Genomic DNA, 115,343 nt, shown 5'->3' with positions numbered 1-115,343 from the left:
TGTGAGTGGTACGCTAAAAACGGTCCGGCGATGCTGGCACCGGAACCGACGATGGTCGATAACGGCGAGGCGCACATTCATTACCGCCCTTCCGGGATGATCCTGGCGATTATGCCGTGGAATTTTCCGGTGTGGCAGATTTTACGCGGTGCCGTGCCGGCGTTGCTGGCGGGTAATACTTTCCTGTTAAAACCGGCGCCGAACGTGATGGGCACCACGTATCTGGTGAAACAGGCCGCGCTGAAAGCTGGTTTTCCCGCCGGTGCGTTCGGTGTGATTAATGTCGGAAATCCGGCAGTGGCAGAACTGATTGCTGACCCGCGCGTCGTTGCCGTGACGGTGACAGGCAGCGTGCGTGCCGGTGCGGCAATTGCAGAGCTGGCAGGTAAGTCCCTGAAAAAATGTGTGCTGGAACTGGGCGGTTCTGATCCGTTCATCGTGCTTAATGACGCCAGTCTGGATGAAGCGGTAAAAGCGGCGGTTGCCGGTCGTTATCAAAATACCGGGCAGGTATGTGCCGCAGCCAAGCGGTTTATCGTTGAGGAAGGGGTGCTGGATGCGTTTACCGCAAAATTTGTTGCCGCGACTCAGGCGCTGGTGACGGGCGATCCGCTGGATGACGCGACCTATATCGGCCCGATGGCGCGTTATGATTTGCGTGATGAACTGGATAAACAGGTTCAGGATACGCTGGCAGAAGGCGCAACCCTGCTGCTCGGCGGCGAGAAAATTGCCGGAAACGGTAATTTCTATGCGCCGACTATTTTAAGCAATGTGACGCCTGAAATGACCGCATTTCGCCAGGAACTGTTCGGCCCGGTTGCCGCGATCACGGTGGCGCGCGATGCAGACCATGCCGTCGAACTGGCTAATGACAGCGAGTTTGGCCTGAGTGCGACAATTTTTACAACGGACCTTGCGCGGGCGGAACAGATGACGAATGAGCTGGAAACCGGTGGTGTGTTTATCAACGGTTACAGTGCATCCGATCCGCGTGTTGCGTTCGGTGGCGTGAAAAAAAGCGGCTATGGTCGTGAGCTTTCACACTTCGGTTTACGCGAGTTCTGTAACGTGCAGACCGTGTGGAGCAACCGGAAATAACACCCGCCGCGCTCCGTAAAGGGTATAAAAGAAATCTCATCCGGGCGCGAAAGTGCCCGTTATCTTTTCCCTTCCTTTTATTCATGTCAAAAATAACGAACCTGTAACGAAATGAAAGCATCTTCTTTTAAAATCGCGTTAATTGTGGCGAAACCCTTCTTAACAAGAAATTAGCAATTAAAGCTAAAGCTCGTCACATGAAAAGGTGTTTATTAACGTTGTGCCCGTTAACTAACGGCAACGTAATACCCGATTCAGACAGTGAACTCTTGAGGAATAACTCCATGAAAGGCTTAGTAAATGATGTTTTATCCATATTCTATCCGAAGTCTGTTAAGCCTGTTTTGATCCGCAGCGGATTATCACATCGTGAAATAGCCTCCCTGCAAGCTGTTGGTGTAACAACGGTTTCCTGGGCTACTTCCATGGAAGAACTCAACAATGCGATTGTTAAAAAAGCGTTAGATGCAGGTGCGGTCGGTTATCACATTACTAATGTGGAATCCCATAAACCGGGTAAAGAGGAACAACACGTCATGGCGGCCACCGCGACGTTTTATCATATCAACCATAAAGTGGCCTATGACTGATGTTTCCTGACAGTTTAAGTAAAATATAAAAAGCCGCATACCGGACAGGTCTGCGGCTTTTTTATTTAATTCGCCTTTCAATATCATTTCTCTGAACGCCCTTCTGACTACTCATCCCCCGATTGCGACTGACACACCCTGACGTCATCCCTTTTGATCTCACCGGAATTAGCCGTTTTTTACTCGCTATTTGAGCAATGGCATTAGGAACATTCTTATAACATCACCAAAACAACCACACAAAAAGACGCCTGCACGTCAGAATATCTCAGGGAATTTACATGACTCGCCATCGCCGCGCGACCGGGCGCTTTGCCCGTTTTGTCTGCGCTTTTCTTTTGTTATCACTCTTCTCTGTATCCCAGGCCATTGCTCAATCGGCAGGGTGTACGGCGCTGAATAACCGCACGTTTTCTACCGCGAACTTTTCAAGTCAGGCTTACCAAGCCAGCCAGTTTGATACCAGTGATACCTTAACGCTGACGTTTTCAGATTCTGGCGCCGGTGTGAACAGCGAGATGACAGACACGGACAGCTTCGGCCTGACGAATTATGCGCAGTCGACATTCTCAACCTACTACGTCACCGGCGGCACGGCAGGTACTCATTCTTATACCGTGACAGGGTCACAACTGGCGAGTGCGGGAGTTCGCTTTCGCATCACCACCAGCCACGGCTACCTGAGCCCTCTCAGCGTTTCCTGTACCTCACCGGTCAGCGCATCCACCGATGCCAGCCTCTCGGCGCTGTCACTTTCAACCGGTTCGCTTTCCCCGACCTTTTCCAGCGGGACAACCTCTTACAGCGCAACCGTCGCCAATAACGTGACCAGCATTACGCTGACACCAGTGACCACCGACAGCACCGCAACCGTAAAAGTGAATGGAACTTCCGTCACTTCCGGTAGTACGTCAGGGGCGATCCCGTTAAGTGAAGGCAGTAACACGATCACCGTCACCGTGACGGCTGCCGACGGCACCACCACGTCCGGCTATTCTGTTCAGGTTCAACGCAACGGATTAGCACCGGTCGCCGGTTCTGCCAGCGCCAGCGTAGCGTTTAACAGCAGTAATAATACGATTGCCCTGCCCCTTTCCGGTGGCGCAGCGACATTGGTGGCACAGGGTGCGGCACCTGCACACGGTTCGGTCGTATTCTCAGGCTCAACTGCCCTTTATACGCCGCTGCAAAACTATTTCGGTGCGGACACTTTCACGTATACCGCCAGCAACAACTGGGGCACATCCGCGCCAGCGACCGTCAGCGTGAATGTCGCCGCGCCGGTAATTACGCTGTCGCCTGTCACCTTACCTTCTGCCACATCCGGCACCGCTTACAGCCAGACACTGACGGCAACCGGCGGGTCAGGCAGCTATCAGTTCACGACCGGGGATGCGTTACCTGCCGGATTAACACTGGGATTGAATGGCGAAATTTCGGGAACGCCGACTGCAACGGGCAGCTTTAACATTACCGTCGTGGCGCACGATACGGCGAATGCTGCCACCGGAAACCAAAGCTATACGATAACCGTTAACGGGCAGGCACCGGTCGCGGGTGCGGTCAGCACCACAGTTACCGGTAACAGCAGCAACAATGCCATTGTGCCGGCACTGTCTGGCGGCGTCGCAACGTCAGTCACCGTTACGACCGCTCCGCTTCACGGCACGGCAACGGCTTCGGGTACCTCACTGAGTTACACCCCTGCGCCCGGATATTCAGGTACCGACAGTTTCACTTACACCGCCAGCAATAACTGGGGAACTTCATCCGCTGCAACGGTGAATGTGACCGTAGCCAGCGTGACGCTCAGCTTCACGCCTGCGAGCGGCGCATTACCCGCAGCCACCGCAGGTACGCCGTGGTCGCAGATCATTACTGCCAGCAACGGCACCGCCCCATACACCTACAGCGCATCCGGCCTGCCCGCCGGACTCTCCGTCAGCGCCAGCACGGGTGAAATTTCCGGTACACCCGCCGCTTCCGGCACTTATACCATTCAGGTAAGTGCCGCGGACAGTCACGGGATCACCGGCACCGTAAACTACGCACTGACCGTTGCCGGACAGGCACCTGTGGTCAGTGCGGTATCCTCGAGCGTGGCGGCCAATACCAGTGAGAATCTGATCGAGCCGGTGCTGTCGGGCGGCGCAGTCACGTCACTGGCGATTGTGCAGCAACCCGCACACGGCACGGCGCGCATCCAGAATCTTAAAATCCGCTACACGCCGGTTGCAGGTTATTCCGGTAGTGACAGTTTCATTTACAGCGCTTCCAACAGTTTTGGCGCAGCACAGGCGACGGTCACGCTGAATATCACTGCCGTATCGCTGGCCTTTACGCCTGCCAGCGGCGCGTTGACCGATGGTCGCGCAGGCACGCCTTATCGTCAGACGTTCAGCGTAACCGGCGGCACGGCACCGTATCAGTACCGCGTGTCAGGGACATTGCCTGCCGGATTAACACTGAGCGGCGACACCCTGAGCGGAACCCCTTCCGCAGCGGGAAACAACAGCTTTACGTTGATCGCCACCGACGCCAGCGGCGTAACGGCTCAGGTCGCGTACACGCTAAACGTTACCAGCGCGCAGCCGGTGGGCGTCAGCCATGCGGCCTCCGTTCTGGCTGGCAAATCCGTGCGGGTAAACCTCACAGAAAATGCCACCGGCGGGCCGTTCACCGGTGCGCGTCTTGTCGATTCTCCGGCGGCAACGCTCGGCAGTGCGGCACTGGAACAAAGCGACAACAATATTTATCTCGACTTCCAGGCTGCGGCTCAGGCTTCCGGCACGGTGGTACTGCGTTATGTGCTGCTGACGCAAGACTCGCAATCTGTGCCAGCGACCGTGACGCTGACCATCGCAGGACGTCCTGACCCGTCCAAAGATCCGGATGTGCTCGGCCTGGTCAGCGCGCAGATTCAGTCGGCGCAAAATTTCGCGCGTGCGCAAATCCGCAATTTCAGCGATCGTCTGGAAACGCTGCACAACCCGGCCAGTGCGCGCAGCGATATGAACGGCATCCGTTTCAATATGCCAGCGTCTAAAAAGGAACGCGGCAACGATGACACGCTGTGGGACACCGCGTGGGAGCACAATCGTCCGCAGCCTGAACTGCCGCAACTGACCGATAAAAACGCCGCGCAGCATCCGCTTAAGGGTGCGAACTCGCGTATCAATTACTGGACCGGCGGATTTGTTGACTTCGGCCACTCAGGGAAAGACGGTGTGAGTTTCAGTCACACGCTGGCCGGCATCAGCACCGGCGCGGACTACCAGTTCACCCCGACTTTCACCGCAGGTATGGGGATTGGTTTTGGCAGAGACGTTAGCGATATCGGTGACAGCGGTTCCCGCAGCAACGGCCGATCCATCAGCTCGGCGCTTTATGGCAGCTATCATCCCAGCCGTTTCTTTATCGATGGTTTGCTCGGATACAGCCGTCTGGACTACGACAGCCGTCGTTATGTGACAGAAATGGATCAATTCGCCCGCGGCGACCGTGGCGGTTATCAGGTATTTGGGGCTCTGACATCGGGTTATGACTATCGTCTGCCCGACCTGCTGATTTCGCCATACGGACGCCTGCAATTGTCTCGCACCCGGCTCGACAGCTACACGGAATCCAGCGCCGATGCCTACGATCTGGCTTTCGCCTCCCAGGTACTGAATGATGTGACCGGCGCGCTCGGCGTTCGCACCCAATACGCACTGCCACTGACGTGGTCGGTGCTGCGCTGGCAAAGTCGTTTCGAATACACGCAGGCTTTCAGCGATCCGGGCCGCGCCCGTCTGGGTTACGCCGATTCCGGCAATGATACGTGGAGTGCGGATGTCTACGGCGACAGTCAGGAAAATCTGGTGTTAGGCATGGGGCTGGATTTCCTGCTGCCGCATAACATTACGCCGGGCATCGCCTATCAGGGCACGCTCGGGCTGGATGAGGCACGCAGCCGCTCGCAGATGATCATGATCCGGGTGAACATCGGGTTCTGATAAGGAAGAGGCGTCCTGAAGATAACGGGACGCTTTTGATCAACGTGCTTGATGTAACCCGCTGCAACGCCTGAAATTTCTCTGGAAAGCGCACCTCATTTTCGCGGTTAGCCCGTTGGTTTACCGTCCGCAGACAGGTTACATTGCGCCAGCAATAATACGGGGCAGCTCATCCCGTTCAGATCGTGGTTTACAAAAATAAAAATATGCGTCAATAATCGCCGTGGATTATCCATTTTGTAAACCGGTGGTTTTTTATGCTTAACACTGAGGCGAGACAACATCTGAAAACGTTACTCCCTTATGGTCTGGTCACCACAAAAACGTGGTTGCAAGAACAGGGATTACCACGACATTTTATCGATAACGCAGTAAAAAGCCGGACGTTGCTGATGCTTGCACCCGGCGTGTATACACGTGATGAATCGCCATTAACCTGGCAAGGGATCGTAACCTCGCTTCAGCGTATGCACCCAACGCCCGTCACTTTAGGCGGTCTGACTGCCCTGAACCTGGAAGGGTTAGCACATTATCAGCTTAAGGGTCAGGTCGTACCAGTCAGCCTTTATTCTTCCAGTCCACTTCCAGCGTGGCTAAATAAAATCACCGGGCGCGCCAGTTTTAAAGGGCACAGCACGCGACGTTTATGGCCTGATTCGGTCATGGCGGACAAAAGATTTCTGCGTGAAAGTCAGTGGCAGGAATCGCTGTCGCCAATGCTCTATTCCGCGCCTGAGAAAGCTATGCTCGAACTTCTCTCAGACGTGCCCAAAGCTATCAGTTTTGAGCATGCTGACCAAATCATGCAGGGGCTTTCGACACTCTCCCCTCGCAAACTTGAACTTCTGCTCCAGGCAAGCGGCAGTATAAAGTCCAAACGTCTTTTCCTGTGGCTGGCACAGCGTCACAACCATGCCTGGTTTAAATATCTCAAGCCTGATCTTTATGAGTTAGGTAGCGGTAAACGCGAAATCGCTAAGTCCGGCAGACTAGATACGACATGGAATATTACGGTACCCAAGGATATGTAATTAAAAATGGACAGGGAAAGTATTTACTACCGACAGGTGCAGTTGCTTTTACAATTGCTTCCTTTCATTGCAAAACACGATTGCTTTGCTCTCAAAGGTGGGACGGCAATCAATCTTTTTATCCGCAATTTTCCACGCTTATCCGTTGATATCGATCTGGTTTATTTGCCCGTGCTGGACCGGGAAGAGTCACTAAAGGGAATTAAAGCTGCGTTAGACGACATTGCGAAATCAGTGCTCGCTTATATTCCGCAAAGCAAAGTCAGTAAATCCTATGAGGACAAAAATGATGCATTGCGGCTGGTTGTCATCCGCGACGGGGCTCTGATCAAGATTGAGCTTTCACCGGTATTGAGGGGAACAGTCTTTGAGCCGGCTCTCCTTCAGGTCTGTGAAGCGGTGGAAGATGAACTTGGTTTTGCTGAAATATCTGTTGTTTCCTTTGCCGATCTTTATGCCGGTAAAATCTGTGCTGCGTTAGACCGCCAGCATCCCAGAGATCTGTTCGACGTAAAACTTCTGCTTGACAATGAAGGCCTTACATCAGCGCTTCGTAAGGCTTTGCTGGTTTATCTGATCAGCCATCCACGCCCTATTGCCGAGTTACTTCAACCGCATTTAAAAGATATTTCGGGTATTTATGAAGGCGAGTTCCGCAACATGGCAGATGTTGATGTTCCGCTCGCCGAATTGCTCGCAGTACGCAGGCAACTGATTGACCTGATTAATGGGAAAATAACTCAGGAAGAGAAAGAATTTTTACTGTCATTCAAAAATAAAGAACCGGACTGGACGTTATTGGGTCTCGACAATATAGACAAGTTACCCGCAGTGCGTTGGAAAAGAAAAAATCTGTCGAAGATGCCCGCAGAGAAACATGCGAACGCGCTTAAGCGACTGTCATTCGTTCTTGATGTTGTCATGTAACCCGCTGCAACGCCTGAAATTTCTCTGGAAAGCGCACCTCATTTTCGCGGTTAGCCTGTTGGTTTAGCTTACTCAATTACGCTATAGTGCGTCCGCTGCGGCAAAATCCGCAGCCGGGTTTCGCAGCCTGAATACCACACCAGAAACACATATGTCATAATTATGTGTTGAGCTTCCCTGCACCTGTCAAACGCAGATATCGTGTTTGTACATTCAATGGTGGCTCAGGCAGGGCAACCTTCGGGTTGGCCGGGTTTCTGGTGTGTGCCGGTACTGCGAACCTTGTCTGAGCTACCACCAATGTGAGTTTCGCAGCTCTGGTGGTGGTTAAATTCACAAACCAGAGACTCCAAAAAATGAAACTATCGCATAGCCCCACATTTCTGCCCTTCTGCTCTGCTGTTCCTGTGCTGTTAAAAGCAGGAGCACCCCGTCATGAATAATCGCGACTGGCATCAGGCCGATATCATTGCCGGATTACGTAAGAAAGGTACAACGATGGCCGCCGTATCCCGCGCTGCCGGTCTGAGTTCCTCGACACTGTCTAACGCACTTTCAAGACCCTGGCCGAAAGGCGAAATGCTTATTGCGCAGGCACTGGATATGCACCCGAGCACCATCTGGCCAAGCCGGTATTTTGATCCAAAGACGCGTGAACTTATTCAGCGGAAGGTGAGATCTGCAGGCGGCGTGTAGAAAGTTATAAAAAACCCCACACCCGCTTCTCAGCGAATGTGGGGTTTTAGCAATCTAAGCGTTAATCCAAATTACATCTGGATCAGATGTTTGATTTTCACGTCTGGATTAGTATCGGCTGCGTAATCAACGCCGTTCAGGCCAAAGCCGAACAGACGCATGAACTCGCTTTTGTAGCCCGCGAAATCTGTCAGCTCAGGGATGTTGTCATTGGTGACTTCATCCCACAGCTTGCCGACTTCTGCCTGCACTTCTGGCGCGATCTCTTTCAGGTCAGCGCGCAGACGGCCTTCGTTGTCGACCAGCGGCTCAGCGCCGTACAGGCTGTCTTTGTACAGACCGTAAACCTGCTCGATACAACCTTCGTGAGTGCCCTTCTCTTTCATCACTTTGAACAGCAGGGAAAGGTACAGCGGCATCACAGGGATAGCAGAACTCGCCTGAGTGACAACGGCTTTCAGTACGGAAACGCGTGCGTCGCCGCCCTGCTCTGCCAGAGTGCTGCGGATATCCAGAACACGTTTGTCCAGATCCTTCTTCGCTTCACCGATAGAACCGTTCCAGTAGATGTCCTGCGTCACTTCTTCACCCAGATAGGTGAACGCCGTGGTCTTCGCGCCTTCAGCCAGTACACCGGCGGCTTTCAGATCGTCGATCCACATCTGCCAGTCTTCACCACCCATGACCGCAACGGTGCCCGCGATTTCTTCAGGGGTTGCCGGTTCCAGCGTGGTTTCGTTGATGGTTTCTTTATCGGTATTGATGCCACGAATGGTGACTTGCTTACCGATTGGTTTCAGGGTGGAGTTGAACACTTCACCGGTTTTCGGATGGGTACGGCGCGGCGCGGCCAGGCTGTAAACCACCAGATCTACCTGACCTAAATCTTGTTTGATCAGCTCAATGGTCTTTTGCTTCACTTCATCAGAGAACGCGTCGCCGTTGATGCTTTTAGCGTACAGACCTTTTGCGTCCGCAAATTCTTCGAAAGCAGCAGAGTTGTACCAGCCTGCGGTAGCAGTTTTCGATTCATCGCCCGGACGTTCGAAGAAGATGCCCAGCGTTGCTGCGTCAGAACCGAAAGCAGCTGAGATGCGGGCAGCGAGGCCGTAACCGGTAGAAGCACCGATCACCAGGACTTTTTTCGGACCGCCTTCGATTTTGCCTTGCGCGGTAACGTAGTCGATTTGTTCTTTAACGTTCGCCTTGCAACCTTCCGGATGGGCAGTAACACAGATAAAGCCACGGATGCGTGGTTTGATAATCATATAGACCTCATTGCAACTGTCTCAGTAAATTGGCCGATAGAATATAGGTTTGCGCCGTTTCAGGCAAAACCTGCTGCTTTTTCCCATCGTAAACAGACTTCTCTGAAGTAAAAACAGCACTTATTTTACCCGAGCGGATAAAAAACGAACCGCGATATTCTCTTTGGGAAAGTGTAATGCACTTCCCGTCTCACTCCTGCGCGGGATTCAGTATTTTCCGAAATTTTTATGTCTGCGTTGTAATCCATGACTAATTTCCCCCGCCGCCTACCAAAATCCTAAACATGGGTTAGATTTAGAGGTTGCGTGATCTGCATCACACAAAAATATGACAACAATAATGAAATACAGGGAGCACTTGTGACTGAGAAACTCAACAGCGGGCAGGAAAGCGAGGCGAAGAAAACGCCGCCGCCGACCGAACCGCTGGTAAAAGTAATTGCGTTTATTGCCACCCTCGGTGGTTTATTGTTTGGCTACGATACAGGTGTGATTGCGGGCGCGCTGCTGTTCATGAAGCACGATCTGCATCTGACGTCGGTGACCACCGGTATGGTCACCAGCTTCCTGATACTGGGTTCTGCCATCGGTGCGATCTTTGCGGGTCGGGTCGCTGACCGGTTCGGGCGCAAAAAAATCATTCTGGTGATGGCGATCATATTCATGGCCGGTTCGCTGGGTTGCGCCATGGCACCCAACGTCGTGCTGATGATTATGTTCCGCTTTATTCTCGGACTGGCCGTCGGCGGCGCGGCGGCGATTGTGCCGATTTATATCGCTGAAATCGTGCCTTCTAACCGCCGCTGGCAGTTCGTCACCTTGCAGGAACTGATGATCGTGTCCGGCCAGCTGATTGCTTACACCAGTAACGCGGCCATTAACGAAGTGTGGGGCGGCGAAACCACCTGGCGCTGGATGCTGGGTGTCGCCTGTGTTCCGGCAGTGATTTTATGGGTCGGTATGTTGTTCCTGCCTGACACGCCGCGCTGGTATGCCATGCATGGCCGCTATCGCGAGGCGCGTGACGTGCTGGAGCGCACCCGTAAAGCAGGCAGGGTAGAGAAAGAGCTGAGCGAGATCCGCAGTTCCATGAGTTCCAAAAGCGAGAAGCATTCCCGCCGCCAGAAGACTATTTCCGTCTGGGTGAAACGCCTGGTATTTCTGGGAATTGGTATCGCCATGCTGCAACAACTCTCCGGCGTGAATACCATCATGTTCTACGCGCCGACCATGTTGCAGGCCACGGGCTTAAGCACTAATGCATCTCTGATGGCGACTATCGCCAACGGGGTGATTTCGGTGATCATGACGTTTGTGGGCATCATGCTGCTCAGCCGTTTCGGGCGCCGTCCGCTGCTGCTGACCGGTCAGATCGGCTGTACCCTGACGCTGCTTGCCATCGGATTAGTCACCTGGCTGATGCCGGAAACTGTCAACGGCCATCCCGATGCGGTTCGCAGCTATCTGGTTCTTGGCGGTATGCTGATTTTCCTCTGCTTCCAGCAGGGCGCGTTGTCGCCTGTTACCTGGCTGCTGCTGTCGGAAATGTTCCCGATGCGCATCCGCGGTATGGCTAACGGCGTATCAGTCTTTGCTATGCAGATGACCAACTTCTCCATCGCCTTTATGTTCCCGATCATGCTGGATACCATCGGACTGACGATGTCCTTCTTCTGCTTTGCCGCCATCGGTGTCGCAGGGGGCATTTTCGCGATCATCTTCGCACCGGAAACGCAGGGCAAAACGTTAGAGCAGATTGAAAAACACTTCAAAAAACACTTACAGGATGATCCTGCTCCGCAGGAATCAAGAAGTTAAGGCTGTGATGTCATAACCTTACCGGTCAGGCTTTGGTCTGGCCGGTAAAATATGCTTAGAACAAAGTGTCATATTTGACCTTTTCATCCCTGTTTACACAACGCTTATGCTAAAACTGCATCTTTATTCGCCAAGAGGTTCAAATATGACACTTTCCGTCATATAATTAGGTAACTTGCTTAATTTCTCACCGACCGAGCCTGATAGAGTCAAATATGACCCCGAGCAGCGTAGAAACTTTCCTCTCTCAGCTTTCCGAAAATGAAAGGCGGTTATTTATTGAACGGCTAAGTGCCGTTCAGCGTCTCCCTTTTGAGCCATCCGGGCTGACACCACTCATCATTCAAAAGATGAAACAACAAAACATTACCTATCAGGAAATGGCTCTGCAAATTGGCGTATCTTTATCAACTTTTAAAAGAATAGTTGCAGACCCTGCGGGTTCGAAAACTATCAATCTCAATGCCTTACTAAAAGAACTCGGGATAAATGTATGGCTCGAGAAATAGAAGTATGGTTGTACGATGAAGCCGCCGGCATATTGAGCGAGCTTGAAAACAAGTATGAATTTTCGTATTTCACCGGCTATGCGGGTCCCGCCCTCTCCATCAGTATGCCGGTCAGAACAGAGCCTTACATAAGTCAGGACTTACATCCTTTCTTCAAAGGATTGGCACCTGAAGGGTGGTTGCGCAAGCGCTATTCAGAAATCCAGAAAATCGACTCAAGGGACTTATTCGGATTACTCATGCATAACGGTGATGATTTGCTGGGTGCCATCGTGATTAAAGAGAGGAAATCATGAACTCAGAACACTGCCTGATCAATTTAAGCCGATTGAAAGGTGTCGAAATTGGGAGCGGATATTCCAGAAAAGGCATCAAACAATTACTTCTACATCCCAAAATGATGCCAGATTTACCTTTTACACGCAGACAGTTTATTCAGGAACAGCCAAAGCATCAGAAAGGCATGAGCATATCGGGCTATCAACCAAAACTATCATTAGCCATTGAGGATAATGAATTTAGGGTGGTAAGCAATGATGGGACGTACATACTGAAACCCTCTCCCGAAGAGTATCCTCATCTCGCCGAAAATGAACACGCGACAATGACTGTAATGGCTCGCCTCAAATTCAGGGTTCCCCCTTTTGGCCTCGTCCGTTTTCGGAAAGAGGATGAAGCGCAACAGTGTGAGCTGGCCTTTGTGATAAGAAGATATGACCGCGGACAGACTGGTGAAGACCGAACGCATCAGGAACAGCTCGATGGTGCGATGGGAATTAATGATAAATATGGCACTATCAACGATAAAAAAGCGATCAGTTACCAAAGAGCCGCCCGTTTTTTGCTGGATAATCTGGGCAATAATCTGACGAATAAACGCGATATTTTTCTGCGCATCGTTTACGCCTATGTACTCGGTAACAACGACTTTCACCTGCGTAATTTTGGCATTTTGCTACCCCGAAATGCTCCAGCTTCACTTGCTCCTGTTTATGACTTTATCAGCGTTGTTCCTTACCCCGCAGCGTTTGGCGAATATCTCGCGTTGCCACTTCTCGAAAGGGAAGAAAACGATCAGGATAGCGCCCCGGGCCTTGACTCACCTTACGGCGAGTATACAGGCGCTGATTTTGTTGCCCTGGGTGAAGGGATCGGGATCCAAAACCCGCTCGCCAGAAAATGGTTAGCTGATGTCATCAGGAGCCACCAGCTCATTATTGATACTTACCATGAAAGTCATATGCCTGAAGAACAGCGTGACAAAGTTCTGGAATATGTTTCCCGCAGAATGCACCTGCTGGAGGTGATGGATTTACCCTGAACGATCAGGAAAACAATTTCCAACTCCCTTATTCACCCAGCTCAATACACAAGTATTTCATTTCCAGATAATCGTCCATCCCGTGACGTGATCCTTCACGCCCCAGGCCAGATTGTTTGATCCCCCCGAACGGCGCGACTTCGTTGGAAATCAGGCCAGTGTTAATACCCACCATGCCGTATTCCAGCGCTTCCGGCACGCGCCACTGACGCGCTGCGTCGCGGGTAAAAATGTATGCGGCAAGGCCAAACTCTGTGTCATTTGCCATCGCCACAGCCTGCGCTTCATCGGTAAAGCTAAATACAGGCGCTACCGGACCAAAGGTTTCTTCACGCGCAAATTTCATCGCTGAGGTAACATTGCCGATAACTGTCGGCTGGAAGAAAGTTCCGCCCAACGCATGCGGCTGCCCCCCGGTCAGTAACGTGGCGCCTTGCGATAACGCATCTTCTATATGTTCCTGCACTTTGCTGACCGCAGCCTGGTCGATAAGCGGCCCCTGCGTGATGCCGGTTTGTGTGCCTTCACCCACGTTGAGTTTTTTCACCTCGTCGACCAGTCTGGCGATAAGTGCCGGATAGATTCCCTGCTGGACATAGATCCGGTTAGCGCAAACGCAGGTTTGCCCGCTGTTACGGAACTTCGAGGCCATGATCCCGGCCACCGCTCGCTCCAGATTGGCGTCATCGAACACAATAAAGGGCGCGTTACCGCCCAGTTCCAGCGAAAGTTTTTTCACCGTCGGCGCACTTTGCGCCATCAGAATGCGCCCCACCTCAGTCGAACCGGTAAAGCTCAGCTTGCGCACCACCGGACTGTCGCACAACACCTTGCCCGTGGCCTGCGCTGAACCGGTGATCACCTGCAAAACGCCCGCCGGAATACCGGCTTCCATCGCCAGTTGTCCGAGCGCTAACGCAGTCAGGGGTGTCTGTTCGGCTGGTTTAACAATCATTGCGCAACCCGCAGCCAGCGCCGGTGCCGCTTTACGGGTGATCATCGCCGCAGGGAAATTCCACGGTGTGATGGCCGCACACACGCCAATCGGTTGTTTCAGAACCAGCATCCGCTGCGACGCCTGCACAGGAGCCAGCACGCTGCCTTCGACGCGTTTGGCTTCTTCGGCAAACCATTCGATAAAGGAAGCAGCGTAGACTATTTCGCCCCGCGCTTCCGCCAGCGGTTTGCCCTGTTCCGCCGTCAGCAATGCCGCTAAGTCGTCAGCGTGTTCCAGCATCAGCTGTGCCCATTTCTGCATCAGCGCAGCGCGTTGTTTTGCCGTCTTGTCTTTCCAGCCGCGCTGCGCCTGTTCTGCATACACGATGGCCTGCGCCGTTTGCGCCGTAGTGATTTGCGGAACGCGACCTATTACCTCTCCGTTTGCCGGATTAATCACATTGTCGAACTCACCGTTTTCACTGTCATACCATTCGCCATTAATGAGGCATTGCTGGCGCAGAAGGCTTAGATGTTTGAGTTGCATAGGTTGCCTCAGTCAGCCAGAACGCGGGATAAAATCGCCAGTGCGTCTTTAAACTGGGCGTCAGGAATGGTCAGCGGATACAGGAAGCGGATCACGTTACCGTGTACGCCGCAGCTCAGCATCAGTAAACCGGCATCCAGCGCTTTGCGCAGATACTGTTTAGTCAGCTCAGCAGATGGTTTTCCGGTCTCGGGATCGTTAAATTCGGCAGCGACCATCGACCCGCGAGCGCGGACATCCACCAGCGCCGGACATGTCGTTTTGGCTTTTTCCAGCACTTCCACCAGTTCCGCTCCTAACCGGCTGGCGCGGTCACACAATTTTTCTTCTTCGATGATGTCGAGCACAGCAAGGGCTGACGCCACGGCCAGCGGATTACCGGCGTAAGTTCCGCCCAGACCTCCCGGCTCAGGTGCATCCATCAGCTCAGCGCGTCCCGTTACGCCGGATATCGGGATCCCGCCGCCGAGGCTTTTCGCCATCGTGACGATGTCTGGTTTAGCATCCGGATAATAATCCGAAGCAAACATTTTGCCGGTGCGGGCAAAACCGCTCTGGACTTCATCAGCAATCATTACAATGCCGTGGCGGTCGCAGATTTCACGCAGCCCTTTTACGAAATCTTCCGGCGCAATATTGAAACCGCCCTCGCCCTGCACCGGCTCATACATAATTGCTGCAACTTGCGAAGGGCTAATATCACTGCGGAAAATACGCTCGATGCTGTCGAGTGCGATTTCAGTGGTGACGCCATGCACGGCATTCGGATATTGCGCATGGAAAACGGAGGCAGGGAAAGGACCGAATCCGACTTTATAAGGTACCACTTTGCCGGTCAGCGCCATGGTCAGCAGCGTGCGTCCGTGGAAAGCGCCGGAGAATGTCAGAATGCCAGGGCGGCCGGTTGCCGCGCGGGCAATTTTAACCGCGTTTTCTACCGCTTCCGCGCCGGTGCTGAAAAAGGTCGTTTTAGCTTTACCATTGACCGGAGCAATCGCATTGATGCGCTCTGCCAGATTCACAAAACTGGCGTACGGGACAATCTGATAGGCCGTATGCGTGAAAAGGTCGAGCTGTGTGCGGATCGCTTCAACAATTTTCGGGTGACGATGCCCGGTGTTCAGCACAGCAATCCCGGCAGTAAAATCGATGTATTCCCGTCCCTGCTCATCCCACAGCGTGGCGTTTTCCGCCTTCGCCGCATAGAAATCGCACATGACGCCAACACCTCTTGGGGTCGCTTCTTTACGGCGTTTTTCCAGTTCACTGTGACTCATCTTTCGCTCCTGCATAAAGGTTGATGTTTTATAGATTGCCCGTTGCAAGATGAACAATTTGTCGAAATAGCAATCCGTTCTTGTGTTTTATCGCGCCAGCGGTTCTATAATCCAGAACCAGTTTGAATTATTTTGAGGTACCACTTTTGCGTTCACTGCTTTCTGACCTCATTTCGCAACGCCTGACCGGCCTTTCCGATACGTCTACAGGCACGTTGAATAAGCGCGTATATCAGGCGTTACAACAGGCAATTTTCGACGGCAGTATCACGCCAGGCAGCCGTTTACCGGCTTCGCGTGACCTGGCGAAAGAACTGGATATTTCGCGCAATACCGTGCTGGCGGCGTATGACCAATTGCAGGCGGAGGGTTATATTCAGACCCGTACCGGAAGTGGGACTTTCGTCACATCTGATTTGCCCGAGGACGGTGTAATTGCCGATAAAACTGCCCGATATTTTTCACCAGTTCGCAGTCATGTTGCGCTTTCCAAACGTGGCACCCGGTTGCTGACGCGTACAGGCGTTGCCTCGCAACAATGGGGCGCGTTCATGCCAGGCGTACCCGACGTGACCAAATTTCCACATGAAATCTGGCGCAAAATTCATAACCGCCTGAGCCGCCGCCTGCACCCGGAATTCCTGACTTATTCCCGCCACGGCGGATGCCCGCAGCTGCAACATGCACTGGCGGATTATCTTCGTGTTGCACGTTCAGTTGATTGCACGGCTGAGCAGATTCTGATCACCACAGGCACGCATCAGGCGCTGGATCTGCTGGCTAAAATGCTCTGCGACCCCGGCGATACCGCATGGATTGAAGAGCCCAGCTACTGGGGAATTCGTAATGTGCTCACAATTAATGGCGTAGAAATTCAGCCGGTTCAGGTAGACGACAACGGAATGGATCCACCAGACAATCCGCCTGACAACCCGTCTAAAAAAACACCGGATTGCCGTGTGCCGAAACTGATATGCGTGACACCGTCACATCATTATCCACTCGGCTCGGTGATGAGTCTGGCAAGGCGCCAAAAAATTCTCGCAATGGCCAGTGAGCAAGGCAGCTGGATTGTGGAGGATGACTACGACAGTGAATTCCGTTACTCGGGCAGTCCGATCCCGGCACTGCAGGGACTGAGCAGCGATGCGCCTGTTATTTACGTCGGAACATTCAGCAAGACGCTGTATCCCGCGATGCGCATCAGTTACATGGTTCTGCCCCGCCCGCTGGCATCACGCCTAAAAATTGCGCATTCAGAACTGTACCGCGGGGGAAATGGACTCACGCAACTGACGCTGGCGGAATTTATTCGCGAAGGACATTACGCCGCGCACATTCGTAAAATGCGGCTGATTTATGGTAAACGCCGAAATGCGCTGACCCGGATAATTGGACAGGAACTTGGACCAGAATATCTGTGTGAAGACAGCAATGCCGGACTTCATCTGATCCTTTCGCTGCCGGATTCTATTGATGATGTGGCGCTGAGTGCAGAGCTTGAGCAATTAAATGTCTTGACCCGCCCTCTCTCAGCTTATTATTTGCGCCCGGCTATGCGTCGCGGATTGTTGCTCGGTTATGGCTGTGTACCTGAGGAAGAAATAGAAACTGCATTCAGGCATATCATCGAGTGTCTGCGACGTCGGTTGCTTTCCGCTGGTACGACCGGGCCAGAGGTAAGTCAGTAAATCTCAATCCCATAATCATGTGATTGCGTGATTGCGTGATTGCGTGATTGCGTGATTGCGTGATTTTACAATTCTAAGAGCATACAATCAAAAAATCATTGAATCCCATCATCTTGTAATCAGCCAAAAATCTTTGAATCCTGATACTTTCTGCATCCTGAAATCATAAGATAAAAATGTCAGGATTTTACAATCACAGAATCTCTGAATCTTAAGATTTCGGCTGCTTCCATCCTATAATCTTGTAATTACATAATCACATCCTGACCACACAGAATCACAGGATAAGAATCCTAGCATCCTATAATCCCTTATTAATCTCAGGATGATATAATCCTCACCTTCGCCTATAGAATCTCATAATCCTGAAATACGGACATGAAATCTTATAATCCTGAAATCCCGATATAATCCTGAGATTCTACAATCCTTTTGTATTGAGTCGGGACTAATAATTAAATCATTGATATACTTATCATGATTATGTAATCTCATAATCTTCAGCTCCACACATAATCCTATAATCCTGCGATCACCTACTCTGTTATAATCTCAGGATGATAAAATCCCAGTATCCTGACCACAATCTGGCTACTGCAAAAACACTCATACGGGATGTAAAAATCACAGGATTCCATCATCTCAGAATGATACTCAAGTATCATGTGATTCTGGGAGGTTAGAATCCGGGTATGCTATCAGTGTTCCGCTTCGAATATTTTAAAGATTAATCCTGTAATCCTGACACTTCTCGAATCCTGAAATCTGACAGATCATATCATGCTATCTCCGGAGCATAAGATGGTGAGATGGTGAGATTTTATATCCTGATGCGGTCATGTCCAGTCATTTGATTCAACATGTGCATTCTGTCATCTGTTGATACCGGGATAATTGAATCTCAAACTTACAAGATTCAGAGATTCAGAGATTCAGAGATTTAATAATCACCGGATAGCAGGGTTGACGCAAACGCACTGCAAACAGGTTCAACCAAATTCTGAAGATTTCGTAATCCTAAAATCATGAAATCGTGACCTCATAAAATCCTGTGATTTATGTGTATTGCCATTCTCGTATTATCGAATGATGACTTCAATAACCTTACAGAATCCTGTAATCATAGGATATTGTAATTCGATAATCCTTAGATATTGAAATCCCAGGCTGCAAACTTTATAGTAGCACTCCAATCCTGTGATTCATGGATTAGAAAATCTCAGAATCCTAAGATTACAAACTATACGAATCCTAAAATCTTATGATTTTGGAATCCTGATATCTTTACTGAACGCTTCATTAAGAGGTTGTCATGGCAGCGAAAATTATTTCCTTCCTTAACGGGAAGGGCGGAGTAGGGAAAACCACGACATCAATAAACATCGCAACCTGTCTGGCAAGACAAGGCCATAAAGTGGTGATGGTTGATACCGATCCACAGGGAAGCATCAGCAACTGGTATGACGAAAGCAAATGCCAGTTTGACCTGGCTGAAGCCGCTTCAGAAAAAGAAGTTTATACCGTACGCAAGCAACTGAAAGAATACGATTACGTAGTGATCGATGGGGCAGCTGCCATTTCTGCAATTTCATCAGCAGCGGTTATGGTCAGTGATTTAGTCCTGATTCCCGTGACACCGTCACCTTTAGATTTTGCCGCCTGTGGCGCTATTCTGGCCGTGGTAGAAGCTCGCGAAAATCTGCAACCCGTTATTGCCCGCTTTCTGATCACTAAAAAAGTGGCATCCGCTAAAATGCTTGAAGTACTGAAAGAATCCATTGCCGACACGGGTGTTCCTGCACTGCGTACCGGCACGACCCAACGCCAGGTTTACATACGAACCATGATGGACGGCGGCACCGTTTTCGATACAACGGACGGTAATGCAAAGGGTGAAATTGAAATTATGACCAAAGAAATCACGGAGTTGCTGAAATGAAAATGAAACTTGGCCAGCACAGACAACTGACTACAGCACTGGACGCTGTGGCTAAACCGCCTGCATCGGTGAAAAAGTTACAAACGAATATCGATGAGGAGCTGCATCGCCGGTTCAAAACCAGCTGCTTCCTGCAGGATCGCGAAATGAAAGACGTTCTGACAGAACTGATCGAAGCGTGGCTCATCCACAACGAACGCGCCTGATAATATAATCGCTGGCTGGATCGGGTCTTACAGGCCCGTTTCTAACTTGATCCAGTCTGTAAACCTTGCTCAGCCTGCCTTAAACGCTAACCAATCCCTTCCTGAAGTATTCTCTCCGTTGTTATCAGATCCCAAGATCAAATAATCTTTTGTTTATTTTATAAGTTTAGATCTTTCTCTTTAGGGAGCATTTTTATTTTTAATTATCATGTAGTTAACACACATATTGTGGAGTCATTTCCTGCCCGAGGTGGAGATCCTTCATGTTAGATGTGGATCCTTTTCATGGTCAATGTAGAGTCTTTTTCTGTGGATAATTTCTATAGGGATCATGCTATTACCAATGTGGAATAATTTTCTGTGGATACTTTCCTCCTGTGTCATGTCACTACGCCCGGACGACCCAAAACTCGCTAACATACTGCCATAACTGTTTTTTCTTATACGTGGAGACTTTTCCTGATCGAGGAGGAAAGTGGGTTATGTGGAAGAATTTCCTGTGACAGCGTCACGTGGTGTCACAAAGAGCCAAATGGGATCCCCGAAAGTCCGCCGGCAGGGCACAGCGCAGCCTGTTCAGGAGGCATAATGCGTTTATGTGGAGATTTTTCCTGATCCCTGAAAGCCTATATGTGGAAACATTATCTGATCCCGAAAAGAGAAATTTTGATCAAGATTGAACTCGGGTTTATGAAAATCAATGAGTTAGTTTTATTGTGACGGTGTCACTTGATGATATGTGGAGATTTTTCCTGATCCAGGACGTCGTTTAAGCTTTCAAACACCAGGTTGAAAAAAGAAGTGCCCACAATAAGTGGAAAGATTTCCTGATCCCGTAGTCCAGTATATGTGGAAAGATTTTCTGTGATCTGATCGCTGCGGCTACGTGGAGAGATTTCCTGATCAAATGCCTGTCACGTCGCTAATGTGGAGACATTTTCTGATCCCACTCACAGGCATATGTGGAAAGTTTTCCTGATGATCCCTTTGGGGAGCAGAATACAGCCTTAAAACGAAGTGAGAAGGGGATCACATTGCAGGGATTGATGGTTAAACGTGCAATCACCCCTCTAATGTGGAGGAATTATCTGATCATCGGCCAGTGGAAGGGGAGGTATTGTGCTGCATAAGCGTTAAGGATCACTGAGCAGATATGTGGAGTGATTTCCTGTAAAAAGACTGTCGATCCAGCATGTTAAAAAAAGGATCCCTGCTGGGCCTGAAATGCTTATGTGGAGATTTTTCCTGATCGGAATTTTTCGATCCATACTTAACTCAATGATTTTTAGACATTAAATAAGCCTTGTTTTTACTTTACGACAGCATTTTTTATGTGGAATAATTTACCTACTTTCCACTTATGGATCCTGCTACATGGAACTGAATAAACTCACAGTAGTTCAGGGGAACGATCTTCTTGAAGGCGCCTATAGCGTTACTCTGGATGAAATGCGCCTGCTTAACCTGGCGCTGGCTCAAATTGATAGCAGGAAACCGCAACCGGATACGCTTTATCGACTTTTCCCTCAGGATTATCAGCGGATCTACGGGGTTAACCCGACAAGCAGCCACCGCCAGTTGCGCGAAGCAGCTGAAAGCCTGATGAAAAAGCCGGTGACCATCTACAAGCCTGATGTGAAAACCGGCAAAGTGCGTACCGTGCAGCTTTCCTGGTTTTCACGTCTGGAATACGTCAGCAGTGACGATCATAGTGCAGTCGTGCTGAGATTCGGGCAAGACGTGGCTCCGTATCTTTATGAACTTAAAGAATCTTTTACCAAACTCAATTTCGCCAATATCGCGAAGCTGGATACCCCGTTCTCCGTACGCCTGTATGGCTGGCTAATCAAAGCCAAGAACCTCTACGGGCGACGCAGTGGCAAAGCCATTGAAGTGACACTTGATCTCAACTGGATGCGCGAGAAGGCCGGTTTAGCGGGCAAATATGAGGACTATCGTGACTTCCGCCAGAAGCTGCTTGAGCCGACGATCAATCGGATCAATGCCAATACCGATATTTCAGTGGTCTGGGAGCCGGTAAAGCAGGGCAGAACGGTCGTATCCATCAAGTTTGCCTACGTGGATGAATCTGCACCAGAAGCCAGCAAGCCGCTGCGTCCGCGCTTACCACGACGTCCGCGTGCCGTGGCCGGTTCCGCACTGGAAGGCGAGTGGGCACGTCGCTGCATCGCCATCTTTGAAGAGTATCGCGAGAAATTAAGTGCTTACGATGTTGAGGAAAAGGCTACCTTGCCGGATCTTCGCAAGCTTTCAGGTTGGTACAAAATGATTGGCGAGAAGAACAAGCAGAAAGAGATCCTCGCCGAAGTCAGTTCCCGCAGCAAAAAAGTGGCTGCCTGACCTCACAGCATTCATCTTCACATTCAACGGCGTATCCTTAAAAAGATACGCCGTTTTTCTTTGCCTGTTATCCGCCAGAAATAGATAAGTTTCCTACAGTGCTCCTGATGTAGTTGGCTCTCTGAGGTTAGTAAGCACTCACTGGGTGTGATCAGGTAATCTTTCCACATTAGCCGTTTTGGCGGCTTTTTCAGCGTACTGTAGCAAAAGCTATAAGCCATATTTTTTCGTTGTTAGACAAGGCTAAACCGCATCCTTACTCTTTGTCATGTTTTGTAAACCGTTTGCACACATTACAGATGAGGGATCTCTTTTGGCTACGTTATTACGTTCCGCTTTCGCGCCAGCCGTACAACGCGCACGTCGCACTGCCTCTTTCAAAATCGCATTACTGGCCAGTGCCGTAATGTTGTCTTCTTTTGCTTTCGCTGATGATGTCTTAAAAGAAGGCATTACACCGGCCACCGATGCCAGTCAGGTTCCTGCTGCAGCTAAACTGCGCACCGATACAGTGATCGCGGGGATCTCCGAACCTCAGGGTATTTTTAACCCTTACTTCTTCGTTAACGGCTGGGATGAAAACGTCACTAATGTGATTTTCGCCCGTCTGATTGACTGGGACAGCCAGGGCAAACTGGTCCCTGGTCTGGCAGAAAGCTGGACGGTCAGCCCTGACGGCAAGACTTACACCATCAAATTGCGCCATGACCTGAAATTCAGCGATGGTTCTCCGCTGACGGCAGAAGACGTCGCGTTCACGCTGACCGTGTTGTACGACCCAAAATATGACGGCGACACCGATATCACGCTGGCGCACATTGCCGGCGGTGATGACTATAAGCAGGGCAAGGCCGACAGCATCAGTGGCCTGAAAGTGATTGACCCGCTGACGTTGCAGGTCACTACCACGCAACCGGGCGCCACCACGCTGCAAAAAATCGGCGGACCGGTACTTTCGAAAGCCTATTACGGCAAAGGCTACACGCGCGGTAATCTCGATTATCTGCGCACGCTGCATGGCAAACCGCTCGGTAACGGCCCGTATGTGTACGACAAATACATTCCGGGGCAGGAGATCCGTTTCCACGCCAACACCAATTACTATCGTGGCGTACCGTCGACTCCGCGCTTTATCTATCGCGTGACCAATCCGTCGACTAATTTCCAGTTATTCCAGACGGGTGACACCGACTATGACGCGTTCACTTCCCGCCCGGATGATATCGAACAGCTGAAGATGCTCGGCTTTGCCAATATCAACCTGTACGGTTCCAGCGATTACAGCAAGATTGAGTTCAACGTCAGACGCCCTGCATTGCAGGATGTGAAAGTCCGTCAGGCGCTGATTTATGGTCTGGATCGCCAGAAACTGATCGACGTGGTGTATCAGGGCTATGGATCGGTGGCGATTGAGCCGATCGCGCCGATTTCCTGGGCGTATAACACTGATGGCGTGAATCCGTACAAATTCGATCCGGCGCAGGCCAACAAATTGCTGGATGAAGCAGGATGGAAAGCCGGCAGTGACGGGATCCGTGTGAAAGACGGTAAACGTCTTGAACTGACGCTGCTGGTCAGCAAAAAAGTCCTGAACGATGCGCTGATCCCGATCGCTAAAGAGAACTATCAGAAAATCGGTGTGCTGCTGAAACCACAGGTGGTGGATTTCAACGCGCTGATGTCTCAGCGCAAGGCCGGGAATTACGATCTGGCGTCGTTCAGTACAAGCACGCTTAACGATCCGCACGATGGCGTCTGGGATTACTACAGCACAGAGTCCACGGAATCGGGCTATAACAATCCTGAAGTCGATAAGCTGATCAACGAAGGCAACGCCACGCTGGATATCGAGAAGCGTAAGCCGATTTATCATGAACTGTATAAAGTGCTGGCGAACGATCCGCCGGTGATCCTGCTGGGTAACCGTAAAATTCTCTCGGCCAGCAGCGCCCGCGTGACCGGTTTTAAACCGGATATCTATAACGGACTGACCGGCAGTCTGCCGGACGTCAAAATCGTAAAATAATCAGAAATAATGCGGCTGCCGGATCCTTCCGGCAGCTTCAATGAGAAAGTCATGAGAAATTTCATTCTGCGTCGTTTGCTTCAAACCATTCCGATGTTGTTCCTCGCTTCACTGCTCATCTTCATGCTGTTTGCCAAAACGCCGGGCGATTTCATTGACGGAAATATCACCCTGACTGCGCAGCGCGCCGCCGAACTTAAAGCGCTTTATGGACTGGATCAACCGCTGCTCAGCCGTTATCTGCACTGGCTGGGTAATCTGCTGCACGGCGATCTCGGCTTCTCGCTGCAATATCAGATCCCCGTCAGTCAGCTGCTGAACCAGTACATCTGGAACTCCTTCCTGCTCGCCACCATTGCGATGGTGCTGTACTGGGGGATCGCGCTGGCGGTGGGCATTGTCTCGGCGATGAAACCTTACTCCCTGTTCGACCATGTGGTGAGCATTGTGATTTTTGCCGCGATGTCCTTCCCGACCTTCTTCCTTTGCCTGCTGCTGATTAAATGGTTTGCCGTGGATCTTCACTGGCTGCCTGTGGGCGGTATGACCAATACAGGCAGCGATGCCACGGGCTGGGCGTGGGTAGCACAAGTGGCTGCGCATCTGGTGTTGCCGGTAGTGGCGCTGGTGATGTTGCAGGCGGGCAGCCTGACGCGTTATTTCCGCGCCAGTATGCTTGACGTGGTGCGTATGGATTTCATCCGTACCGCGCGCGCCAAAGGTCTGCGCGAGCGCACGGTCATCCTGAAACATGCGCTGCGAAATGCGCTGCTGCCGATTATTACGCTGCTGGGTTTCGAGCTGCCGGGGTTGTTTTCCGGAGCGCTGATCACCGAAAAAGTTTTTAACTGGCCCGGAGCAGGGCACATTCACATTGATTCACTGGCGGCGCGTGATTACCCGGTTCTGATGGGGTTTACGTTGTTTCTGGCGGTATTAACCATTCTTGGCAACCTGATTGCTGATGTCCTGTATGCGTGGGCGGATCCGCGCATTCGTGTGAGGTCGTGATGTTTGGCTCTTTATTTTCTACCAACCGGCGGTTACGTGAAGCACAGATCCCCGCACTGGCACAGGTGACACCGTCACCCTGGTTACAGGCCTGGCGTGCTTTACGTCAGAACCGTCTGGCGATGCTCTGCCTGATTTTACTGGTGGTAATGGCGGTCTGGTGCATAGTGGGCCCTTACTATTCGCCATGGCGGGATGATGCGACCGATGCGCTGATGATCAATAAAGCGCCCAATGCTGAGCACTGGCTGGGTACCGATTTTCTCGGGCGTGATGTATATACGCGGCTGCTGCTGGCCGGGCGCATCTCGCTGATTATCGGCATGCTGACTATGTTGCTCTCCGTGACGCTCGGCTATCTGATGGGCGCTGTATCCGGCTATGTCGGCGGTATCACCGACAAAATCATCATGCGCTTTGCCGATCTGGTGATGACCATTCCAAGTTTGCCGCTGTTGATCGTGATGGGCGCGATGCTGTCTGAACTGGATTTCTCGCCGGAATCCCGCGTGTACATGGTGATCGTTATGCTCAGTTTGCTGGAATGGCCGAAACTGGCGCGTCTGGTTCGCGGGCAGATCCTTTCACTGCGCGAACGCGATTTTATGCTGGCGACTCAGGTTCTCGGATTGTCGTCGCGCCGTCGCCTGTTCGGTCACTTACTGCCCAATACCGTGCCGATCCTGGTGGTGATGGCAACGATGGCCGTGGCGAACGCCATCCTCAGCGAATCTGCGCTCAGCTATCTGGGATTAGGCGTGGTGCCGCCAACGCCGTCATGGGGAAATATGATGGATGCCGCGAACAGCCTGATCGACTTTCAGCGCCGTCCATGGTTGTGGATGCCGCCGGGCGTGGCGATTTTTATTACGGTGATTGCGATTAATGTGCTGGGCGATGGCCTGCGTGATGCGCTCGATCCCAAAATGAAACGGAGCAAAAAATGACTGATCCCTTGATCCGTTTTAACCAGCTTTCGTTGTCCTTTGCCAGCGACGAAGGACGTGTGCGTGCGGTGCAGGACATCACGTTCGACATTCAGGCCGGGCAGACTGTCGGTGTTGTTGGTGAATCAGGCTGTGGAAAAAGCGTCACGGCGATGTCGCTGATGGGGTTATTACCGCCACAGGCCGCCCGTATTGACGGGGGCGAAATCCTGTTTCAGGGGCGTGATTTGCTGAAACTGCGTTCATCACAAATGGCGGATCTGCGCGGTAATCAGCTGGCGATGATCTTTCAGGAACCCATGACAGCGCTCAATCCGGTGCTGACCATTGGTGAACAACTGGTTGAACCGCTGATCCGTCATCGCGGCGAATCACCGAAATCGGCGTGGACACTGGCAACGCAGATGATCACTGAAGTCGGACTGGCGCGCGCGGAAAGCCTGATGACCAGTTATCCGCACCAGCTTTCCGGCGGCATGTTGCAGCGCATCATGATTGCGATGGCACTCAGTTGTAAGCCGCAGCTGCTGATTGCGGATGAACCCACCACTGCGCTCGATGTCACCGTGCAGGCGCAAATCCTGCGTTTACTGCGCGATCAGGCACAGCAAAATCATATGGCGCTGATGCTGATCACCCACGATTTAGGCGTGATCGCCCAGATGGCGGATCACGTGGTGGTGATGTATGCCGGTAAAATTGTTGAGCAGGGCGCGACCGCCGATGTGCTGCGTAATCCGCTGCATCCTTATACGCAGGGGCTGATCGCTTCGCGTCCCACCGCGGGAGAACGTCGCCGCCGCTTGTATTCCATTCCGGGACAAGTGCCAAGTCTGGCCGCATTACCGCCTTACTGTGCATTCACCGATCGTTGTGCGCGCGCCACCGAACGTTGCCGCGAAGGGATCCCGCCGCTGGAAGGAAAACACCGTCAGGCCGCCTGTTTCTATAGCGGGTTAACGACGGCGCATGAGAATAAAGACACGGAGCTGCAACCATGAACGCGGAATATCTGATTGAAGTCGACGGGCTGAAAAAGTATTTCCCGATCCGCGACGGCGTATTCGGACAGGTAACCGGTCAGCTGCGGGCGGTTGATGGCGTTAGTTTTAACATCCGCAAGGGCACGATTTTCGGGCTGGTCGGGGAATCTGGCAGCGGCAAAACCACGGTAGGGCGCACGCTGCTTGGGCTGTATGACAAAACCGCGGGCAGCGTGAAATTTCGTGGCGAAGAACTTCATGCCCTGAAGCCAAAACAACTGAAAGCGTTGCGTCCGAAAATCCAGCTGGTGTTTCAGGATCCGTACAGTTCGCTGAATCCCCGCATCCGCGTCGGCGAAGCCATTGGCGAGGCGATGCTTGAGCACCGGTTATGTTCACGCGCAGAACTGCGGGAAAAAGTGCTGGAAGTGATGAAAATCTGCGGGCTGTCCCCGTTGCATTACAACCGCTTCCCGCATGAATTTTCCGGCGGTCAGCGCCAGCGTATTGGCATTGCCCGTGCGCTGATCCTGCAACCGGATTTTATCATTGCCGACGAACCTATTTCGGCGCTCGATGTGTCCATTCAGGCGCAGATCATCAATTTGTTCTCGGATTTACGCGACGATCATGGCGTGACGTTTTTGTTTATCTCGCATGATCTTGGCGTGGTGGAACATATTTGTGATGACGTGGCGGTGATGTATCTCGGCCAGCTGGTGGAAACCGCCAGTCGGGATGTGCTGTTTGAGCGGCCTTTGCATCCGTACACGCAGGCGTTGCTGGCGGCGGTGCCGACGCTCGATCCCGACAGCGAACCGGTCGCGATGGTCAGCGGGGAAATCCCGGATCCGTCAAAACCGCCCGCCGGTTGTCGTTTCCACACCCGCTGCCCTCACGCCATGGCTCGTTGCCGGGCGGAAACTCCGTTGCTGCGTGAAGTGGAAAACGGTCACCGCGTGGCCTGTCATCTGGTGTAAAACAGATTGATATAAACCTGCCCGCCGGACTTCAGTCTTCGAGGATCCGGCGGGCTTCCATCTGCATTTTTTGCCCGACGCTTTTGGTCACGTCGATCACTTTTTGCGTCGCCGGCGAAAGAAATGCGCCTTCCAGCCAGGTGATGCCCACCCGACGTTCCATCACTAACTGATCGTTATCGATACGGATCAGCCGCGAAAGAAATTCTTCTTCGACCAGAATGTTTTCGGACAAAAAACTTAGCAAACCGCTTTTCGCGATCAGTCCCGGCACCGATGCCAGCGAGCTGATTTCCACTTTGACGTCTGGTGGCGAGCAATGATTTTCATAGAACATCTTATCCAGCCACTGGCGCATCGAGACGGTTTTCGCCGGTAAAATCCAGCCATAACGGCTGAGTTCGCGCAGACTGGCGGGTTTACCGGCCAGCGGATGATCGCGTGAGGCCGCGACGATCACCCGGTCTGCGGTGACCGGCAACTGCACCACCGGACTGTCGTAATTGACCAGCGGACCGATAATCACATCGATGGCATGACGTTCCAGCAACGTAAAAAGTACGTCGTTCATGCCGATCTGGATTTCCAGTTTCATATTCGGCACCTGCGATTGCAGCATTTTGCAGATTTCAGGGAGCAGGAATTGCGTTGCGGAACCGGAAACGCCGACGCGCACAATCCCGCCCGCGCCGCTGCTCAGTTCATTCATGATTTCGCCCAGCTCAAGGTAGGAACTTTGCAGCGCTAAACCACGCTGATAGAGCACCCGTCCTGCTTCGGTCAGTTCCAGCCCGCGACCTGCCCGTTTGAACAGTTTGATGTTCAGTTCTTTCTCTAAACGGGTGATGGATTTCGAAAGCGCAGGCTGAGTTATATTTAAATTTTGTGACGCAAGTCTCAAATTCATCATCTCTGCGGCTGTCACAAAATACTCTAAGTCTCTGTTATTTAACATTGATTCCTGAAATTCATCGATTTGATAATAAAATATAGTAGAAGGCATGAGAGGCAGGGTCAATAATCACGCCAACGTTGCGACGGGCAAGCCGTTTTCGCAACACGAACGCCAGCGAATTTACCTGTTTTTAAGTAAAATAAGAATCTAAGTGCATCTATGAAAATTGTTAATTTCACCATCAGTAAAGACCACACCAAAAGCTTCGGCATCTATAAAGAAGAGGGGATTGTCGATGTCGGCAGTCACTCAGGATGCCGCGATATTAACGAATTCATGGCACGCCATTCACTTTCCGGGCTGCAACGCTACGCTGATCTGCCTGCGGATCTTCAACTGAATGACATCAGTTTCCTGCCGGTTATCGACCGTCCGGGAAAAATCTTCGGCGTGGGCATGAACTACGCGGAAAAGCGCAAAGAATTTAATGAAACCAGCGACGCGCCAACCCTGTTTGTCCGTTTTGCGGATTCCCAGGTCGGACACAATGGCACCATTATCAAACCGGCTTCTTCAGAGCAGTTTGATTATGAAGGTGAACTGGCGATTATTATCGGCCGCACCGGCCGAAATATTTCAGCAGATGATGCGCTCGATTTTGTCGCCGGTTACAGCTGTTATATGGATGGCTCAGTACGAGACTGGCAGCATAAATGGTATACCGCCGGAAAAAACTGGCCGTCGACGGGGGCGTTTGGCCCGTGGATGGTGACGCCGGATGAAGTGGGCGACCCGCAAAACCTGAGTATCAAAACCTGGCTGAATGACCGGCTGGTGCAGGACGATACGACCGCCAGCATGATCCACACTATTCCGCAGATGATTGCCTATATCAGCACATTTACTCAGCTTTCTCCGGGCGATGTGATCATGACCGGTTCACCGGGCGGCGTCGGTAAAACCCGCGTACCGCCGTTGTTCCTGCATGAGAATGACAAGATTGAAGTGGAAATCGAAAATATCGGACGTCTGACCAATCTTATTCAGAACGCACCGCTGTCTGAGATTTCGCATTCAAAGACAGCGGCCTGATAAACCTCAGCGCGTCTGATTAACCAAAGGCACCGATTGTTCGGTGCCTTTGTTTTTGACGACCATCAGATACGTCAGCGTAAATGACAGCCCAAGCGAGAGCACCACGCCCATCAGAATGTAGATAAAATACGGACCGATGTAGGCGGGCAGGCTGAAAATACTCGACAGAATATAGCCGTACAACCGCACCCCGAAGAACGCGATAAATGCAGACGCCACAGAACTGCTGATGGTGGTGGCGATAAACGCTTTTTTGTAGCGCGTCAGCACGCCAAACAGCGCAGGTTCGGTGATCCCCAGCAGGCCGGAAATTGCCGCAGACAGCACCACGGATTTTTGCTCGCGGGTTTTGACGTGGAAGTAAATCGCAAACGTCGATCCGGCAATTGCCATGTTGGCCATAAACATCATCGGCATCAGCATGTCCCAGCCCTGATCGGTAAAGTTCTGCAACGCAATCGGCGTCATCGCATGATGCATACCGGTGAGGATCGCCACCGGGCGGATCGCACCGACAATAAATCCGGCAAATACTGCAGACACGTCAAACATTCCCTGAATGCCAAACGCCAGCAACTTACCGAGATAAATCCCCGCCGGACCGATCAGCGTCAGCGATACCAGTGCCGCAATGAACAGTGTCAGTGTGGGTGTAAACACGGTTTTCAGCACGTCCGGCATGATTCTGTCCACCCAGCGGTGGATGTAACTCAGCGCCAGCACCGAGAAAATCACCGGGATCACACTCGCCGAATAGTTGAAAACGGATACCGGCAGCACATCCATAAAATACAATGCGGTAGGTGCGCCAGCAGTATGGCTGGCGAGCGCTTTCGCGGCGTCCATCAGCGTCGGATACATCAGACAGGCGGCAACGGCGGCGGCAAGGTATTCATTGGTTTTGAAGATCTTCGCCGCAGAAACCGCTAGGAAAAACGGCAGGAAGTAAAACACGCCGCTGGCGATCAAATCGATGATCATCACCGTTTCGCTTTTGGCTGAAATCACCTTCAGGGCGATCAGTCCTGCCAGCAACCCTTTTATCATCCCCGCGCCCGCGATGGCCGGAACGATCGGGCCGAACACGCCGGAGACGGTATCCATGAACAACGAGATCAGACTTTTACGTCCTTTTGTGGAAACATTTCCTGTTGCTGTTTCTGAATTTCCGGTTACCGGATCCAGCTGTGACACGATGGCTTCGTACCAGATATTCACCTTCGGCCCGATAATGATCTGCACCTGATCACTCTGGCTTTGTGCGCCCAGTACGCCGGGCAGATTTTTAATTTCTTCCCATGCCACTTTATTTTCGTCACGTAAATCAAAACGCAGACGGGTCATACAATGCCAGACTTTATTAATATTTCCCGCACCGCCGACCAGTTTAATGACTGACTGCATTATTTCTGTATTCACCCTGAACCCCGCGACGAAAAAAAGAATTATTCTTTATTTGATTGAAGGGGAGTGTAATGAGGGTGGTTTTTAAAAACAAACCAATAAAACAGGATCTTCATCACAAAACTTCACTGTATGGCGCTTATTTTTCACATCAACGCCAAATTGGTCTGTTTTTTATCGAAAATACGCCGTGCTTTCAAACCAAAATAAAAGCCTGAATTTTAGGTTTACAAGCAGGATAAAAATACGTTGAAATAACGCCAATACGAATATTCCCGCCGCCTTTTTTATGAAAAGGAATAACGGTTTTTATTAAGGATTTATCATGCAGCCTGTGTTGATTACCAATATCGAATGCCAGATAACACGTCCCGATCGTCATAATTTAGTGGTGGTCAGAATTGAAACAGATCGTGGAGTCTTCGGTCTGGGCTGCGCGACATTCCAGCAGCGCCCGCTGGCGGTGAAACTGATGGTGGATGAATATCTCAAACCGCTGCTGATGGGACGCGATGCGAATCATATAGAAGATTTATGGCAGATGATGATGGTGAACGCTTACTGGCGTAACGGGCCGGTGATCAACAATGCTATCGCGGGTATTGATATGGCGTTGTGGGATATCAAAGGCAAACTGGCGAATATGCCGCTGTATCATTTGTTTGGCGGCAAATCGAAAGATGCAGTGACGGCGTACAGCCACGCCGCGGGTGAAACGCTGGAAGCATTGTACGGCGAAGTCGATCGTCTGCTAGCCGAAGGTTACCGCCACATCCGCTGTCAGCTGGGTTTTTACGGCGGCAATGCGCGTGATTTTCACAGCACCCGTGAACCGACGGCGGGTGCGTATTACGATCAGGATCAGTACATCGATAACACGCTGGCGATGTTCAAAGCGCTGCGTGAAAAATACGGCAATCAGTTCCACATTCTGCACGATGTTCATGAACGGCTGTTCCCGCAGCAGGCGGTGCAGTTCGCCAAAGCCGTTGAACAATACCGGCCTTACTTTATTGAAGACATTCTGCCACCCGATCAGAACGAATGGCTGGCGCAAATCCGCAGTCAGACCGCCGTTCCGCTGGCAACCGGCGAATTATTTAATAATCCTGCTGAATGGAAAGATCTGATTATCAACCGCCGGATCGACTTTATCCGCTGCCATGTTTCACAAATAGGCGGCATCACACCGGCATTAAAACTGGCGCATTTCTGCCAGAGTTTTGGCGTGCGTCTGGCCTGGCATTGTCCGCCGGACATGACCCCGATTGGTGCTGCGGTAAATACGCATCTGAATATTCATCTGCATAATGCGGCAATCCAGGAATTTGTTGCATATCCGGCTAACACGCAGCAGGTCTTTCCGGGCGCACGGGCACCGGAGAACGGTTATTTCTATCCGGGAGAAGAAGTTGGGATTGGCGTGGGCTTTAACCAACAGGCTGCGGCAGAATTTCCTGTGGTCTATCGTCCGCATGAATGGACACAAAGCCGTCTGCCGGATGGCGTGATCCACACGCCTTAACGCGCTTACGTCTGGCGAAAAGCCAGATTGTCCTGATTAAACGGGATGACGTAGGTGCAGGAATAATCGATATCGACGATATCGCTGAACGCATAAACCTTGCCGCCCTGCAAAATACCTCTGTTGGTGATATGCATGGCGGCAATGCCTTTTTTACAGCCAAGTATTTGCGCCTGCTCTTTATTAATCGTGACGGCCTGGTAACGGGTCAGGGAATGCGAAATCGTGTAGCCCTTACTCAACACATATTGCTGAATGGAATGCTCAATGGTTTTCTGATTCAAATCTGCAAACACTTCCGCGGGCATACGGGAATATTCAATCTGCACATTGCGCAGATTAATGCGCCGCAAGCGGGTGAACGCCCAGATAAAGTCGTCGGTGCTTAGATCGAATACCTGTTGTTCCTCTTTATCTGGCCGGCGCTTGTGCAATTCGAGCATTTTGAAACTGATTTCAGCGAATTTTTTCTCGGTCACAGAGTTGTAAATTAGCGGATTGCTGCTGACACCCGCATTGATGTAAATGCCCGAACCCTGCACGATATGCACCGCTCCGATACTGACCAGCTTTTCCAGTGCCTTACGCACGGTAAAGCGCGAAACCCCGTATTCTTCCGCCAGCTGGCGCTCCGGAGGTAACTTCTCCGGCACCGAACCGCTGTTTTGATAAATCTTGCTCAGTAAATCCTGAGCGATAAATTCGCTTTTTTTCATGAGGTTTCATCCGTGCGTGGAACAGGTATTTGAGCATGACAGGGCGGCAGTGGGCAAATTACAGCGTATAAACTGTCTTTATATTTTACAGCTTTCAGGCTGTATTATCCCCTGAAAGGGATATTTCAATTTTATCTGCTTTAAGGGATAAACTTCGATTTATCCCTTACAAGGGATACACTGAGATTATCCGGACGGCACCCGTCTGGAAACACTGTTTAAGTTATTGGCGGCGCTGGATTTAGAGCTACAGATCACGCCAAGGGATAATAATCCGCAGGAAAAGTGTACCTGGGATCAGGAGTGGTAATTTTCCGGCAAAAATCAGTGATGCAATTTTTAAAGGTCTGCGACATCAGGCTGCACGTTTGCCTTAATCTCTTCAATAAAAAAAGCCCGCCGGTCTGCACCGGCGGGCTTTGTCATTGACTGCTGAATCTTACTTTTCGTCAGGCAGTGCGTAGGCAATCACGTAGTCGCCGCGTTCTGCGGACTGACGTGCGCCACCGGCGCTGATGATGATGTATTGCTTACCGGTTTTCGGTGAAACGTAGGTCATCGGGCCAGACTGGCTGCCGACCGGCAGACGGGATTTCCAGATCTCTTTACCGTTTGCGGTATCGAACGCGCGCAGATAGAAATCCTGCGTACCGGCGAAGAACAGCAGGCCGGATTGCGTTGACAGGCTCGCACCCAGCGTTGGCATACCGACTTCCATTGGCATGCGCATTTTGATGCCCAGCGGACCGGTGTCTTTCACCGTACCGACAGGAACCTGCCAGACGATTTTACCGGTTTTCAGGTTAACCGCAGACATAGTACCGAACGGTGGTTTCTGGCAAGGAATGCCCAGCGGTGACAGGAAACGCTCGCGGACTGCGCCGTAAGGCGTACCGTCCATCGGCACCATCCCCATCTCGATGCCGCTCGCGCCGGTCGGAACCTGTGCACGCGGAACCATGTAGTTCGCCAGACCCAGACGCATATCATTCACGAACATGATGGCGTTGTTCGGATCAACCGAGACGCTGCCCCAGTTCATGCCGCCCAGAGAACCCGGGAATTGCAGGGAACGATCCAGACCCGGAGGCGTGTAAACGCCTTCGTGACGCATACCTTTAAACTCGATGCGGCACAGCAACTGATCCATCGGCGTGGCGCCCCACATATCAGATTCTTTCAGCGTCTGGTTGCCGATGTTTGGCATACCGACAGAGAAAGGCTGCGTTTTGGAGTAGCGTTCGCCAGGGACGTTACCCTGCGGCACTTCACGGTTTTCCACTTTCGCGACCGGCTGGCCGGTTTCGCGGTTCAGCATGAAGATCATGCCTTGTTTGGAGGTCTGCACCAGAACCGGCGTGCTGCCACCTTTACCGTCCGGCAGGTCATACAGCAGCGGCTGAGACGGCAGGTCGAAGTCCCACAGGTCGTGATGCGTGGTCTGGAACGTCCAGCGGACTTTACCGGTTGCCACGTCGACTGCAACGACTGAAGAACTGTATTTGTCATCCAGCTCAGTACGCGTGCCGCCGAAGAAGTCTGGCGTCGCGTTACCGGTTGGCATGTAAATCAGACCCATTTTTGGATCGTATGACATGGCTGACCAGACGTTAGGTGTACCACGGGTGTAAGTCTGACCTTCCGGTGGCAATTTGGTGATGTTCGGATTACCCGGATCCCATGCCCATACCAGTGCGCCGGTATGCACGTCGAATGCACGCACCACGCCCGGAGGTTCGCCGGTAGAGAAGTTATCCGCTACGCGACCACCGACAACCACTACGTTACCCGCGACCAGCGGGGTAGAGGTTTGCTGATAGTAGCCAGGTTTGACTTCGCCCATACCGACTTTCAGGTCAACCACGCCGTTGTCACCGAAATCAGCACAAGGCTTGCCGGTGTCGGCGTTGATGGCGATCAGACGCGCATCGATGGTTGGCAGGAAAAGACGACGTTCGCAGGTAGCGCTGACGGTGCCGCCGGTAGCCGCAGGCGTTTGCGGTGCGTTAGTGGCAGGCGCGGCAGCTTCTGAAGCGGCGTTTGGCGTGGCCGGTTCAGCCGCAGGAGTTGCAGCGGGCTGTGCCGCCGGAGCCTGTGGCGCTGCGCTGCTGTTCTGGCTGCTGTTCTCGTAATAGCCCAGACCACGGCAACGCTGCCAGTTAGGTGCAGTCGAGTTGGAGTCGTAAGACCACAGCTTTTTACCGTCATCCACATTCAGGGCGATCACTTTGCTGTAAGCGGTACAGACAAACAGCTTGTCGCCGATTTGCAGCGGAGTGTTCTGGTCTTCAGCGCCGGAGCCGTTGCTCTGCGGGATATCACCGGTATGGGCAATCCACGCAACCTGAAGTTTATCCACGTTGGTTTTGTTGATCTGATCCAATGCAGCAAAACGGTCGCCAGCGGTAGTGTTACCCCAGTTTTCCCAGTTCTTCTGCTCTGCACCTTTATCTACCGGTTTCACCGGCACCTGATCATTGTCAGCGCTGATGATTGGCGTCGGCACGAAGGTATTACCGAATGCGGCAATCAAGGCAACAGCCAGCACAGCCGCCAGCGAGAAGCTAGGCCCTTTACGTGCCACCAGACCCGCGCGTGCTTTCAGCAGGGGATAAGCCAGTGCGACCAGAAATGCCAGCACGCCGAAAGTGAACAGGCGGGAGAACAGAGGCCAGAACGTGAAGCCCGCGTCCCAGACAGCCCAGATAATAGAAAGCACAAAGGCCACGGCATACAGCCATGCACCTGAAGGCTTACCTTTAAAAATCAAAATGGCGGAAACGATGAGCGCCAGACCCATCAGCAGGAAGTAAACACTTCCTCCCAATGTGGCCAGATACGCGCCACCGATACCAAGTGTCAGACCGATGACGACCATCAGCGCACTCAGCAGCCAGAGGAGCCAGGTCCACTTGCTATTTGTTGTTGGCATGATTTATCTCACTGCATAGTTGTAGATAACTGTTGATGAAAAGAGGTAACACTTAATGACCACCCGTAATTAAATGAACCAAATAGAACAATTTCGCGCAAATAGTAATACTTCTCATCGAGGTTGTGAATGTGTAACGAAGAGTTTGAATTTAGGTAAATTATTATAGATTAGATTATTATTTATGCAGAGGAATTTTATGCGTTGATTTTAAAGAATAAAATAAAGTGTGTTATTCCTTATTTTAATTAATACATAAGTGGATATACGTTTTTCATCTAAACGATAGCACCAACTGTCCGCTCATTTTTCGTCATTGATACTGAAATGTAACATTGTGGACTCATTGGTACGAATTCGGTGAACCTGACGGGAAGTTTTACAAATAGCCTTCGATTAAGGTCTTCATTTCTTTGGTGATATGTTCCACCAGACGACTTTTCGGGATCTGCGGCGGGAAAACGGCCAGATAGGCAATGCTGATATCCGGTGAAAAGGGTTTGAGAACCAGATCACTTTTATGGCTGCGGGCGGTGATGAAATCGACCACGCCTACGCCCAGGTTGTTACCTGCCATCACACAACAGTTATTGAGCGAGGTTTCGATCGGATTGTTCAGATACAAGTCGAGGCGGCTCATCACCTGATCAAGCTGTTCGCGCAACGGCGTTTTGCGTCCGGGAATAATAGGGCGGTAGCGCGTCAGATCCATCGCAGTCACCACGTCTTGTTTCGCCAGCGGATGGCGCGGCGACATCACAGCAACCGCTTTTGCCCGTGCCAGCATTTCCGCTTCCAGACCTTTCACATCCGGCTTGCCGAAAATGAACCCAACGTCGTACTGATTGCTGGTGACGACATCGGTGATATGCGTCGTGCTTTCGATGTCCAGAAACAGCGAGATATCGCCAATACTCTCAATCAGCGGCGGGAGAATATGCTCGACGCACAGCGCCGATAACGCTGCCACTGAACCAATGCGCAATACGCTGCCTTTGGAATGACGGATTTCGTCGGCGATATGTGAAATATGTTCAAGTCCGAGGTATAAACGCTCGACTTCGCGGTACAACTTGATCGCATCGTCACGCGGGATCAGCCCGCGACCGTCGCGGTCAAACAGCTTCAGATCCACGGCATATTCAAAGTCGCGGATCAACCGGCTCACCGCAGGCTGGGTAATGTTCATCATATTCGCGGCTGCGGTAATGCTACCTGTCAGGATCACTTTGTGAAAAGCTTCGACCTGACGGGGATTAATTTTCATAATATATCCTCAGGATCCATAACATTTGTTTATGGATGTAACACAAAATACAATTTTCAATTCAGAAGTCCACCCCCTAGACTCCAATTTACGATCTGACACACATTGCCTGAAAATCTAAAATAATTAAGGGTTAAATGCATGAGAAAGTCCGTTCTGGCAGGAGTGCTTTCCTCAGCACTGGCCACGCTTTTCGTTTTTAATACCATCTCTGCACAGGCTGCTGATCTAAAAATCGGCCTTGCCGCGTCAACCACTTCAATGGATCCGCAATTTTATGTCGGTGGTGCCAACAGCGCCATGGCGCGTAATATTTTTGACGGTCTGGTGAATCAGGACGAAAAACAACACATCACGCCTGCGCTCGCGGTGTCATGGAAAGTGATTAACGACACCACATGGGAATTTGCCCTGCGGCCCGGCGTGAAATTCCACGACGGCAGCGATTTCACCGCCAAAGATGTGATTGCCAGCGTGAAACGCGTGGCGCTGGCGTCGAAAAACAGCCCGAGTGCTTATACGCCGTACGTGAATGACATCGCCGATGTCACCGAAGTGAATCCTTTAACGGTGAGAATTGTCACCAAAGCGCCAACACCTCTATTACTCAATAACTTAAGTCGTGTCGCTATTTTACCGGCGCGTCTTGAAACGGTCGGATCGCAAACCCTTAATGAAGGGAAAGACGTCATCGGTACCGGCCCGTTCAAATTTGTCAGCTGGACGCCGGACGATAACGTGGTGCTGGCGCGTAACGACCAGTACTGGGGCGGCAAAGCCCAGTGGGATAACGTCACGCTGCGCGTGTTCAAAAACCCGAGCGCCCGTGTCGCCGCGATGCGTTCCGGTGATGTGGATATGATTGAAAGCGTGCCGACCGCGGACGGACGGGATCTGGGCAAACAAACCAGCCTGCATCTGGAGTCCGTTGCCGGTAACCGCATTTTGTATTTACACCCGGATCAGGATCGTGATGTGTCGCCCTTCGCCAAAGGGCCGGATGGCAGTAATCCGCTGAAAAAACGCGAAGTGCGTGAGGCGATGTCGCTGGCGATAAACCGTCAGGCGATTGTAGATCGCATTATGGACGGGCAGGGCGTTCCAGCGTCGCAGCTGGTGCCTAAAGGCTATTTCGGTTATACGCCGTCGATTGCCGCGCCGGTCTATGATCCGGCAAAAGTCAAACAACTGCTGGCGCAGGCCGGTTATCCTGACGGCTTCACGCTGACGTTCCATGCATCGAACGACCGTTATCCGAACGATTCCAAAATCGCCCAGGCGCTTGGCCAGATGTTCAGCCGTGTCGGCATTAAAACCGACGTCGTGACCATGCCGGGCAGCGTGTATTTCTCACGGGCGTCCAAACGCGATTTTAGCCTGATCATGGGCGGCGCGGCGATTGAAACCGGTGAAGCCTCCGGCGTGCTGGGGCCGTTGCTCGAAACCTTCGGGCCAAATGGCGGACAGGGCAACCGCGGACGCTACTCAAACCCAGAATTTGATAAAACACTGGCAAAAGCGCGGGAAACCCTCGACGACGGCCAGCGTGAAAAGTTGTTGCAGCAGGCCACAGAGATTGCGATGAAAGACGAAGGCACTATTCCGTTGCTGTTCCTTTCATACACCTGGGCGATGAAAACACCTTACACCTACGTTGGCCGTTCCGATGGCTATACGTTGCCGTACTTTGTGCATGAGAAACAATAAGCGCATTGTGCAGACCGAACCCAGGCGGGGAATACAGCACCAACACCAGGGCTGTACTAAAGTAGTAGTTTAAGAAAAGAGAGAGAAGCTATGACTTCTTTTAGCGGTGTGTATCCCTATCTGGTTTCGCCTGTCACTGATGGCGGCCAGATAGACAAACCAGTGTTAACAGCGCTGGTCGAACATCTGATTAACAGCGGCGTGCACGGTCTGACGCCGCTCGGCAGTACAGGTGAATTCGCTTATCTCAATGCAGAGCAACGCACGGAGATAGTGAAAACCGTCGTCGAAGCCGCTCGAGGCCGCGTTCCGGTAATCGCCGGAGTTGCAGCCACCACCATCCAGGACGCTGTCGCGCAAACCGCTCGCTACGCCGCTCTGGGTGTCGACGGTATTCTGGCGATACTTGAAGCGTATTTCCCGGTGCCCGAACAGGGCGTCGAGGATTATTTCCGTGCCATCGCGACTGCCGCAGGAAAACTGCCGGTCGTGCTGTACACCAATCCGCAGTTTCAGCGTTCTGATCTCAGCCTGCCGGTGATCGAGCGACTGAGCCACTTAGAAAACATCAACTATATTAAAGACGCCTCGACCAATACCGGCCGGTTGCTGTCGATTATCGAACGCACGCAGGGACGGATGCAGGTATTTGCCGCATCGGCGCATATTCCGGCGTGTGTGATGCTGATTGGCGGCGTGGGCTGGATGGCCGGTCCGGCATGTATTGTGCCAAAGCAAAGTCTGGCACTCTATGAGGCTGCGAAACAAGGCGACTGGAAGAAAGCGATGGAGTTGCAGCGTCCGCTTTGGCGCATCAACGAAATCTTTGCCAAATATTCGATTGCCGGTTGTATCAAAGCTGCGCTGCAATTGCAGGGCTTTGCGGTTGGCGATCCGCTGCCGCCGCAGGTGCCGTTAAACGAGGCGGCACGTCAGGAAATCGCTGAGGTTTTACGTTCCGTGGGGGCGCTGTGAAAACCATTCCGGTTATCATTGATTGCGATCCGGGCATTGATGATGCCATTGCGCTGCTCAGCGCGTTCGTTGCTCCGCAGCTGACTATTCTCGGTATCTGCACGGTGTGCGGCAATCAGCCGCTGGCGAATACCACCCGCAACGCGCTGCAAATCACTGAGCTGGGATACCGGCTGGATATTCCGGTGTTTGCCGGATGTCATCAGCCGATGCTGCGTGCGCCGATCCACGGCCAGTTTCACGGCGAAAACGGCCTTGGCAATACTGCCTTTCCCGCGCCGCAAAAATCCGCTGAATCCCTTCATGCCGTTAACTTTCTGATTAATAGCTGCGAGCAGGCGATTGCCAGCCAGCAACCGCTGACACTGTGCGTACTCGGGCCGCTGACCAATATGGCGACGGCGCTGCGCATGAAACCTGACATCGCCGCCGGTATCGGTCGCGTCGTGATAATGGGCGGCGCATACCGCGAAGCCGGTAACCGCACCATGACGTCAGAATTCAATATGCTGGCCGATCCGCATGCTGCGCATATTGTGTTTTCATCAGGTCTTAATATTACCGCGTTGCCGCTCGACGCAACGCATCAGGTGATCCTGACGCCGGAACATGTGGCGAAATTCATTAAAGTCTCAGGACGGATTTCAGCGCAACTGGGTGAGTTAATGGCGTTCTGGGACCGCAACGACGTGCGCCGTTACGGTTCACGCGGCGGGCCATTGCACGATCCGCTGGTGATTGCTTACGTGCTGGCACCGGAACTGTTCGGCACCGAAAAAGCGCGGGTATTTGTCGAGCACGACAGCGAACTGTGTATGGGTCAAACCGTCGCCGACTGGTATGGAAAGTCGGGAATGACGCCCAACGTTGAGATCGTCACACGTGTAGAAACGAACAAAGTTTTTGCGCTGTTTTACGAGCTGCTTTCACGTTATGCCGGGAAATAATCTATGAGCCAGCGCATCATTATTGACACCGATCCCGGCGTAGATGACGCCATCGCCATCTGGCTTGCACTGGCGTCCCCTGAGCTTAATGTGCTTGGTGTGACCGTGGTCGCGGGCAATGTGGCGCTGAAAAACAGCGTGCGCAACGCCTGCAAGATTGTTGCATTGTCCGGCAATACGCACATACCGGTTTTTGCCGGCGCACCCGGTCCGCTGGTGCGCGAACAGGTTTATGGCAAATATGCGCACATCGGCGCATTTAAAGATGAACTGGTGCCTGACACGGAACTGCAACCGCAGGCTGAACACGCCGTTGATTTTCTGGTGCGGACCTTACGACAGGCCGCGCAAGATAACAGCCCGATCACGGTGTGCGTCATCGGTCCGATGACCAATATCGCGCTGGCGCTGGGGATGCATCCGGACGTCGCGCGCGGCATTAAGCACATCGTCACAATGAGTTGCGCGTTTACTGCGCTCGGGCATCGTGTGCCGTGGGCGGAATTCAACGTGTATGCCGATCCTCATGCCGCCGAAAAAGTGTTTAGCAGCGGCGTACCGCTCGTCATCATGCCTCTGGACATGACCTTCCAGGCGCTGATCAGCAAAGATGATATCGATGCGTTAAAACAGGACGGCGGGTTACCGGGCGAGTCGGTAGCGGCTTTACTCAATGCATTTGACCGCAGTGACCTCAACCGGTTTGGCCGGGAAGGCGGGCCGGTACATGACGCCACCGTCGTCGCATGGCTTTTGCAACCCGGTCTGTTTGAAGGCCAGCCTGCCCGCGTGGGGGTAGAAATCTCGGGTAAAACAGCTGGTTATACTTATGCGGATTTCTGGAACAAACTGTCGACGCCGCCTAACGCCACGGTCATGCAAAAAGTGGATGAATACGGTTTTTTCAGCCTGATGCGCCGCGTTTTTTCACGATACAGCAGCCGTGATGGCGACGCACAGGCATGAGCCGTTATCTGCTGGGGCGCTTCGGACAAACATTACTGACGCTGCTGGTGATGTCGTTGCTGGTTTTCGGCGGTGTGTATCTGGTCGGTAATCCGGTGGATTTACTGCTCAGCACCACCGCGACGCCCGCCGAACGCCTGAATGTGATCCAGTCATTTGGCCTCGATAAACCGGTGTGGGAGCAATATGGCCTGTTCGTGGTCAACGCCTTGCACGGCGATATGGGCAACTCCTTTATCTACAATCAGCCCGCGCTGCACCTGATTTTTCAGCGTATGCCCGCCACGCTCGAGCTGGCGCTGGTAGCCTTTATTCTGGCGCTGGTGATTGGCATTCCGCTCGGCGTGTATGCCGGTTTGCGCCCTGATGGCTGGTTATCGAAGTCGATCATGACCGTTTCAATCTTAGGCTTCAGCCTGCCGACGTTCTGGATTGGCCTGATGATGATCATGCTGTTCAGCGTCAAACTGGGCGTTCTTCCGGCCTCCGGACGCGGCGCGACGGTGGACGTTTTCGGCGTTCCGCTCAGCCTGTTTACCGCCGATGGGCTCGCGCATCTGATCCTGCCCGCCTTCAATCTGGCGTTGTTCAAAATCTCGCTGATCATCCGCCTGACGCGAGCCGGTGTGCTTGAATGCCTGCAACAGGATTTCATCCGTTTTGCCCGCGCCAAGGGCTTATCTGAAAGCCGCATCGTGCTGGTTCACGTCCTGAAAAATACCCTGATCCCGCTGATTACCGTCATCGGCCTTGAACTGGGTTCGCTGATTGCTTTCGCCGTGGTTACCGAAACCATTTACGCCTGGCCGGGCATGGGCAAGCTGATCATTGATTCTATCGCCGTGCTGGATCGTCCGGTGATCCTGGCCTACCTGATGATAACTGTGGTGATGTTCAGCCTGATTAACCTGCTGGTGGATGTGCTGTATGTGCTGGTGGATCCGCGCGTCCGGCTGGGGGGCGAGAACTGATGGCGTCTGATTCCGTTCACTCGCGCAGCACCGTTCAGGGCAAACCGCATTCGGCGTTTTACAACACTGCGCGTGCGCTGCTGCGCAATAAATTCTCATTGTGCGGTCTGATCATTTTAGGCATCGCCATTGTGCTCTCCGTGCTGGCACCGTGGATTTCGCCGCAAAATCCGTATGATTTAGCGCAGCTCGATATCATGGATGGCCGCCTGAAACCGGGCTCCGCCAGCCTGAGCGGGATGATTTACTGGCTGGGCACCGACGATCAGGGGCGCGATTTACTCAGTGCCATTTTGTACGGCACGCGCACCAGCCTGCTGGTCGGCGTTTCCAGCGCGGTGATTGCGCTGACCCTGGGCGCGGCACTGGGACTGATCAGCGCCTACGCCGGTGGCAAAACGGACGCGCTGATCATGCGCATTGTCGATATCCAGCTGAGCTTTCCGCCGATACTGATTGCGCTGATTTTACTGGCGGTGCTCGGGCAGGGTGTCGATAAAATCATTCTGGCGCTGGTGGTCACGCAATGGGCGTATTACGCACGCACCATTCGTGGCTCGGCATTGCTCGAACGTCGCCGCAGCTACGTGGACGCTGCGCGCAGCATGGCGCTTTCCAGTCCGCGCATTCTGTTCCGCCATATTCTGCCCAACTGCCTGCCGCCGCTGATTGTGGTGGCGACCATGCGCATTGCTTACGCCATCATGCTTGAAGCCACGTTGTCGTTTCTTGGCATCGGTCTGCCGGTCACCGAACCGTCGCTCGGCCTGCTGATCGCCAACGGCTTTGATTATCTGATGTCCGGTGATTACTGGATAAGCTTCTTCCCCGGCGTCACGCTGCTGGTGCTGATCGTCGCCATCAACTTAGTCGGTGACGCCCTGCGCGACATCCTCAACCCGCGGAATAAGGATTGATGATGCACAACCCGGTTTTACAGGTCGATAAGCTGAATACCGCGTTTTCCGTGGACGGCGAATGGCTGAATGTGGTGCGGGATCTGTCCTTCTCGATTGGCCCGAAAGAAACGCTGGCGCTGGTGGGTGAATCCGGGTCCGGTAAAAGTGTCACGGCGATGTCCGTCATGCGTTTGCTGGATGAAAAACAGACCCGTTATTCCGGCCGCATCCGGTTTGACGGCCAGGATTTACTGAGCCTGAACCGTGCGCAGATGCAAAGCATTCGCGGTAACCGTATCGGCATGATTTTTCAGGAGCCGATGACCAGCCTGAATCCGGTGCTGAAAATCGGCGTGCAAATTACCGAAGTGTTGAAACGGCATCGCGGCATGGACGATAAAACCGCCCGCGCCGAGGCCGTGCGCCTGCTGGAAAAAGTGCGTATTCCGGCCGCTACCTCGCGGCTGAATGAATATCCGCTGAGCTTTTCCGGCGGTATGCGTCAGCGCGTGGTGATCGCCATCGCGCTGGCCTGTAACCCGCGTTTGCTGATTGCAGATGAACCCACGACCGCGCTGGATGTCACTATTCAGGCGCAAATTCTGGCGCTGATTAAATCGTTGCAGGAAGAAGAGGGCATGTCGGTTCTGTTCATCACGCACGATATGGGCGTGGTGGCGGAAGTGGCAGATCGCACGCTGGTGATGCACCGTGGCGAGGCCGTGGAACAGGCGACCACGCGGGAAATCTTTCATCTGCCCAAACATCCTTACACGCGCGCATTACTTTCTGCGGTGCCGCGACTGGGCGCGATGAAGGGAATAACGTTGCCGAAACGCTTCCCTCTCACTGACATGCAAACCGGCGAACCGCAGCCGGTGGCGGAGTCTGTCGATACGCTGCGCACCGGTCAGCCGGTACTGGAGGTCAAAAATCTGGTGACGCGTTTTGATGTGAAATCCGGCCTGCTGCGCCGGGTTTCTACCCGGGTACATGCGGTGGAAGACCTGTCATTCTGCCTGCAACAGGGCGAAACGCTTTCACTGGTCGGCGAATCCGGCTGCGGGAAATCCACCACCGGACGCACGATTTTACGCCTCACCGAAGCCACCTCCGGTGACGTGCTGATTGCCGGACAAGACATCCGCCGGGCGGACAGCGCACGGCTGGCGGAAATCCGCACCCAGGCGCAGATGATTTTTCAGGATCCGTACGAAAGCCTGAACCCGAGAATGCGTATCGGCCAGGCGATTGCCGAACCGATGATAAGCCTCGGGCTGCATGATGCACAAAGCGCGAAGCATCGCGTGTCGCAACTGCTGGAACAGGTGGGATTGCAAAGCACTATGGCGACGCGATTCCCGCATCAGTTTTCCGGCGGACAGCGGCAGCGCATCTGCATTGCCCGTGCGCTAGCGCTGGAACCGAAAATGATCATCGCCGATGAGGCCGTGTCAGCGCTGGATGTGTCGGTCAAAGCGCAGGTGATCAATCTGATGCTCGATCTTCAGCAGGAACTTGGCCTTTCGTATCTGTTTATCTCACACGATATGGCCGTCGTTGAGCGCATCAGCCACCGTGTGGCGGTCATGTATCTGGGCGAAATTGTGGAAATCGGTTCGCGTGCCGACGTCTTCGATAATCCGCAGCACGCGTATACCCGTAAACTGCTGGCCGCCGTGCCGGTGCCTGATCCGGATGTTCACCGTAAACGCACTGTGGTGCCGGAAGAACTCGCCAGCCCGCTGCGTCCGGCCACCTATGAGCCGCCGGCGCGTCATTACCGCGAAGTCAGTGACGGGCATTTCGTGCAGCTATGATTGCGATTTGTCCAGCTGTCGCCAGCGCCTGAACCACGAATGCCGGACCGGATGCACCAGCGCGTGCAAGGCCCGTGCGTAATCAAGCATCAGACCCGGCGTCCATGCCATGGTGGTGGCACGTTTTCTTAGCTGGGCGGCAATCCACAACTCAGGCATAAAAAATAACTTCAGGAAATGCAGCCAGCCTCCGCGGCTGGAAATAACGCCCTCAAGCGCGGCTTCAAGGCCGTAAGCCACGCTGCTGGAGCAGTTGCGCCAGGTCAGGTTGTAAATCACCAGCTGGCGATAACTATCCCAGAACTGCTGCAACGCCTGCGCGTTAAAATCACTGAACACAATTTTGCGGTCTGAATCACACCAGCCCGCGGCCTCGCTGACATAACTCTTCTGGAAAAGCCCCGGTACGTTGTTTTCCTGAATGGCTTTCAGAGTATTGAAAAACTCGGCGGGGGAACGCTCAATATCGACCGCCGGATAAAGGCTGATGTAAAGATCCGGCGGCATTTCCAGCGCGGCATGGCCGGTAGAAATCACCCCATGCACGTCTACGGCGGCGATATAACGGTTGAATACCGGGCGCGGAACCGGGGAGTTCGCCGCAGAGCCTTCCGGTGTCCAGATATGCACAATCAGCGCACCTTCAGAACGGCTATTCACCGAAACCGGCGGGATGACGGGGATCAGGCCGGGCGGCGCCATCAGGGCGGAAAGCGTGACGCCATCCCGCATTTTAAAGGCGCGGTAGGCCAGAGGAATGCACTGGATCCCCCCGAGGATCATGATCATACCGACAAACTGTGAAATCGTGCCGTGGTGATGGGTGGGATAGGGAAGAAACAAAAACAGGGCAAAAATCAGCTGCGCAACGCCGCTGAAAAACACCTGACGCCAGCGGTCATACCGCACCACCCAGGCCGACGCCATGACAAAAAGACCGGTGATGAAAAAGGCGAAACCAAACAAAATCGCCAGCAGCAGATTACTGCTGTCACGACCTGAAAGGATCAGCACGGCGATAAAGCAAAATATGCCGCCCTTAAAATAGAACACTGACTTCTTCGCCCCGGCGGCACCTCCGGCCAGAAAGAGCGTCACCAGACTTTCTGCCAGCAGGATCAGACCGAAGACATGAAAAGGAAAGTAGCGCATTCCTTCCAGACCATCCATAAAAACAGTCACGCCCAGTCCGCCCCATAACACGCCAATGATGGCCAGAACCGGCGCGGATTTACGCACAAAATTGGCACCCATCAACAACAGCGCAAGTTGCAGCATCGTTTACGCCTCCCTGACCGTGCGGGTGAATGCCCGGTTGGGCAATTCTTCTGACCAGGAGCCAATAATCACCACACCTTCCGGTTGCGGCAGGCCGGTCAGTTTCGTTTCCTGAAGCTGTATTTTTATTGCCGGTGAGAGCCGGAGCAGGAAAGAGAACGTGTCTGTTACGCTGCCGCCGTGGCTGATCGTTTCCCAGCGGGCGCGCATTCGTTTTTGATCGTCAGGTGAAAGCAGGGCCAGAAGCTGATCCACATGATGGATCTTCAGAAGATGTTGCGTAAGCGATGTTGATGAAGTCTGGTCCCAGGTGAGACGGCCGCTGTGCGGGATCAGATAATATGAGGACACCATGCCCGGCACATGCCGCTTAAGCACGTACACAAAATTCAGCAGCAGGGCCGTACCTGAGAGATAGCACTGCGCCAGCAACAGCGGTTCTCCCGTTCGTAAGCCCGGAATAAACAGCGGACCAAGACGGTGCCAGGAGCAATAGATGACAATCACACAAAAGGTGAGAAAGGAGAGCGCACCGGGCCGGTTACCACTGACAACCGGGATGGCAATCATAATCATGACCGGGATGCAGGCCAGGATAAAATGTAGCGCTTCGCTGCGGGCATCACCAAAAGGCTGACTGAAAACCCAGGCAGCGCTGAGACATAACGCTATCCATAATCCGCCGCCAGTCAGGCATTTACGCAGAACAAAGGGTTCCGCCTTCCAGAATAAGCCCATGATAATGGTGGTCAGTAAAATGGTGCCGACCACATTCGCTGACCACCAGATCCACAGCGTCTGAACAAAATTGATATTGTGACGAAACAGCACCCATCCCGCACCAGCAGCGGCGGCGAAGGCGCTGATTACCACAGTGGCGCACAGCCAGATCACCACGTTATACAGCATGTCATCCGGGCGCCTGAAGCGCCGCACAAACCAGGCGACGGCGAAATCATTCCCGAGTGAAATCACCGAATGCACCAGCGAAGTCTCAAGCGAGTGCCGCATCGTGACATCCAGAATCGTACGCACGATTAACAGCCCAACAAACAGAGGCGGCCAGAACCGGCGCGGTGTTAGCAGAAACGCGGCAACGGCCAGGCCGGCAGGAAACCAGACAAACGAAACCCGGCTCGCGGGATCATCCAGAAACAGAGAGATGTACCCGAGGGAAAAATAGAGCAGGCACCAAACCAGCAGTTGCAGACAGAATTTAGCAGGAGACACAGTGACCTCGGGGCAGATTCCACGCGTTGAGTTGTAGCTAAAGCGTAGAACAAATGGATCCTGCTGAGAGGATTTTAGAATACTGGGATCCTGTTACACGAATTAGTTACAACATACTTATATGTGGAGGAATTTTCTGATCGGCGTTATCTGTATGTGCCTTTTTCGTTTGAGACTCCGCACGCCTCTGCAGCCCGCATCGCAGGCGGGGACTGGCTTATCTGCATGGCGGATAAGAAATACCCTAACAGTCATTATGAAAATGCCTTGACCCTGTGATAGTGATCACGTTTATTACGTTCTAATTACAAAACAACATACCCGAAATAATTCGAATTGCAGGAAGGCGGCAAGCGAGTGAATCCCGATGAGCTTACTAAAGTAAGTGATTCGGGTGAGCAAGTGCAGCCAACGCATCTGCAATTCGAAGAATGAAGGGGATAAGGATAATAAATGACTGAGTGCTCATCGCTGGACACCCGGCCAGAAACCTCTGCTTTCCGCCGCTGGCTGGCGGTATTCTCACTGGCCTGCGGCACATTCGCGCTGGTTAATACCGAATTTCTGCCGATCGGATTACTTTCGCCGATCGCGCAATCTCTGGGTGTCACTGAAGGTCATGCCGGGCTGGCGGTGATGCTGCCTGGTTTAGTGGCGGCAATTTCTGCGCCGCTTATCATGCTGTTTGCCCGCAAAATGGACCGTCGCAACTTGCTGTTGCTGCTTTCCGCGACGGTCATTGTGGCTAACGGTATTGCCGTGATGGCGAACTCATTCAACATTTTGCTGATCGGACGCATTATTCTGGGCGTCGGCGTGGGGGGCTTCTGGTCGTTTGCTATTCCCTCCGGGCGGCGGCTGGTGTCCGAAGAGCAGGGCGCACGCGCTATTTCGCTGATCACCGCAGGCGTGGCAGTCGGCACGGTTGCGGGCGTTCCGGCGGGCGCGTTTATCGGCGATCTGTTTGGCTGGCGCATGGCATTTACCCTCAATGCCGTGCTGGCGCTGGTCTTCTTCGTATTGCAATGGCTGGCGCTGCCGTCGTTGCCCGCGCAGCAATCTATCGGCCTGCGCGCGATGCTGGGCGTCACTAAAGTCGCGGGGATCCGTTACGCGCTTATCATCGGCATCTTCATGGCGGGCGGTCATTTTGCGGCCTATACCTACCTCGAACCCTGGCTGCGGTTCAATCTGCATCTTTCCGCCAGTGATATCTCGTTGTTGCTGATGGGCTACGGTGTTGCCGGGCTGGTGGGTACGCTGACGACTGAAATCAGTGTTCGCGAGTTCGGTGTAAAGAGAGCGTTTATGCTCAATATGCTGCTGCTGAGTGTTTCTGTGCTGGTGTTGTCGCTGTTCCAGGTGCCGTTAGCGCTGGCCTGTGCGCTGGTCATCTTGTGGGGATTAGCGTTTGGCGCGCTGCCGGTGTGCCTGAATATCTGGACGTATCAGGCGTCGCCTGCGCTTTTCGAAACCGGTTCGGCGCTGCTGGTATGTGTCTTCCAGACCTCGCTGGCGCTTGGCGCGTTGTCTGGCGGGATCCTCGCAGACAATTCGGGCGTGAGCAGCGCCTTCCTGCTTGGCGGTGTGCTGACATTGCTGGCGGGAATCACGATCTTCCTCTCCCGTCCGCAGCCTGTGACGTTGCACGGTGCTTCAGAATGATCGGATAACGATCAGGAAATCTTTCCACATTTGAAATTTCTGCCCTTTCAAAGCCCGTATATTGCGGGCTTTGTTTATTTCTGGCGGGTTTGCATTAGGTTATTTCTTTTTCGTATTTGCCGCGCGGGAAGCGATTTGAAACACTGTCGGCTTAACAGTCTGTTTCAACTTGAAAATTTATTCACGGAAAGAGTAAACCTTATGCGCACAATATTAAAATTATCTGTTCTGGCCTTATCTCTGGCGGGCGTTCTGGCGCTGACTGCCTGTGATCAACAATCTAATGAGAATCACATCAAGGTCGGGATCAGTGCCGGTATCGATCAGCAGATGTGGGAAACCATCAAAAAAACGGCCAAAGACAAATACAATCTGGATGTCGAAGTGGTGACATTCACCGATTTCGTATTGCCTAATTCCGCGCTAAGCAGCGGCGATATCGACGTTAACTCCTTCCAGCATCGCCCTTATCTGGATAAACAAATCAAAGAGCGTGGCTATAAGCTGGTGGAAGTGGGTAAAACGTTCGTTTATCCGATTGCCGGTTACTCGCGCAAAATTAAATCCATCGACCAGTTGAGTGATAACGCGCAGGTGGCTGTGCCTAACGATCCGACGAACCTTGGCCGCTCATTGTTACTGCTGCAAAAAGTCGGGTTGATCAAACTGAAAGAGGGCACAGGTTTACTGCCGACGTCGCTGGATATTATCGAGAATCCAAAACATCTGAAGATTGTTGAGATCGAAGCGCCTCAGCTGACCCGCGCTATTGACGATGACAAAATCGAGCTGGCGATCATCAATACCACCTATTCAGGCCAGGTCGGACTTACGCCGGGTAAAAACGGGCTCTTTGTGGAAGATAAAGATTCACCTTACGTGAATATCATTGTGGCGCGTGAAGATAACAAAGACAGTCAGGCGGTGAAAGAACTGGTGGAAGCCTATCAGACTGACGCCACTGTCAAAGCGGCAGATGCTATTTATCACGGCGATGCGGTGAAAGGCTGGTAATGGCTATCTGGTAAGGCGGGAATCATTGAATCCTGAGATTGTGGAATCTCAGGATTCAATGTTGGAATCTTTTAGATATCGTTGAGCATCTGAGAACGCTGATTCATGTTATTGAACACGGCGCTTTTAACACGGGCACAGATAAGGGTTTGCTTGTCTTTTAATTCGAGAGCAAACATTTCTTTAGAGTCTTTGTTGATCAGCGAAGCATTAGTTTTATAAACGGCATACGCCTCATTGAGCTGATTAAATTGCTGCTTGTAGACATTGAAAGCATTTTTATCCAGCGTCTGAAGTGCTTTGAACTCAGTGTAGCAACGGGAGTTAAGTGCAGACTGATCCTGCTCGGCGTTTTTAACTGTTTGTTGTTGCGCACATCCGCTTAAAAATGCGGCAGCGACAACGACAGACATCCACGCAAAATGCTTATTCATTATGGCCGGTTCCTTCATCCGATAATTCTCAGTAATTTCCGACTACTATATTCAGAATCTTACATAATTGGAAATTATGATTATGGCTAATCAATACATTCATACGCATGATTCCGGCCATCCCCGAGGAAGGACTATTCCAGCCTGAGTTTCAGCCATTCACAGGCAGTCAAAAAGGCCGCCAGTGGCAGCCAAAGGCAGGAAGCAAAACGGGATCAGCAAACGCCGAAATCGCCTTCTTCGTGATACAGGCTCACGGTATCCGCTTTCACTTCAATTTCCGTTGCGCCGAAGTCGTCCTGACGCGTACACCACAGGGTGTCGCCTTCAACACGCTGTACGACCAGTTTCGGGCCGCCGGTTTTGGACTGAACGATATCTTGGGGTTCAAACATATTTTTTCCTCTGTTTTCAATGACGTTGTAATGATGGAAAAACGTGCCCGCAGGCCGCATAGCCGCGCCATCCTCGCGAAACACGGATCTGAAGCTATACTTAAAGTGAATGTAATACAAACAGGAGGAAAACATGACCATTCATAAGAAAGGGCAAGCGCATTGGGAAGGTGACATTAAACACGGTAAAGGTCACATCTCTTCTGAGAGCGGCGCGCTGAAGGACCAGCCTTATGGTTTCAACACCCGTTTTGAAGGAAAACCCGGTACCAACCCGGAAGAATTAATAGCAGCAGCGCATTCTGCCTGCTTCTCAATGGCACTTTCGCTGATGCTAGGCGAAGCAGGGCACACGCCAGAAAGCATTGATACTGTCGCAGATGTTTCACTGGATAAAGTGGATGGCGGCTTTGCGATCACTAAAATCGCGCTCGACAGCAAAGTGAAATTGCCGGGTATCGATAAAGACACATTCGACGAAATCATCAAAAAAGCTAAAGCCGGTTGCCCGGTTTCTAAAGTACTGAACGCGGAAATCACGCTGACGTATCAGCTAGAAAATTGATGAAAGACTGAAGTTTTGAATCTGAAAGCCACGCGAAGTTTGCGTGGTTTTTTTTGCTTCTGGTAACACTCAGGAATCATATGACGGGATGAAATTAGTGCCAGAGCAGATGCCGGGGCACATCCTGGGACTGATTGAGGATACGGATAACTATAATCACCAGCTCTGACACGAGAAAGAAAACTACGTGCTTTTCAACGGGAAGTGAATATAGAGAGTCTCCTAACTCCGGCCTTTTGATTCCTACTTCATATGTGGCAATTAACTCAAAAATATCAGAAATTCGTCCGATATATTCGTCGGCCTTAAGAAGGCCAAACTGTTCCTGGCTATAGAATCAGAGGTTTTCCAGGTCCTCAGTCGCTCTGGGCGTTAAATTAATCTCTTTCCGTTTGATCATTTTTTCCTTTCACTCGTTGCAGGAACGAATCCTTATCCCATCCTTGTGGCGTTCCGCTATTGATACCTTCAGCCAGCAGGGCACGTAGCGTGTGCAAGTGAGATTCGGCCTGCTTTTCACGCAGAAGTCGCAATGCGTCGCGCAGTACTTCACTTTGAGTTCTGTAATCTCCAGATTGCACAAGAGAATCAATGAACTCGCGCAGTTCATCACCCAAATCAACCGTCATTGTTCTGGCCATTATCACCTCATGTAAGATTTAATCTTACAACGAGTATAGTTTATCCATTATTGCTTACCAGCGGATATTTTCACTTTCTGCGCTGGCTTCACAATATAGTGTTTTTCGTTAAACCTTCGAGCCTTCCTTTCCCATTCTCCGGTACGCCTCGCAAAACGCCTGTCCCCGGTTTGACAAAAATCCCCTCTCTGCCATTACTTGATCATTCCCAAAAACCGAATGCTGCCGCACAGGATTCGGTTTTTTAATGCGATGAGAGAGCCGTTATGCTGACACTGCGCCAGATCCGCCATTTTATTGCCGTTGCAGAAACCGGATCGATATCCGCTGCCGCACAGGCCTCTTTTGTTTCACAGTCCTCGCTGACACAGGCGATTCAGCAACTTGAGACGGAAACCGAGGCGCGGCTGTTTGACCGCCATGCCAAAGGGATGACGCTGACCCATCAGGGGCATCAGTTTTTACGCCAGTCATATCTTATTCTGGCCACCGTTGATAACGCCAAACGCAGCCTGCAAATGGGTACCGAAAATGTCACCGGTCAGCTGACGCTGGGCGTGACCAGCCTGGTGGCCGGATACTTTCTGGTGGATTTACTCAAACAATTCAACGCCTATTACCCGAATGTCGATGTCAAAGTGGTCGAGGATGAACGCCAGTATATCGAGCACCTGCTGGTCAGCGGCGAGATCGACATCGGTGTGCTGATCCTCTCAAATCTGGAAGATCGTGACGCGCTGCAAACCGAGGTTCTGACCCATTCTTCTTACCGTCTGTGGCTGCCGCCGTTGCATCCGCTGCTGGAGCGGGAAAGTATTTCTCTGGCGGATATTGCCAATGAACCGCTGATCCAGCTCAACGTGGATGAGATGGAAAAACACGCGCAGCGGCTGTGGGCGCGGGCCGGACTCAAGCCCAATATTGCGATGAAAACCGCGTCGACCGAGGCGGTGCGCAGTCTGGTGGCTGCCGGGTTGGGCGTATCAGTACAGCCGGACATGGCTTACCGGGCCTGGTCACTGGAAGGGAATATGATCGAGGCCAGCAAGCTTGAGGATTCCATCGAACCGCTGGACATCGGACTGGCATGGCGTCGCGGCAGTGCGCGGCCTGAACTGGTGACGCCGTTTCTGACGATCGCCCGCGAAAACAGCGCCAAAAGAAAACCGTCATAACCGGAGCATTCGTTTTTTCCGAACGCAGCCTTCAGTAATTGCTATTTGTTGCCCTCAGAGAAATTACCTAATGTGAATTAGCAGTTTTGTTACTAGCTAATAACATTTTTGTTAATTCCCTATGACTGACTTCTCTGAGGGGCAGTACGATGTCGGATGCAGAATTTGTTGCCAGTTTCTCTGATAAACACGCGATCAACGGCGACCTTCTGCATGGCGAGGGCGCAACGCAGAGTATTTTTAATCCTGCGACTGGCGACATCATTGCAGAAGTGGCGGAAACGTCACTGGCGCAGGTCGATATGGCCGTTAACGCCGCCAGTCAGGCATTTGCCCGCTGGTCACGTACCACGCCTGCCGAACGCGCCACTCTCCTTTTACGCATTGCCGATGCTATCGAAAAGCAGGCGCCGCAGCTGGCGCGTCTTGAAGCCTTAAACTGCGGCAAACCGCTGCATCAGGCGCTGAATGACGATCTGCCAGCCGCCGTGGATGTCTTCCGTTTTTTCGCCGGTGCTGTCCGGTGTCAGCAGGGGCAATTGGCCGGAGAATACCTGCCCGGTCATACCTCCATGGTGCGCCGTGACCCGCTTGGCGTTGTCGCTTCTATCGCCCCGTGGAATTATCCGCTGATGATGTCAGCGTGGAAAATCGCACCGGCGCTGGCCGCCGGAAACACCGTCGTTTTCAAGCCTTCCGAACATACTCCCCTGACCATTCTTGCCTTACTGCCTGCTTTGCAGGACATCCTGCCGCCGGGCGTGCTCAACGTGATCACCGGCAGCGGAGAAAGCGTCGGCAACGCACTGGTCAGCCATTCTCACGTTCGTTTGATCTCCCTGACCGGCGATATCGTCACCGGTCAGAGGATTTTGCAGGCGGCGGTCAAAACCGTAAAACGCACCCATCTTGAGCTGGGCGGTAAAGCGCCGGTAATTGTGTGTAATGACGCGGATATTGACGATGTGGTCCACGCCGTCAGCACCTGGGGCTACTACAACGCCGGACAGGATTGCACCTCCGCCTGCCGCGTTTATGCGCAGGCCGGGATCTACGAACGTCTGGTGGAAAAACTGGGCGACGCCATTGCTCAGTTGCCGTTCGCCAAAAAGAATGACAGCGAAAACTTTATGGGACCGCTCATCAGTGCCAGACAGCGTGACCGCGTATCCAGCTTTGTCGAGCGGGCGCTGAGTCAGCCGCATATCGAGCGGATTACCGGCGCGGCATCCCATTCCGGTTCCGGTTTTTATTACCAGCCGACGCTGCTGGCGGGCTGTCTGCAAAGTGATGAAATCGTCCAGCGCGAAGTGTTCGGGCCGGTGGTCAGCGTGACGCGTTTTGACTCGCTTGAGCAGGTCGTCAGCTGGGCCAACGAATCTGAATACGGACTGGCTTCCTCAGTCTGGACACAAAATATCGACCTCGCCATGCAGATTTCCTCGCATCTGCAATATGGCACCACGTGGATTAACACCCACTTTTCCCTGGTCAGTGAAATGCCGCACGGCGGACTGAAACGCTCCGGCTACGGCAACGATCTTTCCAGTTATTCCTTACAGGACTACAGCGTAGTCAGACACATCATGGCGAAGTTCAAACCTCAATTCTAAAAACAACATTTACGACGACAGGACAGGAGTAAGCGATGAATAAGAACAAAGGTGTTTACGCTTTATCTGCTATTTGTTTGGGCCTGCTGAGTTTCTTAAATAGCGCGCTGGCCGCCGACGCACCCACCAGTATTGGCAAAGGCGAAGGCCAGTTAAATATTGTTGCGTGGCCGGGGTATATCGAGCGCGGCGAAAGTGACAAAAACTATGACTGGGTGACGCAGTTCGAAAAACAAACCAGCTGCAAAGTGAATGTGAAAACCGCGGCGACGTCCGATGAAATGGTCAGCCTGATGGCGAAGGGCGGCTATGACCTGGTGACGGCGTCCGGCGACGCATCGCTGCGTCTGATTTACGGTAAACGCGTGCAGCCGATCAACCCTGCGCTGATCCCTAACTGGAAAAACGTCGATCCGCGCCTGACCAAAGGCGCATGGTTTAACGTTGGCGGCAAAGTTTACGGCACGCCATACCAGTGGGGGCCGAACCTGCTGATGTACAACACCAAAACATTCCCGACACCGCCGGACAGCTGGGCGGTGATTTTTGTCCCGCAAAATCTGCCAGATGGCAAACCGAATCAGGGACGCGTTCAGGCCTATGACGGTCCGATCGCCATTGCCGATGCCGCCCTGTACCTGAAAAGTACCCAGCCAGATCTCAAAATTGAAGACCCGTATCAGCTCAATGAAACCCAGTATCAGGCCGTGCTGAAACTGCTGCGCGCCCAGCATCCGCTGATCCACCGTTACTGGCACGACGCCTCCGTGCAGATGAGCGATTTCAAAAACGAAGGTGTGGTCGCCAGTTCCTCATGGCCGTATCAGGCCAACTCACTGAAAGGCGAGAAGCAGCCGATTGCCACCGTGTTTCCGAAAGAAGGCGTTACCGGCTGGGCGGATACCACCATGCTGGCGGCGGATTCCGAACATCCGAACTGCGCCTATCAGTGGATGAACTGGTCGCTTGAACCGAAAGTGCAGGGCGACGTCGCCGCCTGGTTTGGTTCTGTGCCTGCGGTTCCGGCGGGTTGTAAAGCCAGCCCGTTGTTAGGCGCAGAAGGCTGTCAGACCAACGGCTTCGATAAATTCGCGTCGATTTCATTCTGGAAAACGCCACAGTCCGAAGGCGGCAAGTTCGTTCCATACAGTAAATGGACACAGGACTATATCGCCATTATGGGCGGCCGTTAATACGCGGCATCCTTTGCGCCGCAGATGCGTTGGCTGCACTCTCTCACCCGAATCACTGACCTGTGTCAGCTCATCGGGATTCGTGAGTTTGCCGCCTTCCTGCGACTCAAATGATTTTTGCGTATTCCAGTGGAATTGGTTTTTTCAAAAATGAAACCCCGGGAGCTAACTATGCCCGCCGTACAATTTATTAATGTTTCCCGAATATTCGGGGAAACCAAAGCCGTCGATAATGTGTCGATCGATATTCAGGACGGCGAATTCTTTTCCATGCTTGGGCCTTCGGGTTCGGGTAAAACCACCTGCCTGCGCCTGATTGCCGGGTTTGAAACGCTGTCATCCGGTTCCATCCGCATTCATGGCAAAGAGGCCACAAAACTCGCGCCTTATGAGCGGGATGTGAATACCGTCTTTCAGGATTACGCGCTGTTTCCGCACATGACCGTGCTGGAGAACGTTGCGTATGGCCTGATGGTGAAAGGCGTGGGCAAAAAAGAACGCAATATCCGCGCGATGGAAGCGCTGGAACGGGTGGCGCTCGGTTTTACTGCGGCGCGCAAACCGGCGTTTTTGTCGGGCGGTCAGCGTCAGCGCGTGGCTCTGGCGCGTGCGCTGGTCAATCAGCCCAGCGTTCTGCTGCTCGATGAACCGCTCGGCGCGCTCGATCTCAAACTGCGAGAGCAGATGCAGGGCGAGCTGAAAAAACTGCAACGCGAACTGGGCATTACCTTCATTTTCGTCACGCATGATCAGAGTGAAGCGCTGTCGATGTCAGACCGCGTGGCGGTGTTTAACAACGGGCGCATCGAGCAGGTGGATTCACCGCGCGAGCTGTATCTCAGTCCGCGTACGGCGTTTGTTGCGCAGTTTGTCGGTACCGCCAATGTGCTCAACTCCGATCTCTCCCTCAGGCTCACCGGCCTTGCCGGCAGCCGTTCGATTCGTCCGGAACATATCCGCCTGACGCCGCAACCGCAAGCCGACAGCAATATCGTGCAGGTCAGCGCCATCCTGAAAGATATCCATTTTCAGGGGGCGGCGACGCGCTACGAACTGGCGCTGGATGGCGGTGAGCGGCTGTTTGTCAGTGAACCGAATAATCTGGCGGCCAGCCTGCAAACCCACTTCCAGACCGGGCAACCGGTGGTGGCGTGCTGGAACCGGGACGCCATGGTGGCGCTGCTTGAGGGTTAAACGATGGATATCAGTATGACTCCTTACGAGAAGCGGGCGCGGCGTGGCCGGGCGCTGATCACTTTCCTGCATCATCGCCCCGGATTTTATCTGGCGCTGCTGCTGGTTCCGCCGCTGTTGTGGTTCGGTGCCATCTATTTAGGTTCGTTGTTTGCGCTGCTGTGGCAGGGTTTGTATACCTTCGACGATTTCACCATGACGGTGTCTTCGACGCTGACCACGGCGAATCTGCGCGCGCTGTTTGATCCGGTTAACGCCGACATCATTATCCGCACGGTGAGCATGGCGCTGCTGGTGTCGTTTTTCAGCGCGGTGCTGGCGTTTCCGATTGCTTATTACATGGCGCGCTACATTACGGGCAAGAAAAAAGCTTTCTTCTATGTCGCGATCATGTTGCCAATGTGGGCGAGTTACATCGTCAAAGCCTATGCGTGGACGCTGCTGCTTTCCAAAGGTGGCGTACTGCAATGGTTCCTAGAACATCTCGGGCTGGAACCGCTGCTGACCGCGATGCTGAGTCTGCCGGGTATCGGCGGCAATACGCTGTCAACGTCGGGGATCGGGCGCTTCTGGGTGTTCGTGTACATCTGGCTGCCGTTTATGATTTTGCCGATCCAGGCAGCGCTTGAACGTCTCCCGCCGTCCCTGATCCAGGCATCCGAAGATCTGGGCGCGAAACCCTGGCAGACGTTGCGCTATGTCATCTTCCCGCTGGCGGTGCCGGGTATTGCCGCGGGTTCGATTTTCACCTTCTCCCTGACGCTCGGCGATTACATCATCCCGCAACTGGTGGGGCCGCCGGGGTATTACATCGGCAATATGGTGTATTCCCAGCAGGGGTCGATTGGCAATATGCCGATGGCGGCGGCGTTCACGCTGGTGCCGATTGTGCTGATTGCTGTTTATCTGTCGATGGTTAAACGACTGGGAGCTTTCGATGCACTCTAAACGCGCACCCTGGTTACTCAAACTGTCCGCATGGGGCGGGCTGGTTTTCCTGCATTTCCCGCTGCTGATCATCGCGGTTTACGCCTTTAACACCGAAGACGCAGCCTTCAGTTTTCCGCCAAAAGGTTTCACGCTGCACTGGTTCGCGGTGGCGGCGGGGAGACATGACATTCTCGACGCCGTCTGGCTCTCGGTGCAAATCGCCTGTTACGCCACGGTGATTGCGATGGTGCTGGGCACGCTGGCAGCAGCGGCGCTGTACCGGCGCAATTTCTACGGCAAAAACAGTATCACCTTGCTGTTCATGCTGCCGATTGCCTTGCCGGGGATCATCACCGGGCTGGCACTGCTCAACGCGTTTCACGCCGCACAAATCGAACCGGGCATGCTGACCATCGTTATCGGTCATGCCACGTTCTGCATGGTGATTATTTATAACAACGTCATCGCCCGTTTCCGTCGCATCACCCACAGCCTGATTGAGGCATCGATGGATTTAGGCGCCGACGGCTGGCAGACCTTCCGCTACATCATTTTACCCAACCTGAGCACCGCGCTGCTGGCGGGCGGAATGCTGGCGTTTGCGCTGTCTTTCGATGAAATCATCGTCACTACCTTCACCGCCGGACACGAGCGCACGCTGCCTATCTGGCTGCTCAATCAGCTGGGACGTCCGCGCGAAGTGCCGGTCACCAATGTGGTGGCGCTGTGCCTGATGGTACTGACCATGATCCCGATTTTGGGCGCATGGTATCTGACAAGAAACGGGTCTGATGTGGCCGGTGACGGCAAATAATAAGGAAAAAATAATGCAAACAAACATGCTGATTAATGGTGAGCTGGTTGCCGGAGAAGGGACATCGTTGCCGGTTTACAACCCGCATAACGGGCAGGAAATAGTGCGACTGGCGCAGGCCAGCGAGCAGCAGACCAAACAGGCTGTCGATCTGGCGCACAAAGCTTTTACCGAATGGGGGCAAACCACGCCGAAAACCCGTGCTGAGTTGTTACTGGCGCTGGCCGATCGCATTGAAGAAAATGCTGAAGCCCTCGCGAAACTCGAATCGCTGAACTGCGGCAAACCTTTTCATCTGGCGCTGGGCGATGAGATCCCTGCGGTAGCTGATGTGTTTCGTTACTTTGCCGGTGCCAGCCGTTGCCTGAACGGACTGGCCAGCGGCGAGTATCTGACCGGTCATACTTCCATGATCCGCCGTGATCCGCTGGGAGTTATTGCCTCTATCGCGCCGTGGAATTATCCGCTGATGATGGCTGCCTGGAAAATTGCTCCGGCGCTGGCGGCGGGCAACTGTGTGGTGATCAAACCTTCTGAAATCACGCCGCTGACGGCGCTGAAGCTGGGAGAACTGGCGCAGGATTTGTTCCCGGCGGGTGTGCTGAATGTGTTGTTTGGCGACGGTCAGAGGGTGGGTAACGCGCTGACGCATCACGATAAAGTGCGGATGATTTCCCTGACCGGCTCGGTCGCAACCGGCGAGCAAATTGTTGCGCAGGCCACCAGCGGCATCAAACGCACGCATATGGAACTCGGTGGCAAAGCGCCGGTGATCGTGTTTGATGACGCGGATATCGATCAGGTGGTGGAAGGCGTGCGCACGTTCGGTTTCTACAACGCCGGACAAGACTGCACCGCGGCCTGTCGACTCTATGTGCAAAAAGGGGTTTATTCGCGGCTGGTCAACGCGCTGGGCGAAGCGGTTTCTACGATCAAACTTGGGACAGATGAAAGCGCAGAAATGGGGCCGCTGGTATCGGCTGCGCATTTAGAACGGGTGGAAGGTTTCGTGCAACGCGCAAAACAGCAGGCGCATATTCAGGTTGTCACCGGCGGCGAACGCGTGCGCGGCGAAGGCTATTATTTCCAGCCTACCGTGCTGGCGGGAGCGCGTCAGGAAGATGAAATCGTGCAGCGAGAAGTGTTCGGGCCGGTGGTCAGCATCACCGAATTCGACACCGAAGAGCAGGTTCTCGACTGGGCAAATGAATCGAATTACGGGCTGGCTTCGTCGGTCTGGACGCAAAACATCGGTCGCGCCCATCGCCTCAGCGCCCGTCTGCAATACGGTTGTACCTGGGTGAATACGCATTTCATGCTGGTCAGCGAAATGCCGCACGGCGGACAAAAGCAATCCGGCTACGGCAAAGATATGTCGATGTACGGACTGGAAGATTACACGGCAATCCGGCATGTGATGATAAAACACTAGCATCCGGCTTCGGCAGATTTACAGGGCTGGCGGCGTTCCCGCCAGCTTATTTTCACATCAAATCTTTTTCGCCAGCAGCGTCGCAAAGCGCAGCTTATAGCGGTTACCGTTTTCGTCGCGTTTATGCAACTCGCCGACGTCTTCGTTGTACTTCACGATTTCCCAGCCACGGTAATACTCGCGCAGTTCTTCAGGCTGGAAGGTGAACGGGAAGGGCAACGGGCACGGGAAATCCGGGCTGTCCATCGCGGCGACAATCAGGTTGTAGCCTCCGGTTTTCGTCGCAGCGTGCATGTCCTGAATAATATGCGGGATGCTGTCGCGTTGCAGAAACATCATCACTACCGTTGAAAAGATAAAATCATATTCACCGCTGAAACGATGCGTGTTCAGATCCTGCTCGCTTATATGAATATTTTGCAGGGATTCTGCGGCAATAATGTCATGCACTTTTGCGACGCTCATCGCATTGTTGTCCCAGCCGGTGACATCAAAGCCTTTCAGGTTGAGATACAGCGAGTTACGTCCGCTGCCACACCCTAGATCCAGCGCTTTGCCCGGCTGCACGTAATTTGCTGCGTTGAGAATTTCAGAATGGGTACGGGTAAGACCGTACTTTTCAGTGTAATAGTCTTCTGGTGCGAGGTGTTGTGTCATTCGCGGATTTCCTGAATAGTGAATCGTATACCCGCGATTATCCTCTAAAATAGCGTGCGCGCACCATGACTCTTAATGGGGTCAGCGGGTTATGCGGTGATCCGTCTGCCGGTAAAGGTAACTGCCGGTGCCATGTACCGGATCACCTTCAAAACCGACTTTTTGCATGCCGATTTTCTCCAGCACACGCTGCGAAGCCAGATGATTTTCGCGCACGGTGGCTGAGATCCGCTCAACATGCAGTTTCTCGAAACCTGCGTTCAACGATGCGCTGGCAAACTCCGTTGCCAGCCCTTTTCCCCACGCGATGGTCGCAAAGCGATAGCCGAGAAATACCCGGTGATTTTCGTAGCCTTCGCGAACTCCCAGCCCACCGAAGCCGATAATCTCATCCGGCTTATGACTCAACGTTATCGCCCAATGGCCGAAACCGTGTTCCGGCCATTCCTGTAACCAGCCGCTAAGTTTTTCCTTCGCTGCCGCCATGTCTTTGAGCGGACCGCGCGGATTAAACAGATTAGTTTGCGGATCGCCGTAAATAGCAAAAAATGAACCGATGTCATCAGCCTCGACAGGCCGGAGCAACAACCGCGATGTTTCGAGGATCATAGTCAGCGTTTTCCTTCTGTTAGCTGAAGTAAATCTTAGACTGAGCAGGAAACTCCGCCATCTGTTTTTGCAAAAAATCAATAAACCGCCGCACCTTTTCAGGGACATGGCGGGTGTTGGGATAGAGCGCGAAAATGCCCTGTGTCGGGAATCGGTGATCGGGCAGCAAATGGCATAAACGCTGTGCATCGATTTCCGGTTGCACCAGCCAGTCGGGCAGCAGGGCGACGCCTGTGCCAGCCAGCGCAAAAGCTAACAACGCCGACGCGCTGTCGGCGGTCACGGCCGGAGGCGAAGAAACACGAAACGGAATTTGCTCCCCACGGGTACGGGTTACCGGCCAGCTCATTGGCAGCGGCAAACGGCTGTGCGCAATCCATGAAGCCTGGGCCAGCTGCTCCGGTGTTTGAATACTTCCTGATTGTTGCAAATATGCCGCAGAGGCTACCGGCAGGATTTCAAAACTCCCCAGCGTGGCGGCGTGGTGACTGGAATCGGCTAACTGACCGAGGCGGATCGCCAGATCGAAGCGTCCGGAAATCAGGTCATCGTGATTCGAGGACGCAACGTGCTGAATGCGTAATTGCGGATGCAGTGCAGAGAACGCCGCCAGCGCCGGAACCACCACGCGTGCACCGTATTCCGGCGTACTGGTGATCCGCAGTTGTCCGCTCAGACCGCCGTGTTCCCGGCGCACGTCATCCAGTACCGATTCGGCTTCCTGCAATAAATCCTGACAGCGCTGATAAAAGCGTTCGCCCGATTCAGTCAGTGCCAGTCGTCGTGTGCTGCGGGTCAGCAATGCGACGCCGGTTTCACTCTCAAGCTGCTTTATGTTGAAACTGACCACCGCTTTGGTCAGCCCGAGCGAAGCCGCCGCGCCAGTAAAACTGCCTGCGTTAACCACCGCGACGAAAATCTCCAGCCGCTGTAAATTCAGCATTTCCTGCGTCCTGATTGTCAAAATATCTTTGACAGTGTAACTGCGCCGCGCCCGTTTATCCCGGACAATATCTTCGTTAGATTGCACGCCTTAACTGATTGTGGATGAGTGCAGATGAGTCACAGAGCGCGGGTTGCCGCGGTGTATTTGCTCGGTTTTTTCGTTGATCTGATCAACATGTTTATCGCTAACGTGGCGTATCCCGGCATCGCACGTCAGTTTGATGCACCGGTCAGCGCGCTGGCGTGGGTCAGTACCGGATATATTCTCGGGCTGACGCTGGTTATCCCGCTCAGTCGCTGGCTGGCCGCACGTTTCGGGGCGCGCCGGATTTTCATCCTTTCACTGACGATTTTTATGCTTGCCTCTGTTGGCGCAGCAAGCGCCGGAAATCTGACCACGCTGATTGCCTGGCGTATTGTGCAGGGGCTGGGCGGCGGATTATTGATCCCGCTCGGGCAGACGCTGACGTACGCGCTGTACCGCAGCCACGAACGTGCCAGACTTTCGGCGGTGATCATGCTGGTCGGGCTGATGGCACCGGCGCTTTCTCCGGCCATCGGCGGCATTATCGTGGACAGTTTCAGCTGGCGCTGGGTGTTTATTGCCAGTCTGCCTCTGGCGCTGCTGGCCTGGGTTCTGGCACTGCGCTGGCTGCCACAAACGGCGCGGGAACCGGCGGAGCGGTTTGATGTGAAGGGATTTGCGCTGCTTAACGGCGGGCTGACGCTGGTGTTATGGGGGCTGACGTCGCTGGGTGAAAGCAGTGAATGGCTGAGCGGCAGCGCATTTTTGCTGGCGGGCGCAGGGCTGATGGCGATGTTTGTTAGCGTCTCCCGAAAACAGCCTGAGCCTTTACTGGATCTGACGTTGATGAAAGATCCGCTGCTGCGCACCGGCATGCTGGTTTATCAGTGGGTTCCCGGCGTGTTTACCGGCGTCAGCCTGATCGCGATGCTGTATCTGCAAAATGAACATCATTTCTCGGCAACGCAGTCGGGAGGGCTGATGTTGCCCTGGTCGCTGGCGTCGCTTGCTGCCATCAGTTTTACCGGCAAAATGTTTAACCGGCTCGGGCCGCGGGCGCTGTTTATTCCCGGCTGTCTGATACACGGCGCAGGTATTGGCTTGCTGGCGCTGCTCAGTGTGTTTCCCGCAGCACCGTGGCTGGCGATCGCCGCGTTCACGCTGATGGGTGCGGGCAGCAGTTTGTGCAGCAGCACGGCGCAAAGTGGCGCGTTTTTACATATTCAGACGGAGAAACTGGCCGATGCCAGCGCGGTGTGGAACATCAACCGCCAGCTGAGCTTTTGCCTCGGCGTGACGCTGGTCAGCGTGATGCTCAATATTTTGCAGATTTACCTCCCGCAATCTGCGTTCAGGCTGGCGTTCATTTTTGCCGCCGCCAGCGTTATTGTTCCGGTCATGCTGTGTCTGCGGTTGCCGGGCCGGGAAATTGTGCAGGAACTGCATCAGCAGGAACTTCAAAAGGAAAGAAGATGAATCGTTTTGTGAAAGAAGTGTTTGATGCGCATGTGTTAATTCAGCGCTGGTTTACAGACTCCGCCGCGCCTGAGCAGGTTTGTGATGAACTGCTGGCGCGGTTTAGTCCGGCCTATTCGATGGTAACTATCACCGGCCACCGGCTGGATCATCCGGCGTTATGTGCTTTTTTCAGGGCGCAGCGGGGCGCGAAAAGCGGGCTGAAGATTGAGGTCGAAAAGCCGGTGCTGATTGCTGAAAGTGAAAAAGGCGCGGTCGTTGCGTATCAGGAACGCCAGCAGTTGCCCGGCCAGCCGGAAACGCTGCGTTATTCGACGGTGTTGTTTGTGGTGGATGCAGAAGGGAAAATTCTGTGGCGTCATTTGCATGAAACGCCAGCCGCCTGATCGCGTATAAAAAAACGGCCTTCCGCGAGGAAAGCCGTTGTAGCCTGCAAAAGTGATTACTTCGTCAGGGTTTTTCTGACTTCGCTGACATCTTTTGCGGTCACTGCCGGAGCATTGTTGCTCCAGCCCTGACGGATAAAGGTCGACAGTTGTGCCGCTTCTTCGTCCGTCAGACGTTTAGCAAAGCCCGGCATCACCAGCGTAGACGGTGCGCGCGCGGTGGACGGTTGCTGTGCGCCCGCCAAAATGGTGTGAATTAATCCGGTCGGATCTTTGGCATTCACAATCGTTGCCTGATCCAGCTGCGGGAACACGCCCGGTGCGCCTTTACCTGTCACGAAGTGACATGCACCGCAGTTATCCAGATACAAACGCTCGCCTTCGCTGAGATTTTTCGCCGCTGTCAGTTTGGCTTCGGTCGCGCTGGCTTTCTGCGTGTCCTCTGCCGGAACCGGCGGATTGCCGCCCAGGAATTTGATGTAGGCCGCGATGGCTTTCAGGTCGTCATCGGTCATGTGGGCAGTACTGTTTTCCACCACAGACGTCATTTCGCCGCCAACCGCCGCTTTGTCATTACGCCCTTTGCCCAGATAATCGACGATCTCCTGTTCATTCCAGTGCGCGACGCCGCGCAGGGAAGGGACGTCCCAGTTATTCAGGCTGCCGCCCGCCAGGAAATCAGAGTCGCTGCTGTCCAGCGCTTTCTCGTTCATACCGAAACCGCGCGGAGTATGGCAACTGCCGCAGTGACCGAGACTTTCCACCAGATACGCGCCGCGGTTTACCTGCTCAGAAGCCCCCCCGATTGGCTTGAAAGGCTTATCCGAGGCAAACGCCCAGTTCCAGAAACGCATCCCCCAGCGCTGACTGAACGGGAAACTCAGATCCGTTTCCGGTGGCTGTTCCGCGCTCGGTTTTACGCCCTGCATAAAGTAAACGTAAAGCGCGTGCATATCTTCATCGTTGATTTTGGCGTAATCCGGATAAGGCATCGCCGGATACAAACGGGTGCCGTCAGGCAGAACGCCTTTACGCACCGCATCAGAGAACTGTGCTTCGGTATAACCGCCAATGCCGTGGTCTTTATCTGGCGTAATGTTGGTGGAATAAATGGTGCCCAGATTAGAGTTGATCGCCAGTCCACCGGAAAACGCCGGTTTGCCCGCGACTGTATGACACGCGCCGCAGTCGCCCAGACGCGCCACATATTCGCCCTGTTTGATCAGCGCTGCGTTATCGGATTTTGTATTGGTATCCGCCTGCGCATTCGCCATAAAACCTGCTCCCAGCAGCAGAGCATTAGCGATAAATAAACTTTTGAGTTTCATCCTGTTCATCTCCGCTTATGCCTGAACCAGTGGACCAGGGTTTTTCAGGTACTGATCTTTAATCGCCTGCGCCGCCATCAGGGTGATCGCGCCGATGGTGTCCGTCGGGTTGGCCTGGAAGTTTTGCGGGAACGCATTACCGCCCGGCACAAACACGTTATGCACATCCCAGCTTTGCAGGAACTTGTTCAGCGCCGAGGTTTTCGGGTTATCGCCCATCACCGCGCCGCCCACGTTATGCGTGGAAACGTACTTGGTCAGGTCAAAATGCGCGTCCATCGGCAGGAAGCTTTCGCTGTAGCTGTCCGGGTTCAGCTCTTTGGTGATATTGCCGACGATGCCTTTCAGGTATTGCTGCAATTTGAGTTCGTTCTGTTTCCAGTCGAAGGTCATGCGCAGCAGCGGATAGCCGTATTCGTCTTTGTAGTTCGGATCGAGATCCAGATAAATGTCGCGGTAAGACTGGCAGGTTGTCGTGATGCTGATTTTCATCGAATGGCCGTACCATTCTTCCATCCCTTCTTTCCAGCCGGTGCCCCACGCAGGCGTGCCTTTTGGCAGCGAGGTGCTGATTGGCGTGCCGGTGGCCTGAGAACTGTGGATTTTCGCGCCGCCGATGAAACCTAAAGAAGGGCCGTCGAAGTTGCCCGGAGAGATGTCGTTGAACATCTGGCCGGTAGCGCCTGCGGTGGCGAACGGGTTGAAGTTTTTTTCTTTGAAGAACAGCGTCGAGCCGCCGTTACTCAGGAACGCGTAGTTACGGCCAATCACGCCTTCTTCAGTGATCGGGTTGTATGGTTTGCCGATCCCGGACAGCAGCATCAGGCGCACGTTACAGAACTGGAAGCTGCTCAGCACCACGATTTTTGCCGGCTGGAAGCATTCGTTGCCGTCTGCATCCATGTAGATCACGCCTTTGGCGGTTTTCTTATCATCGTGCAATTCGACTTTCAGCACGTTGGCGTGGACTTCATAAGAGAAGTTATCCATGCGTTTCAGTGCGTCCATCACGGCGGTTTGCGGTGAAGCTTTCGAGTAGTTCAGGCACGGATATTTACTGCAATAACCGCAGTAGTTACACGGCGCAATCTGGTTGCCGTAAGGGTTGGTCCACGCGCGGGATACGCAGGCCGACGGGTTCGGGAACGGGTGATAGCCCATTTTTTTGGTGACTTCAGCAAACATGCTGCTGTTGAGTGTATCTTCCAGCGCTGGCAGCGGGTAAGGCTCGGAGCGCGGGCCTTCGAACGGGTCACCGCCTTCCATAATCTGACCGCGCAGGTTACCGGTTTTACCGGACTGGCCACAGATATGCTCAAATTTAGTGTAATACGGCTCGATTTCGTCCCACGTGAACGGGAAGTCCATGATCCGCATATCTTCCTGCAGGATGCCCGGCTTGTAGGCTTCGTCGGCGTAGGTTTTGAGTTTTAAATCGGTCGGCGTCGGGCGGATCAGAACCGCCGTCCAGTGCAGACCAGAACCACCGACGCCGGTACCCGGCGCAAACGCGCCCCATTTACGGGTCGGCAGGGCGGTTTCACTCATGTTGTAACGCACGGTGACCGCGGCTTCAGCCGGCGTCGCCATGACTTTGTTACGCACCGCGTAGGCGTATTCGTCCGCCGGTTTCGGGTATGCAAATTCTTCGTAGCCGCGATCGCCGCCGCGTTCGAGGGCGCGAACGGTCAGGCCTGCCATTGCCAGCTCGATACTCATCAGCGAGCCAGCCCAGCCTAGGCCGACAACAACGACGTCGACTTCTGGTTTAGTTACTTTTGCCATCTTAAATCCTGTCAGTCATCAGAAAAGGGGAATTAGGGCGCCGCAATCAGGCACGCGCGCCTTGCAGGCTCACTGGCCCCAGCGGATACGGGACGTTGTGCTGCTTAACCCACTCGGTGAAACTGGCGCGAGCGCCGGGGAATCCGATGGCGATCCACGCCTTCATCCCTTTGTTTCCGCCGTAGATCGGATCTGCCAGATAACCGTGTTTGGTGTCTGAAAGCAGTTCGCTGAAGAATTGCGAAGCGACGAGATTCTCTTCGCCTGCGTCCGCAAACTTAATGCCGTTTTTCTGAAGCTGCGTCAGTACGTTGTCTTTGTCCTGATCGTTAAGCTCATGGAAGGCTTTCTGATGATTTTGCTGACACCAGCTGTTCGCGATACGAATGCCGGTTTTGTAGATTTGCTGCGGACGGAACGGGATCTGATATCCCATCGTCGCCGGTGCATGTACGTTGAACGGGCCCTGCATGTAAATTTCTTCACCGAAATCACCGTGCATTTGCTGATCGATAAAAATCGGCACGTTGGTTTCGAGTGCGCCCGGCGCTTTACCTTTGCCGCCAGCAGGGATCAGACGGTCAGCGGCGGCCATAATAAATTGCCACTCATCGGCGCTGAAAAATATCGGTTTATAATCGAGCAAATCCGGGGCAGCCATTTCCGCAGCTTGTGCCGCTGACAGCCCTTTCATCATGATGGTCCCGACAGGCAAAGCCATCAGCGACCCAAGTAAAAACTTGCGACGGGTTGTTTTTTTTTGAAGGAGCATAGAATTACGACTCTCACATACCTGATGTTAAGTTTGGGTTAATTATTATTATTTTTGGGTACAAGCCGATAATATCACCGCTACATTTAAAATAAATGAATAAATTCCACATGAACTATGAGGTGGGAAATATCTTAATGATCTCAACAGGATTAATTTGAATTAAAAGTCATAATAATCAATAGGATATACTGTTATCTGATTATTGCAGATGAGAAGAGGAATAGCATTGTTTATCAAAGTCTTCTTTATAATTCCATTGGCTGAATTTAGTTCAATCTAATTCCGCATTGAAAGCTTCTGTTATTTGTTGTTATGAATGTTAGCTAACATTTTTAACAAATAGGAATGGGTTTCAATTAGGGTGATATCTATTTGTGGGACAAAAGTGAAGTTGAAATAAGCTACAAGTTAACCATTCCCCGGCAAAGAGAGGGTGAAGATGATTAACGACAACCTCCAATGAGGCTACCCGTTCACTTTAATCCAAAAAGGGATCCGGGAATGTGCTATCTCCGACTTTGTGCAAGGGGATAGCCGCTAACCCCGTGTTTAACTCCCGTAGAGACTCAGGGGGGCAAAATGATATCTTAGATCGCTGCGTTTTAATGTTATGGAAAACCCGCACAATGTTAATGAAACTCCCTTCACGTCGCGTCGCCATTTTTGCTGCGGTGATGCTTACTGTTCTTATCATCGTCTCCTTGTTCTTCCTGCGCAGCGCGCCGGTCCCGGAGTATGTCACGGCTCCGGTGCGTAAAGGGGATATTGAAAATACCGTACTGGCTACCGGCCGAATCGATGCGATTGAGCGCGTTAACGTCGGTGCTCAGGTCTCAGGCCAGGTAAAATCGCTGAAAGTTAAGCCTGGCGATCAGGTCATTAAAGGGCAACCGATAGCTGACATTGACGATGTGCCGCAGCGTAATGATTTGCGCACCGCAGAAGCCGCACTCAACGTGGTCAAAGCCGATCTGCAAGCCAAGCAGGCGCTCTTAAAACAGGCTGAACTCCGTTACAAACGGCAGCGGCAGATGCTTAACCAAGAAGCCAGCTCACGTGAAGATTTTGAGTCCGCAGAAGCCACGCTGGCTACCACGCGTGCGGAGCTACTGTCGCTTAACGCGCGTCTGGTGCAGGCGCAGATCGAGGTGGATAAGAAAAAGGTCGACCTGAGCTATACACGTGTCGTCGCGCCGATGGACGGCATCGTTATCGCAGTAGTGACCCAGCAAGGGCAGACGGTTAACTCCAGCCAAAGTGCACCGACAATTATCAAACTTGCACGACTGGATGTGATGACCATTAAGGCGCAGATCTCTGAGGCCGATATCACCCGTATTTTCATCGGCCAAAAAGCGCGCTTCACCATTTTCTCGGAACCTGACAAAGAGTATGACGCGATACTGCGCACCGTTGAACTGGCGCCGGAATCGGTAATGAAAGACGACACCCTTGCCAGCAGCAGTTCGGCATCAGGCTCAGGTACCTCGAATGCGTCCGTCTACTACAACGCGCTGCTGGACGTGCCCAATCCGGAAAACCGGCTGCGAATTGCCATGACTGCTCAGGTCACGCTGCTTGCCGGTGAAGGTAAAAATACGCTTCTGGTGCCCATTCAGGCGGTGCATAAAGCAGATGGCAATAAGCAGCAGGTGCAGGTTTTGACAAGTAACGGCAAGCTTGAAACCCGACAGGTAAAAACCGGAATAACCAACAGCGTGGATATTGAGATCCTTGATGGCGTGAAAGTCGGGGAAAAGGTGGTGCTGTCGCAGCCGGGTGAAAAAGCACCTGGGGATGGGTTCGTGCTGTGAGCAATATTATTGAGCTTAACGGTATTAGCCGTACCTACCGTAATGGTGGCCAGACGCTTACCGTCCTCAAAGAGGTGAGTCTGACGATCGCGGCAGGTGAACTGGTGGCGATTATCGGCGCATCAGGGTCGGGTAAATCGACCCTGATGAACATCATGGGTTGCCTTGATGTCCCCGACAGCGGGAATTATTACATCGGCGGGCAAAATGCTGCCCAGCTTTCACCGGATGAGCTTGCAAGAATACGCCGGGAACATATCGGCTTTATCTTCCAGCGCTATCATTTGATGCCAGACCTCAGCGCACTGGGCAATGTTGAGATCCCTGCCATTTACGCCAACAGCGGGCGTGACCAGCGTCGGCTGCGAGCCGCAGCACTGCTGGGCAGGCTCGGGCTGGAAGGGCGGGAGCATCATAAACCCGGTGAACTTTCCGGCGGTCAGCAACAGCGTGTCAGTATTGCCCGCTCGCTGATTAATGGCGGAGAGATAATTCTGGCGGACGAACCGACCGGTGCGCTGGATTCACAGTCAGGGCAGGAAGTGCTGGCCATCCTCAGCGAACTTCACCAGCGGGGTCATACCGTGGTGATAGTGACCCACGACATGAAGGTGGCGCAACATGCTCAGCGGATTATCGAACTGCGCGACGGCGAAATTATCTCAGACAGCGGCAGCCGCCTGACCGCGACAGAAAAACTGCCGCCTGCCAACAGGAACCGGCAAAGTCGTTGGCAAAGTTTTCTCGATCGTACACGTGAATCGCTGGGAATGGCGCTGAAAGCGATGAACGCACACCGTTTACGCACAACCTTAACCATGACCGGAATTATTTTCGGCATCGCTGCCGTGGTCACGGTGGTGGCGCTCGGTGAAGGGGCGAAGCAGCGGACGCTGGAGAATATTAAAGATCTGGGCACCAACGTAGTGAGCATTTATCCCGGGAGCGATTTCTTCGACGACAGCGCCGAAAGCATTCGTACGCTGGTGCCAGCAGATGCTGCAGCACTGGCGAAGCAGGGGTTTATTGACAGCGTAAGCCCGGAAGTCAGTGCCTCAGACACCATTCGTTTTCGCGGAAAATCCGCAACCGCCTCAATCAATGGCGTTGGGCGAGATCACTTCCGCGTTAATGGCATCGAGATTTTGCAGGGGGCAACGTTCAGGGACGATCGTAACGCCCTGCAGGAAGTGATCATCGATGAAAATGCCCGCATAGCGTTATTTGATGAGGCGGGGTTAAAGGCGCTGGGACAAATTGTATTCCTCGGTTCCGTACCAGCACGCGTTGTGGGCATCGCTAAGAGTAATAACCGTAGTTATGCACCCAACCGTATTACCGTGTGGATGCCCTACAGTACGGTAATGTACCGAATGGCAGGTAAACCGGTACTGACCAGCATCAGCGTCCGGCTGAAGGACAATGTGGCTAACGAGGCCGCTGTCAGTGCTATATCTCAGCTGTTGACCCAGCGTCACCGCGTAAAAGACTTCCAGCTTTATAATTTTGAACAGATAAGAAAATCCATCGAAAGTACTTCGATGACTTTCAGCATTTTGATTCTTATGGTTGCCTGCATCTCACTGATGATCGGCAGTATTGGGGTGATGAACATCATGCTGGTGTCCGTTACCGAACGTACCCATGAAATTGGCGTGCGGATGGCGGTGGGAGCGCGTCGAAGCGATATCATGCAGCAATTTATGATTGAGGCCGTCCTGGTGTGCCTGATAGGGGGGGCATTAGGCATCGCGCTGTCGTATGCCGCAGGCGCTCTTTTCACCGCACTGGCAGGCGGAATGTTTACCGCCATCTATTCCTGGCAGGCTGCTGCCGCCGCATTTGTCTGTTCAACAATCATTGGCATGATCTTCGGTTATCTCCCCGCCCGCAAGGCGGCAAGGATGGATCCGGTCGCTTCACTGGCCAGCGAGTAACCTATGAAAATATTATCACCTTTGGCTTTATGCCTCGCCGCCACGCTCAGCGCAGGCTGCGCAAACTTACTCAAAAGCGACTATCACGCGCCTGCCGTAGAGTATCCGGCCAGCTGGTATCACGACGATGCCGACGGGGAGTCCGCACCGTTTGACTGGAACGCGTTTAATGACCCCCTGCTGGATAGCTGGTTACGCCAGGTGATGGCAAGCAATAATGACGTGGCTTTAGCCGTGTTAAGGATGTACCGGGCAAGGCTTGACGCCGAGAGAGTGGGCATTGCAAGCGATCCGGGGTTAAAAGGGACCCTGGGCGTGGACAGCAGAAAACCACTTACCGGCGCATCAGGCTGGGAAAAGGGCAGTTCCGCCACCCTGAATACCAGTTATGAACTGGATCTGTGGGGCAAAATGGCCCGGCAGCGAGATGCCGCGGTTTGGGCAAGTCAGGCCACAGAAGAGGATCTGCGTGCAGCACGCCTGACCTTGCTCTCAGAGGCCAGTGACAACTACTGGCGCATTGGTTTTATTAACCAACAGATAAGCGTCCTTCAGCAGAGCATCGGTTATGCAAAAGAAACGCTACGCCTGGCGATGGCTCGCTACCACGCGGGTGGTGCTTCATCACTTGATGTGGTTGATGCCCGGCAAAGCTTGCTGACCCAGGAAAACAGACTCACCGGGCTGCAGCGTGAACGTTTGCAGGCGTTGAATCAGCAGGCGGTATTGCTGGGTACCGCGCCAGGCAGCCCCGTGGCTGAACCGATGACGTTGCCAAAAGGGAGAATGCCCGCGGTTAATGCGAACATTCCGGCCAGCGTGCTGAGACACCGACCCGATATCAGTGCTAAAGAGTGGCGGGTGCGTGAAGCTCTGGCCACCGTTGATATCAGGCGCACCGAATTCTATCCCGCTTTCAGTCTGACCGGTTCTCTGGGTACCAGCAGCAGCTCGCTGATGGCGTTCCTGCAAAATCCTGTCGGTTCCGTTGGCGCCAACCTGACACTGCCGTTTCTCGAGTGGAGGCAACAGGGCGTGGATGTAAAAATTGCCCGCAACGACTACGAACAGCGATTACTGGAGTTTAAGCAGTCGCTTTATAAAGCGATGAGCAGTATTGAAGACGAGCTGTCCCTGCGTAACCAGTTACTGGCGCAGGAAAAAAGGCTGCATGAAGGACTTGAACTGGCAAGGGAGTCTGAGCGACTGAACGAAGTACGATATCGCCAGGGCGCTGTGCCGGTCTCATTTTGGCTTGATGCTCAGGAGAAGCGCCGCCAGGCGGAGCTATCACTGGATGAAAACCGCTTTAATCAGTTCCAAAATCTGGCGAAAATCTATCTGGAATTCGGGGGTTCGGCGACGTTCCCATAAATACGGATAACTCATTTCTTAATAGGATGGAACGGTCCCCCGTGGGTATATCCATTTAAACGGCAGAGCCCGGATGGGTGATTGATGCGATTCCCCTTTGTCTCGCGGGTCGCTGACGCATAGCGCCCGGCGGATATCCATTGATGCGCTTAAAAGCTCTGCTAAACGCTGCCTGTGAGGCATAACCGAGGCGAAGAGCAACGGTGTCAATTGAGATCTTATCGTGAATAATCCAGTGACTTGCGATGCGCATTCGCACCTCCCTTGCATAGCGCTGGGGAGGTATGCCGATGATTGATTTGAAGCGTTCAGCAAAAACAGAACGTGACACATGCGACTGTGCAGCGAGCTCTGCAACAGACCACTCCCGACTCGTATCGCGATGAATGGCCAGAATAGCACGGGCGAGTCGGGGATCACGTAACGCAGCGATCAGGCCAGCGGCGTTCTCGCTGCCGTTTTCGATCCATCCACGCACAATCATGGCGGCCGCCACTTCTGCGAGGCGTGCCAGAATGCCCGCAAATCCTGCGCGTCCGGAACAGATTTCAAATTTCATCGCGCCCAATATAGGAACCAGTCCCGGATAGACCTGTTCATTTGCCTCAACCACTATGGCTTGCGGCATCAGTTTACCAAGCCCCTGCATTCCACCAAGATCGAACTCCATACAGCCATAAAACAGAACCGTGCTGGGTGTCGGATGCGAACTCGGACAAGTATTGATTCCGCTGACGGCCTCGCCCAAAGGCGCAGAGCCTAACGTGTCGATATGTTGAAATGAACAGCTGACATCCGATAAAAGCTGATGCTCCTCACCCTGCGGCATGAATACCAAGCTTCCGGCTTTCAATTCGTGCAACGTACCGTCGTGTGTGCGAAGCAGAGCAGTGCCCATAGCGATGTAATGAAAATAGGCATGTCCCGGTCTGTTGCTAAAACCGACGCCAAATTCAGAGCCAGTCTGTAAACGGCGATACTGCACGCCACGCAGGCGCATTTCCAGCAGCAGTTCACTGATGAGCTCGGATGACAGGGCAAAATGTTTATTCACAGGCATAACCGGCGTTTTGGGTAAAAAATCAGGATGTGGCATCATAGATCGTCCAGCTGCTCAACTCTAGACTTGGTGTTGTGATTTTTTCCCAGGAAGAGTGTGTTATGAGAAATGAAGCTACTGTAGCTGTATCCGCGAGTTTGAATAGCTCGGAACCCAAAGAATCCGCATGGATGGCCGTTATTTCACTGACGATGGGCGTGTTTGGCTTGCTGACTGCGGAGTATCTTCCTGCCAGCCTGTTGACACCCATGGCCGCCGATCTCGGTGTGACCGAAGCTCTGGCTGGTCAGTCTGTAACGGTAACGGCGGTGGTGGCCCTGTTTGCGGGTCTGATGGTTCCCCGCCTGACGCGTAATTATGATCGCCGAAATGTTTTGCTGGGTTTTACCGTGCTGATGATTGCCTCCAACCTGCTTGTCGCACTTTCATCCAGTCTGGCTGTTCTGTTAGTCATGCGCATTTTGCTGGGCATCGCGCTGGGAGGTTTCTGGAGTATGGCTGCTGCCGTGGCGTTGCGACTGGTCCCGGCTAAAAGCGTTCCGCGTGCTCTCTCCATTATTTTTAGCGGTATTGCTGTCGGTACTGTGGTTTCGATCCCGCTGGGGAGCTATTTAGGTGGGCTTTATGGCTGGCGTAGTGCTTTTATCGCTGCAACCGCACTCGGCGTGCTGACACTGATCTTTCAACTGTTTACCCTTCCTGGAATGGCGCCGCGTAGAATGACGATAACGGCATCTGTCATGGATTTACTCCGCCGCCCAGGCATTGCGATGGGAATGACGGGGTGTGTGATCGCCCATACGGGTCAGTATGCGCTGTTTACCTATATTCGCCCGGCGCTTGAAAATATTGCCCAACTCGATGTGGATCGTTTGTCATTGATACTGCTTGGATTTGGCATCGCTAATTTTATCGGTACGCTGCTGGCCGGGTGGCTGATGGAGAGAAGCCTGCGTCTTACCCTGATAATCATGCCAGCACTTGTCGGTTTCGCGGCATTAAGCATGATTTTGCTGCCACTGGAGGAAGAGGGATTGATGTTTTTCGTCGCGTTGTGGGGGATGGCATTTGGTGGCGTACCGGTTGCGTGGTCAAACTGGGTAGCGCGTTCGGTTCCCGATCAGGCTGAAACCGCTGGCGGCATGGTCGTCGCAGCCGTTCAGTCCTCAATTGCTGCGGGTGCTGCGTTGGGAGGATTACTCTTTGGTATCAGCGGTGTAACAGGTGTTTTCATCACCGCCGGTTGCATCATGTTTTTTGCCACGCTCGTTATTGGACTAAAGGTGAGGGTCGCGCTGACCTGACCACCAGACCAGGTAGCGAGTGAAGGGAAACGTATCAATTAAGCCTGGTTATTGGGTGGTGGTCCCCACCCCTAAGCTAAGAGTGGGGGACTGTTAATGTCTGCCCCCAAGATCGCGGTCACCTGATGTGCCGCGAATCATCCGGGTGAGTTCTTCGCAGCGGATGATCTTTCCAGATGACAACGTGAAGCGGGCAAAAACTTCAAATTCACAGTGTTCACCCTGAATTTTTGCTGCGTTGACATGATGGTGTGTAAACACCGTCTGATCCTCCGTGACGGCGGACAGAACAGAGACTTTTATTTGTGTGGTCTGTGATTTAAGCAGCGCCATATGCTGAATAAATTCGCGGTAATCGAGCCGGTGACCATCGACCACCTGCTGATAGCCCGGATCAAAGTAAAGGGCAATTTCATGCTCGCTGTGTTCAGGGCTGCAGACCACGTTTTGCAGTGCATCAATGACTGTCTGAGTTGTCTTTTTCATCGGTTCCTCCATTTTGAGAGCAGAAAGAGTACGGGAAGAGCGGATGAGGGTATTATCCGTATCTGGACAAGATATACGGTTAACCGGCCAGAAGATGAAAATTGAAAGATTCGACTACGACAGTCTGCATTCGACGCCCTGGCATAAACACGCATCCGGTCAGCTGTACTGGTTGAGTCATGGCATTCTTGTCATTGAAACGACGTCAGTACAGTGGACTGTCACACCGGGATCACTGGGATGGTTTCCCGCTGATGTCAGCCACAGGGCCTGGGTTCCGGCAGGCGTGAAAGGTCAAAGCCTTTACCTTGAACCTGCTTCCTGCTCACCGTTTCCCGCTCATCCGGGTGTCTATGGGGCAGATGCCTTCGTGATGGCGATTTTGGAACGCCTGTGCCGGGAAGGTGATCTTTCATCCTCTGCGGAATATCAAAGCCATCTTCTCAAATTATTAGGCTTTGAAATTGCCGGAGCTCCTGACTTGCCGCTTCAGTTGACGTTGCCCGTCGATCGCCGGGCGCGTAATGTCGCGAATCAATTACTGAAAAACCCGGCATGCGAGCTGGACCAGACTCAGCTTGCCCAACAATGGGGGCTCAGCGTTCGCAGCCTGAGTCGTTTGTTTACTCAACAAACCGGCCTCAGTTTTAGCCAGTGGAGACAGCAGGCAAAAGTGGTCACTTCATTGCAATGGGTGCTTGCCGGCTTGCCGGTCAGCGAGGTGGCGTTAAGAAGTGGTTACAGCAACGTCAGTGCTTATATCGACGTCTTCCGGCAACGTTTTGGAAAGACGCCGGGGCAGTTGCAAAATGCCCTCATTCGCACGGAGACTCGACAAACCCATCAGGCTGATTCCCGAATAACAAGCCGGTAACCCATATCCACAATAGGTTCTTCAACCGTGATGCCTTCGATTTTATCCGCCAGCATGTCCGCCGCGCGGATGCCCAGATCCCATTTTTCGACGCTGACGGTCGTGATGGCAGGGCGGTTGTGTGCGGCAAAATTCAGGTCTGCGAATCCGATCACCGAGAAATCATCGGGTACGCGTAAACCCTGCGCTTCGGCTTCCATAATGGCGCCCTGGGCAAGGGTGTCGGAGCTGCAAATGATGGCGTCGAACCGGTGACCACTGTCGAGCAACTGGCGCAGAGCATGGCGTCCGACTTCCATATTCGCCGGCCGTGACACAATCACTTCTTTAATGTCGTGCTCAGGGATCGCCCGCAATACGCTGATCGCCCCGTTTTTACGTACCATTGCGCGGCGATCCGAGGCGCAGATAAAGCCAAAACGCGTAAATCCTTTGGTGGCGAAGTATTCACCGATGGCATTGCCGACTTTTTCGTGCGAGAAGCCAATCAGCATATCAATCGGCGTCGGCGTCAGATCCCAAATCTCTACTACCGGGATATTGGCGTTCAGAATGATTCTTTTAAGCTCTGATGTGTGATGAATACCGGTCAGTACGATGCCATCCGGGCGGCGGGAAAGCAGCGTGGAAACAATATCGGTTTCGTCTTCCGGCTCGTAGCCGACAATACACAACAACATGTGGTAACCGCGTGCCGCCAGCTGATCGCTGATCGCCTGAACGGTATCGACAAACATATTGTTGTTAATTTGCGGCACGACGACGGCAATGAGTTTGGTGCGGCTGGTCGCCAGTCCACCGGCCAGCATATTTGGAATGTATCCGGTGCTGTTGACGGCCTCCATCACGCGCGCGATGGTCGCAGGGCGAACGACTTTGGGATTGTTTAAGGCGCGGCTGACTGTCATCGGAGAAAGTCCGGCAGCCTGGGCGACATCTTCGAGCGTAGCCGTACGGGAACGGCCTTTTTGCGATTTTATTTTATTATTCAAAACGTTGGTCACTGATGTCCGGAGATCGATACAAGAATGTTTGCGCAAACATTCTTAGTTTCTCATAACAGAACCGGCTTAGGTAGGCTTAAATGTTAATTTGTTGTTGCTTCATGGGCGCCGCAATCTTATTTATCCCCGCGAATTATTTGCCCAAAACGTGAAGGGAGTCATAGGCGTTGGTCAAGGAGAGACAATTTTGGTTAGTTGAGAATTATCCCCTGCCTAAGCGATGCCGTATACTCCATTCAGGCAGAGACAATAGGTCATTTTCATCGATTGGCTTTGAAAGCATTCTTACTGGTTTACCAGGAACCGTTGTCGGAGCTGTAATTTATTCGGGATATGAGGGTTTCATCATGGAAAAGAAAGTCATTTATTTGTTTTGTTCCGCAGGAATGTCTACCTCGTTGCTGGTTTCTAAAATGAAAATCCAGGCCGAGAAATATGAAGTACCGGTCATTATCGAAGCATTCCCAGAAACACTGGCTGCCGAAAAAGGTGCCGCCGCAGATGTGGTGTTACTCGGACCACAAATTGCCTACATGCTCGACGAAATCAAAAAAGTATTACCGGGCAAACCGGTTGAAGTGATCGATTCTGCTCTGTACGGCAAAATTGATGGGTTAGGTGTACTGAAAGCAGCGGTTGCTGCGATCAAAAAAGCAGCAGCGCAGTGATTTACCGTTTTTCCTTATTTTTAAATTGAACGTCTTTATATTGAAATTTTTAAGTCAAAGAGAACTCCAGTCAAAGAGCGAATTTCATACCCTGGCCGCCGGATGGCGGCATTAAAGGAAAATCCCAATGAGCAAAGCCATTGATTCACTTGAAAAGATACTTCTTCCTTTTGCCGTCAAAATAGGTAAACAGCCGCATATTAATGCCATCAAAAATGGTTTTATCAAATTAATGCCGCTGACCCTGGCTGGCGCCATGTTCGTTTTAATTAATAACGTATTTCTGAACTTCGGTGCCGGTTCCTTCTTTTATTCTCTGGGCGTACGTTTAGACCCATCAACCATTGAAACGCTGGCCGGTTTAAAAACGATTGGTATTAATGTCTATAACGGCACGTTAGGTATTATGTCGCTAATGGCACCGTTCTTTATCGGGATGGCATTAGCAGAAGAACGAAAAGTCGATTCGCTTTCCGCAGGCTTATTAGCTGTCGCCGCATTTATGACGGTTACCCCTTATAGCGTGGGTGAAGCTTATGCGGTCGGGGCAAACTGGTTAGGTGGCGCGAATATTATTTCCGGTATGATAATCGGTCTGGTTGTCGCCGAAATGTTTACGTTTGTTATTCGCCGAAACTGGGTCATTACGTTACCCGCGAGCGTTCCGACGTCGGTTTCCCGTTCATTCTCCGCGTTAATTCCGGGCTTTATTATTCTGTTCTTCTTCGGGGTCATTTCCTGGTTGCTGGGATTATACGGTCATAACTTCCACCAGATTATTATGGATTCTATTTCCAAACCTCTGGCGGCGATGGGCAGCGTAGTCGGCTGGGCGTATGTGATTTTCAACTCCCTGCTGTGGTTCTTCGGTGTGCACGGTTCACTGGCGCTGACTGCACTGGACAACGGCATCATGACGCCTTGGGCACTGGAAAACATTGCGTTGTATACCGAGTACGGTTCTGTCAGCGCAGCGATTGACGCGGGTAAAACCTTCCACTTCTGGGCCAAACCGATGCTGGATTCCTACATCCTGCTGGGCGGTTCCGGAGCGACGCTGGGTCTGATTATCGCCATCTTTATCGCATCACGCCGTGCAGATCACCGCCAGGTCGCGAAGCTTGCGCTGCCGTCAGGCATCTTCCAGATTAACGAACCTATCCTGTTCGGCCTGCCGATTATCATGAACCCGGTGATGTTTATCCCGTTCGTGCTGGTTCAGCCGATTCTGGCGGCGATTACGCTGGCGGCTTACAGCATGGGGATTATTCCACCGGTGACGAACCTTGCGCCATGGACCATGCCGACGGGTCTGGGTGCCTTCTTTAACAGTAACGGCAGCATCGCCGCCCTGTTAGTGGCTCTGTTCAACCTCGGTATCGCCACGCTGGTTTATATGCCTTTCGTTATCCTGTCGAACAAAGCGCAGGCGATAATCGAGGAAGAAGAAAGCGAAGAAGACATTGCCGCAGCACTGAAATTTTAATCTGAACGGACAGCGGCGGGGCAAGCTTCCTGCCGCTGTCCGGCAAATCACGGAGAGATAAAAATGATGGATTTAGACAGCATTGTTGATACCGAAAGCGAACTGCAGGATTTAGAAGAAGTGGTGATGGGGCTGATCATTAACTCCGGACAGGCTCGCAGCCTGGCGTATTCAGCACTGAAAAAAGCTAAAGAAGGCGATTTTGAGCAGGCGCGTGCAGTGATGGCGCAATCGAGAATGGCGCTCAATGAAGCCCATCTGATACAGACCAAACTGATTGAAGAAGATCAGGGCGAAGGCAAAACCAAAGTCAGCCTGGTGCTGGTTCACGCGCAGGATCACCTGATGACATCCATGCTCGCCCGCGAACTGATTGCAGAACTCATTGAGCTTCATGAGAAAATAAAATAACGTAGGGAACCATAATGCAGCCACCGGTACTCAGTATGGAAATTAAGACAGCGCGCGAAAATCAACTCTTCGACGGTCAGAATTTCCACATGTTTATCTACAACAAGGTAGAAAGCATCTCCGGGCTGCACGAGCATGACTACTATGAGTTCACCATCGTCCTGACTGGCCGGTATTTTCAGCACGTTAACGGCAAACGGGTACTTTTAGAACGTGGCGATTTCGTTTTCATCCCGTTAGGTTCTAACCATCAAAGTTTTTATGAATTTGGTGCTACCCGGATTTTAAATGTTGGGATCAGTAAAGCCTTTTTCGAGCAACATTATTTATCGTTATTACCTGCCCGATTTGTTGCATCGCAGGTCTATCAGATAAAAACGGAATTTCTGGCTTATATTGAGTCGGTCATTGCTTCACTGAATTTCCGCAACGGTGAATTCAATGAATTTCTGGAGATGGTGACGTTTTATATTGTTAACCGCTTACGTCATCACCGTGAATCAGAAGTGATGCCTGATATTCCAGTTTGGCTGAAAACGGCGATTGAGAAAATGCATGATAAAGCGCGCTTCGGTGATAAAGCATTATCCAATATGGTGGAGCTTTCCGGGAAGTCTCAGGAATACCTGACGCGCGCGACGCAGCGACATTATGGCAAAACGCCGATGCAGATTATAAATGAAATCCGTATTGATTTTGCCAAAAAACAGCTGGAGATCACCAACTACTCGGTCACGGATATTGCTTTTGATTCCGGTTACAGTAGCCCGAGTATGTTTATTAAAAACTTTAAGAAGCTGACTTCTTTTACACCGAACCATTACCGGAAGAAGTTGTGCAGCATTAATTAATGTCGGTTCATTCAACAATATTTCTGTATTAATTTGCAGTGCATGATTATTGCACGGGAGTTCCTATGAGTAAAAAACTTAAAGTCGTCACTATTGGTGGCGGGAGCAGCTATACCCCGGAATTACTTGAAGGATTTATTAAACGCTACGCCGAATTACCGATCACTGAATTATGGCTGGTGGATGTCGAAGGCGGAAAAGAGAAGCAGGATATTATCTTCAATCTCTGCCAGCGTATGGTCGAGCGTGCCGGTGTGCCTATTGTCATGCATAAAACGCTGAACCGCCGCGAAGCACTGGTAGACGCCGATTTCGTCACCACGCAACTGCGCGTCGGCCAGTTAAAAGCGCGTGAACTTGATGAACGTATTCCGCTGAGTCACGGCTATCTGGGGCAGGAAACCAACGGCGCAGGTGGCTTGTTTAAAGGGCTGCGCACCATTCCGGTGATTTTTGACATCATTAAAGATGTCGAAGAAATCTGCCCGGACGCCTGGGTGATCAACTTCACCAACCCGGCCGGTATGGTCACTGAGGCGGTATTCCGTCACACCAAATTCAAAAAATTCATCGGCGTGTGCAACATCCCTGTCGGTATGAAAATGTTCATTCAGGATGTACTGAAACTGACGCCGCAGGATGACTTGTCCATTGACCTCTTTGGCCTGAACCACATGGTATTCATCAAAGATGTCATTGTGAACGGCGAATCACGCTTTGCCGAACTGCTCGACGGTGTGGCTTCCGGCACACTGACCGCCGGTTCGGTGAAAAACATTTTCGACCTGCCGTTCAGCGAAGGCCTGATCCGCTCTCTGAATCTGCTGCCGTGTTCTTACCTGTTGTACTACTTCAAGCAGAAAGAGATGCTGGCGATTGAAATGGGTGAGTTCTATAAAGGCGGCGCGCGTGCCACTGTGGTGCAAAAAGTCGAGAAGCAGCTGTTTGATTTGTACAAAAATCCTGATCTGAACGTGAAGCCAAAAGAGCTGGAACTTCGCGGCGGCGCTTATTATTCCGATGCGGCGTGTGAAGTGATCAGCGCGATTTATAACGACAAGCAAACCGAACAGTACGTCAATTTCCCGCACAACGGGCATATTGATAATATTCCGGCGGACTGGGCGGTGGAAATGACCTGCACCATCGGGCGTGACGGCGCAAAACCTCATCCGCGCATCACGCACTTCGACGAAAAAGTGCTGGGGCTTATCTATACCATCAAAGGTTTTGAGATTGCTGCAAGCAATGCCGCCATCAGCGGCGAGCTGAACGATGTGCTGCTGGCGATGAACCTCAGCCCGCTGATCCATTCCGATAAAGATGCCGAAATACTGGCACGCGAAATGTTGCTGGCACATGAAAAACTGCTGCCGAATTTTGCAAAAACCATTGCCGCGTTAAAATAACCCATCGCCTTCCCGCAAGGGAAGGCTCTCCGGAAGGGGTGTTTATGGATAAATTACTGATTGTGAACGCGGACGACTTCGGGCTTTGCAAAGCGCAAAATTACGGGATCATTGAGGCGTTTAATCACGGCGTGGTGCGGTCTACCACGGCGATGATGAATGCGCCGGGCATCGAACACGCCGCTGTTCTCAGCAAGGCCAGCCCGCAACTGAGCGTCGGGATGCATTTTGTTCTGACGTTAGGCCGTCCGCTTTCGCCCATGCTAAACCTGACCCGTGAAGGCGAACTGGGCAAATGGATCTGGGAAATGGCCGAGGCCGGAACCCTGCCGCTGGATGAAATCGCCCGTGAGCTGGAGTGCCAGTTTGGCCGTTTTATCGAGCTGTTTGGCAAAATGCCGACACATATCGACAGTCATCACCACGTACATATGTTCGCGGAAATTTTCCCGATAGTGGAAGCTTTTGCGAAAGAAAAGGGCATTCCGGTGCGTATTGACCGCGACGAAGTCCGCAAGGAGGAAATTGCTCTGTGTGGCGCGAAAAGTACCGACGGTTTCGACAGCACGTTCTACGGCGATGCCATTTCAGAGGCGCTGTTTCTGCAAACACTGGACAATGCGATACAGCGTGGCGACCGCTCTGTTGAGATCATGACGCACCCATCGTTTATTGATAACACCATTCTGGCGAGTAAATATTGTTATCCGCGCCTGGCAGAACTGGATGTGCTGACGTCAGAAACGCTGAAATCCGCCATTACGCAACGCGGATTCCGGCTGGGGTCGTTTAAAGATTTATGACCGGAATGCCCCTGCCGCTGGCATATATGTCAGAGGTCAGGGGCACGCCTGAGAGGCGGCTACGGGTACAGCGGGACAATATTTTTTGACAGATCACCCATCTCGTTGCCGATGTTCAGACGAGAAAGCAACAATTGGGCCTGCTCTCTTAATTCACTTATCGTCTGCAGATGTGGTTTTCTGGCTGCATAAATGACGACATTCCCACTCGGCACCCGGCAATAAAGTACCTCACCAAATACCTCGCGCAGTGCGCAAGATAATGCGCTTCCGGCTCGTGGCACCTCGTAATAATTCAGCACCAGCCAGCCCTGATCACTCAATTTTTCCAGGCACAATCTCAGAAAAGCTTCTGTACCCTGACGTGGCTCCATCGAAAAGGCTGAGTACAGATCTGAGAAAATCAGATCGTACTGATGCGTATGCTCTCTGCGCAAATAATGTTCTGCGTCTTCAATGTAATAAGAGATTTTGTCCGACCCGGGCAACGTAAACCATTCCTGCGCGACGGATAACACACCCGCTCTCAGCTCAACCACATCCATAACCCGCTGATCATCCTGAGTATGAAGCGCGCGCAGTAATGCGCCTCCGCCAAGTCCGAGCAGAAGCGCAGTCCGCCCGGAAGTGAACGCGGTCGCCATCAACATGGCTTTGGAATAATGATGAACAGGTAAGTTAACGTCTTTTTTGAGCATTTTGCTCTGCTCATTAATCCCTTCAAAACGCAGTATCCGGTGCTCTTCAGTGTCCGCGACGATGATGTCCCCGTACTCATCTGTAACATGGCAAACAATATCGCCCTCAGGCTGAATATTGAATTTGTTTGAAAAAACATCCTTATTTGTCATCTGCAGACTCATTTCTTATAAAAATTGGCGAGAAGGGGATTATGCCCGTTAATCCGACGGGCTGGCTTTAACAATTTCGACCTGGTTGTTTTTCAGTATCTTGTGCAGACCCGCCGCAGGCAGTTCATCCGTAAATAATGCCGTCACCTGAGAGACATTGCCGATTTCAACGGCGGCGGAAGCATGATATTTGGTATGGTCCGCAGCCAGAAGGATATTTCGTGAGTGCGCCATCATGGTTTTCGCCACGCTGGCCTCATTGACATCAAACTCCATTAAAGCCCCATCGTTTTCTATCGCGCCGACGCTGGTGACCAGATAGTCTGCGCGGAATCCCGCCACAAAGGCCGTCGCCGAAGGTCCGATAATTCCGCCGTTGTGAGGACGCAGCGTTCCGCCCGGTACCATTACCTCAAATCGCGGATTCTTATACAGAATATGGGCGACACGCAGGCAGTTTGTGATAATGCGCAGATGGTTATGATTGAGCAGGGCATGTGCCACCTGTTCAACCGTGGTACCAATGGTAATAAACACCGTCGAACCGTCGGGAATGTAATCGGCGATCGCCTGCGCAATCGCTTTTTTTTCTTCTGTCCACGACATTTCCCGCTGCTCAAAGGCGGTATTGACTACGCTGGAGGCCCGACCCGCGCCGCCGTGATGACGCGATACCAGTCCCTGTTCACTGAGCTTGCGTATATCCCGGCGTACGGTTTGCGTCGAGACATCAAGTAAGGCCGCCAGTTCTTCAATGTTCATATACCCGTTTTCACCAATCAGCCCGAGCAGCTGATCGTGGCGCGGATTCCCTGTCAGTTCCGTAAGACTCATGGGCATACCTCCAAAATGAGCGTCTGAGTCGTATTCTATACAGAAAGTGACAAAAAAGACCGTATCTGATCACAGTCGGGAATTCCGGCACGGCCACCTGGCTTTGTGCATTTCAGGGCGGCCACACCACTGGCAAAACGCACGGCTTCCGCACAATCCGCACCCTGCGCCAGACTGACGGCCAGCGCGCCGTGAAAAACATCCCCCGCGCCGGTCGTGTCCACCACGCTGACGGCAAAACCGGGCTGATGATGCAGACTGCCATTTTCCAGCCACAGACAACCTTGACCGCCTTGCGTGACATACACATGACCCTTTGTGAGCGTTTGTGCGTTAACTAACGCAGCACCGGCGTCGGCGTTTCCGGTCAGCCGCTGCAAACCGGGGGCAGAGAATGCGCTGTGATCGCTTAACGCCACCAGGTCGGCGATATCCTGCGGCGTTACATCGGCATCCAGCACGGTGATCACACCCGCCTGGCGCGCCAGTGTGAACGCCTGTTTCGCACCGTCGTGCCAGCGAACGTCCGCCAGCACCACATCCCACTGCGAAAAGTCGATGGCCTGTAACCACGTGGCGGAAACGGGTAAATCCGGGCTGGGATAATTGATAATGATCCGCTCACCGTGTTGATCCACCAGAATGGCAGATTGCGACGAACGTGCCTGCTCAATGCGACGGACGTAGCGGGTATTTACCCCCACGCATTCCAGCTCCGCGAGCAGCCGGTTGCCGGTATCGTCATCGCCCACGCGGCCAATAAAGTCCACCTCTGCGCCCAGTTTTGCCGCAGCCACTGCGGCAGTGGCTGCCGGGCCGCCACCCACTTCATGATATTTTTCAGCGACATATTTCCCTCCTTCTGCAGGTAATTCATTCACGTAATAGATCCGGTCCATCACGGTGATCCCGACACAGGCAATGCGAATCATGGCTGTTCCTTAAGCGTGTTTTGATGAGGTTATTTTAATTAAGCGAATTGTTAAAAAAGTGATGGCTGTCAATTTTTTGACCTGAAATTACAAATACGATCAAAAAACGACAAACAAAGACAGCACTGATTATCAAAAAGTGACATGGCTGATCAGCACAAAGGAGAGACGCATGGCAAATGTGGCATTTATTGGTCTGGGGCAAATGGGCGCTCCGATGGCGACCAACCTGATTAAACAGGGACACCGGTTAGCGGTGTTCGATCTTAATCTGCAGGCTGTGGCAGCACTGGTGCAGCAGGGAGCAACGGGCGCTAAAAGCGCGGCAGAGGCAGCGGAGGGAGCAGAATTTGTCATCACCATGCTGCCTAACGGCGATCTGGTGCGCGATGTGTTATTTGGCCGCGACGGTATCTGCGAAACCCTGAGCCCGTCGGCGCTGGTTATCGACATGTCGACCATTCACCCGTTGCAAACTGACAAGCTGATCGCGCAGATGCACGAAAAAGGTTTCAGCCTGATGGACGTGCCGGTCGGCAGAACCTCGGATCACGCCGTAGCGGGGACTTTACTGCTGCTGGCGGGTGGTACGCAGGAACAGGTTGAGCGGGCGACGCCGGTGCTGATGGCGATGGGGTCTGAACTGATTAATGCGGGCGGGTCGGGCAAAGGCATCCGCGTCAAGCTGATCAACAACTACATGAGTATCGCCCTGAATGCGCTCTCCGCCGAAGCCGCCGTGCTGTGCGAAGCACTGGATCTCTCTTTCGATGTGGCGTTGCAGGTCATGAGCGGAACGCCTGCCGGAAAAGGCCACTTCACCACCTCATGGCCGAACAAAGTGCTGAAGGGCGATCTGTCGCCGGCCTTCATGATTGATCTGGCCCATAAAGATCTCGGTATCGCGCTGGATGTCGCCAATCAGCTACATGTGCCGATGCCGCTCGGTGCGGCTTCCCGCGAAGTCTACAACCAGGCGCGTGCCGCCGGGCGCGGACGTCAGGACTGGACCGCCATTCTTGAGCAGGTGCGCACCAGCGCCGGTCTGACTCAGAAAACACATCCGTAACGCATTAACCAAGGAAAGTTAAATGACTCACTACAGCCTTAACGATATCACCCGTCCTTCCGGCGGATTCGCCATGCTGGCGGTCGATCAGCGGGAAGCGATGCGCTTAATGTTCGTGGCCGCGGGTGCGAAAGCGCCGGTCGCCGATCAGGTTCTTACTGATTTTAAAGTCAACGCCGCACGGATTTTATCGCCGTACGCCTCAGCGATTCTGGTCGATCAGCAGTTCTGTTACCGCCAGATTGTTGAGCAGCAGGCCATTGCAAAAAACTGCGCGATGATTGTCGCGGCAGACGAATTTATTCCGGGCAATGGCATTCCGGTCGACAGCGTGGTGATCGACAAAAATGTGGATCCGCAGCAGGTCAGGGAAAACGGTGGCAAGGCGCTGAAACTGCTGGTGTTGTGGCGCAGCGATGAAGACCCGCAGCAGCGTCTTGAGAGGGTGAAAGAATTCAATCAGCGCTGCCATGCGCACGGATTGCTGAGCATTATCGAGCCGGTGGTCAGGCCGCCGCGTCGTGGCGATAAATTTGACCGCGAACAGGCGATTATCGATGCCGCGAAAGAACTCGGTGACAGTGGCGCTGACCTTTATAAAGTCGAAATGCCCCTCAGCGGGCGCGGCACGCAGGCTGAACTGCTGCGCGCCTCGCAACACCTCAATGAACATATTCATATGCCGTGGGTGATCCTCTCCTCCGGCGTCGATGAAAAACTCTTCCCGCGTGCGGTCAGTGTCGCCATGACGGCGGGCGCATCCGGTTTTCTCGCAGGCCGTGCGGTCTGGTCATCCGTGGTCGGTTTACCTGATACCGAACTCATGCTCAGGGATATTTCCGCGCCTAAATTGCAGCGTCTGGGCGACATTGTGGACGAGATGATGGCGCGTCGCCGCTAACGAAAGGAGTTGAAAATGAAATGGTTTAACACGATAAGCCACCATCGCTGGCTTGAGCAGGAAACCGACCGGATTTTCGATTTTGGCAAAAATGCCGCCGTGCCCACCGGCTTCGGCTGGCTGGGCAATAACGGGCAAGTGCGGCCGGATATGGGCACGCATTTGTGGATCACCGCCCGCATGCTGCACGTCTATTCCGTTGCCGCAGGTATGGGGCGTCCCGGCGCGTATTCGCTGGTCGATCACGGTATCCGTTCGCTTAATGGCGCGCTGGCGGATAAACAGCACGGTGGCTGGTACGCCTGCGTGAATGATGAAGGCGTAGTGGATGCTTCAAAACAGGGCTATCAGCATTTTTTTGTTCTGCTTGGCGCGGCCAGCGCCGTCACCACCGGCCATCCTGAGGCCAGAAAATTACTCGATCAGGCCATCGGCGTGATCGAAAAGTACTTCTGGAGTGAAGACGAGCAGATGTGTCTCGAGTCGTGGGATGAGGCCTTCACCGAAACCGAAGCCTATCGCGGCGGTAACGCCAATATGCACGCGGTTGAAGCTTTCCTGATTGTTTACGACGTCACGCATGAGCGCAAATGGCTGGATCGCGCACTGAGAATTGCCTCGGTGATTATTCATGACGTCGCCCGTCGCGGCGAGTATCGCGTAAATGAGCATTTTGATACGCAGTGGAAGCCGATCCGCGATTACAACAAAGACAATCCTGCGCACCGTTTCCGCGCTTACGGCGGCACGCCGGGGCACTGGATCGAATGGGGGCGCCTGATGCTACACCTTCACGCCGCGCTCGAGGCTCGTTTTGAAACGCCACCGGACTGGTTGCTGGAAGATGCCAAAGGGCTGTTCCACGCCACGATCCGCGATGCCTGGGCACCGGACGGCGCAGACGGTTTTGTTTATTCCGTTGACTGGGACGGGCAGCCTATCGTGCGCGAACGCGTGCGCTGGCCCATTGTGGAGGCGATGGGTACCGCGTATGCGTTGCATTGCCTGACCGGCGAAGCGCAATACGAAACCTGGTATCAGACCTGGTGGGAATACTGCGTGAAATACCTGATGGACTTCGAAAATGGCTCGTGGTGGCAGGAGCTGGATACCGACAACAAAGTGACCACGAAAGTCTGGGACGGTAAACAGGATATTTATCATCTTCTGCATTGCCTGGTGATCCCGCGTCTGCCGCTGGCGCCGGGGCTGGCACCTGCCGTTGCCGCCGGTCTGTTGGACATCAATGCAAAATAAAAATCACGGAGACCATCATGAGTACCCTGCAAAATAAAAATACTCAGATTGAATTTATCGCCGGTAATAATGAATTTTCGCTGATTTATCAGCAGCGCCTGATTTTACGTCATACCGCGCAAGCGCCCTGTTTATGGATTGGCGCTGGCGAGGCGGATATCGACATGTTCCGTGGCAATTTCAGTATTAAAGATCGCCTGAATGAAAAGGTTGCCCTGACCGATGTAAAAATCACCGCACAACCTGCGGGGTGGGATCTGCATTTCAGCCGGGGCGATGCGCTCAGCGCGAGGCTTGCGATCACCACGGATGACAGCGGGCGTTTACAGCTTAACCTGCAAAACGACGACCGCGCGCATAACCGCATCTGGCTGCGACTGGCGGCAGAACCGCAAGATCATATTTATGGCTGCGGTGAACAGTTTTCTTACTTTGATTTGCGCGGAAAACCCTTCCCGTTGTGGACCAGCGAGCAGGGCGTCGGGCGTAACAAACAAACCTATGTCACCTGGCAGGCCGACTGCAAAGAGAACGCAGGCGGCGACTATTACTGGACGTTCTTCCCGCAGCCAACCTTTGTCAGCACGCAGAAGTTTTACTGCCACGTTGAAAACAGCGGCTATAGGAATTTCGATTTCAGTGCGCCGGACTATCACGAACTGGCCTTCTGGGAAGATAACGCCACGCTGCGTTTTGAATGCGCCGACAGCTATATCAGCCTGCTGGAAAAACTCACCGCCTTGTTAGGTCGCCAGCCGGAATTGCCGGACTGGGTATACAACGGCGTGACGCTGGGCGTTCAGGGCGGCACGGAAATCTGCCAGCAAAAACTCGACGTGATGCGCCAGGGCGGTGTGAAGGTCAATGGCATCTGGGCGCAGGACTGGTCAGGTATTCGTATGACCTCGTTCGGCAAGCGCGTGATGTGGAACTGGAAGTGGAACCGCGAGCTGTATCCGCAACTCGACGAACGTATCGCGCAGTGGAAAGAAGAGGGCGTGCAGTTTCTTTCTTACATCAATCCGTATGTCGCCAGCGATCGTGACTTATGCGCAGAGGCATCCAAACACGGCTATCTGACCAAAGACGCCAGCGGTGCGGATTACCACGTTGAGTTCGGCGAATTCTATGCAGGCGTGGTCGATCTGACCCATCCCGCGGCCTATGAGTGGTTTAAAAACGTCATCAAGAAGAACCTGATTGAACTGGGCTGCGGCGGCTGGATGGCGGATTTTGGCGAATATCTGCCAACCGATACTTTTCTGCATAACGGCGTCAGCGCGGAAATTATGCATAACGCCTGGCCCGCGCTGTGGGCGAAGTGCAACTACGAAGCCTTGCAGGAAACCGGCAAGCTCGGCGAGGTGCTGTTCTTTATGCGCGCCGGTTACACCGGCAGCCAGAAATATTCGACCATGATGTGGGCGGGCGATCAGAACGTTGACTGGAGCCTGGACGACGGGCTGGCCTCGGTGATCCCGGCGGCATTATCGCTGGCAATGAGCGGCCACGGTCTGCATCACAGCGACATCGGCGGTTACACCACGCTGTTCGACATGAAACGCAGCAAAGAACTGCTGCTGCGCTGGTGCGATTTCAGCGCCTTCACGCCGATGATGCGCACCCACGAAGGCAACCGTCCGGGCGATAACTGGCAGTTTGACGGCGATGCGGAAACCATCGCGCATTTCGCCCGTATGACCGGCGTATTCACCCATCTCAAGCCTTACATCAGACAGGCCGTGAAGCATAACAGCCAGAGCGGGTTGCCGGTGATGCGGCCGCTGTTCCTGCATTATGAAGACGATACCCGTACCTACACGCTGAAATACCAGTACCTGTTTGGCCGCGATCTGCTGGTGGCACCGGTGCATGAAGAAGGGCGCAGCGAGTGGTCGCTGTATCTGCCGCAGGATACCTGGACCAACGCCTGGACCGGTGAAACCCATCAAGGCGGCGATATCACAGTGGCAGCGCCGCTGGGTAAACCGCCGGTCTTTTATCGTGCAGACAGCGAGTGGGCAGCGCTGTTCGGCGAATTACGTTACCTCTGATAAAGCTCACCCGCCGGGGTTCAGGACATCGCTCCGGCAGGTGAAGGAGAATAATAATGAGTCAGACAACACCGGAAAACCCTGCGACCCTGCGGCTGCCTTTCAGGGAAAAATTGGCCTATGGCATGGGGGATTTAGGCTCCAATATCCTGCTCGATATCGGCACGCTGTATCTGCTGAAATTCTACACTGACGTACTCGGTCTGCCGGGAACTTACGGCGGCATTATCTTTTTGATCGCCAAATTCTTTACCGCGTTTACCGATATGGGCACCGGCATCATGCTGGATTCGCGCCGCAAAATCGGGCCGAAAGGGAAGTTTCGCCCCTTCGTGTTATACGCTGCATTTCCGGTGACGTTGCTGGCTGTCGCCAATTTCGTCGGCACGCCGCTGGAGATTACCGGTAAGACCGTGGTGGCGACGCTGCTCTTCATGCTGTACGGATTATTTTTCAGCATGATGAATTGCTCGTATGGCGCGATGGTGCCCGCCATTACTAAAAATCCCGACGAACGCGCCTCACTCGCGGCGTGGCGACAGGGCGGTGCCACGCTGGGGCTGTTGTTGTGTACCGTTGGGTTTGTGCCGGTGATGAATCTGCTCGAAGGCAGTTCGCAGCGCAGTTATATTTTTGCCGCGACGCTGTTCTCACTGGTGGGCTTGTTGTTTATGTGGCTGTGTTATGCCGGTGTGAAAGAGCGTTATGTCGAAGCGCAGCCGCAGGATCCTGCGCAAAAGCCGGGATTGTTGCAGTCGTTTCGTGCGATCGCCGGTAACCGTCCGCTGTTCATCCTGTGCATCGCGAACCTCTGCACGCTCGGCGCGTTCAACGTCAAACTGGCGATCCAGGTGTATTACACCCAGTACGTACTTAACGATCCCATTTTGCTTTCGTACATGGGCTTTTTCAGCATGGGCTGCATTTTCATCGGCGTGTTCCTGATGCCCGCCGCCGTGCGCCGCTTCGGCAAGAAAAAAGTCTATATCGGCGGTCTGGCGCTGTGGATTGTCGGCGACATTCTCAACTACTTCTACGGCAGCGGATCGGTCAGCTTTGTCGCGTTCTCTTGTCTGGCGTTCTTCGGTTCGGCCTTCGTCAACAGCCTGAACTGGGCGCTGGTGTCCGATACGGTGGAATACGGTGAATGGCGCACCGGCGTGCGTTCCGAAGGTACCGTCTACACCGGTTTCACCTTCTTTCGTAAAGTCTCGCAGGCGCTGGCGGGGTTTTTCCCTGGTCTGATGCTGACGCAAATCGGCTATGTGCCTAACGTGGTGCAGTCGGCGGCTACGCAGGAAGGGTTGCGTCAGCTGATCTTCATTTATCCCTGCGCGCTGGCAGCGATCACTATCGTGGCGATGGGCTGTTTTTATAACCTCAACGAGAAAATGTACGTGCGCATCGTGGCGGAAATCGAGCAGCGCAGGCAGACGGCATAAGGCATTCACTGTGTCAGCGCCCTGCGGGGCGCTGTGAGGATCGACTATGAAGGATTTACATCACCCTGATCCGCTGACCCTGCGTGAGAAGTGCGCCTATGGAATGGGCGATTTTGGCTCGAACCTGATGCTGTGCATCGGGACACTTTATCTGCTGAAGTTTTATACCGATGAACTGGGCATGCCGGCGTTTTATGGCGGCATCATCTTTCTGGTGGCGAAGTTTTTCACCGCCTTTACCGACATGCTGACCGGCGTATTGCTCGATTCCCGCCGCCATATCGGCGCGCGGGGCAAATTCAGGCCGTTTATTCTGTATGCCTCGGTGCCGGTGGGACTGGTGGCGACCGCACAGTTTATGGCGAATGATTTTGGCCTGCCGGTGAAAACGGCGCTCGCCACTGTACTGTTTATGCTGTTCGGCCTGTTCTACAGCCTGATGAACTGTTCGTACGGCGCGATGGTGCCCGCCATCACCAAAAATCCGCATGAAAGGGCACAACTTGCGGCCTGGCGTCAGGGCGGTGCCACGCTCGGGTTACTGCTGTGTACCGTCGGATTTATGCCGGTGCAGGCGTTATTGGGTCACTCTCCCGCGGTGGGATATTTCTCCGCTGCGCTGATTTTCGCCACCTGCGGCATTCTGTGCATGGGCTGGTGTTATCGCGGCGTCCGGGAACGTTACGTTGAACTCACGCCAGCGGGGCATAAATCCGGCATTCTGCGATCGTTTCGCGCCATATTTCGCAATCCGCCGTTGCTGGTACTGTGTCTCGCCAACCTGTGTACGCTGGCGGCGTTTAATATCAAACTGGCGATCCAGGTGTATTACACGCAGTACGTCCTCAATGATATTCATCTGCTGTCGTGGATGGGATTTTTCAGCATGGGCTGTATTCTGCTCGGCGTCTTTATGGTGCCCGGTTGCGTGAAACGTTTTGGCAAAAAGCAGGTATATCTGGGCGGATTACTGTTGTGGGCGACCGGCGATATTTTCAATTTTCTCTGGGGAAACAGCTCGTTAAGTTTTGTGCTGTTTTCCTGCATGGCGTTCTTTGGCACCGCCTTTGTCAACAGCCTGAACTGGGCGCTGGTGCCGGATACTGTGGATTACGGCGAATGGAAAACCGGCATCCGCGCGGAAGGCTCGGTGTATACCGGTTACACCTTTTCGCGCAAAATCTCTGCGGCGCTGGCGGGTTTTCTGCCAGGAATTATGCTGACGCAAATTGGTTATATTCCTAACGTGGTGCAAAGTAGTGCGACATTACTCGGCTTACGGCAGCTTATTTTTATCTGGCCCTGCGTACTGGCTGTGATGGCGGCTGTGATTATGGGCGTGTTTTATAAACTTAATGAAGAACGCTTCGCCAAAATTATTGAGGAAATTCATACGCGTAAAAAAATGAATTCGACCGAAATCGAAACAGGAAAACCCAGCGTCTCTGTCGTGACACAACAATAACAATTAAGTAACAATAAGGGGCGTCAAATCTGGTTCAGCGATAATGGACTAATGATCGCATAGATTAAGGCTGTGTTTTGTATTGGTTTAGGTTACAACGTTTAACGTCAGGTCATTTGCGGTAAACGGGAGTCAGGTAAGATGAAAGTGGAGTTGAATAAAAGCACAACCGAGAGGATTTTCCATGCGGTGCTTTTCGAATTGCTTGGGAATGTCGTTATCGCCATTTTTATTTCTACTGTACTGAAAGTGTCCTTATTACAGTCTGGTAAACTTTCTGTTATCTCCGCGATTACCGCAACAATCTGGAACTATATCTTCAATAAGATTTTTGACGCAATTCAAAGGCGTTTTGCATTCGAACGGAATTTTACAGTAAGAATTCTGCATGCCGTGATTTTTGAAATTGTACTGGTACTTTCTCTGACGCCAGTCGCCATGTTTTTACTCGATTTGTCATTAGCTAAGGCTTTCATGGTCGAAATAGGGCTAATATTTGTCTTCCTTCCTTATACGTTAGTCTTTAACTGGACTTATGATTATATCCGCTGGCGTTTTGTAGCCAATAAAGCTTCGGCGCAATGATATTCTGATTTTATTGAAGGCAAAATCATGAAGAACAACAGGGCTTCAAGACTAGGTGGAAGTTGTACACAGGAGTGAATTGCCCCCGATTAGATTTTGTGAAGAGAAGTCCGAAACCAAAAATTGCTTAAAGTGCAGCAAGGATTGTCGCTTCCATTTTCTCCGGGGTCGTGATCGGTGCAAAACGCTTAAGGGGTTTGCCGTCGCGTCCGATCAGAAACTTAGTGAAGTTCCATTTGATCCTCCCGCCCAGAGCGCCGGGCAATTCATCCTTAAGGTAACGGAACACCGGGTGCGCTGCTTCGCCGTTAACCTCCACTTTCCCGAACATCGGAAAGCTCACACCGTAGTTGATGTGGCAAGTTTGCGCGATTTCATCGGCGCCGCCGGGTTCCTGTTTACCGAACTGGTTGCAGGGGAAACCCAGTACGATCAAACCTCGGGTCGCGTATTTCTTGTAGAGAGTTTCAAGGCCTGCGTACTGTGGTGTGAAACCACAATGGCTGGCGGTATTAACCACCAGAACCAGCTTGCCAGCGTAGTCAGCCATAGAGACAGGCTGACCATCGAGACTGGTGGCCGAAAGTTGATAAAAAGTGGTCATATCGGGATCCTCACAGCAGAATCAATTCAACGTCGGCAATGCGACGTATCGGTGGAGCAGGTAATATACCATGCTGTCAGCCCTGTGCGTTTTGACACGAAAACAAACCTAGAGCCGTCATCGGACTTGCTATAAGCGAGGAGCGGACACCGGCATCATCTTATTCAGGCCATCCGTACGCATCAGGCCTGAGGCGACAGTGAACAGCTAAATTACAGCCAAACCCTAAAGTCGTCAGACGTTAAGCAACGCGATAAAAAATCAAGCTTCACACCCGCTTCAGTACGGGTAGCGGAGCAGATAAAGTTTGCCAAAGTGACCTACATGAAAAATGAAGGTCCGGATAATGACCAGGTGATCAATATGCCGCCTGGACAACTTCCTTCAGACTTTTTTGAGGGTAAGTAATCTTCATAGCGAGGCTTGTCTGGCGCGTATTGACTGTTAAACCGGGGCGCGGTGCGCCCCAATGATAGTGAATGCGCCCCTGATTTTGAGAAACATCCCCGACGTATTTCTGTTTTATTTCCCTGTCACCTCATCACCACTTCTCAGCGATAAAGAAAATAAAAAACACTTTAACGATTTTTACTTGTGACCAAAATATAATAGGGTCACAAGCTATCTGTGTAATTAACCAACTTCCAGGCTGAAAATGACCGATAAAAAAATGTCCACCACAACGCGAGGACCGTCTGATCACACTATCCGTGATCAGATTTTGGATGCCGCAATGGAGTACTTCAGCCATTATGGCTTTGAAAAAACGACTGTTTCCGATCTCGCCCGATCCATCGGATTCTCAAAGGCATATATCTACAAATTTTTCGGTTCCAAACAGGAAATCGGAGAAGTGATCTGCACTAATTGCCTTACGGAGATTGCCCGCCGTCTGGAGGCCGCGCTGGCGGATTCATCCTCCGCCACAGAGAAAATTCGCACCCTTTTTCAGGTGATTGCGCTGGGCGGCACTGAGCTGTTTTTCCGCGAAAGGCGTTTGTATGACATCGCCGCCGTCTCATCCCGTGACCGCTGGGCTGCGGCGGTTGATTATGAGGCCGGATTGCGCAAAATCGTGGTCGATATTTTGCAGGAAGGACGGAGTGCCGGTGAGTTTGAGCAGACAACACCGCTCGATGAAACGGCTGCCGCTGTTTATCTGGTGCTAAGACCCCTCGCCGATCCGATTCAGTTACAGATCTACCTTGATACCGCAGAAGCTGATGCCGCACTGCTGACAGCAGTGGTGCTCAGGAGCCTGAAACCTTAAGTTGTGACCATTGACATAATTGGTCACTAGTCAGAGAATGGCGGCTCATACTTTTTTTAAGTAAGGCAACCCATGCTCCGGCACACTCTCTTTTTGTCCGCCACCTGTCTGCTTCCGCTCCTGCTGACCGCTTGCGGTGATCCTTCAAGTGCAGCGGACGATCCGCGTACCCGGTCACCGCTTATCAGGACGGCGGAGGTCAAACCTGCTCAGGAACAATCACGCGTTTTTAACGGCATTGTGGCCGCGCGTTTTCAGGGAGATCTCGGTTTTCGCGTATCAGGTAAAGTGCTGGAGCGGATGGTGGATAAAGGGCAAAGCATCACGCGAGGCCAGCCGCTGCTTCGGCTGGATCCCGCAGACCTGGCGTTACAGGCACGTGCGGCTCAGGATGCAGTGACTGCCGCCCAGGCTCGCGCCCGTCAGACCGGCGAGGATGAAAAACGCTATCGTAGTCTGGTGGGTGGCGGTGCGATTTCCGCTTCGGCTTACAGTCAGGTACGTGCTGCAGCAGACTCGGCACGCGCCGAGCTGAGTGCCGCTCAGGCGCAGGCGCGCGTAGCCCTTAACGCGTCTCAGTACGTCGTGCTTAGCGCAGATGCTGATGGCGTGGTTGTGGATACACTCGCAGATCCCGGACAGGTCGTCAGCGCGGGGCAAACGGTAGTGCGTCTTGCGCGTGCCGGACAGCGCGAGGCGATGGTGAGTCTCCCTGAGACGCTGCGTCCGCAAGTCGGATCGGTCGCGTCTGCCGTCATGTACGGTAGTCAAAGTGTCAGTGAAGCCAGATTGCGGGAACTGTCGGATTCTGCGGATAACGCGACACGTACCTTTGAGGCGCGCTATGTGCTGAGCGGCGCGGCAGCCCGTGCCCCCTTAGGCTCGACCGTGACCCTGCATATCCCGGAATCTTCGGCGACCTCACCCTCGTGGTCGGTGCCGCTCAGTGCCATATGGGATGCCGGACGGGGTTCTGGCGTATGGGTGGTGGAAGGCAAACCCGCCAAAGTGAAATGGCATGCGGTAACGATACTCGGCATCAGCGACGACAGCGCGCGGGTTTCAGGGGCATTTACCGCCGGAGAGCAGGTGGCAGCCCTGGGGGCGCATCTGCTTCATGAAGGCGAAACCGTGCGAACGGCGATGGCTGGCCCTGAGGGGATCGCACCATGAGTCGCCATCGCTTTAATTTGTCGGCGCTGGCCGTGCGCGAACGGGCAATCACGTTGTTCCTGATAATCCTGATAGCCGTGGCCGGGGTAATGGCTTTTCTCGGACTGGGCAGGGCTGAGGATCCCCCGTTTACTGTCAAACAGCTGACGGTGATCACCGCGTGGCCCGGTGCTACCTCACAGGAGATGCAGGACCTGGTGGCGGAACCTCTCGAGAAGCGCCTGCAGGAACTGAAATGGTACGACCGTACAGAGACTTATACCCGTCCGGGAATGGCTTACACCATGGTTTCCCTGAAGGACAGTACTCCGCCGTCAGAAGTGCAGGAGCAGTTTTATCAGGCGCGTAAAAAGCTCAGTGATGAGGCGCGTAATCTGCCCGCGGGGGCGATCGGGCCGATGGTTAACGATGAATTTTCCGATGTGGTGTTCGCGCTGTATGCCCTTAAGGCAAAAGGGGAGCCGCAGCGCTTTCTGACGCGTGACGCCGAGAAGCTTCGTCAACAACTTCTCCATGTGCCCGGCGTGAAAAAAGTCACCATTACTGGTGAGCAGGCCGAGCGTATTTATGTCTCTTTCTCCCATGACCGGCTGGCCACACTCGGTATTTCACCGGAACAAATTTTTACTGCGCTTAATGCACAGAACGTTCTGTCGCCCGCAGGTTCGATACAGACGCGCGGACCTGAAATCTTTATCCGTCTTGACGGTGCGCTGGATACGCTGGAGAAAATTCGTAATACCCCCGTTGTTGCCGGTAATCATACTTTACGGCTGGCGGATATCGCCAAGGTAGAGCGCGGTTATATCGATCCCCCGGATTTTCTTATTCGTAATGATGGGGAGCCCGCGCTGATGCTGAGCGTGGTGATGCGTGAGGGCTGGAACGGCCTCGAACTGGGTAAAGCACTAAAACAAGAAGTCAGTACGATTAATGAAGGGATGCCGCTGGGCATGACGCTGACTAACGTTTCCGATCAGGCCGTCAATATCAGTGCTGCTGTCGATGAGTTCATGATCAAGTTCTTTGTGGCGCTGCTGGTGGTGATGGTCGTGTGTTTCGTCAGCATGGGCTGGCGGGTTGGCATTGTAGTCGCCGCCGCCGTGCCGCTAACCCTCGCCGTGGTTTTCGTCGTGATGGCCGCCACCGGTAAAAATTTCGATCGCATTACGCTTGGCTCGCTCATTCTCGCGCTGGGACTGCTGGTTGATGACGCCATCATTGCGCTGGAGATGATGGTGGTCAAAATGGAGGAGGGCTACGACCGCATCAAGGCCTCGGCCTATGCCTGGAGCCATACGGCTGCCCCCATGCTCGCGGGTACGCTGGTCACCGCTGTCGGATTTATGCCCAACGGATTTGCGCAGTCGACCGCAGGCGAATACACCAGCAACATGTTCTGGATTGTGGGGATTGCGCTGATCACCTCCTGGGTCGTTGCAGTGGTCTTTACCCCGTATCTCGGTGTGAAAATGCTGCCTGATATTAAGCCAATAGAAGGCGGTCATGCGGCGATTTACAACACCCGTCATTATAATCGCTTCAGACAATGGCTGACTCTGGTCATCAGGCGTAAGTGGTGGGTCGCTGGCGCGGTGATTGGCTGCTTTATCATCGCCATACTGGGTATGGGGCTGGTGAAGAAACAATTTTTCCCCACCTCCGATCGACCGGAAGTTTTGGTTGAAGTCCAGATGCCTTACGGCACCTCAATTGAACAGACCAGTATGACGTCTGCCCGGATTGAACGCTGGCTGCGTGAGCAAAAAGAGACGCAGACGGTAACCGCGTATATCGGCCAGGGCGCGCCGCGCTTCTATCTGGCTATGGCGCCCGAGATGCCGGATCCATCTTTCGCGAAAATCGTGGTCCTCACCAGAAGTGAGCATGAACGCGATGCGCTTAAACAACGCCTGCGTGACACCGTGGCTGACGGGCTCGCGCCTGAGGCACAGGTGCGTGTTACCCAGCTGGTGTTTGGCCCGTATTCCCCATACCCGGTTGCTTATCGGGTAACGGGACCTGATCCTGACGTCCTTCGCCAGCTTGCCACCAAAGTGAAAGCGCTGATGCAGGCCAGCCCGATGATGCGTACGGTTAATACCGACTGGGGTTCACGGGTACCGGTGATACATTTCGCGTTAAATCAGGACCGGCTGCAGGCTATGGGACTGACACCCGCCGACGCAGCCCGGCAGTTGCAATTTCTGCTCAGTGGTGCACCGGTCACTGCGGTCCGGGAAGATATTCGTTCTGTGGAAGTCACGGGCAGGGCGGCGGGAGAGGTGCGTCTCGATCCGGCTCAGCTTGGCGCACTGACGCTTGCTGGCGCCGGGGGGCAGCGCATTCCCCTTTCGCAACTGGGTGAAACCGAAGTTCGTATGGAGGATCCGCTGCTGCGTCGTCGCGACAGAATGCCGACGATTACGGTGCGTGGTGATATCGCCGACGGCTTGCAGCCCCCGGATGTGTCGGCGTCGATCACACGCGAGCTTCAGCCGGTCATCGCCTCCCTGCCGCCGGGATATCACATTGAGCAGGCGGGTGCCATCGAGGAGTCGGGCAAGGCCACCCAGGCAATGCTGCCGCTATTCCCGATAATGATTGCCCTTACGCTGCTCATTATCATCGTGCAGGTGCGGTCGATGTCGGCAATGATTATGGTGTTTATGACGGCGCCGCTGGGGCTGGTCGGGGTGGTGCCTACGCTGCTTCTCTTCCAGCAACCTTTTGGCATCAACGCACTGGTAGGACTCATCGCACTGTCCGGCATTCTGATGCGTAACACGCTGATCCTGATAGGCCAAATTCACCACAATGAGCAGGAAGGCCTTAGCCCTTTCCATGCCATCGTGGAAGCTACCGTTCAACGCGCACGACCCGTCTTACTGACGGCAATGGCAGCGATTCTGGCCTTTATCCCTCTGACACACTCGGTGTTCTGGGGAACGCTGGCATATACGCTGATTGGCGGGACTTTCGGCGGCACCATTATTACTCTCGTCTTTCTGCCTGCAATGTATGCGATCTGGTTCAGGATCCGACCTGACGGTGAGAAGGTTTCTGAATGAATGTCGGGCAGGCAAAAAAGGTTTTACATCACCTGCCCGCATAATGGCCGGTTCTGCCGGTCTTTTAGCCGACTTAATCGGGCAAAAAAAAAGCACCCAATGGGCGCTTTTATCAAAAAAATTTTATATTCTTAAAATTTAATTTATTATGGTTTTTAGTACGAGTGTTTCCCTGGTGTTGGCCGTCCATTGGCCTCCTCACACATTGTTCGGAGCAGTGTGTGAGGTTTCTTTTTCGTTAAAGAAGGTATCATTCATTATAATGGGGCGTAAGTTGTACTTAAGTCCTGAAAAAACCTGTACTTAAGTATAGATGTCGGCATTAAGGGATAAGCAGCCCTCAGGGAGTCAGTATGTTTAGTGCTTTTGAACAAAATCACACGATCACTGAAACATTGAAAGATTATATCGACCGTAAGCTGTGTCCACTAGGCAGTCCCGACTATGCCTATACCGTTGTGAGGAAAAAAAATCCTGCAGAAGTCCTTATCATCTCCAGTTATCCTGATGAGTGGGTCAATCTTTATCGGGCCAACAATTTTCAGCTTACCGACCCGGTAATACTCACCGCATTCAAAAGAACCTCTCCCTTTGCGTGGGACGAAAACATCACGCTAATGTCTGAACTGAAATTTACAAAAATCTTTTCCCTTTCCAGGCAGTACAACATTCTGAATGGCTATACCTTTGTGCTGCATGATCAGATGGGAAATCTGGCATTGCTGTCTTTTATCATTGCCGACAATAGCCAGCAAGAGTTGGAAGAGCGACTGACTTCTGAACGTGGCAACTTGCAGATGCTTCTCATCGATATAAATGAACAGATGTATCGGCTTGTTGGCGGTATATCAGCCCGCGGACGTCAAATTACGGCGAGAAAGGAAAATAACATTTTCACTCTCCGTGAAAATGAGGTGCTTTACTGGGCCAGTATGGGGAAAACCTATGCAGAGATTGCAACTATTATCGGCGTTTCAGTCAGTACGATAAAGTTTCATATGGGAAATGTCGTTGCTAAGCTGGGTGTCAGTAACGCCCGCCAGGCAATCAGGCTGGGCGTTGAACTGGAACTGATTATACCGGCAGCGTCAGCGGCCAGGTAATCAAAGATTCTGTTTGGCTGTTGAGTCCTGTGGCCATGTTCATCTGATCGTCCTTCCCGGCAGGAAGATAGATCAGATAGATGCGTTCCCGCTCACTAAGAAATGCCTCTTTAAGTGTCTGTATTTGCCAGCCCGAGCGTTTCAATATCGTCAACATAGCGCGACTTACGATGGTATAAATCCCAGCATGTCCGTTATCCTGAGCCCAGTTTATCATGGCAAGAAAAAGTGCCTGACTAACAGGGTATCGTTCGCCGAGAAGTTCCCGGGCTCGCAATTTGTCGACAAAGAAACGGCTCGACTCAACTCCCTCAGAAGGAAGTGGAACCGAATCAAAACACGCACGAAACGTATGGGTTATCATGTTTGGCTGGTCGAGAGCGGTAAAGCGCACGCTGCAAACGAGTTTCCCCTTACACAGTCCGAGAATATAGCGTGTTGAGTCATTGTCGAACTCATCGAACTCCATATCTTGGTTGCAAACAACTTCCCATCCCAGGCGGTCACTGAAGGTTGTTTTTCTTAGCCGGTAAAGTTCATCTACTCTGGTCATTCTGAGCTCTTCATAGCTCACGTCAAACAGTTCAAGCATCCCATTATCCTGTTAATAAAGCGTTGTATCCCGTAAACCGTGCATCATTATCCTACAAAACCCGACAATCGCTGACCCGAAAATGCACTGAATAACAGGATGTTAGTAAAATAATAAATATCTCGTCAAATCCCGCTCAATGGGAAATTACAGTTCCGATCCCACATCCGCAACAATACCTGCGCGTTTATTGATTTGACTCAAATCTGAGCAAGGCTTTCATCAGCAGGTATATCTCGCCCGGACCTCTGATTTATCCTGGCACCGATATTGGGAAGGGATCTACCTGGCCGTGATCTCAAAAAGTGCGTGGAACTAAAACGGGTTTGTTTGCAGTTGCAGTATAAAATTCAAACCGGCTGCAACTGAGGTCCTGTTTACATGAAGATTGTTTTACCAACAGGCACCTTATTGCACCAGCGCGTTTTATAATCCCATTTTGGATCATATAATCCAATTGAAAATAGCCTCTTTTTGTTTTTATCATTACATAACTTGTCAGCTTCATTTATATTCAACCACATGAGTATACTTCCGACACTCAGATGTGAGTAATCAGGATCTACACCTCCATTAGGCACATCAAAATATATCCATTTATCAGACTCAGCCTTAAGTATAAAATCATATGCGCAGGGTAATGAACCATCGATAAAAAGAACATAACCAAAAATCATATCTTTAAAATATGTGAAAAAATCTATCAAAATTTCTTTGCTGTAGCATTTCACATTGTCCTGGAATCTTTTTTTGAAAAGAAGTACATATATATTGGCAAGTTGTTCTGGTTGGAGTTCGTTTACATTTTTAACAGCACCTCCCTCTTTAATGAATTTATTGAATTCATTCCTTCTGTTTTTATGGCTCTTTTTTGAAAAATCATCTTTGGCCAGACATATAAATTTCTTCTTTGGTCTGAACTTAGTGAAAATTGTATTGTAAAAATGGTTGGAATGGGCAGAGGATATCTTATTTGAACGCCCGGGGAGGAATATTTTCTTATTTATATTCACAGGTAATATGATTTCATCACTCGTTATTGGATATGTTCTCCACAGATCAACGCCAATCTTATTACTGATTTCAAAAAAACAACCTTGGATGATATCTTTCTTTTTATAATGATAAAAATCTATTTCGCATATTTTCTTATCTAACAGATACTGCAAGATTTTAGGGTGTGTATTTACACTTCCTCCAAACTTGTAATAACTCTGTTGGTATATGTCGAATGAAGAACATTCCCAGCCAAATATTTTCTTAAATATTTTATTCATAATTTCAATCTTTTAAAATAATTCAAATTTTCAATATAACGCAATCAATACAAATATTTTTATGAAGTACCCGTTGGCGACTGCTCTTGCAGTTCTCTTAATAGCATGAGGGATACAGATTTTGAAATAACTTAAACCCTGAGAAAGAGAAAAAACAATGAGTAAACCTAAAGGTATTAAATGCTTTTTTTTCATAATTAGTTCTCATTCTATTCAAATGTTAAACCTAAAAAATCAATTCATTTATAATACATTTACATTTCAAACAAGTGAATGAACAAGTGGGAAAATTAACTTTTCCAATTTGGAAAAATTGGAATTATGTAGTTAGCTACATAATAAAATAACATAATAGAAAATTCTGCTATATAGTTATCAGAGCATCATGTTTATCCCTTATTTAAAATTTCATGCTATAGTAAATTTTGTTTTTATTTCTTTGCAGGTGAAACTTGAAATATAATAACACTCGCGAGCTTCGTGATTGGGTGATTTTTATAAAGACAATTGAGAAGGCGAACCTTTCTCTTGCTGCTCGTGAGCTCGGTGTTAGTGTCAGCACCGTGAGCAAGGCTATATCCAGGTTAGAGGATTATGTCCAAACGATGCTGATTAAGAGGGATGCTCGTAATTTTGAAATCACTTCTGCGGGTCATATTGCGTATAGTAAAGCGAAGAATATTACTGAATCCTTTCAGTCCCTGCTGTCAGAATTACAGAATCCTGAACTCTTAATTCAGGGGGACATACAATTCTCCGTACCCTCTGTGGTATGTCAGTTGCTTGCTAATCATTGGACAAGTGAATATATAATCAAAAACCCTATGGCCAGGGTGGAGATAAAATCACAGGAGCTTTTTGAATTCAATCATGATGTGAAAAACTTCGATCATGTAGCACTTCAATACGGAAATATTCAAAGACCAGAACTGGTGCATAGAGAACTAAGCTCTGTGGAGCTTATTAGCTGCGCCTCTCCTGAATACATTAAAAAATTTAATATTTTTGACAGGCCCGACAATTTCGAAGGGCATACCCTGTTGATGGTGGATAATTGTAATCTAAAAGATAATATGATTTTTTCAAATGGGGATGAAACAGTTTCCTTAGACAAAAATCACAAGCCTGCTATTAAATCTAACGATTTTCTGGCTCTTTTCAACTTACTCCTTGAAGGAAAAGGGCTGCTTCTGGGCACACCTAAATGGCTAGCATTAACACATATCCGCGACGGAAAACTTGTGCAGATCATTCCTGACTGGAAACTGGATAAAATACCCGTCTATCTTGTCTGGATGCACAGACCCTATTATTCCCCTCTGTTTTTAGATTTTATTAATTATGTGGAAAAAAAATGGAACAATTTTAACCAGGTTTATTTAAAATGACCTGCACTCAGGATTTGATACAACGCTCAGTGAGTCATGCAGGGTCTTGACCCGCCCCCGTAGGTGAACCAGCCATAATCAGGAATACCCGGCTTCATTCTGGCTGCATTGTCAGAATCATTATCTGTCTTCAGCAACTGCGGTAAAGGGAGCCTGAGCGCTATACTGTTCAGCATCCCAGCCACCTCTGACGAGCGCCGATTCTGCCCCCCGCCTTTCCCCAGGCATTTGCGGGTGTAAACGTCGATCTTCGTCTACAGGCACAGTCGTCGCCCGTCAACCAAAGCATCAGAAAAAAAATTCATGTCCAGACGTGGCGTGGATATAAGCCCTGAGCTTCGGTTGCCGCCGCGACGTGTTTAATAGCGGATGATTTCCCGGTTGTTTAAACTTTAGATTGAGTCGGGTTATATACTCTTCCAGATATTTTGTACAAGAGGAAAGAAGATGCTCAACACTTACATTATTCTCGCCATTTCTATCTGCGCTGAAACGCTGGCCACAACCATGATGAAAGCTTCAGATGGCTTCACCCGAATAATCCCAAGCATGGTTGTGGTGGTGGGATATGCTATTTCGTTTTATGGTCTTTCCCAGGTGGTCAAGACCATGAATATTGGTATCGCTTACGCGATTTGGGCGGGGATGGGGATCTTCTTGGTTTCTATAATGTCATTTCTGTTTTATAAGCAGAAACTCGATCTTCCTGCCATCATGGGCATGGTTTTTATTGCTGTGGGAATTTTGATTATCCAGCTGTTCTCTAAATCTGTTTCCCACTGACTGACTTCCAAGATATCCCGTCGTGCGCTATTCATCGGCCTCTCTGTTGTCATGCCGTTTGAAGCGAACGCGTTGATACCAGGGCTTTGGTACAGGATGGATGATGCTGCGCAGCGCCCTGGAGTAATCCATCACCAGACCTGGCGTCCAGGCCATTGAGATAGCGCGTTTGCGTAACTGAGCGGCAACCCAAAGCTCAGGCATAGTGAGCGTTCTGATTATGGATAACCAGCTTTCAGTACGTCCGGAGAGCACACCATCCAGGGCGTTTTCCAGCGCGTAGGCAACACTGCTTGAACAGTTGCGGTAGGTCAGGTTATAGGTTTTTGTTAATTTGTAGTCACTCCAAAAACGGTGTAAGGCTTTTCCGTTGTATCTGGTGAAACAAATTTTACGATCTGAATGGCACCATTCTGCCGCCTCGGTGGCATAGTCAGGCTGAAACTTACCTAAAACATCATTATCGCGTGTTGCTTTAAGTGTATTCAGGAACTCCGATGGCGACCGGTCGATATCTTCCGCTGGGTACAGGCTGATGTAAATACTGTCAGGGACCTCCAGCGCAGCATGGCCGGTTGATATCACACCTTCCGAGTCAACTGCGGCAATGTAACGGTTGATCACCGGGCGTGGAATAGTCGATGCGCTGGCTGTTCCTTCGGGCGTCCATATATGAACGGTGAGGGGTTCGCGAAAATCAGTAATAACTTGCGTAGCAACTTCTGACTTTTGCGTGCCACTTTTTTTCAACTCAGCACCTATACCTTCAGGCGCTAAAAGTTCGAATACAGAAGTCCCTTCCTGCAGTCGCATAACCCGAAGAGCAAGGCGTACGGTATGAATACCGCTGAAAACCATCAGTGTTCCCAGGAAGAAAGAGACCGTAGCCTTGTAATGTGTTGGGTAGGGACTGAATATGAAAATGGCAAAAAAGATTTGTGCCAGGCCGTTCAAAAAAGAACTCTTCCAGTTAGGGAAACGCACAATCCACGCCGAGAAAACCACAAACAGACCAATCACGAAATAGGCAAATCCGAATACGATCGCCAGGAGCAAATTGCTATAAGACTGGTTTGATAAGATTAGAAGCGAGACGAAACAAAATATGCCTCCCTTAAAGTAGAGGAGTGCTTTTTGCGCACCGATGCCTCCCGACGCTATGCTCAGCGTCACTAAACTTTCCGTGAGCAACAGCAAGCCAAAAAATCGCAGAGGGAAGTACGTCACTCCGTCCAGACCGTCGAGGAAGATGGCCAGTCCGAACAGGCTCCACAGGATCCCAAACAGAATCAGATATTTGCCCCAGTAACGCATAAAATCCACGCCGAACAATAATAATGCAATCTGTATCACAAGTCGGTCTCTCTTAATTAAATCATGACGTCTGAGTTTAGATAGCCAAATCGTAATGGCTGGACTGCCAGTTCCCGACAATAATTAACGAGTCAGCATTTGCCATGGTGATACCGCCGCTGTCTACCAGCGTTAGCCACTCATCATTATTCGACTTAATACGAAAAATGACAGTATCGTGCTGGCTTGACATCGAATTGAACCAGTGTTGATTGAGTTTTTCTCTGTCTGAAGGATGTACATGACTTAGCACTTTCTCAACAGTATCGAACTCTGTCAGAGAAGCAGAATCCAGCAGTGAAGAGAGATCATTTTCCCAGGTAAACTTGCCAGTTTCAGGCTCCAGTCTGTAAAGTACGCCGTTACCTGAAAGCCTGCCGGTATCTGGATTGAAACGGGTTGTCGAACGTCTTAATACGCGTACAAATACGATGAGCAAGGCTGTCGCAGAAAGATAACTTAGCGCCAGTAGCAGTGACTCGACGAGGCTAAGGTTGTGCAGAAAGAACGGGCCCTGATGCATGTCGGTAAAATGGATGACAATCAGCCCTAATACCAGCAGGCCGATGGATCCTCCACGGTTGCCCCATACCAGGGCGAGCATCAAACTCAGGGCAATAGGCAAGCAGGAAAGGGCGAAATATAGCGCGGGAGCTTCGGTTTTAAGCCATGTGTCACTATAGCTGAAAATAAATACTGTCAAAGCACAGATCGAGAGCAACAAGGCCAGGCCTCCCAGCCGCTTCGTCCAGGGGAGGAACGCCTGATGCCCACGCTTGTTCACGAAACCCATCACCACAGTTGTGGCAAAGAAAATCCCAGTGACGTCAGCAACGAAACCATTCCAGATAGTTGTCATTATCGGCTGTCCGCTGAGAAACGCGTAACCTCCCGCCACGATTAGCGCATCCAACATGCTGATGACAAAAGTGGAGCATATCCACAAAATAATGACGTGCAGATCATCATTTGGCCGCGCGAAGCGCCGGACGATCCAGGCAATGAGAACGTTGGCGGGCATTTCGAGAAGTGAATAACCCACTGAGATAAGAAAAGTGGTGAGATTCTGCCACGCCCGGTCCTGTAGTACGCTCGCCAGAACAAAGATGAGGATAAGCGCGGGGTAATGGCGCCAGCGAGCAGATAAAAAGGCCGCTACCGCAACGCCAGGAGGAAACCACACTATAGCAATCGCAGAATTTGTGTCGTCAAATTTGAGAGACATCAATCCTGATAAATAATAAACCAGCCCCCATAAGAGCAGGATCGCAGTTTGCTGCAGCCAGGAGGGGATATTCGTTTTCATTTCTGGTCAACTTTGGGTCAGGTAAAGGACGCAGCATCTCTGCTGTGGGGCGTTAATTAACATAAATTTTAACAACCCTTTGCTGAAATTACAAAATCAGCTCTTCAGAGCGTATTGCAGGGGCTACATTTTCTTGAGCGAAAAGAGTACATCCCGGCTGAAAGATAAAATTGGATTTACAAGGATTTCTTCATAAATATCCGGCTTGTTCCTTCAGGCGCGCAGTCAATACGGCCAAACTCTTCCCAACCGTGTTTTTTGTAAAAATCAGGAGCCTGAAAGCTTATCGTATACAAAAATGCTGCAGTGCAGCCCCTTCTTCGCCCTTCATCCTCGAAGCGATTTAGGATATCTGTGCCAAGCCCCATTCTCCGCAGCTCTGGTGGTAGATAGAAAAGATCTATAAAAAGGAGGCCCAGTGAGGAACGTCCTTGCATTCCTCCAAGAACTTTACCCGTTTTCGTTGATTTTATTAATACCGATAATGGCTTACGATCACTGATCCCCGTCATTAAATCGTTGAAATCATTAAGCCCTTCTTCAATGGATAATAATTGTTCCGCATCAGCATTTTCACAAATCTCAAAACTTATCTCTTCAACAGTGCTATTCATTTCAAATGGCCTATTCGTTGTATAAATAACTGTTTAAATATACAGTCGTAAATCCAAAATCCCAGCTTTTTTTCTGTTTTGCTCTGCCACTTGCACTAAAGCATGCCTCGGCCGTCCATCTGTTGAGATGAGATATCTTACCGCCTGCTTTGAGCAAAAGCCGGTATAGGCGCTTTTTCGCGGCAACAAGGGCTGTACTTCATTCAGGTTAAATGTATTGAATCCGGTATTTGCTCAGTGTTATAAGCAATGAGCAGTATTTATGATTTCTGCTGTTTCCAGTGCCTGATTTTCAATAAATAAGTTAAGGTCAGAAAATGATTAAGTCAGTTCAGCCAACAACCACAGTCACCACCACTACCGTAACCTGCGGTGGTGTGGGCGTATCTGTGACTGACTCCTGACAAAACAGATCCTCACTCCCCGCCAATCCGGACGGGGAAGAAAATCTCTCCGTTCATAATATTCTGAATGGAGAAACATTATGATTTCATTTGAAAATGCACTTATCGTTATCGATATGCAGCAAGGACTTTTCCGTGGCCCGACATCTCCGCATTCCGCCGGAGCGGTTCTGTCGAATATTTGTCTGCTGATTGCAAAAGCAAGACAGGCTCAGGTGCCCATCTTTTTCGCCCGCCACACCGGACCCGATGACTCCCCTTTATCTGAACAAAGTCCGTTAACACAACTGATACCTGAAATGGACGTGAACGTTGAGCGGGATATCGTTTTTATTAAAAAGCACCCCAGCTGTTTCCGCGATACCGGCCTGCAGCTTCAGCTCATCCAGCGAGGCGTAAAACGGGTGGTTATCGCCGGGATGAAAACAGAATTTTGTGTCGACACAACCTGCAGGGTTGCCTCGGAACTGGGATTCAGGACCGTGCTGATTTCAGATGCGCATACAACAATGGATAACGAATTTTTATCAGCAAATGAAATTATTGCTCATCACAATGTCACGCTGGCCGGGCCGTTTGTGACTCTGGCAACTGCCGATAACTTGAGATTTGCTCCTGACGAATGAGTTTGAGCGGAGAGCCGTCCGCAGGGCGGCTGAAAAATCCATTTTCGTTTCTGCCACGAACCTGTCGGGTGAGTATCTGGTTGATATATTTGGTATCATCACATTTTAAATCATGCCTGAGACCTTATCTGATGGGTATAAACATAAGACCAGCACTTGTTTCTGATGTCGGGAGTATTTTCGATGTGAGAACGTCGGTGATAGAAAATCATCTCAGTCGTGAGGAAATGCGGCTGATGGGGATCACTGAAAGCGTTGTGGCAGATATGATCCTGAAAAACCCTTGTGCCTGGGTAGCAGTTGATAATGAAAAAATTATCGGTTTTTCAATGATTTTACAGGATGAAGGTTGCCTCTTTGCGGCATTTGTTCGCCCGGAATATGAAAATAAAGGGGCAGGGCGTAAGCTTGTCATGGCTGCTGAGCAAGAGTTATTTAAACACCATGATGTAGTCTGGCTGGAAACCGATAAGAACAGCCGTGCTGCGAAATTTTACAGACATCTCGGTTGGGGTAATGACGCGGTTATTAATGATGTTGATATCAGATTAGAGAAAAAGAGAAGAGCATTCTGTAATTCAATTTTACGCAAAGAGAGTTAATGCGTTATGCCCCTTTTTAGAATCCTGTCAGGCGGGGCAGTGAGAAGAGGATGTCGTAGTATCACTTGAATTTGTGAAAATAATGTATAAATAACGTCCGTGTAATGCTCAAAGTCTTTGACACTTACTCTTTTATTTTAACAAAAACACTCATCACCATCAAGATAATTGACAATACGTTGCTATAATTATAAAAAGCAGAGAGCCTTAATCAACAAGGAACGATTTTAGTATGAATTTTTATGGGATAAATTATCTGCAAACGCAGTCAAATATAAATGATTACCTTAAGTATGTGATTATTTTCAGTACATTGTTTGTTTTGATTGTCGTTTTCAGCTTATATATGCGTCATCGCCTGCAGACCCGATATCGGGATTTGACAATTATTGCTTTTTTGTTTTTGCTGTTCGTTTCAGGTGTTCAGTATGCAGATTATGCAAACAGCGAAAATGTTCACTCCCAGTCGTCGCAAATGGTTAACTTTGTCACGTTATTATCAAAAGAAAAGAATGTCAGCATAAATGATATTTATTCCAGCTCAGTGCAGTTATCCGATGGCGTGATCGTTAAAGTTAACGACGGCTATTACCGTGTTAACTTAAGTTCAGATCAAAACACCTATAACTTAACGGACGTCTGGTTAACAAACCCGGAAGTTAACATCATAAAATAACGAGAAATCAAATGCCTATATACACACCTATTATCATCAAATTGGGGCTGGGGATACTGTGCCTGATTGTCCAAATCAACCTTATGGGCAAAGGCAATCTTGCCCCGACGTCTGCCATGGACCAGGTTCAGAATTACGTTCTGGGCGGGATCATCGGTGGTGTCATCTACAATGAATCAATTACAGTGCTGCAATTTGTGTTGGTCTTAATTATCTGGACGTTGCTGGTCTTCATTCTTAAATTCCTGAAAGAAAATAACCGGTTTGTGAAGCGGATTATTGATGGTAAACCCATTACGCTGGTACATAACGGCAATGTGGATGTTAAAGAATGTTTGAGAAATGGCGTTTCAGCTAATGACCTGATGTTTAAGTTAAGATCTAATGGCATTTATGAAGTTGAACAGCTTAAACGCGTGGTCCTCGAACAAAATGGTCAGTTAACAATTATCCAAAGCGGTGACGAGAATATTCGTTATCCCATCATCGTGGATGGATCAGCAAACTTCGATCTGCTTGAGATAATTAATAAAGACGCTGAATGGTTAGAAGCAAGGATCGCCGAGCAAGGTTTCAAAAAAATCAGTGAAGTCTACTTGGGTGAATACCTTTCGGGCAGGATTAATTTGTACGGATATACGCGATAACTGCCGGACTTGAATCAGTTCTCACGGTATCGATGATGTAGCGGGTGATCGATAGGCAGTCCGTACATGTAAAAACCCGGCCCTTAGCCGGGTTAGAATTAGGATCAATAACCGATACCCAGTTTGAGTCAGTCATAGAGCCATTTACCTGCCCTGGCTGATTCTGCCAGCATTTGCAGGGTCAAAGGTTGAGGTTCATCGTCATCAGCGCCAGACGTGCACAGTGCAAATAAGATAAAGGTCTCTACAGGCCAGTATTTATAGAAATCGAATCCAGCAGGGTCTACATCAAATTTCTGGAAATACTCTTCCATGATTTCAGCACCAGCTTCACTTGCCCAGACATAGCGACCTGTTGACAGGCTGGTGTCAATCGTGACCGGAATCTGTTTCTTAGAGAACAGAACAGGCTTGTTGAACCGCTGCCTGTACCACTCTATGACATCCTCGTTGCTTACTACCATAGTTTGTCATTACCCCGCGCTATGGTGTTGTACTTGTTCGTTGCTTTATAGGCAATCGTCGAGACATCAGCAGCTATGATGATAATTCCCAGAATGGGGATCCACCGACCAACGAAAGCACCCAGATTTGTCACATAGCTGAACTCAAGGCGCTTAATACTCCCCGTTGTCAGCGTGGGTAAACGTCTGGTTTCAATGTCCAGATAATGACGCAACTGCTGACTCAATGGTGATGTTCCCTGTGTTGTCCCCCTAGGCTTACCGCGCGTACCTAGAGTTGGCTGACCAAGCAGAATCAGGCCAATCGTCAGGAAGTCATCAACACCGAAATGTTCAGCGGTAGTGTCCAGAAACACCCAGAACAGCAATTCACCTGATGACAGATTAGAGAATCCTCGATAGAAGTACGTTCCGTTTAGCTCTTCAACCGTATCCATGTTGCAGCACCTACCCGGTTACGCGCTCATTCCATGCGTCAGAATACTGAATGTTTCCGTCGAGGTAACGCCACGTGATTTTGTCGTAACGAACCTGAACCTGCTCCAGATGGCCTGAATGAATAGCGGTTTTGCAATCGTGCATCATCGGAGTTACAGAGACGATTTTCACCCCTTCCAACAGCATGTTGTAGTATTCCACTTCCTGACCTGCATCATTAATTCGATACCATTTGAACTCAGC

Annotated in this window: 103 protein-coding genes and 1 pseudogene (2 of these 104 only partly in view); 69 read left to right on the top strand and 35 right to left on the bottom strand. The window is 52.0% G+C overall.

The window, feature by feature from the left end:
- The 6 genes from ACM615_RS05820 to ACM615_RS05795 form a co-directional block, all read left to right on the top strand.
- On the top strand, positions 1-1,101 hold the 3' portion of the coding sequence (locus ACM615_RS05820; protein WP_426784676.1) for an aldehyde dehydrogenase family protein. Its footprint begins 291 nt before the window's first position; 1,101 of the gene's 1,392 nt are visible here — the last part of the coding sequence; the start codon falls outside the window, past its left edge; its stop codon occupies positions 1,099-1,101.
- A 284-nt stretch (positions 1,102-1,385) separates the two neighbouring features.
- On the top strand, positions 1,386-1,691 hold the full coding sequence (locus ACM615_RS05815) for a DUF1471 domain-containing protein (RefSeq protein WP_112287418.1): 306 nt from the start codon (positions 1,386-1,388) through the stop codon (positions 1,689-1,691).
- A 281-nt stretch (positions 1,692-1,972) separates the two neighbouring features.
- Positions 1,973-5,686, top strand: a complete 3,714-nt coding sequence (locus ACM615_RS05810; protein ID WP_431011607.1) for an autotransporter domain-containing protein — start codon at positions 1,973-1,975, stop codon at positions 5,684-5,686.
- A 257-nt stretch (positions 5,687-5,943) separates the two neighbouring features.
- Positions 5,944-6,717 (top strand): type IV toxin-antitoxin system AbiEi family antitoxin domain-containing protein, encoded by a 774-nt coding sequence (locus ACM615_RS05805; RefSeq protein WP_431011606.1) that lies wholly within the window; start codon positions 5,944-5,946, stop codon positions 6,715-6,717.
- A 6-nt stretch (positions 6,718-6,723) separates the two neighbouring features.
- Positions 6,724-7,644: a nucleotidyl transferase AbiEii/AbiGii toxin family protein gene (locus ACM615_RS05800; RefSeq protein WP_431011605.1), complete on the top strand. Its 921-nt coding sequence runs from the start codon at positions 6,724-6,726 to the stop codon at positions 7,642-7,644.
- Positions 7,645-8,079: 435 nt separating this feature from the next.
- Positions 8,080-8,340 carry a helix-turn-helix domain-containing protein gene (locus ACM615_RS05795; RefSeq protein ID WP_159281697.1) on the top strand — a complete coding sequence of 87 codons (261 nt, stop codon included), beginning with the start codon at positions 8,080-8,082 and terminating at the stop codon, positions 8,338-8,340.
- A 71-nt stretch (positions 8,341-8,411) separates the two neighbouring features.
- Here the strand turns inward: ACM615_RS05795 and fabV are convergent, their stop codons facing one another.
- Complete coding sequence (fabV, locus tag ACM615_RS05790; RefSeq protein ID WP_113876597.1) at positions 8,412-9,608, bottom strand: enoyl-ACP reductase FabV; 1,197 nt, start codon at positions 9,606-9,608, stop codon at positions 8,412-8,414.
- A 306-nt stretch (positions 9,609-9,914) separates the two neighbouring features.
- On the opposite strand from fabV, the gene ACM615_RS05785 reads away from it, so the two are divergent.
- The 4 genes from ACM615_RS05785 to ACM615_RS05770 all read left to right on the top strand — a co-directional run bounded on the left by ACM615_RS05785 (position 9,915) and on the right by ACM615_RS05770 (position 13,256).
- The gene (locus ACM615_RS05785) at positions 9,915-11,426 is read left to right on the top strand and encodes a sugar porter family MFS transporter (protein WP_431011604.1); all 1,512 of its coding nucleotides are present in this window, start codon (positions 9,915-9,917) and stop codon (positions 11,424-11,426) included.
- A 215-nt stretch (positions 11,427-11,641) separates the two neighbouring features.
- Positions 11,642-11,935 carry a helix-turn-helix domain-containing protein gene (locus ACM615_RS05780; RefSeq protein ID WP_113876596.1) on the top strand — a complete coding sequence of 98 codons (294 nt, stop codon included), beginning with the start codon at positions 11,642-11,644 and terminating at the stop codon, positions 11,933-11,935.
- Positions 11,920-12,231 carry a HipA N-terminal domain-containing protein gene (locus ACM615_RS05775; RefSeq protein WP_112287410.1) on the top strand — a complete coding sequence of 104 codons (312 nt, stop codon included), beginning with the start codon at positions 11,920-11,922 and terminating at the stop codon, positions 12,229-12,231. The genes ACM615_RS05780 and ACM615_RS05775 overlap by 16 nt, the downstream gene beginning before the upstream one ends.
- A complete protein-coding gene (locus tag ACM615_RS05770) occupies positions 12,228-13,256 on the top strand; it encodes a type II toxin-antitoxin system HipA family toxin (protein ID WP_112287409.1) in 1,029 nt (342 codons plus the stop codon). The genes ACM615_RS05775 and ACM615_RS05770 overlap by 4 nt, the downstream gene beginning before the upstream one ends.
- A 28-nt stretch (positions 13,257-13,284) precedes the next feature.
- Here ACM615_RS05770 and ACM615_RS05765 read toward each other — a convergent pair whose 3' ends face one another.
- Positions 13,285-14,739: an NAD-dependent succinate-semialdehyde dehydrogenase gene (locus ACM615_RS05765; RefSeq protein ID WP_431011603.1), complete on the bottom strand. Its 1,455-nt coding sequence runs from the start codon at positions 14,737-14,739 to the stop codon at positions 13,285-13,287.
- An 8-nt stretch (positions 14,740-14,747) separates the two neighbouring features.
- Entirely contained in the window at positions 14,748-16,016 is a 1,269-nt protein-coding gene (locus ACM615_RS05760; protein ID WP_129639611.1) for a 4-aminobutyrate--2-oxoglutarate transaminase, read from the bottom strand.
- Between the two features lie 146 nt (positions 16,017-16,162).
- On the opposite strand from ACM615_RS05760, the gene ACM615_RS05755 reads away from it, so the two are divergent.
- The 9 genes from ACM615_RS05755 to ACM615_RS05715 all read left to right on the top strand — a co-directional run bounded on the left by ACM615_RS05755 (position 16,163) and on the right by ACM615_RS05715 (position 28,160).
- A complete protein-coding gene (locus tag ACM615_RS05755) occupies positions 16,163-17,707 on the top strand; it encodes a PLP-dependent aminotransferase family protein (protein ID WP_431011602.1) in 1,545 nt (514 codons plus the stop codon).
- A 1,312-nt stretch (positions 17,708-19,019) separates the two neighbouring features.
- Positions 19,020-19,646, top strand: coding sequence for a ParA family partition ATPase (gene parA / locus ACM615_RS05750; RefSeq protein ID WP_014341720.1), 627 nt, complete (start codon positions 19,020-19,022; stop codon positions 19,644-19,646).
- Positions 19,643-19,852 carry a plasmid partition protein ParG gene (locus ACM615_RS05745; protein ID WP_112289538.1) on the top strand — a complete coding sequence of 70 codons (210 nt, stop codon included), beginning with the start codon at positions 19,643-19,645 and terminating at the stop codon, positions 19,850-19,852. The genes parA and ACM615_RS05745 overlap by 4 nt, the downstream gene beginning before the upstream one ends.
- Positions 19,853-21,226: 1,374 nt before the next feature.
- Complete coding sequence (locus ACM615_RS05740; protein ID WP_112289539.1) at positions 21,227-22,213, top strand: replication initiation protein; 987 nt, start codon at positions 21,227-21,229, stop codon at positions 22,211-22,213.
- A 406-nt stretch (positions 22,214-22,619) separates the two neighbouring features.
- Positions 22,620-24,239 (top strand): ABC transporter substrate-binding protein, encoded by a 1,620-nt coding sequence (locus tag ACM615_RS05735; protein ID WP_243701039.1) that lies wholly within the window; start codon positions 22,620-22,622, stop codon positions 24,237-24,239.
- A 51-nt stretch (positions 24,240-24,290) separates the two neighbouring features.
- The gene (locus ACM615_RS05730; protein WP_132964583.1) at positions 24,291-25,250 is read left to right on the top strand and encodes an ABC transporter permease; all 960 of its coding nucleotides are present in this window, start codon (positions 24,291-24,293) and stop codon (positions 25,248-25,250) included.
- Positions 25,250-26,197: an oligopeptide ABC transporter permease gene (gene opp4C, locus ACM615_RS05725; RefSeq protein WP_431011601.1), complete on the top strand. Its 948-nt coding sequence runs from the start codon at positions 25,250-25,252 to the stop codon at positions 26,195-26,197. The genes ACM615_RS05730 and opp4C overlap by 1 nt, the downstream gene beginning before the upstream one ends.
- Positions 26,194-27,198, top strand: coding sequence for an ABC transporter ATP-binding protein (locus tag ACM615_RS05720; protein ID WP_431011600.1), 1,005 nt, complete (start codon positions 26,194-26,196; stop codon positions 27,196-27,198). Before opp4C ends, ACM615_RS05720 begins: the two co-directional genes overlap by 4 nt.
- Complete coding sequence (locus ACM615_RS05715) at positions 27,195-28,160, top strand: ABC transporter ATP-binding protein (RefSeq protein ID WP_431011599.1); 966 nt, start codon at positions 27,195-27,197, stop codon at positions 28,158-28,160. The genes ACM615_RS05720 and ACM615_RS05715 overlap by 4 nt, the downstream gene beginning before the upstream one ends.
- Positions 28,161-28,191: 31 nt before the next feature.
- Here the strand turns inward: ACM615_RS05715 and ACM615_RS05710 are convergent, their stop codons facing one another.
- Positions 28,192-29,115 carry a LysR family transcriptional regulator gene (locus ACM615_RS05710; RefSeq protein WP_113876553.1) on the bottom strand — a complete coding sequence of 308 codons (924 nt, stop codon included), beginning with the start codon at positions 29,113-29,115 and terminating at the stop codon, positions 28,192-28,194.
- 159 nt (positions 29,116-29,274) lie between these two features.
- Here ACM615_RS05710 and ACM615_RS05705 point away from each other — a divergent pair, with 159 nt between their 5' ends.
- A complete protein-coding gene (locus ACM615_RS05705) occupies positions 29,275-30,147 on the top strand; it encodes a fumarylacetoacetate hydrolase family protein (RefSeq protein WP_431011598.1) in 873 nt (290 codons plus the stop codon).
- A gap of 6 nt (positions 30,148-30,153) precedes the next feature.
- On the opposite strand, the gene ACM615_RS05700 is transcribed toward ACM615_RS05705, so the two are convergent.
- Positions 30,154-31,554, bottom strand: coding sequence for a PTS transporter subunit EIIC (locus ACM615_RS05700; protein WP_431011625.1), 1,401 nt, complete (start codon positions 31,552-31,554; stop codon positions 30,154-30,156).
- A 325-nt stretch (positions 31,555-31,879) separates the two neighbouring features.
- Between ACM615_RS05700 and ACM615_RS05695 the strand changes: the two genes are divergently transcribed.
- The gene (locus tag ACM615_RS05695; protein ID WP_431011597.1) at positions 31,880-33,079 is read left to right on the top strand and encodes an enolase C-terminal domain-like protein; all 1,200 of its coding nucleotides are present in this window, start codon (positions 31,880-31,882) and stop codon (positions 33,077-33,079) included.
- Positions 33,080-33,084: 5 nt separating this feature from the next.
- On the opposite strand, the gene ACM615_RS05690 is transcribed toward ACM615_RS05695, so the two are convergent.
- From ACM615_RS05690 to ACM615_RS05680, 3 genes are all read right to left on the bottom strand, one after another.
- Positions 33,085-33,795 (bottom strand): GntR family transcriptional regulator, encoded by a 711-nt coding sequence (locus tag ACM615_RS05690; RefSeq protein WP_132964596.1) that lies wholly within the window; start codon positions 33,793-33,795, stop codon positions 33,085-33,087.
- 439 nt (positions 33,796-34,234) lie between these two features.
- Positions 34,235-36,727, bottom strand: coding sequence for a membrane-bound PQQ-dependent dehydrogenase, glucose/quinate/shikimate family (locus ACM615_RS05685; RefSeq protein WP_431011596.1), 2,493 nt, complete (start codon positions 36,725-36,727; stop codon positions 34,235-34,237).
- A gap of 379 nt (positions 36,728-37,106) precedes the next feature.
- Positions 37,107-37,994 (bottom strand): LysR family transcriptional regulator, encoded by an 888-nt coding sequence (locus tag ACM615_RS05680; protein ID WP_113876548.1) that lies wholly within the window; start codon positions 37,992-37,994, stop codon positions 37,107-37,109.
- 141 nt (positions 37,995-38,135) lie between these two features.
- On the opposite strand from ACM615_RS05680, the gene ACM615_RS05675 reads away from it, so the two are divergent.
- From ACM615_RS05675 to ACM615_RS05645, 7 genes are all read left to right on the top strand, one after another.
- Entirely contained in the window at positions 38,136-39,701 is a 1,566-nt protein-coding gene (locus ACM615_RS05675) for an ABC transporter substrate-binding protein (RefSeq protein ID WP_431011595.1), read from the top strand.
- A gap of 90 nt (positions 39,702-39,791) precedes the next feature.
- A complete protein-coding gene (locus ACM615_RS05670; protein ID WP_431011594.1) occupies positions 39,792-40,676 on the top strand; it encodes a dihydrodipicolinate synthase family protein in 885 nt (294 codons plus the stop codon).
- Positions 40,673-41,623 (top strand): nucleoside hydrolase, encoded by a 951-nt coding sequence (locus tag ACM615_RS05665; protein ID WP_279918882.1) that lies wholly within the window; start codon positions 40,673-40,675, stop codon positions 41,621-41,623. Before ACM615_RS05670 ends, ACM615_RS05665 begins: the two co-directional genes overlap by 4 nt.
- A 3-nt stretch (positions 41,624-41,626) precedes the next feature.
- Entirely contained in the window at positions 41,627-42,589 is a 963-nt protein-coding gene (locus ACM615_RS05660) for a nucleoside hydrolase (protein WP_431011593.1), read from the top strand.
- Positions 42,586-43,560 carry an ABC transporter permease gene (locus ACM615_RS05655; RefSeq protein WP_112289564.1) on the top strand — a complete coding sequence of 325 codons (975 nt, stop codon included), beginning with the start codon at positions 42,586-42,588 and terminating at the stop codon, positions 43,558-43,560. The genes ACM615_RS05660 and ACM615_RS05655 overlap by 4 nt, the downstream gene beginning before the upstream one ends.
- Complete coding sequence (locus ACM615_RS05650; RefSeq protein ID WP_431011592.1) at positions 43,560-44,477, top strand: ABC transporter permease; 918 nt, start codon at positions 43,560-43,562, stop codon at positions 44,475-44,477. Before ACM615_RS05655 ends, ACM615_RS05650 begins: the two co-directional genes overlap by 1 nt.
- Before the next feature lie 2 nt (positions 44,478-44,479).
- On the top strand, positions 44,480-46,279 hold the full coding sequence (locus ACM615_RS05645; RefSeq protein ID WP_431011624.1) for a dipeptide ABC transporter ATP-binding protein: 1,800 nt from the start codon (positions 44,480-44,482) through the stop codon (positions 46,277-46,279).
- Here ACM615_RS05645 and ACM615_RS05640 read toward each other — a convergent pair.
- Positions 46,274-47,557, bottom strand: coding sequence for an HdeD family acid-resistance protein (locus ACM615_RS05640; RefSeq protein WP_120163320.1), 1,284 nt, complete (start codon positions 47,555-47,557; stop codon positions 46,274-46,276). The two genes, ACM615_RS05645 and ACM615_RS05640, sit on opposite strands and share 6 nt — an antisense overlap.
- Before the next feature lie 3 nt (positions 47,558-47,560).
- Positions 47,561-48,787, bottom strand: a complete 1,227-nt coding sequence (locus ACM615_RS05635) for an MASE1 domain-containing protein (RefSeq protein ID WP_431011591.1) — start codon at positions 48,785-48,787, stop codon at positions 47,561-47,563.
- 453 nt (positions 48,788-49,240) lie between these two features.
- Here ACM615_RS05635 and ACM615_RS05630 point away from each other — a divergent pair, with 453 nt between their 5' ends.
- Positions 49,241-50,452, top strand: a complete 1,212-nt coding sequence (locus tag ACM615_RS05630; RefSeq protein WP_431011590.1) for an MFS transporter — start codon at positions 49,241-49,243, stop codon at positions 50,450-50,452.
- Between the two features lie 201 nt (positions 50,453-50,653).
- A complete protein-coding gene (gene metQ, locus ACM615_RS05625) occupies positions 50,654-51,466 on the top strand; it encodes a methionine ABC transporter substrate-binding lipoprotein MetQ (RefSeq protein WP_431011589.1) in 813 nt (270 codons plus the stop codon).
- Positions 51,467-51,537: 71 nt separating this feature from the next.
- Here metQ and ACM615_RS05620 read toward each other — a convergent pair whose 3' ends face one another.
- Entirely contained in the window at positions 51,538-51,900 is a 363-nt protein-coding gene (locus tag ACM615_RS05620) for a hypothetical protein (protein WP_112289572.1), read from the bottom strand.
- Positions 51,901-52,115: 215 nt separating this feature from the next.
- Entirely contained in the window at positions 52,116-52,295 is a 180-nt protein-coding gene (locus tag ACM615_RS05615; protein WP_129639564.1) for a DUF2158 domain-containing protein, read from the bottom strand.
- Between the two features lie 133 nt (positions 52,296-52,428).
- On the opposite strand from ACM615_RS05615, the gene ACM615_RS05610 reads away from it, so the two are divergent.
- Entirely contained in the window at positions 52,429-52,860 is a 432-nt protein-coding gene (locus tag ACM615_RS05610; RefSeq protein WP_113876538.1) for an OsmC family protein, read from the top strand.
- A 94-nt stretch (positions 52,861-52,954) separates the two neighbouring features.
- Here the strand turns inward: ACM615_RS05610 and ACM615_RS05605 are convergent.
- A pseudogene (locus ACM615_RS05605) lies at positions 52,955-53,176 on the bottom strand (type II toxin-antitoxin system RelE/ParE family toxin); the annotation flags it as partial.
- A gap of 61 nt (positions 53,177-53,237) precedes the next feature.
- Entirely contained in the window at positions 53,238-53,501 is a 264-nt protein-coding gene (locus tag ACM615_RS05600; protein WP_113876536.1) for a type II toxin-antitoxin system ParD family antitoxin, read from the bottom strand.
- 266 nt (positions 53,502-53,767) lie between these two features.
- Here ACM615_RS05600 and ACM615_RS05595 point away from each other — a divergent pair, with 266 nt between their 5' ends.
- The 7 genes from ACM615_RS05595 to ACM615_RS05565 all read left to right on the top strand — a co-directional run bounded on the left by ACM615_RS05595 (position 53,768) and on the right by ACM615_RS05565 (position 61,852).
- Positions 53,768-54,676, top strand: a complete 909-nt coding sequence (locus ACM615_RS05595) for a LysR substrate-binding domain-containing protein (protein ID WP_112289580.1) — start codon at positions 53,768-53,770, stop codon at positions 54,674-54,676.
- Positions 54,677-54,825: 149 nt separating this feature from the next.
- Positions 54,826-56,289 carry a gamma-aminobutyraldehyde dehydrogenase gene (locus tag ACM615_RS05590; RefSeq protein ID WP_129639562.1) on the top strand — a complete coding sequence of 488 codons (1,464 nt, stop codon included), beginning with the start codon at positions 54,826-54,828 and terminating at the stop codon, positions 56,287-56,289.
- Positions 56,290-56,324: 35 nt separating this feature from the next.
- The gene (ydcS, locus tag ACM615_RS05585; RefSeq protein ID WP_113876534.1) at positions 56,325-57,482 is read left to right on the top strand and encodes a putative ABC transporter substrate-binding protein YdcS; all 1,158 of its coding nucleotides are present in this window, start codon (positions 56,325-56,327) and stop codon (positions 57,480-57,482) included.
- Positions 57,483-57,653: 171 nt separating this feature from the next.
- Positions 57,654-58,676 carry an ABC transporter ATP-binding protein gene (locus tag ACM615_RS05580; protein WP_431011588.1) on the top strand — a complete coding sequence of 341 codons (1,023 nt, stop codon included), beginning with the start codon at positions 57,654-57,656 and terminating at the stop codon, positions 58,674-58,676.
- Between the two features lie 15 nt (positions 58,677-58,691).
- Positions 58,692-59,624 carry an ABC transporter permease gene (locus ACM615_RS05575; protein WP_113876645.1) on the top strand — a complete coding sequence of 311 codons (933 nt, stop codon included), beginning with the start codon at positions 58,692-58,694 and terminating at the stop codon, positions 59,622-59,624.
- Positions 59,614-60,420: an ABC transporter permease gene (locus tag ACM615_RS05570; RefSeq protein ID WP_129639560.1), complete on the top strand. Its 807-nt coding sequence runs from the start codon at positions 59,614-59,616 to the stop codon at positions 60,418-60,420. The genes ACM615_RS05575 and ACM615_RS05570 overlap by 11 nt, the downstream gene beginning before the upstream one ends.
- Positions 60,421-60,433: 13 nt before the next feature.
- A complete protein-coding gene (locus ACM615_RS05565; protein ID WP_129639559.1) occupies positions 60,434-61,852 on the top strand; it encodes a gamma-aminobutyraldehyde dehydrogenase in 1,419 nt (472 codons plus the stop codon).
- A 57-nt stretch (positions 61,853-61,909) separates the two neighbouring features.
- Here the strand turns inward: ACM615_RS05565 and tehB are convergent, their stop codons facing one another.
- The 3 genes from tehB to ACM615_RS05550 form a co-directional block, all read right to left on the bottom strand.
- Complete coding sequence (tehB, locus tag ACM615_RS05560) at positions 61,910-62,509, bottom strand: tellurite resistance methyltransferase TehB (RefSeq protein WP_129639558.1); 600 nt, start codon at positions 62,507-62,509, stop codon at positions 61,910-61,912.
- A gap of 81 nt (positions 62,510-62,590) precedes the next feature.
- A complete protein-coding gene (locus tag ACM615_RS05555; RefSeq protein ID WP_129639557.1) occupies positions 62,591-63,118 on the bottom strand; it encodes a GNAT family N-acetyltransferase in 528 nt (175 codons plus the stop codon).
- A gap of 19 nt (positions 63,119-63,137) precedes the next feature.
- The gene (locus ACM615_RS05550; RefSeq protein ID WP_129639556.1) at positions 63,138-64,061 is read right to left on the bottom strand and encodes a LysR family transcriptional regulator; all 924 of its coding nucleotides are present in this window, start codon (positions 64,059-64,061) and stop codon (positions 63,138-63,140) included.
- A 114-nt stretch (positions 64,062-64,175) separates the two neighbouring features.
- Here ACM615_RS05550 and ACM615_RS05545 point away from each other — a divergent pair, with 114 nt between their 5' ends.
- Positions 64,176-65,564 carry an MFS transporter gene (locus ACM615_RS05545; protein WP_129639555.1) on the top strand — a complete coding sequence of 463 codons (1,389 nt, stop codon included), beginning with the start codon at positions 64,176-64,178 and terminating at the stop codon, positions 65,562-65,564.
- Complete coding sequence (locus ACM615_RS05540) at positions 65,561-65,950, top strand: DUF4440 domain-containing protein (protein ID WP_112289594.1); 390 nt, start codon at positions 65,561-65,563, stop codon at positions 65,948-65,950. The genes ACM615_RS05545 and ACM615_RS05540 overlap by 4 nt, the downstream gene beginning before the upstream one ends.
- Positions 65,951-66,006: 56 nt before the next feature.
- Here ACM615_RS05540 and ACM615_RS05535 read toward each other — a convergent pair whose 3' ends face one another.
- From ACM615_RS05535 to ACM615_RS05525, 3 genes are read right to left on the bottom strand one after another with little or no spacing between them, the layout of a single operon-like run.
- Complete coding sequence (locus tag ACM615_RS05535) at positions 66,007-67,278, bottom strand: c-type cytochrome (RefSeq protein ID WP_420849425.1); 1,272 nt, start codon at positions 67,276-67,278, stop codon at positions 66,007-66,009.
- Between the two features lie 15 nt (positions 67,279-67,293).
- Positions 67,294-69,063 carry a GMC family oxidoreductase gene (locus ACM615_RS05530; RefSeq protein ID WP_129639553.1) on the bottom strand — a complete coding sequence of 590 codons (1,770 nt, stop codon included), beginning with the start codon at positions 69,061-69,063 and terminating at the stop codon, positions 67,294-67,296.
- A gap of 46 nt (positions 69,064-69,109) precedes the next feature.
- A complete protein-coding gene (locus tag ACM615_RS05525; RefSeq protein ID WP_120163306.1) occupies positions 69,110-69,835 on the bottom strand; it encodes a gluconate 2-dehydrogenase subunit 3 family protein in 726 nt (241 codons plus the stop codon).
- A gap of 629 nt (positions 69,836-70,464) precedes the next feature.
- Between ACM615_RS05525 and ACM615_RS05520 the strand changes: the two genes are divergently transcribed.
- From ACM615_RS05520 to ACM615_RS05510, 3 genes are read left to right on the top strand one after another with little or no spacing between them, the layout of a single operon-like run.
- On the top strand, positions 70,465-71,652 hold the full coding sequence (locus ACM615_RS05520) for an efflux RND transporter periplasmic adaptor subunit (protein WP_129639552.1): 1,188 nt from the start codon (positions 70,465-70,467) through the stop codon (positions 71,650-71,652).
- Positions 71,649-73,589: a MacB family efflux pump subunit gene (locus ACM615_RS05515; protein WP_129639551.1), complete on the top strand. Its 1,941-nt coding sequence runs from the start codon at positions 71,649-71,651 to the stop codon at positions 73,587-73,589. The genes ACM615_RS05520 and ACM615_RS05515 overlap by 4 nt, the downstream gene beginning before the upstream one ends.
- Before the next feature lie 3 nt (positions 73,590-73,592).
- Positions 73,593-74,963, top strand: a complete 1,371-nt coding sequence (locus ACM615_RS05510; RefSeq protein WP_113876523.1) for an efflux transporter outer membrane subunit — start codon at positions 73,593-73,595, stop codon at positions 74,961-74,963.
- Positions 74,964-75,018: 55 nt separating this feature from the next.
- On the opposite strand, the gene ACM615_RS05505 is transcribed toward ACM615_RS05510, so the two are convergent.
- Positions 75,019-76,062, bottom strand: a complete 1,044-nt coding sequence (locus ACM615_RS05505) for an AraC family transcriptional regulator (protein WP_129639550.1) — start codon at positions 76,060-76,062, stop codon at positions 75,019-75,021.
- Between the two features lie 62 nt (positions 76,063-76,124).
- Between ACM615_RS05505 and ACM615_RS05500 the strand changes: the two genes are divergently transcribed.
- A complete protein-coding gene (locus ACM615_RS05500) occupies positions 76,125-77,327 on the top strand; it encodes an MFS transporter (RefSeq protein ID WP_129639549.1) in 1,203 nt (400 codons plus the stop codon).
- 93 nt (positions 77,328-77,420) lie between these two features.
- Here ACM615_RS05500 and ACM615_RS05495 read toward each other — a convergent pair whose 3' ends face one another.
- Positions 77,421-77,813: a nuclear transport factor 2 family protein gene (locus ACM615_RS05495; RefSeq protein ID WP_113876520.1), complete on the bottom strand. Its 393-nt coding sequence runs from the start codon at positions 77,811-77,813 to the stop codon at positions 77,421-77,423.
- 94 nt (positions 77,814-77,907) lie between these two features.
- Here ACM615_RS05495 and ACM615_RS05490 point away from each other — a divergent pair, with 94 nt between their 5' ends.
- Complete coding sequence (locus tag ACM615_RS05490; RefSeq protein WP_129639548.1) at positions 77,908-78,687, top strand: AraC family transcriptional regulator; 780 nt, start codon at positions 77,908-77,910, stop codon at positions 78,685-78,687.
- Here the strand turns inward: ACM615_RS05490 and ACM615_RS05485 are convergent.
- Positions 78,657-79,691 (bottom strand): LacI family DNA-binding transcriptional regulator, encoded by a 1,035-nt coding sequence (locus ACM615_RS05485; RefSeq protein WP_112289608.1) that lies wholly within the window; start codon positions 79,689-79,691, stop codon positions 78,657-78,659. The two genes, ACM615_RS05490 and ACM615_RS05485, sit on opposite strands and share 31 nt — an antisense overlap.
- Before the next feature lie 344 nt (positions 79,692-80,035).
- Between ACM615_RS05485 and ACM615_RS05480 the strand changes: the two genes are divergently transcribed.
- The 6 genes from ACM615_RS05480 (at position 80,036) to chbG (ending at position 85,319) form a co-directional block, all read left to right on the top strand.
- Positions 80,036-80,359 carry a PTS sugar transporter subunit IIB gene (locus tag ACM615_RS05480; RefSeq protein WP_255563976.1) on the top strand — a complete coding sequence of 108 codons (324 nt, stop codon included), beginning with the start codon at positions 80,036-80,038 and terminating at the stop codon, positions 80,357-80,359.
- Between the two features lie 127 nt (positions 80,360-80,486).
- Positions 80,487-81,845 carry a PTS N,N'-diacetylchitobiose transporter subunit IIC gene (chbC, locus tag ACM615_RS05475; RefSeq protein ID WP_112289611.1) on the top strand — a complete coding sequence of 453 codons (1,359 nt, stop codon included), beginning with the start codon at positions 80,487-80,489 and terminating at the stop codon, positions 81,843-81,845.
- 63 nt (positions 81,846-81,908) lie between these two features.
- Positions 81,909-82,256 carry a PTS N,N'-diacetylchitobiose transporter subunit IIA gene (gene chbA, locus ACM615_RS05470; protein WP_113876517.1) on the top strand — a complete coding sequence of 116 codons (348 nt, stop codon included), beginning with the start codon at positions 81,909-81,911 and terminating at the stop codon, positions 82,254-82,256.
- A 14-nt stretch (positions 82,257-82,270) separates the two neighbouring features.
- Positions 82,271-83,107 (top strand): transcriptional regulator ChbR, encoded by an 837-nt coding sequence (gene chbR, locus ACM615_RS05465; protein ID WP_129639546.1) that lies wholly within the window; start codon positions 82,271-82,273, stop codon positions 83,105-83,107.
- Between the two features lie 65 nt (positions 83,108-83,172).
- Positions 83,173-84,516 carry a 6-phospho-beta-glucosidase gene (locus tag ACM615_RS05460; RefSeq protein ID WP_113876515.1) on the top strand — a complete coding sequence of 448 codons (1,344 nt, stop codon included), beginning with the start codon at positions 83,173-83,175 and terminating at the stop codon, positions 84,514-84,516.
- A gap of 44 nt (positions 84,517-84,560) precedes the next feature.
- On the top strand, positions 84,561-85,319 hold the full coding sequence (gene chbG, locus ACM615_RS05455) for a chitin disaccharide deacetylase (RefSeq protein WP_431011587.1): 759 nt from the start codon (positions 84,561-84,563) through the stop codon (positions 85,317-85,319).
- 59 nt (positions 85,320-85,378) lie between these two features.
- On the opposite strand, the gene ACM615_RS05450 is transcribed toward chbG, so the two are convergent.
- From ACM615_RS05450 to ACM615_RS05440, 3 genes are read right to left on the bottom strand one after another with little or no spacing between them, the layout of a single operon-like run.
- Positions 85,379-86,170: a spermidine synthase gene (locus ACM615_RS05450; RefSeq protein ID WP_431011586.1), complete on the bottom strand. Its 792-nt coding sequence runs from the start codon at positions 86,168-86,170 to the stop codon at positions 85,379-85,381.
- 48 nt (positions 86,171-86,218) lie between these two features.
- Positions 86,219-87,004: a DeoR/GlpR family DNA-binding transcription regulator gene (locus ACM615_RS05445; RefSeq protein WP_129639543.1), complete on the bottom strand. Its 786-nt coding sequence runs from the start codon at positions 87,002-87,004 to the stop codon at positions 86,219-86,221.
- Between the two features lie 35 nt (positions 87,005-87,039).
- Positions 87,040-87,936: a sugar kinase gene (locus tag ACM615_RS05440; RefSeq protein ID WP_431011585.1), complete on the bottom strand. Its 897-nt coding sequence runs from the start codon at positions 87,934-87,936 to the stop codon at positions 87,040-87,042.
- Between the two features lie 172 nt (positions 87,937-88,108).
- Between ACM615_RS05440 and yihU the strand changes: the two genes are divergently transcribed.
- The 7 genes from yihU to ACM615_RS05405 all read left to right on the top strand — a co-directional run bounded on the left by yihU (position 88,109) and on the right by ACM615_RS05405 (position 96,709).
- On the top strand, positions 88,109-89,005 hold the full coding sequence (gene yihU / locus ACM615_RS05435; protein ID WP_431011584.1) for a sulfolactaldehyde 3-reductase: 897 nt from the start codon (positions 88,109-88,111) through the stop codon (positions 89,003-89,005).
- 22 nt (positions 89,006-89,027) lie between these two features.
- The gene (gene yihT, locus ACM615_RS05430) at positions 89,028-89,906 is read left to right on the top strand and encodes a sulfofructosephosphate aldolase (protein WP_129639541.1); all 879 of its coding nucleotides are present in this window, start codon (positions 89,028-89,030) and stop codon (positions 89,904-89,906) included.
- Between the two features lie 15 nt (positions 89,907-89,921).
- Complete coding sequence (gene yihS / locus ACM615_RS05425; RefSeq protein WP_129639540.1) at positions 89,922-91,163, top strand: sulfoquinovose isomerase; 1,242 nt, start codon at positions 89,922-89,924, stop codon at positions 91,161-91,163.
- 17 nt (positions 91,164-91,180) lie between these two features.
- The gene (locus tag ACM615_RS05420; protein WP_431011583.1) at positions 91,181-93,217 is read left to right on the top strand and encodes an alpha-glucosidase; all 2,037 of its coding nucleotides are present in this window, start codon (positions 91,181-91,183) and stop codon (positions 93,215-93,217) included.
- Positions 93,218-93,273: 56 nt separating this feature from the next.
- Complete coding sequence (locus ACM615_RS05415) at positions 93,274-94,659, top strand: MFS transporter (RefSeq protein WP_129639538.1); 1,386 nt, start codon at positions 93,274-93,276, stop codon at positions 94,657-94,659.
- A gap of 46 nt (positions 94,660-94,705) precedes the next feature.
- The gene (locus ACM615_RS05410) at positions 94,706-96,124 is read left to right on the top strand and encodes an MFS transporter (protein ID WP_431011582.1); all 1,419 of its coding nucleotides are present in this window, start codon (positions 94,706-94,708) and stop codon (positions 96,122-96,124) included.
- Positions 96,125-96,265: 141 nt separating this feature from the next.
- Positions 96,266-96,709 carry a PACE efflux transporter gene (locus ACM615_RS05405; protein WP_431011581.1) on the top strand — a complete coding sequence of 148 codons (444 nt, stop codon included), beginning with the start codon at positions 96,266-96,268 and terminating at the stop codon, positions 96,707-96,709.
- Positions 96,710-96,836: 127 nt separating this feature from the next.
- Here the strand turns inward: ACM615_RS05405 and ACM615_RS05400 are convergent, their stop codons facing one another.
- A complete protein-coding gene (locus ACM615_RS05400; RefSeq protein WP_129639536.1) occupies positions 96,837-97,313 on the bottom strand; it encodes a glutathione peroxidase in 477 nt (158 codons plus the stop codon).
- Positions 97,314-97,628: 315 nt separating this feature from the next.
- Here ACM615_RS05400 and ACM615_RS05395 point away from each other — a divergent pair, with 315 nt between their 5' ends.
- The 5 genes from ACM615_RS05395 (at position 97,629) to ACM615_RS05375 (ending at position 103,930) form a co-directional block, all read left to right on the top strand.
- The gene (locus ACM615_RS05395) at positions 97,629-97,721 is read left to right on the top strand and encodes a hypothetical protein (RefSeq protein WP_259275003.1); all 93 of its coding nucleotides are present in this window, start codon (positions 97,629-97,631) and stop codon (positions 97,719-97,721) included.
- A 247-nt stretch (positions 97,722-97,968) separates the two neighbouring features.
- Positions 97,969-98,583, top strand: coding sequence for a TetR/AcrR family transcriptional regulator (locus ACM615_RS05390; protein ID WP_113876502.1), 615 nt, complete (start codon positions 97,969-97,971; stop codon positions 98,581-98,583).
- 72 nt (positions 98,584-98,655) lie between these two features.
- Positions 98,656-99,756: an efflux RND transporter periplasmic adaptor subunit gene (locus tag ACM615_RS05385; RefSeq protein WP_431011580.1), complete on the top strand. Its 1,101-nt coding sequence runs from the start codon at positions 98,656-98,658 to the stop codon at positions 99,754-99,756.
- Complete coding sequence (locus ACM615_RS05380) at positions 99,753-102,827, top strand: efflux RND transporter permease subunit (RefSeq protein ID WP_431011579.1); 3,075 nt, start codon at positions 99,753-99,755, stop codon at positions 102,825-102,827. The genes ACM615_RS05385 and ACM615_RS05380 overlap by 4 nt, the downstream gene beginning before the upstream one ends.
- 353 nt (positions 102,828-103,180) lie before the next feature.
- Positions 103,181-103,930, top strand: coding sequence for a LuxR family transcriptional regulator (locus ACM615_RS05375; RefSeq protein WP_113876499.1), 750 nt, complete (start codon positions 103,181-103,183; stop codon positions 103,928-103,930).
- On the opposite strand, the gene ACM615_RS05370 is transcribed toward ACM615_RS05375, so the two are convergent.
- Both ACM615_RS05370 and ACM615_RS05365 read right to left on the bottom strand, forming a co-directional pair.
- The gene (locus ACM615_RS05370) at positions 103,902-104,522 is read right to left on the bottom strand and encodes an acyl-homoserine-lactone synthase (protein ID WP_129639533.1); all 621 of its coding nucleotides are present in this window, start codon (positions 104,520-104,522) and stop codon (positions 103,902-103,904) included. The genes ACM615_RS05375 and ACM615_RS05370 overlap by 29 nt on opposite strands.
- A 377-nt stretch (positions 104,523-104,899) precedes the next feature.
- Complete coding sequence (locus ACM615_RS05365; RefSeq protein WP_431011578.1) at positions 104,900-105,799, bottom strand: hypothetical protein; 900 nt, start codon at positions 105,797-105,799, stop codon at positions 104,900-104,902.
- 452 nt (positions 105,800-106,251) lie between these two features.
- Here ACM615_RS05365 and ACM615_RS05360 point away from each other — a divergent pair, with 452 nt between their 5' ends.
- Both ACM615_RS05360 and ACM615_RS05355 read left to right on the top strand, forming a co-directional pair.
- Complete coding sequence (locus ACM615_RS05360; RefSeq protein WP_431011577.1) at positions 106,252-107,187, top strand: LysR family transcriptional regulator; 936 nt, start codon at positions 106,252-106,254, stop codon at positions 107,185-107,187.
- Between the two features lie 447 nt (positions 107,188-107,634).
- The gene (locus ACM615_RS05355; RefSeq protein ID WP_113876495.1) at positions 107,635-107,970 is read left to right on the top strand and encodes a DMT family transporter; all 336 of its coding nucleotides are present in this window, start codon (positions 107,635-107,637) and stop codon (positions 107,968-107,970) included.
- Between the two features lie 27 nt (positions 107,971-107,997).
- Here the strand turns inward: ACM615_RS05355 and ACM615_RS05350 are convergent, their stop codons facing one another.
- The 3 genes from ACM615_RS05350 to ACM615_RS05340 form a co-directional block, all read right to left on the bottom strand.
- Positions 107,998-109,323: an HdeD family acid-resistance protein gene (locus tag ACM615_RS05350; protein ID WP_113876494.1), complete on the bottom strand. Its 1,326-nt coding sequence runs from the start codon at positions 109,321-109,323 to the stop codon at positions 107,998-108,000.
- Between the two features lie 37 nt (positions 109,324-109,360).
- Positions 109,361-110,629, bottom strand: a complete 1,269-nt coding sequence (locus tag ACM615_RS05345) for an MASE1 domain-containing protein (protein ID WP_431011576.1) — start codon at positions 110,627-110,629, stop codon at positions 109,361-109,363.
- Positions 110,630-110,805: 176 nt separating this feature from the next.
- Positions 110,806-111,243, bottom strand: a complete 438-nt coding sequence (locus ACM615_RS05340; RefSeq protein ID WP_431011575.1) for a GNAT family N-acetyltransferase — start codon at positions 111,241-111,243, stop codon at positions 110,806-110,808.
- Positions 111,244-111,727: 484 nt separating this feature from the next.
- Between ACM615_RS05340 and ACM615_RS05335 the strand changes: the two genes are divergently transcribed.
- The 4 genes from ACM615_RS05335 (at position 111,728) to ACM615_RS05320 (ending at position 114,198) form a co-directional block, all read left to right on the top strand.
- Positions 111,728-112,273 (top strand): cysteine hydrolase family protein, encoded by a 546-nt coding sequence (locus ACM615_RS05335; RefSeq protein WP_431011574.1) that lies wholly within the window; start codon positions 111,728-111,730, stop codon positions 112,271-112,273.
- Positions 112,274-112,509: 236 nt separating this feature from the next.
- Positions 112,510-112,875, top strand: coding sequence for a GNAT family N-acetyltransferase (locus ACM615_RS05330; RefSeq protein WP_431011573.1), 366 nt, complete (start codon positions 112,510-112,512; stop codon positions 112,873-112,875).
- Positions 112,876-113,107: 232 nt separating this feature from the next.
- Entirely contained in the window at positions 113,108-113,551 is a 444-nt protein-coding gene (locus tag ACM615_RS05325; RefSeq protein ID WP_113876489.1) for a DUF3290 domain-containing protein, read from the top strand.
- Positions 113,552-113,562: 11 nt separating this feature from the next.
- Positions 113,563-114,198 carry a DUF421 domain-containing protein gene (locus ACM615_RS05320; protein ID WP_112289659.1) on the top strand — a complete coding sequence of 212 codons (636 nt, stop codon included), beginning with the start codon at positions 113,563-113,565 and terminating at the stop codon, positions 114,196-114,198.
- 128 nt (positions 114,199-114,326) lie between these two features.
- Here ACM615_RS05320 and ACM615_RS05315 read toward each other — a convergent pair whose 3' ends face one another.
- The 3 genes in view from ACM615_RS05315 to ACM615_RS05305 are tightly spaced (at most 10 nt apart) and all read right to left on the bottom strand, a layout consistent with a single transcriptional unit that may run on beyond the window.
- Positions 114,327-114,662: a DUF1493 family protein gene (locus tag ACM615_RS05315; protein ID WP_112289660.1), complete on the bottom strand. Its 336-nt coding sequence runs from the start codon at positions 114,660-114,662 to the stop codon at positions 114,327-114,329.
- Positions 114,656-115,099, bottom strand: coding sequence for an STM2901 family protein (locus ACM615_RS05310; RefSeq protein ID WP_112289662.1), 444 nt, complete (start codon positions 115,097-115,099; stop codon positions 114,656-114,658). The genes ACM615_RS05315 and ACM615_RS05310 overlap by 7 nt, the downstream gene beginning before the upstream one ends.
- A 10-nt stretch (positions 115,100-115,109) precedes the next feature.
- Positions 115,110-115,343, bottom strand: the 3' end of a protein-coding gene (locus tag ACM615_RS05305) for an Hcp family type VI secretion system effector (RefSeq protein ID WP_159281739.1). 252 nt of this gene lie beyond the right edge of the window; only the last 234 of its 486 coding nucleotides appear in the window; its start codon lies beyond the right edge, outside the window — the gene reads right to left on this strand; its stop codon occupies positions 115,110-115,112.

The organism is Rahnella sp. PAMC25617 (assembly GCF_050606005.1).
Lineage (GTDB): Bacteria > Pseudomonadota > Gammaproteobacteria > Enterobacterales > Enterobacteriaceae > Rahnella > Rahnella variigena.
This window is presented reverse-complemented; position numbering and strand designations above follow the sequence as displayed.

Coding starts and splice junctions, on each gene's coding strand:
- ACM615_RS05815 (WP_112287418.1), top strand. CDS start 1,386: ATGAAAGGCTTAGTAAATGATGTTTTATCCATATTCTATCCGAAGTCT.
- ACM615_RS05810 (WP_431011607.1), top strand. CDS start 1,973: ATGACTCGCCATCGCCGCGCGACCGGGCGCTTTGCCCGTTTTGTCTGC.
- ACM615_RS05805 (WP_431011606.1), top strand. CDS start 5,944: ATGCTTAACACTGAGGCGAGACAACATCTGAAAACGTTACTCCCTTAT.
- ACM615_RS05800 (WP_431011605.1), top strand. CDS start 6,724: ATGGACAGGGAAAGTATTTACTACCGACAGGTGCAGTTGCTTTTACAA.
- ACM615_RS05795 (WP_159281697.1), top strand. CDS start 8,080: ATGAATAATCGCGACTGGCATCAGGCCGATATCATTGCCGGATTACGT.
- fabV (WP_113876597.1), bottom strand. CDS start 9,608: ATGATTATCAAACCACGCATCCGTGGCTTTATCTGTGTTACTGCCCAT.
- ACM615_RS05780 (WP_113876596.1), top strand. CDS start 11,642: ATGACCCCGAGCAGCGTAGAAACTTTCCTCTCTCAGCTTTCCGAAAAT.
- ACM615_RS05775 (WP_112287410.1), top strand. CDS start 11,920: ATGGCTCGAGAAATAGAAGTATGGTTGTACGATGAAGCCGCCGGCATA.
- ACM615_RS05770 (WP_112287409.1), top strand. CDS start 12,228: ATGAACTCAGAACACTGCCTGATCAATTTAAGCCGATTGAAAGGTGTC.
- ACM615_RS05765 (WP_431011603.1), bottom strand. CDS start 14,739: ATGCAACTCAAACATCTAAGCCTTCTGCGCCAGCAATGCCTCATTAAT.
- ACM615_RS05760 (WP_129639611.1), bottom strand. CDS start 16,016: ATGAGTCACAGTGAACTGGAAAAACGCCGTAAAGAAGCGACCCCAAGA.
- parA (WP_014341720.1), top strand. CDS start 19,020: ATGGCAGCGAAAATTATTTCCTTCCTTAACGGGAAGGGCGGAGTAGGG.
- ACM615_RS05745 (WP_112289538.1), top strand. CDS start 19,643: ATGAAAATGAAACTTGGCCAGCACAGACAACTGACTACAGCACTGGAC.
- ACM615_RS05740 (WP_112289539.1), top strand. CDS start 21,227: ATGGAACTGAATAAACTCACAGTAGTTCAGGGGAACGATCTTCTTGAA.
- ACM615_RS05735 (WP_243701039.1), top strand. CDS start 22,620: ATGTTGTCTTCTTTTGCTTTCGCTGATGATGTCTTAAAAGAAGGCATT.
- ACM615_RS05730 (WP_132964583.1), top strand. CDS start 24,291: ATGAGAAATTTCATTCTGCGTCGTTTGCTTCAAACCATTCCGATGTTG.
- opp4C (WP_431011601.1), top strand. CDS start 25,250: ATGTTTGGCTCTTTATTTTCTACCAACCGGCGGTTACGTGAAGCACAG.
- ACM615_RS05720 (WP_431011600.1), top strand. CDS start 26,194: ATGACTGATCCCTTGATCCGTTTTAACCAGCTTTCGTTGTCCTTTGCC.
- ACM615_RS05715 (WP_431011599.1), top strand. CDS start 27,195: ATGAACGCGGAATATCTGATTGAAGTCGACGGGCTGAAAAAGTATTTC.
- ACM615_RS05710 (WP_113876553.1), bottom strand. CDS start 29,115: ATGTTAAATAACAGAGACTTAGAGTATTTTGTGACAGCCGCAGAGATG.
- ACM615_RS05705 (WP_431011598.1), top strand. CDS start 29,275: ATGAAAATTGTTAATTTCACCATCAGTAAAGACCACACCAAAAGCTTC.
- ACM615_RS05700 (WP_431011625.1), bottom strand. CDS start 31,554: ATGCAGTCAGTCATTAAACTGGTCGGCGGTGCGGGAAATATTAATAAA.
- ACM615_RS05695 (WP_431011597.1), top strand. CDS start 31,880: ATGCAGCCTGTGTTGATTACCAATATCGAATGCCAGATAACACGTCCC.
- ACM615_RS05690 (WP_132964596.1), bottom strand. CDS start 33,795: ATGAAAAAAAGCGAATTTATCGCTCAGGATTTACTGAGCAAGATTTAT.
- ACM615_RS05685 (WP_431011596.1), bottom strand. CDS start 36,727: ATGCCAACAACAAATAGCAAGTGGACCTGGCTCCTCTGGCTGCTGAGT.
- ACM615_RS05680 (WP_113876548.1), bottom strand. CDS start 37,994: ATGAAAATTAATCCCCGTCAGGTCGAAGCTTTTCACAAAGTGATCCTG.
- ACM615_RS05675 (WP_431011595.1), top strand. CDS start 38,136: ATGAGAAAGTCCGTTCTGGCAGGAGTGCTTTCCTCAGCACTGGCCACG.
- ACM615_RS05670 (WP_431011594.1), top strand. CDS start 39,792: ATGACTTCTTTTAGCGGTGTGTATCCCTATCTGGTTTCGCCTGTCACT.
- ACM615_RS05660 (WP_431011593.1), top strand. CDS start 41,627: ATGAGCCAGCGCATCATTATTGACACCGATCCCGGCGTAGATGACGCC.
- ACM615_RS05655 (WP_112289564.1), top strand. CDS start 42,586: ATGAGCCGTTATCTGCTGGGGCGCTTCGGACAAACATTACTGACGCTG.
- ACM615_RS05650 (WP_431011592.1), top strand. CDS start 43,560: ATGGCGTCTGATTCCGTTCACTCGCGCAGCACCGTTCAGGGCAAACCG.
- ACM615_RS05645 (WP_431011624.1), top strand. CDS start 44,480: ATGCACAACCCGGTTTTACAGGTCGATAAGCTGAATACCGCGTTTTCC.
- ACM615_RS05640 (WP_120163320.1), bottom strand. CDS start 47,557: ATGCTGCAACTTGCGCTGTTGTTGATGGGTGCCAATTTTGTGCGTAAA.
- ACM615_RS05630 (WP_431011590.1), top strand. CDS start 49,241: ATGACTGAGTGCTCATCGCTGGACACCCGGCCAGAAACCTCTGCTTTC.
- metQ (WP_431011589.1), top strand. CDS start 50,654: ATGCGCACAATATTAAAATTATCTGTTCTGGCCTTATCTCTGGCGGGC.
- ACM615_RS05620 (WP_112289572.1), bottom strand. CDS start 51,900: ATGAATAAGCATTTTGCGTGGATGTCTGTCGTTGTCGCTGCCGCATTT.
- ACM615_RS05615 (WP_129639564.1), bottom strand. CDS start 52,295: ATGTTTGAACCCCAAGATATCGTTCAGTCCAAAACCGGCGGCCCGAAA.
- ACM615_RS05610 (WP_113876538.1), top strand. CDS start 52,429: ATGACCATTCATAAGAAAGGGCAAGCGCATTGGGAAGGTGACATTAAA.
- ACM615_RS05600 (WP_113876536.1), bottom strand. CDS start 53,501: ATGGCCAGAACAATGACGGTTGATTTGGGTGATGAACTGCGCGAGTTC.
- ACM615_RS05595 (WP_112289580.1), top strand. CDS start 53,768: ATGCTGACACTGCGCCAGATCCGCCATTTTATTGCCGTTGCAGAAACC.
- ACM615_RS05590 (WP_129639562.1), top strand. CDS start 54,826: ATGTCGGATGCAGAATTTGTTGCCAGTTTCTCTGATAAACACGCGATC.
- ydcS (WP_113876534.1), top strand. CDS start 56,325: ATGAATAAGAACAAAGGTGTTTACGCTTTATCTGCTATTTGTTTGGGC.
- ACM615_RS05580 (WP_431011588.1), top strand. CDS start 57,654: ATGCCCGCCGTACAATTTATTAATGTTTCCCGAATATTCGGGGAAACC.
- ACM615_RS05575 (WP_113876645.1), top strand. CDS start 58,692: ATGACTCCTTACGAGAAGCGGGCGCGGCGTGGCCGGGCGCTGATCACT.
- ACM615_RS05570 (WP_129639560.1), top strand. CDS start 59,614: ATGCACTCTAAACGCGCACCCTGGTTACTCAAACTGTCCGCATGGGGC.
- ACM615_RS05565 (WP_129639559.1), top strand. CDS start 60,434: ATGCAAACAAACATGCTGATTAATGGTGAGCTGGTTGCCGGAGAAGGG.
- tehB (WP_129639558.1), bottom strand. CDS start 62,509: ATGACACAACACCTCGCACCAGAAGACTATTACACTGAAAAGTACGGT.
- ACM615_RS05555 (WP_129639557.1), bottom strand. CDS start 63,118: ATGATCCTCGAAACATCGCGGTTGTTGCTCCGGCCTGTCGAGGCTGAT.
- ACM615_RS05550 (WP_129639556.1), bottom strand. CDS start 64,061: ATGCTGAATTTACAGCGGCTGGAGATTTTCGTCGCGGTGGTTAACGCA.
- ACM615_RS05545 (WP_129639555.1), top strand. CDS start 64,176: ATGAGTCACAGAGCGCGGGTTGCCGCGGTGTATTTGCTCGGTTTTTTC.
- ACM615_RS05540 (WP_112289594.1), top strand. CDS start 65,561: ATGAATCGTTTTGTGAAAGAAGTGTTTGATGCGCATGTGTTAATTCAG.
- ACM615_RS05535 (WP_420849425.1), bottom strand. CDS start 67,278: ATGAAACTCAAAAGTTTATTTATCGCTAATGCTCTGCTGCTGGGAGCA.
- ACM615_RS05530 (WP_129639553.1), bottom strand. CDS start 69,063: ATGGCAAAAGTAACTAAACCAGAAGTCGACGTCGTTGTTGTCGGCCTA.
- ACM615_RS05525 (WP_120163306.1), bottom strand. CDS start 69,835: ATGCTCCTTCAAAAAAAAACAACCCGTCGCAAGTTTTTACTTGGGTCG.
- ACM615_RS05520 (WP_129639552.1), top strand. CDS start 70,465: ATGTTAATGAAACTCCCTTCACGTCGCGTCGCCATTTTTGCTGCGGTG.
- ACM615_RS05510 (WP_113876523.1), top strand. CDS start 73,593: ATGAAAATATTATCACCTTTGGCTTTATGCCTCGCCGCCACGCTCAGC.
- ACM615_RS05505 (WP_129639550.1), bottom strand. CDS start 76,062: ATGATGCCACATCCTGATTTTTTACCCAAAACGCCGGTTATGCCTGTG.
- ACM615_RS05500 (WP_129639549.1), top strand. CDS start 76,125: ATGAGAAATGAAGCTACTGTAGCTGTATCCGCGAGTTTGAATAGCTCG.
- ACM615_RS05495 (WP_113876520.1), bottom strand. CDS start 77,813: ATGAAAAAGACAACTCAGACAGTCATTGATGCACTGCAAAACGTGGTC.
- ACM615_RS05490 (WP_129639548.1), top strand. CDS start 77,908: ATGAAAATTGAAAGATTCGACTACGACAGTCTGCATTCGACGCCCTGG.
- chbC (WP_112289611.1), top strand. CDS start 80,487: ATGAGCAAAGCCATTGATTCACTTGAAAAGATACTTCTTCCTTTTGCC.
- chbA (WP_113876517.1), top strand. CDS start 81,909: ATGATGGATTTAGACAGCATTGTTGATACCGAAAGCGAACTGCAGGAT.
- chbR (WP_129639546.1), top strand. CDS start 82,271: ATGCAGCCACCGGTACTCAGTATGGAAATTAAGACAGCGCGCGAAAAT.
- ACM615_RS05460 (WP_113876515.1), top strand. CDS start 83,173: ATGAGTAAAAAACTTAAAGTCGTCACTATTGGTGGCGGGAGCAGCTAT.
- chbG (WP_431011587.1), top strand. CDS start 84,561: ATGGATAAATTACTGATTGTGAACGCGGACGACTTCGGGCTTTGCAAA.
- ACM615_RS05450 (WP_431011586.1), bottom strand. CDS start 86,170: ATGACAAATAAGGATGTTTTTTCAAACAAATTCAATATTCAGCCTGAG.
- ACM615_RS05445 (WP_129639543.1), bottom strand. CDS start 87,004: ATGAGTCTTACGGAACTGACAGGGAATCCGCGCCACGATCAGCTGCTC.
- ACM615_RS05440 (WP_431011585.1), bottom strand. CDS start 87,936: ATGATTCGCATTGCCTGTGTCGGGATCACCGTGATGGACCGGATCTAT.
- yihU (WP_431011584.1), top strand. CDS start 88,109: ATGGCAAATGTGGCATTTATTGGTCTGGGGCAAATGGGCGCTCCGATG.
- yihT (WP_129639541.1), top strand. CDS start 89,028: ATGACTCACTACAGCCTTAACGATATCACCCGTCCTTCCGGCGGATTC.
- yihS (WP_129639540.1), top strand. CDS start 89,922: ATGAAATGGTTTAACACGATAAGCCACCATCGCTGGCTTGAGCAGGAA.
- ACM615_RS05420 (WP_431011583.1), top strand. CDS start 91,181: ATGAGTACCCTGCAAAATAAAAATACTCAGATTGAATTTATCGCCGGT.
- ACM615_RS05415 (WP_129639538.1), top strand. CDS start 93,274: ATGAGTCAGACAACACCGGAAAACCCTGCGACCCTGCGGCTGCCTTTC.
- ACM615_RS05410 (WP_431011582.1), top strand. CDS start 94,706: ATGAAGGATTTACATCACCCTGATCCGCTGACCCTGCGTGAGAAGTGC.
- ACM615_RS05405 (WP_431011581.1), top strand. CDS start 96,266: ATGAAAGTGGAGTTGAATAAAAGCACAACCGAGAGGATTTTCCATGCG.
- ACM615_RS05400 (WP_129639536.1), bottom strand. CDS start 97,313: ATGACCACTTTTTATCAACTTTCGGCCACCAGTCTCGATGGTCAGCCT.
- ACM615_RS05390 (WP_113876502.1), top strand. CDS start 97,969: ATGACCGATAAAAAAATGTCCACCACAACGCGAGGACCGTCTGATCAC.
- ACM615_RS05385 (WP_431011580.1), top strand. CDS start 98,656: ATGCTCCGGCACACTCTCTTTTTGTCCGCCACCTGTCTGCTTCCGCTC.
- ACM615_RS05380 (WP_431011579.1), top strand. CDS start 99,753: ATGAGTCGCCATCGCTTTAATTTGTCGGCGCTGGCCGTGCGCGAACGG.
- ACM615_RS05375 (WP_113876499.1), top strand. CDS start 103,181: ATGTTTAGTGCTTTTGAACAAAATCACACGATCACTGAAACATTGAAA.
- ACM615_RS05370 (WP_129639533.1), bottom strand. CDS start 104,522: ATGCTTGAACTGTTTGACGTGAGCTATGAAGAGCTCAGAATGACCAGA.
- ACM615_RS05365 (WP_431011578.1), bottom strand. CDS start 105,799: ATGAATAAAATATTTAAGAAAATATTTGGCTGGGAATGTTCTTCATTC.
- ACM615_RS05355 (WP_113876495.1), top strand. CDS start 107,635: ATGCTCAACACTTACATTATTCTCGCCATTTCTATCTGCGCTGAAACG.
- ACM615_RS05345 (WP_431011576.1), bottom strand. CDS start 110,629: ATGAAAACGAATATCCCCTCCTGGCTGCAGCAAACTGCGATCCTGCTC.
- ACM615_RS05340 (WP_431011575.1), bottom strand. CDS start 111,243: ATGAATAGCACTGTTGAAGAGATAAGTTTTGAGATTTGTGAAAATGCT.
- ACM615_RS05335 (WP_431011574.1), top strand. CDS start 111,728: ATGATTTCATTTGAAAATGCACTTATCGTTATCGATATGCAGCAAGGA.
- ACM615_RS05330 (WP_431011573.1), top strand. CDS start 112,510: ATGGGGATCACTGAAAGCGTTGTGGCAGATATGATCCTGAAAAACCCT.
- ACM615_RS05325 (WP_113876489.1), top strand. CDS start 113,108: ATGAATTTTTATGGGATAAATTATCTGCAAACGCAGTCAAATATAAAT.
- ACM615_RS05320 (WP_112289659.1), top strand. CDS start 113,563: ATGCCTATATACACACCTATTATCATCAAATTGGGGCTGGGGATACTG.
- ACM615_RS05315 (WP_112289660.1), bottom strand. CDS start 114,662: ATGGTAGTAAGCAACGAGGATGTCATAGAGTGGTACAGGCAGCGGTTC.
- ACM615_RS05310 (WP_112289662.1), bottom strand. CDS start 115,099: ATGGATACGGTTGAAGAGCTAAACGGAACGTACTTCTATCGAGGATTC.